This window comes from Rhizobium sp. 05N430 (genome assembly GCF_056396985.1).
On sequence record NZ_JBFTMO010000002.1, the window covers coordinates 1 to 115,343 of the forward strand.

100 protein-coding genes (1 of these 100 running past the window's edge) are annotated in these 115,343 nt (G+C 62.7%); 54 read left to right on the plus strand and 46 right to left on the minus strand.

Annotated features, from left to right (window positions below):
• The first annotated feature begins 330 nt into the window (after window positions 1-330).
• The 7 genes from AC1DJO_RS03915 (at window position 331) to cueR (ending at window position 17,691) form a co-directional block, all read left to right on the plus strand.
• Window positions 331-2,157 (plus strand): TniQ family protein, encoded by a 1,827-nt coding sequence (locus AC1DJO_RS03915; RefSeq protein WP_477969241.1) that lies wholly within the window; start codon window positions 331-333, stop codon window positions 2,155-2,157.
• A gap of 1,747 nt (window positions 2,158-3,904) precedes the next feature.
• Window positions 3,905-9,379, plus strand: a complete 5,475-nt coding sequence (locus AC1DJO_RS03920; protein ID WP_477969243.1) for an MG2 domain-containing protein — start codon at window positions 3,905-3,907, stop codon at window positions 9,377-9,379.
• Window positions 9,379-11,460 carry a penicillin-binding protein 1C gene (pbpC, locus tag AC1DJO_RS03925; RefSeq protein WP_477969245.1) on the plus strand — a complete coding sequence of 694 codons (2,082 nt, stop codon included), beginning with the start codon at window positions 9,379-9,381 and terminating at the stop codon, window positions 11,458-11,460. Before AC1DJO_RS03920 ends, pbpC begins: the two co-directional genes overlap by 1 nt.
• Window positions 11,461-11,560: 100 nt before the next feature.
• Entirely contained in the window at window positions 11,561-12,103 is a 543-nt protein-coding gene (locus tag AC1DJO_RS03930) for a dihydrofolate reductase family protein (protein WP_477969247.1), read from the plus strand.
• A gap of 129 nt (window positions 12,104-12,232) precedes the next feature.
• Complete coding sequence (treY, locus tag AC1DJO_RS03935) at window positions 12,233-14,671, plus strand: malto-oligosyltrehalose synthase (protein WP_477969249.1); 2,439 nt, start codon at window positions 12,233-12,235, stop codon at window positions 14,669-14,671.
• A gap of 95 nt (window positions 14,672-14,766) precedes the next feature.
• Window positions 14,767-17,286 (plus strand): heavy metal translocating P-type ATPase, encoded by a 2,520-nt coding sequence (locus tag AC1DJO_RS03940; RefSeq protein WP_477969251.1) that lies wholly within the window; start codon window positions 14,767-14,769, stop codon window positions 17,284-17,286.
• A gap of 9 nt (window positions 17,287-17,295) precedes the next feature.
• Window positions 17,296-17,691, plus strand: a complete 396-nt coding sequence (gene cueR, locus AC1DJO_RS03945) for a Cu(I)-responsive transcriptional regulator (protein ID WP_477969253.1) — start codon at window positions 17,296-17,298, stop codon at window positions 17,689-17,691.
• On the opposite strand, the gene AC1DJO_RS03950 is transcribed toward cueR, so the two are convergent.
• Complete coding sequence (locus tag AC1DJO_RS03950) at window positions 17,688-18,119, minus strand: PIN domain-containing protein (protein ID WP_477969255.1); 432 nt, start codon at window positions 18,117-18,119, stop codon at window positions 17,688-17,690. The genes cueR and AC1DJO_RS03950 overlap by 4 nt on opposite strands.
• Window positions 18,119-18,358, minus strand: coding sequence for a type II toxin-antitoxin system VapB family antitoxin (locus AC1DJO_RS03955; protein ID WP_477969257.1), 240 nt, complete (start codon window positions 18,356-18,358; stop codon window positions 18,119-18,121). The genes AC1DJO_RS03950 and AC1DJO_RS03955 overlap by 1 nt, the downstream gene beginning before the upstream one ends.
• A gap of 116 nt (window positions 18,359-18,474) precedes the next feature.
• Here AC1DJO_RS03955 and AC1DJO_RS03960 point away from each other — a divergent pair, with 116 nt between their 5' ends.
• Genes AC1DJO_RS03960 through AC1DJO_RS03970 form a run of 3 tightly spaced genes read left to right on the plus strand, consistent with a single transcriptional unit; the run spans window position 18,475 to window position 20,508 of the window.
• Window positions 18,475-19,014, plus strand: a complete 540-nt coding sequence (locus AC1DJO_RS03960; RefSeq protein WP_477969259.1) for a sigma-70 family RNA polymerase sigma factor — start codon at window positions 18,475-18,477, stop codon at window positions 19,012-19,014.
• Entirely contained in the window at window positions 19,001-19,771 is a 771-nt protein-coding gene (locus AC1DJO_RS03965) for an anti-sigma factor family protein (protein ID WP_477946265.1), read from the plus strand. Before AC1DJO_RS03960 ends, AC1DJO_RS03965 begins: the two co-directional genes overlap by 14 nt.
• A gap of 20 nt (window positions 19,772-19,791) precedes the next feature.
• Window positions 19,792-20,508, plus strand: coding sequence for a Bax inhibitor-1/YccA family protein (locus tag AC1DJO_RS03970; RefSeq protein WP_112388911.1), 717 nt, complete (start codon window positions 19,792-19,794; stop codon window positions 20,506-20,508).
• 127 nt (window positions 20,509-20,635) lie between these two features.
• On the opposite strand, the gene AC1DJO_RS03975 is transcribed toward AC1DJO_RS03970, so the two are convergent.
• The 3 genes from AC1DJO_RS03975 to AC1DJO_RS03985 form a co-directional block, all read right to left on the minus strand.
• On the minus strand, window positions 20,636-21,751 hold the full coding sequence (locus tag AC1DJO_RS03975) for an RHE_PE00001 family protein (RefSeq protein ID WP_477969261.1): 1,116 nt from the start codon (window positions 21,749-21,751) through the stop codon (window positions 20,636-20,638).
• Window positions 21,752-21,827: 76 nt separating this feature from the next.
• A complete protein-coding gene (hutC, locus tag AC1DJO_RS03980) occupies window positions 21,828-22,547 on the minus strand; it encodes a histidine utilization repressor (protein WP_477969263.1) in 720 nt (239 codons plus the stop codon).
• Between the two features lie 58 nt (window positions 22,548-22,605).
• Window positions 22,606-23,952 (minus strand): formimidoylglutamate deiminase, encoded by a 1,347-nt coding sequence (locus tag AC1DJO_RS03985; RefSeq protein ID WP_477969265.1) that lies wholly within the window; start codon window positions 23,950-23,952, stop codon window positions 22,606-22,608.
• A 116-nt stretch (window positions 23,953-24,068) separates the two neighbouring features.
• Here AC1DJO_RS03985 and hutI point away from each other — a divergent pair, with 116 nt between their 5' ends.
• Genes hutI through hutU form a run of 3 tightly spaced genes read left to right on the plus strand, consistent with a single transcriptional unit; the run spans window position 24,069 to window position 28,538 of the window.
• Window positions 24,069-25,319, plus strand: a complete 1,251-nt coding sequence (gene hutI, locus AC1DJO_RS03990) for an imidazolonepropionase (RefSeq protein WP_477969267.1) — start codon at window positions 24,069-24,071, stop codon at window positions 25,317-25,319.
• The gene (gene hutH, locus AC1DJO_RS03995; protein ID WP_477969269.1) at window positions 25,316-26,851 is read left to right on the plus strand and encodes a histidine ammonia-lyase; all 1,536 of its coding nucleotides are present in this window, start codon (window positions 25,316-25,318) and stop codon (window positions 26,849-26,851) included. Before hutI ends, hutH begins: the two co-directional genes overlap by 4 nt.
• Window position 26,852: 1 nt before the next feature.
• Window positions 26,853-28,538, plus strand: coding sequence for a urocanate hydratase (gene hutU / locus AC1DJO_RS04000; RefSeq protein WP_477969271.1), 1,686 nt, complete (start codon window positions 26,853-26,855; stop codon window positions 28,536-28,538).
• A gap of 2 nt (window positions 28,539-28,540) precedes the next feature.
• Here hutU and AC1DJO_RS04005 read toward each other — a convergent pair whose 3' ends face one another.
• Window positions 28,541-28,930 (minus strand): type II toxin-antitoxin system VapC family toxin, encoded by a 390-nt coding sequence (locus AC1DJO_RS04005; RefSeq protein WP_477969273.1) that lies wholly within the window; start codon window positions 28,928-28,930, stop codon window positions 28,541-28,543.
• Window positions 28,927-29,190, minus strand: a complete 264-nt coding sequence (locus AC1DJO_RS04010) for a type II toxin-antitoxin system Phd/YefM family antitoxin (RefSeq protein WP_112516477.1) — start codon at window positions 29,188-29,190, stop codon at window positions 28,927-28,929. The genes AC1DJO_RS04005 and AC1DJO_RS04010 overlap by 4 nt, the downstream gene beginning before the upstream one ends.
• 74 nt (window positions 29,191-29,264) lie before the next feature.
• On the opposite strand from AC1DJO_RS04010, the gene AC1DJO_RS04015 reads away from it, so the two are divergent.
• Window positions 29,265-29,849, plus strand: a complete 585-nt coding sequence (locus AC1DJO_RS04015) for a HutD/Ves family protein (RefSeq protein WP_477969275.1) — start codon at window positions 29,265-29,267, stop codon at window positions 29,847-29,849.
• A gap of 29 nt (window positions 29,850-29,878) precedes the next feature.
• Here the strand turns inward: AC1DJO_RS04015 and AC1DJO_RS04020 are convergent, their stop codons facing one another.
• Genes AC1DJO_RS04020 through AC1DJO_RS04035 form a run of 4 tightly spaced genes read right to left on the minus strand, consistent with a single transcriptional unit; the run spans window position 29,879 to window position 33,361 of the window.
• Complete coding sequence (locus AC1DJO_RS04020; RefSeq protein WP_477969277.1) at window positions 29,879-30,691, minus strand: 3-methyl-2-oxobutanoate hydroxymethyltransferase; 813 nt, start codon at window positions 30,689-30,691, stop codon at window positions 29,879-29,881.
• Window positions 30,692-30,703: 12 nt separating this feature from the next.
• Complete coding sequence (locus tag AC1DJO_RS04025; protein ID WP_477969279.1) at window positions 30,704-31,927, minus strand: NAD(P)/FAD-dependent oxidoreductase; 1,224 nt, start codon at window positions 31,925-31,927, stop codon at window positions 30,704-30,706.
• A gap of 9 nt (window positions 31,928-31,936) precedes the next feature.
• Window positions 31,937-32,251, minus strand: a complete 315-nt coding sequence (locus AC1DJO_RS04030; RefSeq protein ID WP_477969281.1) for a MocE family 2Fe-2S type ferredoxin — start codon at window positions 32,249-32,251, stop codon at window positions 31,937-31,939.
• A gap of 24 nt (window positions 32,252-32,275) precedes the next feature.
• On the minus strand, window positions 32,276-33,361 hold the full coding sequence (locus AC1DJO_RS04035; RefSeq protein ID WP_477969283.1) for a fatty acid desaturase family protein: 1,086 nt from the start codon (window positions 33,359-33,361) through the stop codon (window positions 32,276-32,278).
• 135 nt (window positions 33,362-33,496) lie between these two features.
• Here AC1DJO_RS04035 and AC1DJO_RS04040 point away from each other — a divergent pair, with 135 nt between their 5' ends.
• Both AC1DJO_RS04040 and AC1DJO_RS04045 read left to right on the plus strand, forming a co-directional pair.
• Entirely contained in the window at window positions 33,497-34,525 is a 1,029-nt protein-coding gene (locus AC1DJO_RS04040; RefSeq protein ID WP_477969285.1) for a LacI family DNA-binding transcriptional regulator, read from the plus strand.
• A 156-nt stretch (window positions 34,526-34,681) separates the two neighbouring features.
• The gene (locus AC1DJO_RS04045) at window positions 34,682-35,494 is read left to right on the plus strand and encodes a TIM barrel protein (RefSeq protein WP_477969287.1); all 813 of its coding nucleotides are present in this window, start codon (window positions 34,682-34,684) and stop codon (window positions 35,492-35,494) included.
• Here AC1DJO_RS04045 and cobM read toward each other — a convergent pair.
• The gene (gene cobM / locus AC1DJO_RS04050; RefSeq protein WP_477969289.1) at window positions 35,491-36,255 is read right to left on the minus strand and encodes a precorrin-4 C(11)-methyltransferase; all 765 of its coding nucleotides are present in this window, start codon (window positions 36,253-36,255) and stop codon (window positions 35,491-35,493) included. The genes AC1DJO_RS04045 and cobM overlap by 4 nt on opposite strands.
• Window positions 36,252-37,490, minus strand: coding sequence for a precorrin-6y C5,15-methyltransferase (decarboxylating) subunit CbiE (gene cbiE / locus AC1DJO_RS04055; protein WP_477969291.1), 1,239 nt, complete (start codon window positions 37,488-37,490; stop codon window positions 36,252-36,254). The genes cobM and cbiE overlap by 4 nt, the downstream gene beginning before the upstream one ends.
• Between cbiE and AC1DJO_RS04060 the strand changes: the two genes are divergently transcribed.
• Window positions 37,489-38,259 (plus strand): cobalt-precorrin-6A reductase, encoded by a 771-nt coding sequence (locus tag AC1DJO_RS04060; protein ID WP_477969293.1) that lies wholly within the window; start codon window positions 37,489-37,491, stop codon window positions 38,257-38,259. The genes cbiE and AC1DJO_RS04060 overlap by 2 nt on opposite strands.
• Here AC1DJO_RS04060 and AC1DJO_RS04065 read toward each other — a convergent pair.
• The 6 genes from AC1DJO_RS04065 to AC1DJO_RS04090 are packed head-to-tail and all read right to left on the minus strand — an operon-like array spanning window position 38,223 to window position 42,999.
• Window positions 38,223-38,987 carry a precorrin-3B C(17)-methyltransferase gene (locus AC1DJO_RS04065; RefSeq protein ID WP_477969295.1) on the minus strand — a complete coding sequence of 255 codons (765 nt, stop codon included), beginning with the start codon at window positions 38,985-38,987 and terminating at the stop codon, window positions 38,223-38,225. The genes AC1DJO_RS04060 and AC1DJO_RS04065 overlap by 37 nt on opposite strands.
• Entirely contained in the window at window positions 38,984-39,715 is a 732-nt protein-coding gene (locus tag AC1DJO_RS04070) for a precorrin-2 C(20)-methyltransferase (protein ID WP_477969297.1), read from the minus strand. Before AC1DJO_RS04070 ends, AC1DJO_RS04065 begins: the two co-directional genes overlap by 4 nt.
• Entirely contained in the window at window positions 39,712-40,344 is a 633-nt protein-coding gene (locus AC1DJO_RS04075) for a precorrin-8X methylmutase (protein WP_477969299.1), read from the minus strand. Before AC1DJO_RS04075 ends, AC1DJO_RS04070 begins: the two co-directional genes overlap by 4 nt.
• A gap of 2 nt (window positions 40,345-40,346) precedes the next feature.
• Window positions 40,347-41,690 (minus strand): precorrin-3B synthase, encoded by a 1,344-nt coding sequence (gene cobG, locus AC1DJO_RS04080; protein ID WP_477969301.1) that lies wholly within the window; start codon window positions 41,688-41,690, stop codon window positions 40,347-40,349.
• Window positions 41,691-41,746: 56 nt separating this feature from the next.
• Complete coding sequence (gene cobF, locus AC1DJO_RS04085; protein ID WP_477969303.1) at window positions 41,747-42,505, minus strand: precorrin-6A synthase (deacetylating); 759 nt, start codon at window positions 42,503-42,505, stop codon at window positions 41,747-41,749.
• Between the two features lie 14 nt (window positions 42,506-42,519).
• Window positions 42,520-42,999, minus strand: coding sequence for a DUF2938 domain-containing protein (locus tag AC1DJO_RS04090; protein WP_477969305.1), 480 nt, complete (start codon window positions 42,997-42,999; stop codon window positions 42,520-42,522).
• 154 nt (window positions 43,000-43,153) lie between these two features.
• On the opposite strand from AC1DJO_RS04090, the gene AC1DJO_RS04095 reads away from it, so the two are divergent.
• The 9 genes from AC1DJO_RS04095 to AC1DJO_RS04135 all read left to right on the plus strand — a co-directional run bounded on the left by AC1DJO_RS04095 (window position 43,154) and on the right by AC1DJO_RS04135 (window position 52,293).
• On the plus strand, window positions 43,154-44,080 hold the full coding sequence (locus AC1DJO_RS04095; protein ID WP_477969307.1) for a dihydrodipicolinate synthase family protein: 927 nt from the start codon (window positions 43,154-43,156) through the stop codon (window positions 44,078-44,080).
• 131 nt (window positions 44,081-44,211) lie between these two features.
• A complete protein-coding gene (locus tag AC1DJO_RS04100) occupies window positions 44,212-44,784 on the plus strand; it encodes a GbsR/MarR family transcriptional regulator (RefSeq protein ID WP_112388886.1) in 573 nt (190 codons plus the stop codon).
• Window positions 44,785-44,788: 4 nt separating this feature from the next.
• Window positions 44,789-46,492 (plus strand): thiol reductant ABC exporter subunit CydD, encoded by a 1,704-nt coding sequence (gene cydD, locus AC1DJO_RS04105; RefSeq protein ID WP_477969309.1) that lies wholly within the window; start codon window positions 44,789-44,791, stop codon window positions 46,490-46,492.
• The gene (gene cydC / locus AC1DJO_RS04110) at window positions 46,489-48,180 is read left to right on the plus strand and encodes a thiol reductant ABC exporter subunit CydC (RefSeq protein ID WP_477969311.1); all 1,692 of its coding nucleotides are present in this window, start codon (window positions 46,489-46,491) and stop codon (window positions 48,178-48,180) included. The genes cydD and cydC overlap by 4 nt, the downstream gene beginning before the upstream one ends.
• Before the next feature lie 72 nt (window positions 48,181-48,252).
• Window positions 48,253-49,833, plus strand: coding sequence for a cytochrome ubiquinol oxidase subunit I (locus tag AC1DJO_RS04115; protein ID WP_477969313.1), 1,581 nt, complete (start codon window positions 48,253-48,255; stop codon window positions 49,831-49,833).
• Window positions 49,834-49,838: 5 nt separating this feature from the next.
• A complete protein-coding gene (gene cydB, locus AC1DJO_RS04120) occupies window positions 49,839-50,990 on the plus strand; it encodes a cytochrome d ubiquinol oxidase subunit II (RefSeq protein WP_477969315.1) in 1,152 nt (383 codons plus the stop codon).
• Window positions 50,991-51,002: 12 nt separating this feature from the next.
• Window positions 51,003-51,113, plus strand: coding sequence for a cytochrome bd-I oxidase subunit CydX (gene cydX, locus AC1DJO_RS04125; RefSeq protein ID WP_112388881.1), 111 nt, complete (start codon window positions 51,003-51,005; stop codon window positions 51,111-51,113).
• A gap of 119 nt (window positions 51,114-51,232) precedes the next feature.
• The gene (locus AC1DJO_RS04130) at window positions 51,233-51,535 is read left to right on the plus strand and encodes a hypothetical protein (protein WP_477969317.1); all 303 of its coding nucleotides are present in this window, start codon (window positions 51,233-51,235) and stop codon (window positions 51,533-51,535) included.
• Window positions 51,536-51,675: 140 nt separating this feature from the next.
• Window positions 51,676-52,293, plus strand: a complete 618-nt coding sequence (locus AC1DJO_RS04135) for a TerC family protein (protein WP_112597985.1) — start codon at window positions 51,676-51,678, stop codon at window positions 52,291-52,293.
• A 54-nt stretch (window positions 52,294-52,347) separates the two neighbouring features.
• Here the strand turns inward: AC1DJO_RS04135 and AC1DJO_RS04140 are convergent, their stop codons facing one another.
• The 6 genes from AC1DJO_RS04140 to AC1DJO_RS04165 form a co-directional block, all read right to left on the minus strand.
• Window positions 52,348-53,391, minus strand: coding sequence for a DUF2218 domain-containing protein (locus AC1DJO_RS04140; RefSeq protein ID WP_477969319.1), 1,044 nt, complete (start codon window positions 53,389-53,391; stop codon window positions 52,348-52,350).
• The gene (fhuB, locus tag AC1DJO_RS04145; protein WP_477969578.1) at window positions 53,388-55,367 is read right to left on the minus strand and encodes a Fe(3+)-hydroxamate ABC transporter permease FhuB; all 1,980 of its coding nucleotides are present in this window, start codon (window positions 55,365-55,367) and stop codon (window positions 53,388-53,390) included. Before fhuB ends, AC1DJO_RS04140 begins: the two co-directional genes overlap by 4 nt.
• On the minus strand, window positions 55,360-56,232 hold the full coding sequence (locus AC1DJO_RS04150; protein ID WP_477969321.1) for an ABC transporter substrate-binding protein: 873 nt from the start codon (window positions 56,230-56,232) through the stop codon (window positions 55,360-55,362). Before AC1DJO_RS04150 ends, fhuB begins: the two co-directional genes overlap by 8 nt.
• A gap of 5 nt (window positions 56,233-56,237) precedes the next feature.
• Window positions 56,238-57,017, minus strand: coding sequence for an ABC transporter ATP-binding protein (locus tag AC1DJO_RS04155; RefSeq protein ID WP_477969323.1), 780 nt, complete (start codon window positions 57,015-57,017; stop codon window positions 56,238-56,240).
• An 84-nt stretch (window positions 57,018-57,101) separates the two neighbouring features.
• Window positions 57,102-59,276 (minus strand): TonB-dependent siderophore receptor, encoded by a 2,175-nt coding sequence (locus AC1DJO_RS04160; RefSeq protein WP_477969325.1) that lies wholly within the window; start codon window positions 59,274-59,276, stop codon window positions 57,102-57,104.
• A gap of 171 nt (window positions 59,277-59,447) precedes the next feature.
• Entirely contained in the window at window positions 59,448-60,332 is an 885-nt protein-coding gene (locus AC1DJO_RS04165) for a helix-turn-helix domain-containing protein (RefSeq protein WP_477969327.1), read from the minus strand.
• 141 nt (window positions 60,333-60,473) lie between these two features.
• Here AC1DJO_RS04165 and AC1DJO_RS04170 point away from each other — a divergent pair, with 141 nt between their 5' ends.
• Entirely contained in the window at window positions 60,474-60,932 is a 459-nt protein-coding gene (locus AC1DJO_RS04170; RefSeq protein WP_442209249.1) for a YbaK/EbsC family protein, read from the plus strand.
• A gap of 82 nt (window positions 60,933-61,014) precedes the next feature.
• A complete protein-coding gene (locus AC1DJO_RS04175) occupies window positions 61,015-62,022 on the plus strand; it encodes a Tim44 domain-containing protein (RefSeq protein WP_477969329.1) in 1,008 nt (335 codons plus the stop codon).
• 19 nt (window positions 62,023-62,041) lie between these two features.
• Here AC1DJO_RS04175 and AC1DJO_RS04180 read toward each other — a convergent pair whose 3' ends face one another.
• Window positions 62,042-63,319 (minus strand): L-fuconate dehydratase, encoded by a 1,278-nt coding sequence (locus AC1DJO_RS04180; RefSeq protein ID WP_477969331.1) that lies wholly within the window; start codon window positions 63,317-63,319, stop codon window positions 62,042-62,044.
• Window positions 63,320-63,333: 14 nt separating this feature from the next.
• Entirely contained in the window at window positions 63,334-64,068 is a 735-nt protein-coding gene (locus tag AC1DJO_RS04185; RefSeq protein WP_477969333.1) for an SDR family oxidoreductase, read from the minus strand.
• Between the two features lie 311 nt (window positions 64,069-64,379).
• On the opposite strand from AC1DJO_RS04185, the gene AC1DJO_RS04190 reads away from it, so the two are divergent.
• A complete protein-coding gene (locus AC1DJO_RS04190) occupies window positions 64,380-64,709 on the plus strand; it encodes a hypothetical protein (protein ID WP_310290391.1) in 330 nt (109 codons plus the stop codon).
• Window positions 64,710-64,725: 16 nt separating this feature from the next.
• Here AC1DJO_RS04190 and AC1DJO_RS04195 read toward each other — a convergent pair whose 3' ends face one another.
• Window positions 64,726-68,346 (minus strand): hydantoinase B/oxoprolinase family protein, encoded by a 3,621-nt coding sequence (locus tag AC1DJO_RS04195; RefSeq protein WP_477969335.1) that lies wholly within the window; start codon window positions 68,344-68,346, stop codon window positions 64,726-64,728.
• 90 nt (window positions 68,347-68,436) lie between these two features.
• On the opposite strand from AC1DJO_RS04195, the gene AC1DJO_RS04200 reads away from it, so the two are divergent.
• From AC1DJO_RS04200 to AC1DJO_RS04235, 8 genes are all read left to right on the plus strand, one after another.
• Window positions 68,437-68,994 carry a winged helix DNA-binding protein gene (locus tag AC1DJO_RS04200; RefSeq protein ID WP_477969337.1) on the plus strand — a complete coding sequence of 186 codons (558 nt, stop codon included), beginning with the start codon at window positions 68,437-68,439 and terminating at the stop codon, window positions 68,992-68,994.
• A gap of 214 nt (window positions 68,995-69,208) precedes the next feature.
• The gene (locus tag AC1DJO_RS04205) at window positions 69,209-70,342 is read left to right on the plus strand and encodes a transporter substrate-binding protein (protein WP_477969339.1); all 1,134 of its coding nucleotides are present in this window, start codon (window positions 69,209-69,211) and stop codon (window positions 70,340-70,342) included.
• Entirely contained in the window at window positions 70,339-70,920 is a 582-nt protein-coding gene (locus AC1DJO_RS04210) for an ANTAR domain-containing response regulator (protein WP_112388867.1), read from the plus strand. The genes AC1DJO_RS04205 and AC1DJO_RS04210 overlap by 4 nt, the downstream gene beginning before the upstream one ends.
• Window positions 70,920-71,768 (plus strand): ABC transporter permease, encoded by an 849-nt coding sequence (locus AC1DJO_RS04215; RefSeq protein WP_477969341.1) that lies wholly within the window; start codon window positions 70,920-70,922, stop codon window positions 71,766-71,768. The genes AC1DJO_RS04210 and AC1DJO_RS04215 overlap by 1 nt, the downstream gene beginning before the upstream one ends.
• Window positions 71,765-72,685: an ABC transporter permease gene (locus tag AC1DJO_RS04220; protein WP_112538741.1), complete on the plus strand. Its 921-nt coding sequence runs from the start codon at window positions 71,765-71,767 to the stop codon at window positions 72,683-72,685. Before AC1DJO_RS04215 ends, AC1DJO_RS04220 begins: the two co-directional genes overlap by 4 nt.
• A gap of 25 nt (window positions 72,686-72,710) precedes the next feature.
• Entirely contained in the window at window positions 72,711-74,330 is a 1,620-nt protein-coding gene (locus tag AC1DJO_RS04225) for an ABC transporter substrate-binding protein (protein WP_112388864.1), read from the plus strand.
• Window positions 74,331-74,399: 69 nt separating this feature from the next.
• Window positions 74,400-75,344: an acetamidase/formamidase family protein gene (locus tag AC1DJO_RS04230; RefSeq protein ID WP_112388863.1), complete on the plus strand. Its 945-nt coding sequence runs from the start codon at window positions 74,400-74,402 to the stop codon at window positions 75,342-75,344.
• On the plus strand, window positions 75,341-77,029 hold the full coding sequence (locus AC1DJO_RS04235) for an ABC transporter ATP-binding protein (protein WP_477969343.1): 1,689 nt from the start codon (window positions 75,341-75,343) through the stop codon (window positions 77,027-77,029). The genes AC1DJO_RS04230 and AC1DJO_RS04235 overlap by 4 nt, the downstream gene beginning before the upstream one ends.
• A 43-nt stretch (window positions 77,030-77,072) precedes the next feature.
• Here AC1DJO_RS04235 and AC1DJO_RS04240 read toward each other — a convergent pair whose 3' ends face one another.
• The 9 genes from AC1DJO_RS04240 to AC1DJO_RS04280 form a co-directional block, all read right to left on the minus strand.
• Window positions 77,073-77,870 (minus strand): transporter substrate-binding domain-containing protein, encoded by a 798-nt coding sequence (locus AC1DJO_RS04240; RefSeq protein ID WP_112388861.1) that lies wholly within the window; start codon window positions 77,868-77,870, stop codon window positions 77,073-77,075.
• Window positions 77,871-77,932: 62 nt separating this feature from the next.
• Window positions 77,933-78,661: an amino acid ABC transporter ATP-binding protein gene (locus AC1DJO_RS04245; RefSeq protein WP_112538745.1), complete on the minus strand. Its 729-nt coding sequence runs from the start codon at window positions 78,659-78,661 to the stop codon at window positions 77,933-77,935.
• Entirely contained in the window at window positions 78,645-79,298 is a 654-nt protein-coding gene (locus AC1DJO_RS04250; protein WP_112598015.1) for an amino acid ABC transporter permease, read from the minus strand. Before AC1DJO_RS04250 ends, AC1DJO_RS04245 begins: the two co-directional genes overlap by 17 nt.
• Window positions 79,299-79,305: 7 nt before the next feature.
• Complete coding sequence (locus tag AC1DJO_RS04255) at window positions 79,306-79,989, minus strand: amino acid ABC transporter permease (protein ID WP_477969345.1); 684 nt, start codon at window positions 79,987-79,989, stop codon at window positions 79,306-79,308.
• 48 nt (window positions 79,990-80,037) lie between these two features.
• The gene (gene kduD, locus AC1DJO_RS04260) at window positions 80,038-80,793 is read right to left on the minus strand and encodes a 2-dehydro-3-deoxy-D-gluconate 5-dehydrogenase KduD (RefSeq protein ID WP_477969347.1); all 756 of its coding nucleotides are present in this window, start codon (window positions 80,791-80,793) and stop codon (window positions 80,038-80,040) included.
• Window positions 80,794-80,797: 4 nt separating this feature from the next.
• Window positions 80,798-81,634 carry a 5-dehydro-4-deoxy-D-glucuronate isomerase gene (gene kduI, locus AC1DJO_RS04265; RefSeq protein ID WP_477969349.1) on the minus strand — a complete coding sequence of 279 codons (837 nt, stop codon included), beginning with the start codon at window positions 81,632-81,634 and terminating at the stop codon, window positions 80,798-80,800.
• Window positions 81,631-82,401 (minus strand): GntR family transcriptional regulator, encoded by a 771-nt coding sequence (locus tag AC1DJO_RS04270; protein ID WP_112538749.1) that lies wholly within the window; start codon window positions 82,399-82,401, stop codon window positions 81,631-81,633. The genes kduI and AC1DJO_RS04270 overlap by 4 nt, the downstream gene beginning before the upstream one ends.
• A 196-nt stretch (window positions 82,402-82,597) precedes the next feature.
• Window positions 82,598-84,511, minus strand: coding sequence for a DUF5054 domain-containing protein (locus tag AC1DJO_RS04275; protein WP_477969351.1), 1,914 nt, complete (start codon window positions 84,509-84,511; stop codon window positions 82,598-82,600).
• 238 nt (window positions 84,512-84,749) lie between these two features.
• Window positions 84,750-85,763 carry a LacI family DNA-binding transcriptional regulator gene (locus AC1DJO_RS04280; RefSeq protein ID WP_477969353.1) on the minus strand — a complete coding sequence of 338 codons (1,014 nt, stop codon included), beginning with the start codon at window positions 85,761-85,763 and terminating at the stop codon, window positions 84,750-84,752.
• A gap of 180 nt (window positions 85,764-85,943) precedes the next feature.
• On the opposite strand from AC1DJO_RS04280, the gene AC1DJO_RS04285 reads away from it, so the two are divergent.
• The 17 genes from AC1DJO_RS04285 to AC1DJO_RS04365 all read left to right on the plus strand — a co-directional run bounded on the left by AC1DJO_RS04285 (window position 85,944) and on the right by AC1DJO_RS04365 (window position 105,667).
• Complete coding sequence (locus AC1DJO_RS04285) at window positions 85,944-86,972, plus strand: ABC transporter substrate-binding protein (RefSeq protein WP_477969355.1); 1,029 nt, start codon at window positions 85,944-85,946, stop codon at window positions 86,970-86,972.
• Between the two features lie 78 nt (window positions 86,973-87,050).
• Window positions 87,051-89,291, plus strand: coding sequence for an ABC transporter permease (locus tag AC1DJO_RS04290; RefSeq protein WP_477969357.1), 2,241 nt, complete (start codon window positions 87,051-87,053; stop codon window positions 89,289-89,291).
• A complete protein-coding gene (locus AC1DJO_RS04295) occupies window positions 89,288-90,349 on the plus strand; it encodes an ABC transporter ATP-binding protein (protein ID WP_477969359.1) in 1,062 nt (353 codons plus the stop codon). The genes AC1DJO_RS04290 and AC1DJO_RS04295 overlap by 4 nt, the downstream gene beginning before the upstream one ends.
• Window positions 90,350-90,378: 29 nt before the next feature.
• Window positions 90,379-91,179, plus strand: a complete 801-nt coding sequence (locus tag AC1DJO_RS04300; RefSeq protein ID WP_477969361.1) for an inositol monophosphatase family protein — start codon at window positions 90,379-90,381, stop codon at window positions 91,177-91,179.
• 178 nt (window positions 91,180-91,357) lie between these two features.
• Window positions 91,358-92,083 carry a FadR/GntR family transcriptional regulator gene (locus AC1DJO_RS04305; RefSeq protein ID WP_477969363.1) on the plus strand — a complete coding sequence of 242 codons (726 nt, stop codon included), beginning with the start codon at window positions 91,358-91,360 and terminating at the stop codon, window positions 92,081-92,083.
• Window positions 92,084-92,130: 47 nt separating this feature from the next.
• Window positions 92,131-93,639: an ABC transporter substrate-binding protein gene (locus AC1DJO_RS04310; RefSeq protein ID WP_477969365.1), complete on the plus strand. Its 1,509-nt coding sequence runs from the start codon at window positions 92,131-92,133 to the stop codon at window positions 93,637-93,639.
• Window positions 93,640-93,699: 60 nt separating this feature from the next.
• Complete coding sequence (locus AC1DJO_RS04315; protein ID WP_112388847.1) at window positions 93,700-94,647, plus strand: ABC transporter permease; 948 nt, start codon at window positions 93,700-93,702, stop codon at window positions 94,645-94,647.
• Entirely contained in the window at window positions 94,644-95,516 is an 873-nt protein-coding gene (locus AC1DJO_RS04320; RefSeq protein ID WP_477969367.1) for an ABC transporter permease, read from the plus strand. Before AC1DJO_RS04315 ends, AC1DJO_RS04320 begins: the two co-directional genes overlap by 4 nt.
• A gap of 21 nt (window positions 95,517-95,537) precedes the next feature.
• A complete protein-coding gene (locus AC1DJO_RS04325) occupies window positions 95,538-97,322 on the plus strand; it encodes a gamma-glutamyltransferase family protein (protein WP_477969369.1) in 1,785 nt (594 codons plus the stop codon).
• Window positions 97,323-97,325: 3 nt separating this feature from the next.
• Window positions 97,326-98,081, plus strand: coding sequence for a DUF1028 domain-containing protein (locus AC1DJO_RS04330; RefSeq protein WP_477969371.1), 756 nt, complete (start codon window positions 97,326-97,328; stop codon window positions 98,079-98,081).
• A gap of 27 nt (window positions 98,082-98,108) precedes the next feature.
• Window positions 98,109-99,929: an ABC transporter ATP-binding protein gene (locus AC1DJO_RS04335; RefSeq protein ID WP_477969373.1), complete on the plus strand. Its 1,821-nt coding sequence runs from the start codon at window positions 98,109-98,111 to the stop codon at window positions 99,927-99,929.
• Window positions 99,930-100,205: 276 nt separating this feature from the next.
• A complete protein-coding gene (locus AC1DJO_RS04340; RefSeq protein WP_477969375.1) occupies window positions 100,206-101,699 on the plus strand; it encodes a DegQ family serine endoprotease in 1,494 nt (497 codons plus the stop codon).
• 148 nt (window positions 101,700-101,847) lie between these two features.
• Window positions 101,848-102,519 (plus strand): amino acid ABC transporter permease, encoded by a 672-nt coding sequence (locus tag AC1DJO_RS04345; protein ID WP_112388841.1) that lies wholly within the window; start codon window positions 101,848-101,850, stop codon window positions 102,517-102,519.
• A complete protein-coding gene (locus AC1DJO_RS04350; RefSeq protein ID WP_477969377.1) occupies window positions 102,519-103,190 on the plus strand; it encodes an amino acid ABC transporter permease in 672 nt (223 codons plus the stop codon). The genes AC1DJO_RS04345 and AC1DJO_RS04350 overlap by 1 nt, the downstream gene beginning before the upstream one ends.
• Window position 103,191: 1 nt before the next feature.
• Window positions 103,192-103,926, plus strand: coding sequence for an amino acid ABC transporter ATP-binding protein (locus AC1DJO_RS04355; RefSeq protein WP_477969379.1), 735 nt, complete (start codon window positions 103,192-103,194; stop codon window positions 103,924-103,926).
• Window positions 103,927-103,935: 9 nt separating this feature from the next.
• Complete coding sequence (locus AC1DJO_RS04360; RefSeq protein WP_477969381.1) at window positions 103,936-104,853, plus strand: glycosylasparaginase; 918 nt, start codon at window positions 103,936-103,938, stop codon at window positions 104,851-104,853.
• A gap of 22 nt (window positions 104,854-104,875) precedes the next feature.
• The gene (locus AC1DJO_RS04365) at window positions 104,876-105,667 is read left to right on the plus strand and encodes a transporter substrate-binding domain-containing protein (RefSeq protein WP_442209299.1); all 792 of its coding nucleotides are present in this window, start codon (window positions 104,876-104,878) and stop codon (window positions 105,665-105,667) included.
• A gap of 34 nt (window positions 105,668-105,701) precedes the next feature.
• Here AC1DJO_RS04365 and AC1DJO_RS04370 read toward each other — a convergent pair whose 3' ends face one another.
• The 9 genes from AC1DJO_RS04370 to AC1DJO_RS04410 form a co-directional block, all read right to left on the minus strand.
• A complete protein-coding gene (locus AC1DJO_RS04370) occupies window positions 105,702-106,703 on the minus strand; it encodes a LacI family DNA-binding transcriptional regulator (RefSeq protein WP_112389053.1) in 1,002 nt (333 codons plus the stop codon).
• Window positions 106,704-106,876: 173 nt separating this feature from the next.
• Entirely contained in the window at window positions 106,877-107,395 is a 519-nt protein-coding gene (locus AC1DJO_RS04375) for an RES family NAD+ phosphorylase (protein WP_477969581.1), read from the minus strand.
• Window positions 107,388-107,759, minus strand: a complete 372-nt coding sequence (locus AC1DJO_RS04380) for an antitoxin Xre-like helix-turn-helix domain-containing protein (RefSeq protein WP_112389052.1) — start codon at window positions 107,757-107,759, stop codon at window positions 107,388-107,390. Before AC1DJO_RS04380 ends, AC1DJO_RS04375 begins: the two co-directional genes overlap by 8 nt.
• Before the next feature lie 78 nt (window positions 107,760-107,837).
• Window positions 107,838-108,617: a crotonase/enoyl-CoA hydratase family protein gene (locus AC1DJO_RS04385; RefSeq protein WP_477969583.1), complete on the minus strand. Its 780-nt coding sequence runs from the start codon at window positions 108,615-108,617 to the stop codon at window positions 107,838-107,840.
• A 2-nt stretch (window positions 108,618-108,619) separates the two neighbouring features.
• Window positions 108,620-109,477 (minus strand): hydroxymethylglutaryl-CoA lyase, encoded by an 858-nt coding sequence (locus AC1DJO_RS04390; RefSeq protein WP_477969383.1) that lies wholly within the window; start codon window positions 109,475-109,477, stop codon window positions 108,620-108,622.
• Entirely contained in the window at window positions 109,474-111,453 is a 1,980-nt protein-coding gene (locus AC1DJO_RS04395; protein ID WP_477969385.1) for an acetyl/propionyl/methylcrotonyl-CoA carboxylase subunit alpha, read from the minus strand. The genes AC1DJO_RS04390 and AC1DJO_RS04395 overlap by 4 nt, the downstream gene beginning before the upstream one ends.
• A 7-nt stretch (window positions 111,454-111,460) precedes the next feature.
• Entirely contained in the window at window positions 111,461-113,068 is a 1,608-nt protein-coding gene (locus AC1DJO_RS04400) for a carboxyl transferase domain-containing protein (RefSeq protein ID WP_477969387.1), read from the minus strand.
• A complete protein-coding gene (locus AC1DJO_RS04405) occupies window positions 113,065-114,228 on the minus strand; it encodes an isovaleryl-CoA dehydrogenase (protein WP_477969389.1) in 1,164 nt (387 codons plus the stop codon). Before AC1DJO_RS04405 ends, AC1DJO_RS04400 begins: the two co-directional genes overlap by 4 nt.
• An 84-nt stretch (window positions 114,229-114,312) precedes the next feature.
• Window positions 114,313-115,343, minus strand: partial view of an indolepyruvate ferredoxin oxidoreductase family protein gene (locus AC1DJO_RS04410; protein WP_477969391.1) — the 3' end only. The gene runs 2,440 nt beyond the window's last position; only the last 1,031 of its 3,471 coding nucleotides appear in the window; the start codon falls outside the window, past its right edge; its stop codon occupies window positions 114,313-114,315.

The window sequence follows — 115,343 nt, forward strand, 5'->3', positions numbered from 1 at the left end:
CGAAAATGCCAGCGTCGGATTACGCTCAGTAACGCCATGTCGATCACTCCAGAGCCCCCGCTGAAACCACAGGGGATGATTGAAACATGGGTCAATTCTCAGTGATATTTACCCGAAGTCCCGGGTCAGCTCTCAGCGCAAATCAACAATCATACGCCTATATCAGCGGATGCCGCCCCGAACAGAACGTCTTCTCCGCGGCTGATTGGACCGCAATCGTTCCCGACAATTCGCTGGCAACCATGCTGTCGAAGCTTGCGGAAAAGGAAGGCAATAATTTGATCACGAAACCTCCGCGTGGCCGTCCGAAGACGAGGAAGGGTAGTAAGAATGGCAATTAGTCTCCCCATCAAGCCTCTGGAGCCGTTCCATACCTTCGTGTCCCGGTACGCGTATCATCGTGGAGTCCGCTTGGACGAGTACAGCTTGCATACCGGTGTGCAGGTGGCCTATCCCCGGCCCCGCGATATCGCCAAAATCGCAAAGGACACTCAGAACACAGCGGTCACCCTTGCTTTTCACACGAGCCCTGCCCCCAGCCAGCGATACAGGCGGGTCTTCAATGAGACAGTCGTGGGACCGGACTTGGAGAAGGTCGTAGGGCGGTTTTGCCCCCGTTGTGTTTACAACGACTACGCCAGCGAAGCGCGGAAGCCCTTTGGCGAGATCTATTGCCGTGCGCACTGGGAGTTCAGGTGCATTTCTACCTGCGTTGAACATGCGTTAGATCTGGTTGAGATTTCTAATCCTTATCCTAGCCGCTATTGTACAGACTTCACCCAACGCATTTCAAAAGAATGGAACCGTGTCGTTGACCTGAACGCGACAGCTAGGGCCGTGCCCGTCTCTGGTTTCGATCGCTATTTCACCGGGCGTCTCGGCGGGCAGCGGGTTGCTGTCGATTTGCTAGACGGCCTTCCGTTTCATGGAGCCGTTCGCCTGTGCGAGATTGTCGGTGCGCTCGTGCTCGATCAGAAAGCCTCTGGCGTTCATAAACTGCCGACGACGGAACGGGTGTTGATTGCTCGCCATGGTTTCGAAACACTATCGGGTGGCTACCAAGCATTTGAGAAATTTCTAACGTCTCGCGACAAGATGCAATTCGATATGAACGATGGTCCGCGCGTGCGGCCTTGGCCACGCAATTGTTACGGGCATCTGCACACCTACGTGCTTAGTCTACGCGGAAAGCCAGAGTTCAAGACCCTGGTTGATTTCATGGAAGCGCATATCTGTCGCGTCGCGGACGAAGCCAGCGAGCAGATCACTCTCGGCGATCTGCCCGTGAAAAGCCGCTACAGCATTTCGTCCGCCGCGTCAGAATATTGTCTTGATCCGGAAATCGTCCGGAGCCGTCTGGTCGAGGCGAAATTGCTAGCACCCGAGACTGGTGTGCGAGACCGTAAGATCTTGGTATCCCCCAATGTCATCGACGATATCATGGCCAAGCACGACGATGTCATTCCGCTTACGAGGGTGGCCGCGATCTTGAGCATTCAGTGGAGTACGATGCAGCGGTTTGTCGAACAAAAGCTGATCCAGCTAGTTCGCCCCGAGTGCTATGGACGCCACAAGGGCCTTACGTCAGCTTCTGGTTTGAAAGCGTTGGTCGAAAACATCCGCCGGAAGACCTCGATTACAACGTCGGTCCGTGGGATGGCTCGGATCACGCAGTTTGGCAACGGCCTCGACGCCGCCCGCATCATCGCGCTCGCCCTGGAGGGTGCCGTCACGCTCCATACCTTGGACAACGGGCCTACTCGGCTCGCAAACCTCTGGGCGATGAGATCTGAGGTGCATGCGGCCGCGAAGATCAATAATGTGACGCGAGCGGTCAGCTTTCGGGCTGCTGCGAAGCGGCTAATGATCCCGCACCACATTGTACCGAAGCTCATCGATCAGGCCCTTCTTCGGACGGGAGGCTATCCGCTCAAGAATGGAACGCTCGCGGTTGGTTGCACAGTGGCGTCTATCGATAAATTCGCAAAAATTTATATCAGTTATGCAGAGATTTCGGCGACGAGAACTGTTCCGGAAAATTTCGCGCAGATTGGTCCACATCTCCGCTTTGGAGCAAGCGGCGGAATCTACCGACGGGCAGATCTCGCGCAAACCTCCAATACAAAGCTGCGCAAAGATAATGGGAGGTTTTCTTAGTCATCTTCGATCACTCGCGCAGTCTCCTACTCTGCTGGCACCGTCGCCCCTGCCCAGAATGTCTCAGTTCCAACGCGGACGACGTGGGCATTATGGAGCATATATGTTGGAAATAGAGGGATGATAGATGAGCAACGATTGGGCCTATCGAAGAAAAGGTTGGGAGCCAGCGATTGATCATTTCTCCCGACGTACCTCGCTTGTTTGTTGTTCGTAGAGAGATTGAGGTTCCCCGCAAGGTCTTTCGGGTTGCGATATCGACCATAGATAGAGCTAGGCATCGTGTCGCGGATCGCGTGACTGCCGAGCACAAGGTCGCTGCACACGGCTAATGGGATATGCAAGAAGGACGACGTTTGCGTGCTTCTGCATTTCGCTGGAATGCCGACGAGACCAGCTTAATCTGAATTACTTAAGCCGGACGCCCCATTTGTGGTCTCGACCTCGCTGATTTTCGGACCCCGTGGGCGAAAACATGGTCTGGATGTCTCCGCTCATCACGACCCACTAAATAAAACTCATTCGCGTGTAGAAGCTGACATCTGGTGGTCATTTTGCTCATGCAGCCATCCCGGACACAAGAGACGAACTCTCACCTGTCGCCGCTAGCCGCTGCGCCACTCTACAATCCGGGTGCATTGAGATCAATGCGGTGCGCACCTAGCGGCGGGAGATCAAAACACGCGAGAGCGCATTGAGCGTCGGGCCATAAAGCTGATCTAAATTCCCGCTTTGTTCCACGCCAATTCTTTCATAGTCGTGGATAGACGCATCCTTTTGCAAAGATAGAGATTCCCGAGCATTCGTGCCGTTGCAAGGTCGCTGTGTGGTTTCTGGAGGCGCTACTTATTGCCCTAGCCCTCTTCATACCGACATTCCGGGAGGTCGCTCTATTATGTAGGGCCTAATAAACTCGTCCGGCAAGCATGAGAATTTGCGCCAACGAATAAATGGCCGAGAACCTAGTGACCGCCAAGCCGATATCCATTGCAATGTAACAATCCATCTGACTGTGCTCCCGTCAAGATCAGTCCGTGAGGGCCAAACCAGCTTCAGTTCTCGTTTTCTCAGCACCTTCTCTCGTCGCATCTCGTGATCGATCGAAGCGGGATCGATACGTGCATATTCTTCGACCTATCAAACTCCGTGCCCATTCCGAGCGACCCTCCGTTCACAGTGATAAACGCTTCAGTCCGACACCATCCCGCCGGCATTTCTCGTAATGACACAAAAAACTGCTTTTTTGGTACTTAAAGAAGAACTTCGCTTATTTCGGGCGTTGAAAACATGGAGGTTTTACAAGAATCGTGACTAATGTAAGCCGCTTATCCAGATAACACTCGACAGACCCTCAGAGCGAGAACGGATCTTCCCGATACGCCTCGCGAGAACCTTTGCGGATTTTCGACCTTGAGAGTTCGAGTGTATCCGGCTGATCGACCGGTCGCCGGGATGACAGCCGCTTATTGCGGAGCGCTTTCGACGAAGCAGGAAAGAAGTGAAATCGCAGCCAGCGCGACGCGCCTTCCCGATAAAAACAGGTCCATCGGAGAGCAATTCCCTTTGCGGCGTTTCGTCTTGCCAGAAGCAGCAAAAAGGCCCAATTCCAAAGGACTTATCTCATGATGACATGACAATGCGATGGCGGCTTCTGTGCGAAAACGCGACACCGCATAAGTTGTGTTGACAACGCCATCGGGGCAGCCAAGAGTGCGGCCCGATCAGCGCAGCCGCCCGGGGGGACTTGATGTCTGTACGCTCTTTCTTCGCCTTCGCCGCCATCGCCTTTTCCGCACTTGCGATCAGCCTGCCAGCCGGCGCCGCCGACGCGAAGCGCGATATCCAGACGATCAAGGATGCCGATTTCTTCGGCTTCGATCTCAGGACGGAGCAGAACGTCTCGCTCGACCAGTGCAAGAAGTCCTGCATCGGCGACAAGAGCTGTAAGGCCTTTACCTATAATCCCAAGGTCAGCTGGTGCTTCCTGAAATCCGACTTCAAGACGATGAACGCCTTCCCCGGCGCGATCGCCGGCCGGATCGTCGAGACGACGGCCGCCGCCATTTCGCCGGAGCCGGATCTCGGTGCCGCGCCGCGCCTCAACTTTCTCTCGGCCGACGTCATCCAGCAGGCCCGCGACTACAAAACCAACAACGAGCTGACCGAGGCGCAGGAAGGGCAGTCTGTCGATAATCTCACGGCGACCGCCCGCCTGGATCTGACCGCCAACAATCTCGCCGCCGCGCTGGAATCCTTCCACGGCGCATTGGCGCTCACACCCAACGACGGCGACCTCTGGCTTGAAACCGCGCGCGCCGCCAATTCGCTAGGGGGCACCGACAGTCAGGTCTTCGGCCAGGCGCAGCTCGATGCGCTGAACGCCTATGACCTGACCCGCACCGCCTCGAAGCGCGCTGACGCGCTGGCCGTGCTGGCAACCTCGCTGTCGAAAAACTCGAACTACCGTGCGGCACTCAACGCCTACAAGGCGAGCCTGGCGCTTGCGAGCTCCAAGGAAGTCAACGACGCCTATCTGAAACTCAAGGCCGAGCAGGGTTTCCGGATCACCGAGCATAATGTCGATGCCGACAGCGCCAATCCCCGCGCCTGTGTCACCTTCTCGGAATCCTTGGTCAAGACGACGGATTACACGCCCTTCGTGACGCTGAACGGCCAGGCGCCGAAGGCGCTCGAAGCCAAGGACAAGCAGATCTGCGTCGAAGGTCTCGTTCACGGCGAGAACTACAAGATCGTTTTCCGCTCCGGCCTGCCGTCCTCGGTCGATGAGGTGCTGGAAGCGCCTGTCAGCCTCGACATCTACGTCAAGGACCGCAGCCAGACGGTGCGCTTCACCGGCGACAGCTTCGTGCTGCCTTCCACGGCGCGCCGCGGCATTCCGCTGGTGTCTGTCAACATCCAGTCGGCGGCGCTGAAGCTCTACCGCATCGGCGATCGCGGCATCGCGCCCCTGCTGACCAATTCGCAGTTCCTGACGCAGCTCGACGGCTACAGCGCCCAGCGCATCGAAGACGAAAGCGGCGAGCTGGTCTGGCAGGGTTCGATCGACATCGCCAACGACCTGAACAAGGATGTCGTCACCAGCTTCCCCGTCGATGAGGCGCTGCCGCAGCGCAAGCCCGGCGTCTATGTTCTGATCGCCTCGCCGGCCAACGCGCCCGCAAATGAATGGGATAGCAAGGCGACGCAATGGTTCGTCGTCTCCGATGTCGGCATCACCACCTATGCCGGGACCGACGGCCTCAACGTCTTCACCCGCTCGCTGGCTTCCGCCAAGCCGATTGCCGGCGTCGAGCTGACGCTGCTTGCCAAGAACAACGAAGTTCTCGGCACCGCCAAGACCGACGATAGCGGCCGCGCCACCTTCACCGCCGGCCTGATGCGTGGCACGGCGGCGCTGACGCCTGCCGTCATCACCGCCAAGAACGGCGATTCCGACTACGTCTTCCTCGACATGACGCGCGCCGGCTTCGACCTCTCCGACCGCGGCGTCACCGGCCGCGCTTCGCCGGGCGCAATCGATATCATGACCTTTACCGAGCGCGGCATCTACCGGGCCGGCGAGACGGTGCATGCGTCGGCACTGGCCCGCGACACCGACGGCAAGGCGATCGAGAACCTACCGCTCACCTTCGTCTTCCTGCGCCCCGATGGTGTGGAAGACCGCCGCATCGTCAAGGAAACCAGCGATCTCGGCGGCTATACGGTCGATCTGCCGGTGCAGCAGAACGCCATGCGCGGCACCTGGACGATGAACATCTACACGGATCCGAAGGGTGCTGCGATCGGCACCAAGAGCTTCCTGGTCGATGACTTCGTGCCCGATCGCACCGACATGGAGCTGAAGACCGCCGCCAAGGAAATCGGCCCGGATACGCCAGCGACAATCGAAATCAACGGCAAGTATCTCTATGGCGCACCGGCTGCCGGGCTCACGCTCGAAGGCGACGTCGTGCTGAAGCCGACCCGCGAAAGCGCTGCCTTCCCCGGCTATTTCTTCGGCCTTGCCGACGAAGAAGCCTCCGAAGAAAACCGCCAGACGATCGAAGGCCTGCCCGAGCTCGATGAGAACGGCAAGGCATCGACCGATCTGACGGTCGGCGACCTGCCCGCCACCACCCAGCTGCTCAACGCCACCGTCTATATCCGCATGCAGGAACAGGGTGGCCGGGCGCTGGAGCGCTCGCTGGTGATCCCGGTGAAGAACCAGGGTCCGATGATCGGCATCAAGCCTGAATTCTCCGGTGACGTCGCCGAGAACTCGACCGCCTCCTTCAACGTCATCGGCATCACCGCCGAGGGCCAGAAGCAGGAGGTGAAGGGCCTGCGCTGGAAGTTCTACAATCTCGAGCGCGAATACCAGTGGTATCGCGACGGCACCGCCTGGAAATACGAGCCTGCCTACAACGCCCGCCAGGTCGCAGACGGCGTGATCGATGCCGGAACGGACGGCGGCAAGATTTCCGTGCCGGTCGGCTGGGGCCGCTATCGACTCGAAGTCGAAAGCCCGGATGCCGACGGCCCGACCTCAAGCTTCGAATTCGACGCCGGCTGGTTTGTCGAGACGACCTCGACGGAAACGCCTGATGGTCTCGAAATCGCCCTCGACAAGGACAGCTACAAGGTCGGCGAAACCGCCAAGCTGAAGGTCACCTCGCGCTATGGCGGCGAGCTGATGGTCACCGCAGGCACCGAGAACCTGGTAGCCGTGCAGAACGCCACGATGGGCGAGACCGGCGGCGAAGTCGATATTCCCGTCACCGCCGATTGGGGTGCGGGTGCCTATGTCACCGCCACGCTCTTCCGCCCCGGCGACAGCCAGGACAATCACATGCCGATGCGCTCCATCGGAATCAAATGGCTGAAGGTCGATCCCGAGCAGCGCGCGCTGCAGGTCAAGGTCGACGCACCTGAGAAGATGCTGCCGCGCGGCCCGCTGAATATCAGTCTCGCGGTTGCCGGTGCCGGCGCCAACGAGGATGCCTATGTGACGGTTGCCGCCGTCGATGTCGGCATTCTCAACCTGACGCGCTATGAGGCGCCGAACCCCGAAGACTGGTATTTCGGCCAGCGCCAGCTCGGTCTCGAAATCCGCGACCTCTACGGCCGCTTGATCGACGGTTCGCTCGGCGCAACCGGCAAGCTGCGCACCGGCGGCGATGGCGGCGCCGTGGCGCTCTCGGCCAGCCCGCCGACGCAGAAGCTCGTCGCCTTCTTCTCCGGACCGGTCAAGCTCGATGCCGAAGGCAAGGCGAATGTCAGCTTCGACATTCCGCAGTTCAACGGTACGGCCCGCGTCATGGCGGTTGCCTGGTCGAAGGACGGCGTCGGGCATGGCGTCAAGGATGTCATCATCCGCGATCCTGTCGTCGTCACCGCCAGCCTGCCGCGCTTCCTGGCGCCGGGAGACAAGGCAGAACTGCGCCTCGATATCGCCAATACCGATGCGCCAGCTGGCGACTTCAAGGTGGCGATATCGGGCAATGACGCTGTCGGCGTCGATGCCGCCTCGGCTTCCAAGACCATTCATCTCGATGCCGGCGCCAAGTCCGACCTGACGCTTGCCGTGATCGGCAAGCAGCCCGGGCAGGGTTCCGTCTCGATCAACCTCTCGGATGCCTCGGGCCTCTCGCTCGACCAGACTGTAGACGTGCCGGTTCGCCCGGCTTCGCTGCCGGTCACCGAGCGCCGCGTCATCGCGCTGAAGCCGGGGGCCTCGTTGAAGATCGACAAGGAGCTGCTGGCAGACAGCGTGCTGCCCGGTGCCTCCGTCAGCGTCAATGTCACCCGCTCCGCCGCTTTCGATATCCCGGCACTGCTGATGACGCTCGATCGCTACCCGTTTGGCTGCGCCGAGCAGACGACGAGCCGCGCCATGCCGCTGCTTTATCTCGGCGAACTCGCCAAGCAGAACGGACTTGAAGACGACGCCGATGTGAAGAAGCGGGTGCAGAACGCGATCTACCGCGTGCTATCCTATCAGGCATCCGCAGGCAGCTTCGGCCTCTGGGGACCTGACTCAGGTGACCTCTGGCTCGATTCCTACGTCACCGACTTCCTGACCCGCGCGCGCGAAGAGAAATACGACGTACCGGATCGCGCGCTCGTGCAGGCACTTGAAAACCTGCAGAACGCGCTGAGCTACGACGTCGATGTCAAGACGCAGGGCGACAACATCGCCTATGCGCTCTACGTTCTCGCCCGGAACAAGAAGGCGGCGATCAGCGACCTGCGTTACTACGCCGACACGATGATCAACGACTTCCCGACGCCGCTCGCCAAGGCCCATATCGCCGCAGCGTTGGCGCTCTATGGCGATGCCGCGCGCTCGAAGAACATCTTCGTCGATGCGCTGCAGATGACCGAGACATCGATGGTCCAGCGCGTCAATCTCTCGCGCACCGACTATGGCTCGATCCTGCGTGATGGCGCGGCGATCCTGGCGCTGGCGGCCGAAAGCCGTCCGGTGCCGCCGGTCATTCCGGAGCTCGCCAAGGCCGTCGCCAAGGAGTTCAACCGCTCGAAATGGACGAGCACCCAGGAACAGGCCTGGATGCTGCTGGCCGCCCGCGCCATTCAAAGCGGCGACGACGCGCTGAAGGTCGATGTCACCGGTGCTGAACATACCGGCTCCTACATGGCGTCGATGAGCGGTGATGCGCTGCTGAACAATCCGCTGACGCTGACCAGTGGCACCAGCGACACGGTCTCCGCCGTGGTGACGACGGTTGCCGCCCCGGTGACGCCGCTGCCCGCCGGCGGCGACGGCTTTGCGATCGAGCGCAGCTACTACACGCTCGATGGCGAGGAGGCGAATGTCAGCGAAGCCAAGCAGAACGAGCGCTATGTCGTCGTGCTGCATGTCACCGAAAGCAATAACTGGCCGTCGCGCATCGTCGTCACCGACCTGCTGCCGGCCGGCTTCCAGATCGACAATCCGAGCCTGGTCGATAGCGCCCAGCTGACGAATTTCGACTGGATCGGCGAACAGACGGCCGCCCATACCGAGTTCCGCGACGACCGCTTCGTGGCGGCCTTCAACCGCTCGGAAGGCGACAACCGCGAGATCAACGTCGCCTATGTCGTGCGCGCCGTGACCCCCGGCACCTACGATCATCCGGCTGCCGTCGTCGAGGATATGTACCGGCCGCAGCTCTCGGCCCGCACCGCGACCGGCAAGATGGAGGTTGTCGCAGCACAGTAATGCGGCTCTGGCACAGGCTCACCATTGCATCGGCCGCCGGCGTGATCTTCGCCGGCGCGCTGGCGCTTGGCCTCGATGCGCTGGACAAGGCCTATCCGCCGCCGCTCGATGCTGCCGGACAGGTTTCCGCCGAAGTGCTGGATGCCGACGGCCAATTGCTGCGCGCCTTCGCAACGCCCGAGGGACGCTGGCGGCTGAAGACCGATGTCTCCGACGTCGATCCGCAATTCCTGCGCATGATGGTCGCCTATGAGGACCGGCGCTTCTACGACCATCGCGGTATCGATGCGCTGGCGATCGGCCGGGCAGCGCTGCAGCTTGCCACCAGCGGCCGAATTGTCTCCGGCGCCTCGACGCTGTCGATGCAGGTGGCGCGGCTGATCGAGCCGCGCAGCGGCCGCTCGCTGTCGGCCAAGCTGCTGCAGGTGGTGCGCGCGATCCAGATCGAACGGCGGCTATCGAAGGAGCAGATCCTCGATCTCTATCTGACCCACGCCCCCTATGGCGGCAACCTTGAAGGTGTGCGGGCAGCAAGCCTCGCCTATTTCGGCAAGGAGCCGAAGCGGCTGACGGTGGCACAGGCCGCCCTCCTCGTTGCCCTGCCTCAGCTTCCCGAAAAACGCCGTCCTGATCGCAATCTCGCCGCCGCGGAAGCCGCGCGCAAGCGGGTGCTGGAGCGTGTCGCAGTTGCCGACGCCGTCGGTGATGGCGAAGCCGGGCGTGCCGAGGCGACGCTGGTGCCAGCGCGGCGCATGCAGCTGCCGGCGCTTGCGGCGCATGTTGCCGAAGCGGCACTGCGCAAGGCGCCCAAAGAGCGCGAGCACAGGACGACGCTGAAGAAACAGGTTCAGGAAGGGCTGGAGCTGACCGCCAGAAATGCCGCCATGCGGCTCGGCCCGAAGCTGTCAATTGCCATGGTGATGGCGGATGCCCGCTCCGGCGAGATCGTCGGCGAGGTCGGCTCGGCCGATTATTTCGACGCCAGCCGCTCCGGCTGGATCGACATGACCCGCATCAGCCGCTCGCCTGGATCGACGCTGAAACCCTTCATCTATGGGCTGGCCTTCGAGCAGGGGCTCGTCGCCCAGGAAACCATCATCGAGGACCGTCCGGCGGATTTCTTCGGTTACCGTCCGCGCAATTTCGACATGAGCTATCAGGGCGACGTGACAATCCGCGAGGCGCTGCAGCTGTCGCTGAATGTCCCGGCCGTGAAGCTTCTCGACGCGGTGAACCCGACGCGGCTGATGGTGCGCTTCCGCCGCGCCGAGGTGCAGCCGAGCCTGCCGCCGAACGAGACGCCGGGTCTGGCGATCGGCCTCGGCGGCGTCGGCATCACGTTGAAGGATCTGGTGCAGCTCTATACCGCGCTCGCCAACAACGGCCAGCCGGTGAGGATCGGCGATGGCGTGACCGGTATCCCCGGCAAGATCGACGGTGAGCCACTGCTCGAACCGGTCGCCGTCTGGAACATCGCCGATATCCTCTCCGGCGTCATCCCGCCCGCCGGCGCGCCGCAGCGCGGCATCGCCTACAAGACGGGCACGAGTTACGGCTACCGCGACGCCTGGTCGGTTGGCTATGACGGCCGCTACGTCCTCGGCGTCTGGGTCGGCCGCCCCGACAACGGAGCGGTTCCGGGGCTGACCGGATACGGCACCGCAGCGCCGATCCTCTTCGAAGGTTTCGCCAAGTCCGGCATCGCTACGACTCCGCTGCCCCGTCCGCCCTCCGGCGCGATCCGCATCGCCAAGCAGGACCTGCCGGCCAGCCAGCGCCGTTTTGCGCTGAATGCCAGCGGCCTTCTGGTCAATTCGTCACGCGAGTCCGCACCGCAGATCGTCTATCCGCCCGAGGGCGCGCATGTCGATCTCGGCGCCAAGAGCGGCGATCTGTCACCGCTCGTGCTGAAGCTGCAGGGCGGCCGGGCGCCGTTCCGTTGGCTGGCAAACGGCAAGCCGCTGCCGGATCTCTCGCGCCGCCGCACCAATCAGTGGCTGCCGGACGGCGGCGGTTATTCCAAGCTCACCGTCATCGACGCCATGGGCCGTGCGGCCAGTGTCGGCGTCTTCATCGACTGATGTCCCGATTTTTCGGCGGCGTTGTCGGAACCTGCGCGGCCTCTGCGTCCTTGGTTCAGAACAGCACGAGGAGACCGCAACGCGAGACCTGATCCTGACCATGGCCATGTCGCTCGACGGCTTCGTCTGCGGTCCCGAAGGCGAGATCGACTGGATCTTCAACGGCGACCAGGAGGCGATTGCCTGGAAGGTTGAGACGGTCGCGGATGCCGGCCTGCACATCATGGGCAGCCGCAGCTTCAGGAGTATGGCGGGGTTCTGGCCGACCGCGGCGGGGCCATTCGCCGCGCCGATGAACGAGATACCGAAGGCCGTCTTCTCGAAGTCGGGAGCGGCCATCCTGGGGGCCGCCGAGACCGGCAATTGGCGGGACGCCTATGTGGCGAGCGGTGATCTCAGCGAAGAGATCGCCAAGCTCAAGGCCACCAACGGAAAGCCGATCGTTGCCCATGGCGGGGCCAGCTTCGCCCGGAGTCTCATCGCCGCCGATCTGGTCGATCAGTACCGGCTGATGGTCTACCCGTTGGCGCTCGGCAGCGGCCTGCCGATCTTCTCCGGCGTCACACCGCTCCGCCGCCTTGAGCTGGTCAGTTCAAAGAGCTTTCCAAAGGGGACGCAGGCACAGATTTTCCGCCGCGCATGACGATGCCTGCGCGGGCCTGACAATAGGCGGAAGAAGATTGCTCCGCCGACTGGCGCAAGAGTGAAATGGCGGGAACAAAAGCCCGCCGCCGCCGTTCCGGATCGTTATCCTTCCGAACAAAGGCGGCTCATGACGCTTCCCACATCCACCTACCGGCTCCAGTTTCGCAACGGCATGACCTTCGACCATGCGGCCGAACTCGTGCCCTATCTCAAGGCGCTCGGCATCAGCCATCTCTATGCCTCGCCGATCTTCACGGCGGTCTCCGGCTCGGCCCATGGCTATGACGTCACAGATGCCAACGAGATCGACCCCGCGATCGGCGGCCGCCAGGGGTTCGAGCGGCTCTGCGCCGAGCTCAAGGCAGCCGGTCTCGGGCTGATCCTCGATATCGTGCCGAACCACATGGCAGCCTCGACCGAAAATGCCTGGTGGTGGGATGTCCTGCGTCATGGAAACCAGAGCCGCTATGCCGGCTATTTCGACATCGACTGGTCCGAACCGCTGACGCTTCCCATCCTCGGCAAGCCCTTCGAAGAAGCACTGGCCGATGGCGAACTCAAGGTGGTTCGCGACCCAGAGACCGGCGAGCAGACCCTTGCCTATTTCGAGACGCATCTGCCGTTGCACCAGGATAGTGCCGAAACTGGCGACATTGCCCAGCTCCACGCGGCGCAGCACTGGCGGCTGACGCACTGGAAGTCGGCCGCATCTCATCTGAGCTACCGCCGCTTTTTCGAGGTCACCGGTCTCGCCGGCCTGCGCGTCGAGGACGAGGCCGTCTTCGAGGACAGCCATCGCGTCATCCTCGATCTTGTCCGGGCGGGCAAAGTGCAAGGCTTGCGCCTCGATCATATCGACGGCCTTGCCGACCCCAAGGCCTATCTGGACCGGCTGCGCAAGGCCGCCGGACCGGAGACTTATATCATCGTCGAAAAGATCCTCGGCCATGGCGAGAGCCTGCCTTCCGATTGGCCGATCTCGGGGACGACGGGCTATGAGTTCATCTCCGCTCTTGCCGATCTCTTCATCGACCCCAAGGGGATGGCCGAGTTGCAGAAGGCGTATGCGACCGTCGCGCCGGCCAACGCGGATTTTCAGGCGGGGTTGAGAGGCGCCAAGACGCTGATGGTGGAGCGGAATTTTGCCGGCGAGGTGAACCGCCTGGGCAAGCTCGCGACCGCCGCGCTCCCCGACACGCCGGAAGCGGATATCAGGAACGCCATTCGCGAGCTTCTGCTCGCCTTTCCTGTTTATCGAACCTATGGACAGGGCGGTGTGATGGACGCCCGCGAGGCCACGGTGCTGGAGGAGGTAAAAGGATCGGCCGTCAGGCATGTCAAAGACCGCAGGGCGCTGGACGGCGTCTGCGCATTGCTGACCAACGGCCGCGCGGAAGAATTCCAGCGGCGCTTCCAGCAGTTGAGCGGCCCCGTCATGGCAAAGGCGATGGAGGACACGCTGTTCTACCGCCATAACCGGCTTCTCGCCGCAAACGAAGTCGGCGGCGAGCCGGACGCGATTCCCGAAGGCGTCGAGGCTTTTCACCGCGTCATGCAAAAGCGTGCGGAAGAACAGCCGCATGGGCTTTCGACAACCTCGACACACGACACCAAACGCGGTGAAGACGCCCGCGCCAGACTTTATACGCTCAGCGAGGAACCGGACCTGTGGCGCCGCAGCGTCGAGCGCTGGCGCGAGATGAACCGCGAACACCTTACCGAACTGCCGGGCGGCCTCACGCCAGAGGGCAATGTCGAATGGATGCTCTACCAGGCGCTGGCCGGCATCTGGCCTGAGGATTTCAGCGAAGGCCGGGCGGAAGCTTTGACGGAGCGATTTGCCGCCTATGCCGAGAAAGCGATCCGCGAGGCGAAGCTCGGCACCAGCTGGGACGAACCGCATGCGGGATATGAGGCCGCGGTGCATGCTTACGCATCAGCGCTCACAGCCTCATCGAAGCTCACCTTCCATGAGGACTTTGCCGAAACGCTGCGGCCGCTCCTTTCCGCCGGCTATCTCAACAGCCTGTCGCAGACGCTGATCAAGCTGACCGCTCCCGGCATCCCCGATATCTATCAGGGCGCTGAAGGCTTCGACTTCAGCCTCGTCGATCCCGACAACCGCCGTCCGGTCAATTTCAAGGCACTCCGCAAGTCGCTTTCGGCGCATGGCGAAATCGGTGAGCTGACGGCACCGGTGCTGAAACAGCGGATTATCGAGATCGGCCTGCACCTGCGCCGCCGCCAGCCACAGCTGTTTGCCGCTGGCCGGTATCTGCCGCTCGGCATCGCGGGAAGCCGGAAGGACCACGCCGTCGCCTTCGCCCGGCAGCTCGACGGCGACTATGCGATTACGGTCGTACCACGCCTGATGCTCGGCTGGCTGGATCCCGGTGTATTGTTTTCAGGGCCGGAGTTCTGGGCCGATACCGCAATCGAGATACCGCCAGGTCTGCAGGGCATCAAATGCGATCTCCTTACCGGACATCATCTCGATCCCGGACCAAGGTTGCCGCTCGCCGGTATTCTCGGCGTCCAGCCAGTCGCCCTGATCGAGCCTGATTGACGATTTTCAGGCGGGATGAAATTTCCCGCTTGACCTTCCAGTTGCTGGAAGGTTCATAAGCCTATCCACTGCCCTTGCGGGCAAAGGAGAGTCTTATGGATAATCACGACCATTCCCATCATCACGGCCACGGAGCGCAGGGCTGCTGCTCCGGCCATAGCCACGGTATACCAGCCGAAGCGCGCGTCACGCGCGATCCTGTCTGCGGAATGACGGTCGATCCGGATGCCGGCAAGCCGAGCCTCGTCCATGAAGGCCATACCCACCATTTCTGCTGCGACGGCTGCCGCAAGAAGTTCGAGGCAGCGCCCCAGGATTATCTCACCGCCAAGGATCCGGTCTGCGGCATGTCCGTCGATCGCTCAACGGCGAAGCATTTTTTGAAGCACGAGGGCGACAAGTTCTATTTCTGCTCGGCAGGCTGCAAGGCGAAGTTCGAGGCAAGCCCGGGCGATTATCTCGATGGTAATCGCCCAGAGGCAAAGCCGATGCCGAAGGGCACGCAATATACCTGCCCGATGCATCCTGAGATCGTCAGCGATCATCCCGGCGACTGCCCGAAATGCGGCATGGCGCTGGAGCCGATGGGCATTCCGCCCGCAGACGAAGGCCCGAACCCGGAGCTCATCGACTTCACCCGCCGCTTCTGGGTTAGCGCTGCGCTGGCCGTTCCGCTGCTGGCACTGACCATGGGGCCGATGATCGGTCTGCCGCTGCGCGAGATGATAGGCGAGGCGCATGCCGTCTGGCTCGAACTGGCGCTGGCGACACCCGTCGTGCTCTGGGCCGCCATCCCCTTCTTCCGCCGTGCCTGGGCCTCGCTTGTCAACCGCAGCCCGAACATGTGGACGCTGATCGGCCTCGGCGTCGGCACCGCCTATCTCTACAGCATCGTCGCGACATTTGCGCCGGGCCTCTTCCCGATGAGCATCCGCGGCCACGGCGATACGGTGCCTGTCTATTTCGAGGCGGCCGCCGTTATCGTCACGCTCGTCTTCGTCGGCCAGCTTCTGGAGCTGAAGGCGCGCGAGCGCACCGGTTCGGCAATCCGCGCCTTGCTCGATCTTGCCCCGAAAACCGCGCGGCGGATCACCACCGATGGCAGCGAGGTCGATATCGAAGTCGATGACATCGCCAAGGGTGATCGCCTGCGGGTCCGCCCCGGCGAGCGCGTGCCGGTAGATGGATTGGTGAGCGAAGGGCAGTCGACCGTCGATGAATCGATGATCACAGGCGAGCCGCTGCCGGTCGAAAAGACCAAGGGCGATGCCCTCACCGGCGGCACGATGAACCGCAACGGCAGCTTCATCATGACTGCCGAACGGGTCGGCGCCGAGACGACGCTGTCGCAGATCGTCGATATGGTTGCCAAGGCGCAGCGCTCCCGCGCGCCGATCCAGGGCGCCGTCGACCGCGTCTCTGCCGTCTTCGTTCCCGCCGTCGTCGCTGTCGCAATCCTCGCCTTTGGCGCCTGGATGATGCTCGGTCCGGAGCCACGGCTTGCCCATGCACTGATCGCGGCCGTCGCCGTGCTGATCATCGCCTGCCCCTGCGCTCTCGGCCTGGCAACGCCGATGTCGATCATGATCGCCACCGGCCGCGGCGCTCAGGAAGGCGTATTGATCAAGGATGCCGAAGCGCTGGAGCGCTTCTCCAAGGTCGATACGCTGATCGTCGACAAGACCGGCACCTTGACCGAAGGCAAGCCGCGCCTGACCGGCACGGTTGCCCTTGAGGGCATCGACGAAAACCGGCTGCTTGCCGTGGCGGCAAGCCTCGAACGCGGCTCCGAGCACCCGCTCGCCGAAGCAATCGTCGCCGGTGCGGAAGAACGCGGCATTGTACTTTCCGAAGTCACATCGTTCGATGCCATCACTGGCAAGGGTGTCACCGGCCTTGTCGGTGATGCGAGAATCGCGCTCGGCAATGCCGCGATGATGCGGGATCTCGGGGTCAATACCTCGGCGCTCGACGAAGACATCAGCGCGCTGCTCGACGATGGCAAGACGGTGATGTTCGTCACCATTGACGGCAGCCTCGCAGGCTTCGTCGCTGTCGCCGACCGGATCAAGCCGACGACGGCGGCGGCCATCCGGGCGCTGCATGACAGCGGTCTGCGGATCATCATGGCGACCGGCGACAACGAGCGGGCAGCAAAGGCCGTTGCCAAACAGCTCGGCATCGACGAGGTGCGTGCCGATGTGTTGCCTGAAGGCAAGAAGGCGCTGATCGACGAGTTGCATGCCAAGGGCGCAGTTGTCGCCATGGCTGGCGACGGCGTCAATGATGCGCCGGCGCTCGCCGCAGCCGATGTCGGCATCGCCATGGGCACCGGCGCCGATGTGGCGATGGAAAGCGCCGGGATCACCTTGGTGAAGGGCGATCTTACAGGCATTGTCCGCGCCCGCCGTCTGGCAGAGGCAACGATGCGCAATATCCGCCAAAACCTCGGCTTCGCCTTCGGCTACAATGCGCTCGGCGTTCCCGTTGCGGCTGGCATCCTCTACCCGGTGCTCGGCCTGCTGCTCTCGCCAATGATCGCGGCAGCGGCGATGAGCCTGTCCTCGGTCTCGGTCATCGCCAACGCGCTTCGACTGCGCATGCAAAAGCTCTAGGAGACTGCCATGAATATCGGCGAGGCATCGGACCGGTCCGGTCTTCCGGCAAAGACGATCCGCTATTACGAGGATATCGGCCTGATCCGCCCTGAAAGGGGCGGAAACGGCTATCGCGACTACGACCTGTCCGATGTCCACAAGCTGCGCTTTCTGCAGCGCTCCCGCGGCCTCGGTTTCTCGGTCGAGGAATGCCGCCAGCTTCTCGCGCTTTACGAAGACAAGAGCCGCGCCAGCGCCGACGTCAAGGACATCGCCCAGACCAAGCTGACCGAGATCGACCAGAAAATCCGCGAGATGATGGAGCTGCGCCGCACCCTCGAGCACCTCGTCCACGCCTGCCACGGCAATGACCGGCCCGATTGCCCGATCCTGGATGGGCTTTCGGATGGGGCCAAAGATTAGAAGTCAGGGCCGATTGCCTCGATATCCGTAAGCGCAAAGCCCGCATCCTTTGTCAGGATCGGAACGTTCTGACCTTTCGCAACTGCATAGTGAAAGCAATCGGCAAGATTGAGCGCATTGTTGCGGTTCTCATCGGCATAACGATGGCGCCCGTGAAGATCGAAAGCCTTCAGGGCCAGGCCGTTGTCATCAGGCGTCACGGGAAGCACGGTGATTTCCGCCAGCCGGATAAATTCATCGAGGCTTGCCTGAGCCTCAGCCATCGAGCTTTGAGCCTTTTTACGATAGAGCGCGGCAGCCGCTTCCCAGACGGCAATCACGGATGTGCAAAGCGATCCAGGTACCGCCTCTTCTAGGGCAGCAACAAAACCTTCGGATCGCGGCTCCTCCAACAGTATGGCAAGCATCGCTGACGCATCAACAAACATCAGTAGTCGCCACTCAACTCGTCGAAGAATGCTTTGTCCAAAACCACCTGATTGTCAGGCAGGGCCGCTATCCGCCTCTGCAGCGGCTTTAGCCGGGCAGCAAGCGGTAACTTCTCGTCATGACGACGAAGTTCACCTTCCAAGGCGAGGAGAACGGCTTCTGTCTTGTTGACATGCTTTTTGGCTGCGAGCTCTTCAGCCAGCTGATTGACACGCTCGTTTCTGATATTCAGCGGCATGCTGCACCTATGTGTAGACGGATTCAATGTAGCGTCTACACATCGCCTGGACAATATCAGAAAAAAATTTGATGCCGCCATGGAATAAATCCCGTCCAGCATCCGTATACTCAATCATGGAACGGAAAGAACGCCCATTCGATGTCATCGGACAGCTCGCAGCGCTCAGGCGCTATGCGAGCGCCTTGGTGCGCAATTCGGATGAGGCCGAGGACTTGGTGCATGATGCGCTGGTGCGTGCCTACGAGAAGCGTCAGAGCTTCCGCGGCGGCGGCAATCTTCGCACCTGGCTGCTTTCCATCGTTCACAACGCTCATATCGACCGTGTTCGCCAGAACCGGTCGCTCACACGCAGGCATGACGAAGCGGCCCTCGAGGCGGACCAGTCACTGCCGGCGGGACAGGAACATGCCGTGCGCCTGCAACAGGTTCGCGACGCGTTCTTCAACCTGCCGGAAGAACAGCGTGAGGCGCTGCATCTCGTCGCCATCGAGGACCTGTCCTATCAGGAAGCGGCAGCTTCGCTCGGCATTCCTGTGGGAACGCTGATGTCGCGCATTTCGCGAGCCCGCGCCCAGCTTCGTGAATTCGAGGAGAAGACACCGCGCGTTTCGCACCTGCGCCTAATCGGAGGGAACGGCAATGAAAGCAGTTGATCCGATCATCGACACCGATCTCGACGCCTATGTGGATGGCGAGCTCGATGTGGCGCGCCGCATCCAGGTGGAATCCTACCTTTCGGAGAACCCGGATATCGCTGCGAAGGTAATGGCCGATCTCAGCATCAAGGGCGAACTGCGCCTGGCGCTGGCCGGCGAGAATGCCTTCGGCCGGATCGAAACCCGGGATGCCGCACGGCGGCTGGAGCGTGGTCTGTCCTATGGCCGCATCCTGCACACCGTTCAGCGGATCGCTGCCGTCACCGTACTGGTTGCTGCCGGCTGGGTCGCTCATACGACCTTCGGTGCCTTCACGGCCACTGAAGTGGCAGCCTCGACGCCGGCTCCGGCCTATGTCGAAGACGCCGTTCGCGCCTACCAGACGGCGCAGCTGCGCCAGACCGTGCCGTCACAGGCTGCGGCACCACATTACAACGCCGACGAGATCCGTGCGGCGACTGCAATTACCATGCCGGAACTGCCGAAGGGCTGGAAGGTCTCTGATGTTCAGATCTTCCCGTCTGCATTCGGCCCGAGCGTGGAGATGGCTATCCAGGAAGCGAACGGCAAACAGCTCTCGTTGTTTGCCGTTAGGCCGGGGGCGTTTGCCGTGCAACCGGTTGGCCATCTCGCGCTCGACAATACCGAAGCTGCCTACTGGCAAATCGGCGAAGTGGCCTATGCCCTCGTTGCCGGTGATGGTGGCCTCAATCTCGACAGGGCGGCCGAAGGCCTAGCCCGCTCGCTCTACTAGTTCAACCCGAGGAGATCGCAATGAACCAGATCAATCCGCGTTACGGCTACGGCTCTGCCGCCGGCTCGCAGGCGCTCTTCGACGAGGGACTGCGCCAGCATATGCTGCGCGTGTACAACTACATGGGTGTCGGCCTCGTCATTACTGGCATCGTCGCATTCATCGTCGGCTCGACGCCGGCACTCTACGTGCCGATCTTCCAGTCGCCGCTGAAGTGGGTCGTCATGCTCGCTCCGCTGGCCTTCGTCTTCTTCTTCTCGTTCAAGATCCAGACGATGTCGGCCAGTGCCGCACAGATGATGTTCTGGGCGTTCTGCGCCGTCATGGGCCTGTCGCTGGCCTCGGTGTTCCTGGTGTTCACCGGCACCAGCATCGCCCGCACCTTCTTCATCGCCGCAACGATGTTTGGCGCGACCAGCCTCTATGGCTACGTCACCAAGCGTGACCTGGCGAAGGTCGGCTCGTTCCTGATGATGGGCCTGATCGGCGTCGTCATCGCCAGCATCGTCAACATCTTCCTTGGCTCGTCTGCGCTGCAGTTCGCCATCTCGGTCATCGGTATCGTCGTCTTCGTCGGCCTGACCGCCTGGGACACGCAGAACATCAAGGAACAGTTTTCCGAAAACCACGATCAGGAATCGAACCAGAAGCTTGCCGTCTTCGGCGCTCTGTCTCTCTACCTGAACTTCGTCAACATCTTCCAGCTGCTGCTCAACTTCACGGGCGAGCGGGAATAGGACTGCGCTTCTGGGGGCAATGGAAGCGCTAGAGCGTCCGGCCCGCAATCTGTGACAGGATGGCGGGCCGGACGTTCACCCTTGGAGAAAAGGCCGGAGCGAAAGCTTCGGCCTTTTTGCGTTTCGCTTAGAGGATGCCCCAGGCACGGTAGCGGCCGCGGCCGGTCATCTCGCGGATGCCGATCTCGTTCAGCAGATTGAGCGCGCCGCGGCTCGTGACCTTCAGCTGCTTGGCAACCATCGCCGAAGAGACCATCGGCCGTGACAACACGAAATCGGCAAGCTGCGGCAGGCTGCTGTTGGAGCGCCGATCCCTGAAACGCAGCTCCATCTGGGTGCGCGCCAGCGTCAGGCGATCCATCTCCTTGAGGCCGGTCGCGGCGCTCTCGCTCAACGCTTCTAGGAAGGCCAAAAGCCGGGTCAGCCTGTCGCGCGAGCGGCGGCGCTCGTGGCGCACCGTCTTCAGCCCGCCGTAGAAAGAAAAGAGATGCGAGGCGACCTTGCCGCGCGCCCGCAAATGGCTGGAGACCAGCAATCCGCCAAGCCAGGATTGGCGTCGCAGCGGCTCGATCCGCTCCCAGGCGTCGAAGAGAACAGCGGCGGCAAGCGCCGGCGGCAGATCGCCGGCAAGCGGCAGGACTGCACGCCAATCCGCAAGCCGCAGCCCCTCGTCCCACTCGTCGTCGCCGAAAAGCCCGAGCGGATCGTCGTTGCGCTTTTCCTTCGGCCGTTCTTCCGGCTCGGCCTCCTTGCCCATATGGGCATCGAGCAATTTCTGAGAGCGGGCGAGAACCGCATCGATCTCGGCAAGCTCCGCGGCCAGAAGCTCGTCGGGATCGTCTGCCTCCTCCTCGACGGGGCGCAGGCTCTTGATCTCCGGCGCCGTCCCCTCGTCCAGCCCGGCTCCGGCAAGCGCGTTCAATCCTGCGGCGCTCAGCGCCCAGGTGGGGTCCGCAGTCCAGATCCGCCGCCTTGCGCGAAGAACCGCATGCGCGATCGTCAGTTCGTGGCTCGGCGCGCGGCTGTCCATATGGGCGTCGTGCAGAACGAGATCCTCGATATGAACGAGCTCTCCAGCGACCCAGAGCGCGCCTGCGGCATCGAAAAAATGGCCACGCTCGGTAAATCCCTCGCCCACAGGCGAGCGCGCCGCGCGCTCATCGAGACGCGCCAGCATGTCCTCGGCTTGCACCACCGCTGGCAGCAGGCTTTTCAGCAGGGCGTTGTCGATCTCATAGCGCATATCATTTTCCGGAAGCCATCTTGGCGTTTACTTCCGCTATTTGGCGCATGATTCGCAATAAGCAGGCGGTCGATTCTCAGGAAGCAGGGCTGAAACGGGCAACGAGCGCATGCCGGTCGCCGGGATAAGTGAAGCGCACATGGGTGACCGGCCCGGCATTGCTCCAGGTTCGGCGCTCGATGACGAGGCAGGCCGTGCCGCGGGCAATATCCAGCGCGTCTGCAGCAGCATTGCCGGCAGACAGCGCATGAATCTTGTGCTCAGCCGTCGTCCACGGCACCTGCTTCAGAAGCCAGGCCCCTGGCGCAACATCGCCGAAATCCGCAGTCGCGGCATCGGGCACGGTTTCGAGATTGATCAGACGCTCTTCCAGGCAAAAGGGGCGCGGCCCGGCAAAGTGAACGCAGGCGAGCTCCAGAAGCGGCGTACCGGCTGCCAGATCCGGCAACCGCCCGTCTCCCGCCTTTGCCTTCCGGCTCGACTTCGCTACGACGCGATACCTGTAGGGCAGGTTCAGCGATTGAACCTCGGCCTTGATATCGTGGATCTCAAGAACGGCCGATTGCGCCTGCGGCTGGGTGACGAAGCTGCCGGATTTTTTCCGCCGCTCGATCAGCCCGGCTTTGGCCAGCTGCGTCATCACCTTGTTCACGGTCATACGCGAACAGCCATACTGCTGGGCGAGATCGACCTCGAAAGGAATGCGGTGCCCCGGCGGCCACTCGCCGGAGACGATACGGCCCTCGATCTCACTCAAGATGCTTTGATGCAGTGTCGCATCCTTGCTGCCGTTCATCTCTGGCTCCGGTTGGCGTCCTCCCCGCTCTAGAGCTTATACGGAAGGAAGGGAAGGCTCATGCATCCAGCAGCTCGCGCATCGCGGCAAGGAAGCGGCGATTGATGGCCTCCCGCTTCTTATGGCGGCCACCCTCGACCTGCTTGCGTCCGAGCGACCAGACACTGTCTATCCCGACACCACCGGCAAAGATCCAGTGATCGAGCAGCTGATCGCCTGAGAGATAGGGAACGGCAGAGCAATCGAGCGAGATGATGTCTGCATCGCTCCCTTCGCCAAGCCCGGCCGCGGCGGAGAGTGCCGCATTGCCGCCCTTGAGGGCATTGTCGAACAGAGCGCGCGCCGTCGAACCGCCGGGCGCGGCAATGACGTTGCGCGCGCGCCGATGCAGACGCTCAGAATATTCGAGCTGGCGCAGTTCGCCGGACAGTGAAATCAGCACGTTGGAATCCGAACCGACGCCATAGCGGCCGCCCTCTTCCAGAAACAGCGGCGCGGCGAACGTGCCGTCGCCGAGATTGGCCTCAGTGATCGGGCAGAGGCCGGCAATCGCGCCGATTTTCGCCACGCCGCGCGTCTCGTCATTCGTCATGTGGGTCGCGTGGATCAGGCACCAACGGCCGTCGACGGGGGCGTTGGCAAGCAGCCACTCGACCGGACGCGCGCCGGACCAGGCGATGCAGTCCTCGACCTCCTTGATCTGCTCGGCGATGTGGATGTGAACAGGGCCGTTGCCTGCCAGCGGCAGAACCGCATTCAGCTCGTCGGGCGTTGCAGCCCGGAGACTATGCGGCGCGATACCGAGTTTGGCGCCCTCGATGCCGCCCGTTATCGCCGTGCAGCGCTCCATCAGGCTACTGAAGCTTTCCACAGAGTTGATGAAGCGGCGCTGCCCCTCGATCGGTGCCGCGCCGCCGAAACCGGAATGGGCATAGAAGACAGGCAGAAGCGTCAGGCCGATGCCGGTATCGCTGCTGGCGCTGGCAATGCGCCCGGCAAGCTCGGCAATATCGCCATAGGGGCGGCCGTCCTTGTCGTGGTGCAGGTAGTGGAACTCGCCGACGCGGGAGAAGCCCGCCTCCAGCATTTCCATATAGAGCTGCGCGGCAACGGCTTCGATATGGTCAGGCGTCATCGACAGCGCAAACTTGTACATCACTGTGCGCCAGCTCCAGAAGCTGTCATCAGCTGGGCCGCGAACTTCGGCGAGGCCCGCCATGGCGCGCTGAAAAGCATGGCTGTGAAGGTTGGGCATAGCGGGGACCAGCACCGAATGCCGCTCATCGCCTGCGGCGGCTGCGACACCGGTCTCGACCTTGGCAATGCGGCTGCCCTCGATCGTCAACCGCACATCACTTTGCCATCCCTGCGGCAGCAGCGCGCTTTTTGCATGAAGTGTCGTCATCGGCTTCTCCCTTCAGGGCGTCCCATCTTTCTTTTCCATGGAAGCGCCCAAAATTCCACTTGTCACCTGATTATTATGTATATACATGTTTCGACATAAGGAAAGGCGTAAAGCTGATGACAGGGGATAATCTTTTCACCGGAACGGACCGTCCATGCCTCTGGCGCAACGCCAGACTGGCGACGCTCGATCCTGCGCAGCCGGGTCTTGGCATCGTCGAAAAAGGCGCTGTCGTAACCGAAGGTGGCCGGATCACCTATGCTGGCCCGGAGGGCGAGTTGCCGGTCGCGATGATCGAGCGCGCCGAGATCACCGATCTCGAAGGACGCTGGGTCACGCCCGGTCTTGTCGATTGCCACACGCACATCGTCTATGGCGGCAACCGCGCCCTCGAATTCGAGATGCGCCTCGAAGGCGCGACCTACGAAGAGATCGCCCGCGCCGGCGGCGGCATCGTTTCCTCCGTCAAGGCGACCAATGCGCTATCTGTCGACGGCCTCGTGCAGGCCTCGATCCGGCGGCTGGACACGCTATTGTCTGAAGGCGTCACGACGATCGAGATCAAGTCCGGTTACGGGCTATCAAGCGATGGCGAGCTGAAGATGCTGGAAGCCGCCCGCGCGCTCGGCAATATCAGACCTGTTCGGGTCAAGACCAGCTATCTCGGCGCCCACGCGACACCCGCGCATTACAAGGGCCGCAACGGCGACTATATCAACGATGTCGTGCTGCCGACGCTCGATGAAGCGCACAAGCGCGGCCTTGCCGACGCCGTCGATGGCTTTTGTGAAGGCATCGCCTTCTCGACCAACGAGATCGCCCGCGTCTTCGATCGTGCCAAGGCGCTCGGCCTGCCGGTCAAGCTGCATGCAGAGCAGCTGTCGAACCTCGGCGGCGCCAAACTGGCGGCCGGTTACGGCGCACTGTCCGCCGATCATCTGGAATATCTCGATGACGAAGGCATTGCGGCCATGGCTGCAGCCGGAACCGTTGCCGTGCTGCTGCCGGGCGCCTTCTACGCCATCAACGAGAAGCAGAAGCCGCCGGTCAAGGCGTTGCGCGCCGCAGGCGTGCCGATCGCCGTCGCGACCGACTGCAATCCCGGCACCTCACCGCTGACCTCGCTGCTGCTGACTATGAACATGTCGGCAACGCTTTTCGGCCTCACCGTCGAAGAATGCATCGCCGGCGCCACCCGCGAGGGTGCCCGCGCGCTTGGCCTTCTCGGCGAGACCGGAACGCTGGAGGCCGGCAAATCCGCCGATATGGCAATCTGGGATATCGAGAGCCCCGCCGAGCTCGTCTACCGCATCGGCTTCAACCCACTTCATGCACGCATCTACAAGGGCGAAAGGATCGGCCGTTGACCATCACCCTCCATCCAGGCTCCGTTTCTCTGAAGCAGCTGGAAACCATCTACTGGACCGGGGAACCGGCCAGGCTCGATCCGTCCTTTGATGCCGGGATCAACAAGGCAGCTGCGCGCATCGCCGAGATCGCCGCCGGCAATGCTCCGGTTTACGGCATCAATACCGGCTTCGGCAAACTCGCGTCGATCAAGATCGATGCTGCCGATGTCGCCACGCTGCAGCGCAATCTCATCCTCTCGCATTGCTGCGGCATCGGCGCGCCGCTGCCAGAGAATGTCGTGCGGCTGATCATGTCGCTGAAACTCGTTTCTCTCGGCCGCGGCGCATCGGGCGTTCGCCTCGAACTCGTACGGCTGATTGAAGGCATGCTCGAAAAGGGCGTGATCCCGGTCATTCCGGAAAAGGGTTCCGTCGGCGCCTCCGGCGACCTTGCACCGCTCGCCCATATGGCAGCCGTGATGATGGGTAAAGCAGAAGCCTTCTTCGCAGGCGAACGCCTCTCCGGCGCTGCCGCATTGCAAAAAGCCGGGCTGAGGCCTGTGGTGCTCGCCGCCAAGGAAGGCTTGGCGCTGATCAACGGCACACAGACCTCGACCGCACTGGCGCTGGCAGGCCTCTTCCGCGCCCACCGCGCCGCCCAGGCTGCGCTGATTACCGGCGCGATGTCGACGGATGCCGCCATGGGCTCATCCGCCCCCTTCCATCCCGACATTCATACGCTGCGCGGCCACAAGGGCCAAATCGATACGGCAGCGGCGCTGCGCGCCCTGCTCGACAACTCTATCATCCGCCAGAGCCATATCGAGGGCGACGAGCGCGTGCAGGATCCCTACTGCATCCGCTGCCAGCCGCAGGTCGATGGCGCCTGCCTCGATCTTCTCCGTTCGGTTGCCCGTACGCTCGAGATCGAATCCAATGCGGTGACCGACAATCCGCTGGTTCTCTCCGACAATTCTGTCGTCTCAGGCGGCAATTTCCATGCCGAACCGGTCGCCTTCGCGGCCGATCAGATCGCCATCGCCGTCTGCGAAATCGGCGCGATCGCCCAGCGCCGCATCGCTCTTCTCGTGGATCCGGCCCTCTCCTACGGCCTGCCGGCCTTCCTCGCCAAGAAACCGGGCCTGAATTCCGGCCTGATGATCGCCGAGGTGACTTCGGCTGCGCTGATGAGCGAGAACAAGCAGATGTCGCACCCGGCATCCGTCGACTCTACGCCAACCTCGGCAAACCAGGAAGACCACGTCTCGATGGCATGCCATGGCGCCCGCCGCCTGCTGCAGATGACCGAGAACCTCTTCGGCATCATCGGCATCGAAGCGCTGACGGCAGCGCAGGGCGTCGAATTCCGCGCACCGCTTGCCACCAGCCCCGAACTGTTGAAGGCGATCGGCGCGATCCGCGCCGTGGTCCCGACGCTCGAAATCGACCGCTATATGGCCAATGACCTCGAGGCCGCTAGCGGCCTTATCGCCACCGGGGCGCTCAACGCGTCCATTTCCGCCAACATCCTTCCTTCCCTGGAGATCTGAGATGAGCAATCCGCGTCACAATATCCGCGAAATCCGCGCACCTCGCGGCAATGAATTGAATGCCAAGAGCTGGATGACCGAAGCGCCGCTGCGCATGCTGATGAACAATCTCGATCCCGATGTGGCCGAGAACCCGAACGAACTGGTCGTCTACGGCGGCATCGGCCGCGCCGCCCGCACCTGGGAGGATTTCGACCGGATCGCCGCAACACTGAAGACGCTCAACGAGGACGAGACGCTGCTCGTTCAGTCCGGCAAGCCGGTCGGCGTGTTCCGCACCCACAAGGATGCGCCGCGCGTTCTGATTGCCAATTCCAACCTCGTGCCGCATTGGGCCACGTGGGATCATTTCAACGAGCTCGACAAGAAGGGCCTTGCGATGTACGGCCAGATGACGGCCGGTTCGTGGATCTATATCGGCACGCAGGGCATCGTTCAGGGCACCTACGAAACCTTCGTCGAAGCCGGCCGCCAGCATTATGACGGCAACCTCAAAGGTAAGTGGATACTTACCGGTGGTCTCGGCGGAATGGGTGGCGCGCAACCGCTCGCCGCCGTCATGGCCGGCGCCTGCTGCCTTGCCGTCGAATGCGATGAGACCCGCATCGATTTCCGTATCCGCACTCGCTATGTCGATGAAAAGGCAAAGACACTCGACGAGGCTCTTGCCCTTATCGACAAGTGGACCAAGGCCGGAGAGGCCAAGTCCGTCGGCCTGCTCGGCAATGCCGCTGAGATCTTCCCGGAATTGGTGAAGCGGATGAAGGCCGGCAGCGCCCGCCCCGATATCGTCACCGACCAGACCTCGGCGCATGACCCTCGCAACGGCTACCTGCCGGTCGGCTGGACCGTCGAGGAAGCTAAGGCCAAGCGCGAAACCGATCCGAAATCCGTTGAAGATGCCGCCCGCGCCTCGATGCGCCAGCATGTCGAAGCCATGGTTGCCTTCTGGGATGCCGGCGTTCCGACGCTCGATTACGGCAACAACATCCGCCAGGTCGCCAAGGACGAGGGCCTCGAAAACGCCTTTGCCTTCCCGGGCTTCGTGCCTGCCTATATCCGCCCGCTCTTCTGCCGCGGCATCGGTCCATTCCGCTGGGCAGCCCTGTCGGGCGACCCCGAGGATATCTACAAGACCGACGCCAAGGTGAAGGAGCTGCTGCCTGACAACAAGCACCTGCACAACTGGCTCGACATGGCGCGCGAACGCATTGCCTTCCAGGGTCTGCCGGCGCGCATCTGCTGGGTCGGCCTTGGCGACCGCCACAAGCTCGGCCTTGCCTTCAACGAGATGGTCCGGAACGGCGAGCTGAAGGCGCCCGTCGTCATCGGCCGCGATCACCTGGATTCTGGCTCCGTCGCCTCGCCGAACCGCGAGACGGAAGCGATGAAGGACGGCTCGGACGCCGTTTCCGACTGGCCGCTGCTGAACGCGCTACTCAACACCGCATCGGGCGCCACCTGGGTGTCGCTCCACCACGGCGGCGGCGTCGGCATGGGCTTCTCGCAGCATTCCGGCATGGTCATCTGCGCCGACGGCACTGACGATGCGGCGCGGCGCCTCGGAAACGTCCTCTGGAACGACCCGGCGACCGGCGTCATGCGCCACGCCGATGCGGGCTATGACATCGCGATCGATTGCGCCAAGGAGAAGGGGCTGCGGCTGCCGGGGATTTTGGGGAACTGACCTCAGACCAGCTGGATAAGACCGCCGTATCGCGCGACGGTCTTATCCACGGTTATCAGGGATAGCCCCTCAACGAGCGATTGCGCGATGAGGATGCGGTCGAACGGATCGCCGTGGATATGAGGAAGTCCGCCCACGGCCACGGCATGTTCGCCCATCAGCGGAAGCTCGAGGTAACCCTGATCTATCAGCGTTCGGCGCAACTTCTCGGCATCGACGGAGAAATCGGGAAACCGCGGCAACGATGACTTGATAGCGATTTCCCAGATACTGATCGTGGAGAAAAATACCTCGTTCTCGATGTTCTCAAGAAGTCCACGCACTTTTTGTGGCAGCCTCCAAGACATGCCGCTCATCCACAGTAGGATATGCGTATCAACAAGGAGCTTCATCGGTCCTTGAACTTATCGGGATTGCCATAGAACATCTCTTCGATCTCTTCGGCCATCATCGTGTCGAAGTCGTCAGGGACCTTAAACTCACCGTCCATGAAACCGATACGCCGCTTCTTGGGCTTCTCGACCTCATCGATCGGCACGACCTTGCCGATCGGCTTGCCTGCCTTGGCGATGATGAAGGACTCGCCTTTCGCGACCTTCTCCATCAGGCGCGACAGGTTGGTCTTGGCTTCATGGATATTGACGATTTCCATGGTGCATGCACCCCTTTGAACTTAGTCCACCAAACTTAGTCCACTTGATCGTATTTTTCAATCCGGAGCCCGCCATGCCGCGCATCACCCATCTCAAGGCCAGCAACCATCGCCGCATGCCGTGGAAGAATGGCGGCGGGGAGACGGTGGAGATTGCTGTCTTCCCCGAGAGCGCGGCGCTCGGCGCATTCGATTGGCGGGTCAGCATGGCAACGGTCGCGAGCGATGGACCGTTTTCGATTTTCGAAGGAATCGACCGGACGCTGTCAATTCTCACCGGCAACGGCATGTCGCTCGCCATCGGCGGCCGGGCTCCCGTTTTGCTGACCAGATCGAGCGAGCCGCTCGCCTTCCCTGCTGACGTTCCGGTGGCCGCCACCCTCGCCGATGGCACGATCACCGACCTGAATGTCATGACGCGGCGTGGAGGACTTGCGCATAGCGTCGTGCGGCTTGTGATCGATGGCGATTGGTCCGGCACGGTGAATGCCGGCACGGTTCTGCTTCTCTGCCGCGACGGCAGCCTCGTCTGCGAATACGGCGGAGAACGTACAGCACTCGAGAATGACGACGCGGTCCTGGCCGCAGTGGAACACCCATCTCCACTCGTTCTTCGCGGCCGCGCAACCTGCTATCTGATCCACATCCGGCAGGCGTAGCACGCCACGCCTGCATCTTCGCAAAGCGATCAGGCGCGATCCAGCTCGCTGCGCAGCCGGTGCAGGAAGAGTTTCAGCTGCTCTTCATCGACGCCGACGAGGTGCCGCTTTTCCGGATAGGCGCCGGTTTTGACATCCTCGGCGAATTCGGTGAAGGCCGCGATACGCTCGCGCTGCAACCGGTCATGCTCAGCTGCAAAGTTGCGATAGACCTTGGCGTGACGCGGATAATGGTCCCGATTGGCGCCGAGCACATCGTCGGCGAAGAGATATTGCGCATCGCAGCCGGTTCCGGCACCCATGGAGATCATCAGCATCGAAGTGTTCTGGCTGATCGCAGCCGCGACCTCGCCGGGCACGACCTCGATCTCGGCCGCGAAGGCGCCCGCTTCCTCCAGTGCCTTGGTCTGGCGCCAGATCTCGAAGGCGCTCGCAGCCGTCTTGCCGACAGCGCGAAAGCCGCCGGTCCAGGTCGCCTTGGATGGGATGAGGCCGACGTGACCGCAGACGGGAATCCCCTCCTCGCGCATCCGCCGGATGGTGGAGAGCCCGGCAGCGCAATAGACGGCATCACCGCCGGCTTTCAGCGCCTTGAACGCCTCGCGCATATATTCGTCCGCCGAGACCAGATCGCCATATTCAAGCCCAGGGACGGCAAATGGGCTCGGCGCCACCTCGCGGAAGACCGGCCCCAACAGCGCCGGTGGAACCGAGACGATATCGATCTTCGCCTTCTCCGCGGCTTCCGCCTCCTCCAGCGAGGTAACGCGCAGCATCGTAAGTTGACGCTTACCTTTTTCCGCCAACAGATCGGCTACGGTCGGCCGGATATGCTTCTTCATTCTGTTCTCCATTCAGGCCGCGAGCAGCGACTTCAATTTGACATTGGTTGAGGTCAGGGCCGCCGGATCGGGATGGGCGCGCGCCGCAATCAGCATCTCCGCAAGGCGGATGTCGCGGGCGATTGCGTTTCCGGTTCCAATGCCACTTGCCGCCAGCAGACGGCCGCCGGCATCGAGATGGAAGAGGATGAAGGCGCCGTCGCCGAGATCCCGCCTCAGATGCGTCACGGCTCCATCGGAGAGGCCTGCGATCTGCAGTGTCAGATCATATTGATCCGACCAGAACCACGGCACCGCGGAAATCGTCTCGCTGCCGCCCATCATATTGGCGGCGGCGAGGGTGCCCTGCTCCTGCGCATTGCGCCACGATTCGAGTCGCACGCGTTTACCGCCGTAAATTTCAAGGGGAAAAGAGCAGCAGTCTCCGGCGGCATAAATGTCCGGCTTGGAGGTCTGCAAATGGGCGTCGACAGCGATACCGTTATCAACGACAAGACCTGCTTTTCCCGCCAGTTCGATATTCGGCCGGGCACCGATCCCAACAAGGATCAGGTCGGCCTCCAGCACCTCGCCGGCCATGCGGATGAAGGCATGGTCCTCCGCTTCGCCGATCGCTTCGATCGCCGCTCCGCAGCGCAGATCGATGCCTTCGCCCCGATGACGCTCTGCGAGCGCATGGGCGATCTCCTCAGGCACGCCACGCTTCAACACCCGCTCAAGCCCCTCGACGAGCGTGACGCGCGCGCCGAGCTTGATCGCAGTCGCCGCCACCTCGAGGCCGATGAACCCGCCGCCGATAATGGCGATATGCCTGCCCGGCTGCATGACACCGCGTAGGGCGATCGCGTCCTGGTGCGTGCGCAGCGCCCGGATCCGCGCGCTCATCGCAGGCGCACCGGGAAAATCCCTGGCGCTGGCACCCGTCGCCAGCAGCAGCTTGTCATAGGAGATCACCGCGCCATCGGAGAGCACCATATTCCGAGCTTCCGGATCGAGACTCTCCACCGAAACGCCCGTTAGCAGGCGAATATTCGCCGCCTCATAGCGTTCGGCAGCGGCGATCAATTTGGGCTCGATCGTTTCGCCGAGGCTTGCCTTCGACAGTGGCGGCCGCTCGTATGGCAGCAGGGTTTCGGTTCCGACAAGCGTGATGCCGCCGTCAAAACCCTTTTCGCGCAGCGCAAAGGCAGCGCGGGCGCCGCACTCTCCGGCCCCGACAATGACGAAATGAGACACGGGAGCCTCCTAGAGAGAGATGAAGACGGCGCCGCCTTCAACCTTGACCGGATAGGTCTTCAGGTTGACGCAGACAGGAGCGCCCTTGGCCTCGCCTGTCTTGTAGCTGAAGCGGCCGTTATGTTTCGGACATTCGATGATGTCGTCCATCACCAGACCATCCGCGAGGTGAATGCGCTCGTGGGTGCAGAGCCCGTCCGTCGCAAAGAACTCGTCGTCGGGGCTGCGATAGACCGCGAAGGTTTTGCCGTCATGATCGAAGCGGATGACATCCTCCTCGTCGATATCATTGGCCGCACAGACTTCGATCCAGTTTCCGCTCATGTTCTTTCCTCCCAGATATGTCGTCTATTGTGCGGCGGGGGCGAGCTCGCCGTGGAACTCCTCGCGATACGGCCGCGCCGTCTGCGGCAGTTCGCGCTTCAGGAAATAGTCCTCGTTGCGCAGCTGGCGCAGGAAGGCCGGGATCATTTCCTTGTAGCCCGACCACATCGAGGCGTTCGGCGCCGGAAGATCGTGTTTGATCATCGCGTGCAGCTGCGGCAGCGCGTGATAGGGCACCATCGGGAACATGTGATGCTCGACATGATAGTTCATGTTCCAGTAGATGAAGCGGCTGATCGGGTTCATGTAGACGGTGCGGCTGTTCAGCCGGTGATCGATGACATTGTCGGCAAGGCCGCCATGCTGCAGCAGACCGGTCAGCACATGATGCCATGCACCGTAGAGACGCGGCAGACCGATGAGGATCAAAGGCAGGAACGATCCCAGATAGACCGCGAGCGCGATGGTCACGACATAGATCGCCAGCCAGATACGCGCCACCTGGATCGTCTTCGGCTGTTCCATCTCCGGAATAAAGGTTTTCTCGGCCGCGCTGATGACACCGAAGGCGTTGCGCAGCATGTCGATGACGGCATATCCGGCGTCGAGAATGCCGAAGAAATTGAGGATCAGCCGGAAGAGATCCGGCGGGCGCATGACGGCGATTTCAGGGTCGCGGCCGACGATGACTGTATCGGTGTGATGGCGGGTGTGACTCCAGCGCCAGGTCACCGGATTGCGCATGATCATGAAACAGGCGATCTGATAGACGGCGTCGTTCATCCAGCGCGTCTTGAATGCCGTGCCATGACCACACTCGTGCCAGCGGCTGTCCGACGCCGAACCGTAGAGCACGCCGTAGGCGAGGAAAAAGGGCACGCAGAACCACGAGCCCCATAAATAGATGCCGAGGCCGGCGAAGATCACCATGCTGCCGAGCCAGATTACCGTGTCGCGGATCGCCGCCGCATCGGAGCGCTGCATCAGCGCCTTCATCTCCTTGCGCGACACTTCGGTGTGATACCATTCTGCCGCGGCAAGCCCTGTTTCAACCGCCCGGCGGCTGCTCTCGCCCAGCAGGCTATAGTCGCGTTTCATCGTCTCGGTCATTCTTGCCTCCCGCCGCTCCTTGGCTGCCATGAAGGTTAAGTTGACTTTGCGCCGGGCTCAATGCAGTCTTGATATATTCTATCAAAACACATCACGACTGACTTTCATTCGTGATGGAATCCATCAGGAAGAACGATGCGCCGGCCAACCATTTCCGATCTCGCCCGCACCTCCGGCGTCAGTGTCGCGACCGTCGATCGCGTGTTGAACGGCAGGCATAAGGTGCGCGAGGAGACGGCGCGCCGGGTCTATGACGCGGCGCAATCGATCGGTTATCACGCGGTCGGCCTCATCCGGCAGAGAGTGTTCGAGGATCTGCCGCGCTATCAGCTGGCCTTTCTGCTGCAGAAACCTATGCAATCGTTCTACCAGGCCTTTGCCCGCGAGATCGAGCTTGCGGCTGCGGCCTGCACCACGGCACGGCTGCAGGTTCAGATCGATTATCCCGCCGCCTCCACCCCTGCCGCGATTATCGAGAAGCTCAGGAGCCTGACGGCCCGTAATCAGGCAGTGGCCATGGTGGCGCCAGATTATCCGGCGGTGACGGCCGCCGTTGAGGAGCTGAAGCAGAAGGGTATTCCGGTTTTCACCGTCCTTTCCGACTTCGCGGAGGGCGTGCGCGCCGGCTATCTCGGCCTCGACAACCGCAAGGTCGGGCGCTCGGCAGCCTGGACGATCGCCCACACTGCCCGGAAGCCCGGAAAGGTCGCCTGCTTCGTCGGCAGCCATCGCTTCCATGGCCACGAACTGCGCGAAATGGGCTTCCGCTCCTATTTCCGCGAGGAGGCGCCGGAATTCGATCTGCTGGAGACATTGATCAATCTCGATACGGTCGAGATCACTCATGAGGCGACCTCGACATTGCTGCAGAAACATCCGGATCTTGCCGGGCTCTATGTCTGCGGTGGCGGCATGGAGGGGGCGATTGCCGCCATCCGCGAGGAGAAGCGCACCGGCGAAGTGGCGCTGATCGTCAACGAACTCGTTCCCGAGAGCAAGGAGGGCCTGATGGACGGCACGGTGACCATGGCGATCAGCACGCCGCTGCCGGCACTTTGCCGCGAGCTGATCACCCAGATGACCACGGCGATCGAAACCGGGGAAGCGGGGAGCGCCGGCCAGACCTTTCTGCCGCTCGAGATCTATATCCCCGAGAATATCTAGAATGATGGAATTCCATCATTTCCGTTGAAATTCTATCACAGATGATAGGGACGCATGGCCTTCTGCCGCTAGCGGCGCCTCGAATTTCAGATAGAGATTCGATCGACCATTGATCCGCACTTGCGCACCGCAAGCGCGCCCCGGGAGGACCTGCACATGACATCCATTCGCTACGCGCTGAACCATATGGCCGCGCCGAAACTTGGCATCGACGATTTCTTCGCGCTGGCGAAGAGCCTCGGCATCGATGCGGTTGAGATCCGTAACGACCTCGATGGCAACGCCATTCTCGACGGAACGCAGCCGTCGGCGATCAAGGCGGCGGCAGCCCGCCATGGCGTGACGATCATCTCGATCAACGCCCTGCAGCGCTTCAACGAGTGGAACGACACCCGCGCCGCCGAAGCCCGGGAACTCATCGACTATGCCGCAGCCTGCGGCGCCAAGGCACTGGTGCTGGTGCCGAAAAATGACGGCACCGGCCGCGAGGATGGCGCACGTCAGGCCAATCTGCGCCAGTCACTCACTGCCCTGAAGCCGATGCTGGACGCCGCTGGGGTCATCGGTCTCGTTGAGCCGCTCGGCTTCGAGATCTGCTCACTGAGCTCGAAGACGGAGGCAGCCGAAGCGATCCGTGAACTCGGCGCCGAAGGCAGCTTCAAGCTGGTGCATGACACGTTCCATCATCACCTCGCCGGCGAGGCCGCAATCTTCGCTGATCTCACCGGGCTGATCCACATTTCCGGCGTCGACGACGCCAAGGTGACGGTATCGGACATGCGCGATCCGCACCGGGTTCTGGTGACGTCAGCTGATCGGCTCGACAATGCCGGTCAGGTGCGTTCGCTGCTGCAGGCTGGATACACAGGCCCTTGCTCCTTCGAGCCCTTCTCGCCGGAAGTCCACGGCTTGCAGGACCCGGCTGCAGCGCTGCGCCAGAGCATGGATTACCTCGCGTCGGCGGTCTAAAGCGTTTCGCGGCCGCGGAAGCGGCGCTGATAGGCGGGATCATAGAGCGAGCTCTCACGAAAATCGCTTGCTGACAGGGACGGACCGGCGAAGATGATCGCCGTCCGTTCGATCGGTTCAGCGGCAACCTTCGCCTCGATATCGCCAAGCGTGCCGCGAATGATCCGCTCATCCGGCCAAGATGCCTTGACGACGATCGCAACCGGGCAATCGGCGCCATAAAGCGGCGTCAGCTCGGCCACGACCTGCGGCAACGCATGAATCGCCAGGTGAATGGCGAGCGTCGAGCCCGTCGCGCCGAATTTCTCCAGCGTTTCGCTATTCGGCATCGGCGATGCGCGGCCGGAGACGCGCGTCAGCACAAGGCTCTGCGCAACCGCCGGGATCGTCAGCTCGCGGCCGAGCGCCGAAGCGGCGGCGGCAAAGGCCGGAACACCGGGCGTCATCGTGTAGCCGATACCATGCTTTTCCAGGCGGCGGATTTGCTCGGCGACAGCGCTCCAAACGGAGAGATCGCCGGAATGCAGGCGGGCGACATCTTCGCCCCCATCGGCAGCCCGCAGATATTCCGCCTCGATCTCGTCGAGCGACATCGGCGCGGTATCGACGATCCGGGCGCCCCGCGGGCAATATTGCAGCAGTTCCGGCGAGACGATCGATCCCGCATAGAGGCAGACCGGGCATTTCGCGATCAGATCGCGGCCGCGAACGGTGATGAGGTCGGCAGCACCTGGCCCGGCACCGATGAAATGTACGGTCATTCCTGATCCTTTATCCAGCGCCATTGCGTGACCGGCATGGCCGCCCGCCAGCCGCTCATCGTGCCGACAGGCGCTGCGCGGGAAATGTCGAGGCGGGTGAGCGAGCCGCCGCGTTTTGCATATTCGGAAAGCAGCAAGACTTCCATCTCGAGCGTCACGGCATTGGCAACCAGCCGGCCGCCAGGCTTCAGCGCCGCGATCGCCGCTTCCATGACGCCGCGCTCGCTTCCGCCGCCGCCGATGAAGATCGCATCCGGTTCCGGCAGGCCGGCAAGGGCAGCGGGCGCCGCACCTTCGACAAGGGCCAGATGCGGCACGCCAAGCGCCGTTGCATTGCGCGCCGCACGGGCAGCGCGTTCCGGCGACTGTTCGATCGCGATCGCTTTCAGCGACGGGTCACAGAGCATCCACTCAATGCCGACGGAACCCGATCCGGCGCCGATATCCCACAACAATTCGCCATGGCGCGGCGCCAGCGCAGACAGCGTCACCGCGCGGATCTCGCGCTTGGTGATCTGGCCGTCATGCTCGAACAGCGCATCGTCAAGGCCGCTTGCAAAGGAGATGATGCGGGCAGCCTTGTCCGCCACCACCTCGATCGCGCAGACATTCAACGGATCGATACGCTCAAGCGCAAACTCGGTCGCGGTAACCACGCGAACGCGCTCGCGCTCGCCGCCGAGGGCTTCCAGCACGGTCATGCGGGAGCGGCCAAAGCCGATACCGGTCAGCAGCGCCGCGATGGCTGCCGGGCCGTTCTCGTCGGAGGTCAGCGCAATGATCCGGCGCCCGTCGTGCAGATGGGGCAGGATCAGCTCGACCGGGCGGCCGTGGAGCGAGATTGCCGCGGTGTCCTGCAGCGGCCAGCCAAGCCGCGATGCGGCAAGACTGAATGCCGAAGGCGCCGGGATCACACGCATCTCGCCAGTGCCGATGCGCCGGGACAGCGTTGCGCCGACGCCGTAGAGAAAGGGATCGCCCGATGCGAGAACGACGACGGGCGTGCCCCTATGCGCAACAATGTCTCCGACGGAGACCTCGAACGGGCTCTGCCAGACCCGCCGCTCACCGGAGATCAAGCCGTCCACCAGCGCGTGATGCCGCGCCCCGCCGTAAACCACCGGCGCGCCTGTGATCAGACGCTTTGCCTCATCGCCCAGTCCATCTGGACCATCCTCGCCGATACCGATAATGGTCAGCCAGGGCTTTTCGGATCGGGGTGGCAGATCAGACATGGCGGCATACCGGGTTCTGATTTTGGGCGGGACGAGCGAGGCGCGCGCATTGGCGGCCGCCCTTCGCGATCGTGACGGGCTCGATATTCTGCTGTCGCTGGCCGGAAGAACCGAAAAACCGTCTGAACAGCCGGTTTCTATCCGCATCGGCGGATTTGGCGGCGCCGAAGGTCTCGCAGCATACCTTGCCGAGGGAAAATTCGATCTGCTTGTCGACACGACCCACCCGTTTGCCGCGCGGATCTCGGCAAATGCCGCCGAGGCTGCGCGGATATCCGGCGTTCCGGCCATTGCGCTGCGCCGTCCGCAGTGGCGCGAAGAGCCCGGCGACCGCTGGATCCAGCTCGCTACCATCCCGGCCGCAATTGCAGCGCTCGGCACAATACCACGCCGCGTCTTTCTGGCCACCGGGCGCCAGGAGGCGCATGCGGCCGAGGCGGCGGCGCAGCATTTCTATCTTGTCAGAAGCGTCGATCCGGTGACGCCGACTCTGGCGCTGGCCGATGCGACCTTCATCCTCGATCGCGGCCCCTTCGTGCTCGATGCCGAACTGGCGCTTCTTCGGGAATATCGGATCGATGCGATCATCGCCAAGAACAGTGGTGGTGACGCCACCTACGCGAAGATCGAGGCGGCGCGCATTCTTGGGATCGACGTCTTCATGATCGGCCGTGCCGCAACGCCCGCCATGGAGACGGTCGAGACTGTCGGCGAGGCGCTGGCGGCGATCGATCACCGGCTTCCTCCGGCCATGAAGCGTGGCGTATAGACAAGATCGGATTTGCCGTCCCGGGCGATGATGCGGGTCTCCGGCGAGCCGATGATGACACAGGTTGCCATATCGGCAACCGCCGCGTCGGCAGTCGCGAGCGGCTGGATAACGATGCGCTCATCAGGCCTTCCGGCCGCTCGCCCGAAGATGATGGGCGTGGTATCCGGCAACTCCCGGCGCAACAGCTCGAAGGCCCGCCCCAGCTGCCAGGGCCGCGCCTTGCTGATCGGATTATAGAGGGCAATCACGAAGCCAGCCTGAGCCGCAAGCGCCAGCCGCTTTTCGATGATCTCCCAGGGCTTCAGATTGTCCGACAGCGAGATGGCACAGAAATCGTGCCCGAGCGGCGCGCCCGTGCGCGCAGCGACAGCCAGCATCGCGGTGATACCGGGCAGAACGACGAGATCGACGGCGCGCCATGCGGGATCACCATTGTCGATCGCCTCGCAAAGAGCGGCAGCCATGGCGAAAACACCGGGATCGCCGCCGGAAACGACGCAGACCGTCCGGCCCTCGGCCGCCATCGTCAGCGCGGCCGCGGCACGGTCGAGCTCCTCGCGATTGTCGGAGGTGTGGCGCGTCTGGTGCGGCTCATAGGCTATGCGGTCGAGATAGGGACCATAGCCGAAAAAATCGGTCGAGACGGCAACAGCGCGCGCCGCTTCCGGGGTCATCTGGTCCGGATTGCCGGGACCCGTGCCGATCACATAGAGCCTGCCGCTCATCGGTTCGCCTCCCAGCCGGGCACGAGCACCAGCGAGAAATACGGCGCTTCGCCATCCGGCCGTTCGGCGAGCTTGATCATCGCCGCATTGGCCATCGTGCCGCGCTCGACATAGACGGCTTCTCGCAACCGGCCGGCTGCTTCCAGCGCCCGCCGGATTTTCGGCAGATTGCGGCCGACCTTCATGATGACGGCGGCCTGCGTGTCGGCCAGCCTGCGGGTCAGTTCCGCTTCCGCCATCGTGCCCGGAAGAACGGACAGCACGTCGTCACCCTGGACGATCGGCATGCCCGCGACCGACCAGCAGCCGGACATGGCGGTAATCCCGGGGATCACCTCGGCCGGATAGCGATGCGCCAGCCGCACATGCAGATGCATGTAGGAACCATAGAACATCGGATCGCCTTCGCTGAGGATGGCGACGGTCTTTCCGGCATCGAGACGAGCGGCGACGGCTGCGGCCGACGCGTCGTAGAAGGCGGTGATCTGGCTCTGATAGGCCATCTCACCCTTATCGATCTCGGTGGTCACAGGATAATAGAGCGGCAGAAGCTCGGCGCTTGCGGAAATCAGATGCTGCACGATGGCACGCCCGTTTCCGCTCCGCCCCTGTTTGGCGAAATAGGCGATGACGTCAGCCGCCTCGATCGCCTTGGCGGCCTTGATGGTCAGCAATTCCGGGTCGCCCGGTCCGGTGCCGACGCCGATCAGACGGCCGGGAGCGCTCATAGTCCGGGCCTCGCCAGCGCGTTGACCGCAGCCGCCGTCATTGCACTGCCACCAAGCCGGCCGCGCACGATCGCATAGGGCACGCCATAGGAATTTTCCGCCAGCGCATCCTTGGATTCCGCCGCGCCGACAAAGCCGACAGGCATGCCGAGGATGGCCGCAGGCTTCGGGCCGCCGTCACGAAGCAATTCCAGGAGATAAAAGAGGGCCGTCGGTGCGTTGCCGATCGCGACAACGCTGCCCGCCAGCCGGTCGCGCCAGAGTTCGATTGCCGCTGCCGAGCGCGTGTTGCCCTTGGCCTTGGCGAGATCGGGCGTGCGCGGATCGCGCAGCGTGCAGATCACCTCGTTGGCCGCCGGAAGCCGGGCGCGGGTAATGCCGTGGGAGACCATTTCCGCATCGCAGAAAACCGGCGCGCCCGACTGCAGGGCCGCACGGGCCGCCTGGACGAAACCGGGCGCGAAGTCGAAATGTGCAGCCGCTTCCACCAGCCCGCAGGCATGGATCATGCGGACCGCCACGTCGGCCTCGTCGGGCGCAAATCGCGACAGGTCGGCTTCGTTGCGGATGATCGCGAAGGAGCGCTCGTAGATCGCGTCTCCCTCGCGGATGTAATCGTAGTCTGGCATCCCTAGTCCTGTTGCAGCGCTTTCGCGATGGTGCTGACGCCAAGCCGATGAAGGCAGGCAGCCACCGTTTCTCCGGCCCGCCGTTCCGTTCCGGCAAGCTGGGCGAGCCTCTCTATAGCGGATTCGATCCCGCCGCCAGCAATCGTTGCATCCGGCGGGTCCCCAGCCTTGCCGTTCAGGGAAAAGGCATAGGCATTTCCGAGTCCAGTGAGCGTCAGCGCCGCCTGCGGATGAGCGCAGCCCTTGGCGCAGCCGGACAGATGCACCGTCAGCGATCCGTCCAGCAAATCGGGGGCGGTATCGACGATCCGCGCGGCAAGCTTTCGCGTGTCGTAGAAGCCCGATGCGCAGGCTCCCGCACCGGCGCAGGCTGCGATGTTGGCAGATGGATCTCGCGGGTCGGCGGTGAAGCCGTAGTCGCCCGCGCGAATTCTGAGCGTCTCCGCTTCCGCTGCGGCAAAGCCGGTGAGAAAAAGCTGCCGGTCGGGCGCCAGCCGGATCTCGATGTCATCGGCAAGATCCGCCAGGAAGGCCGTCAGCGCATCTGCCCGCATCTGGCCAAATCGCGGACGCAGGCCGAGAACGGCCCTTCCATTCGGCAAAGTGAGAATGCCCGGCGCCGGTTTGCGCGACGGTGAAAGGAATATGGTCTGCGGAGCATCGGGAAAGGCTCCGAGCAGCGTTTCGATATCGATATCGCGGGCGCGGCTATGGCGGCCGGTCGCGATCAGGATGTCGAGGATATACCTGACGGCAGCCACTGCCCCGTCGATACCACCTGAAAACACAGGCCGCGCCGTCAGTGCGGTACCGCCGACTGATACTAACCAGTCCTGATCCACAAGCGCGACGATGCGGATATCGGCGCTCAGATGATCAAGGCAGAAAACGCCGCGGCCATCGACCATGATGGCAAGCTTGGGCGCGATATCGGCTGATTGCAGTTTGCCAGCAAGAGTGGTGCGCAACCGCGCTTCCAGCGCAGCCGCATCGCCAAGTTCCGCGCTGTCGATGCCATGCAGCGGCGAAAGCTCGATTGCAGGGCCGGGCGGAACCACGATGCCCGCGGCATCGATCGCCAAAGCCAGCGTGCCGACGCTATCCATCCGCAAGCCGCGGACCTGTAGATTGCCGCGGGCGGTGATTTCAAGGATACCGTTGCCACAGGATGCTGCTGCAATCGCCAGCGCCTTGAGCTGTGCAACGGTCAGGGCGCCGCCGGCCGGGCGCAGACGGACGAGCAGGCCGTCACCGGTCTGCATCGGCGCGGCAAGCGTCGGGCAGGCGCCGCGTCGAAGCCCGGCAACCACCGTTTCCTGCAATTGTCTGTTACCGGCCGCAGCCATGGCACACCCTTCCATCACCTGTCCTTACAGGATGACGGCGCGCTCGGCAAAGCCGCTCACGCCTCGAAGTCGCGCCCCTTGCGCAGCAGGTAGATATCCATGATCCATCCATGCCGCTCGCGCGCCGCGGCACGCATTCTGACGATCTCGTCCGAAACGTCGCCAAGGCGGCCGGAATGGATGATCTCGTCGGCAGTGCCAAGATAGGCACCCCAGAAGATCTCCGCATCCGGATCGTCGATCTGCGAAAACGCCTGGATCCCGTCCAGCATCACGACGGTGCTGTCGGCAGTCAGCCCCTCGTCGGCAAGCCGACGCCCGGTGGTGATCTCGACCGGCTTGCCGACGAGATTGACCGGGATCTTGTGGCTGGCGGCAAGCGCCTGGATGCTGGTAATCCCCGGAATGACCGTCACCTCGAAGGCGATGCTGCCACGGATCCGCTCGAGGATGCGCAGGGTGCTGTCATAGAGGCTGGGATCGCCCCAGACCAGAAAGGCCGCGGCTTCGTTTTCACCGAGATCGCCGATCAATACGGCATACGACGAAGCGATAGCCGCATGCCATTCATCGACACTCTCGACGTAAGTCTTTCCTTCGGTCTGCCGCTGCGGCACAGCAAACTCGATCGTCTTCGTCTTTCCCGCATCGAGATAGCGATCGCAGATCTCGCGGCGTACGCTCGCAAGTTCCTCCTTCTTCGTTCCCTTGTTCGGGATGAAGACGCGGTCTGCGCCCTTCATGGCGTTGATCGCCTGAATGGTGACGTGATCGGGATTGCCGGTCCCGATGCCGATGACGAAGATCTGTCTCATGACGCCTCCGGCCGCTAGCGGATCAAAAGCGCCGTCCCATAGAGCCCGATCGCAAAGACCGTGTGGGCAATCAGGTTCATGGCGCGTGCCTTGGCCGGGTTCGGCGTCTTTGACGCCGCCCAGCCGATGCCGAGACCGGGCTGCAGCAGAAACCAGCCGGCACCGACGGTGACGATACCGAGAATCCAGGCTGGAATGAAGGTCGGCTCTGCGAGCCAGGACGGGCCCATGATGATCGCCAGCGCCAGACCGTAGACGATGCCGGTGACGTAGTGGCTGATCCAGCCGAGCGCCAATTCATGCTCGTAGGGAGCGGCATTGCCGATACTCTCGTGGAACACGATGCCGTTCTTCAGGTGGTAGAACCAGCGTCCGACTGGCGCCCAGTTGGCGGCGCTCTGCCCGAAGAAGCGGTGCAGAACGATCGCCCAGATGTCCATGAGAACGGTCGCACCGATGCCGATCACGATGCCGCGCCAGATGATATCGAACATGTGAGAATATCCAGATGTGAGAACCCCTTACCGTCTTAACGGCGGCAGGCTCCGCCTGCAACAGAGCCCGACGTCATTGATGGAGCAAAACGGCTATTTCGGTTGATCACCCTTCATGGCCTGCCTAAGCTCGCGCAAAACGAGGAGGATCCAGATGAAGCTCGACCATACCGCCAAGGGCGTCTACGCCATTGCCGCCACGCCCTTTCACCCGGATGGGCGGCTCGATACGGTCTCGGTCGACCGGCTCACGGATTTCTATCTCGAATGCGGTGTGACGGGTCTGACGATCCTCGGCATCATGGGCGAGGCACCGAAGCTGGAGCCGGAGGAATCGCTGGCGATCACCCGTCAGGTGGTCGGGCGCGCCGGCGTGCCCATCATCGTCGGCGTCTCGGCGCCCGGTTTTGCGGCGATGCGTTCACTTGCGCGCGGCGTCATGGATCTTGGTGCCGCCGGCGTGATGATCGCCCCGCCACCTTCGCTGCGCACCGACGACCAGATCATCGGCTACTATGCGCAGGCCGTCGAAGCGATCGGTGAGGACATTCCCTTCGTCATCCAGGACTATCCGTTGACGCTGACCGTGGTGATGACGCCTGGTGTGATCCAGAAGATCGTCAACAATCACGCCTCCTGCGTCATGCTCAAGCATGAGGACTGGCCGGGACTGGAGAAGATTTCCAAGCTTCGAGCCGCACAGAAGGCCGGCGAGATGCGGGATATCTCGATTCTCTGCGGCAATGGCGGGCTGTTCCTCGATTTCGAGATGGAACGCGGCGCCGATGGCGCGATGACCGGTTATGCCTTTCCCGACATGCTGGCCGATGTCGTCCGCCTGCAGCAGGAAGGCAGGCGCGACGAAGCGCATGATCTCTTCGACGCCCATCTGCCGCTGGTGCGCTACGAGCAACAACAGGGCATCGGCCTTGCCGTGCGCAAATATGTGCTGCAGAAGCGCGGCGCGATCGCCAGCGACGCCCAGCGGAAGCCAGCGAGCGTCATCAGCGACAAGGCGAAGGCCGAGGTCGATTATCTCCTCTCGCGCCTCGCCAGATACGACAAGCGCGCCGCGTTCTAGGCCGTCACACGGCTTACACGCATCTCTGACCAAATTGACGCAGGCGGGTGCCGCCGATTGTGCGGAGCGAAAAGCGGAATATAGTGATTTCAGAAATTTCTGAAATCACAGACATTACGGAAATCACCGTCATGAACCTTCCACCACTCGTTCAATCCTTCGTTCTGCATTTCGGCGAGATGGGCTCGCGCTGGGGGATCAACCGCACCGTCGGCCAGATCTACGCGCTGCTTTACGTCTCGCCCGAGCCGCTCTGCGCCGAAGACATCGTCGATGCGCTCGGCATCTCACGCTCGAACGTGTCGATGAGCCTGCGCGAACTGCAGGCGTGGAACCTCGTGCTGATGAAGCACAAGCCGGATGACCGCCGCGATTTTTTCTCGACGCCTGACGACGTCTGGCTGATCCTGCGCACGCTTGCCGAAGAGCGCAAGAAGCGCGAGGTCGATCCGACTCTCTCCGTGCTGCGCGAAATCCTGATGCAGCGGCCGGCCAGCGACCACGAGCGATATGCCCAGCAGCGCATGGGCGAGATGCACGGGCTGATCGAGCAGCTGACGCATTGGTATGAAGACGTAAAACAACTTGAAACCGAGCGCCTCGCAACATTACTATCTCTGGGGGCAAAAGTTACGAAGCTTCTGGAAGCCAAGGACCGGGTGATTTCGCTCGGCCGCGGCCGCCGTCCTGCGAACAAGAGTTAGCGCCATGGGGAGTGCTTTCTTAGACGCGAATGACGAGCCGGAACCGGGCGCGCAAAAGCGCGGCCGTCGCAGACAGCGTGTCGGCAAAGACAGACCCGGTTCCAAGGCCGCAGCGCTGTTGCAGACAGCAGGCGCCCTCGTCTTCGTTCCCCAGGCCGCCCTCATCGCTCTTTCCGTCGGCCGGATCGCCAGTGGCGGCGGGCTCGCCGCCGTGCTCTGGCCGGCACTCTTCATCGTCATTCTCGGCATCGCAAAGAGCTGTCTTGAAGCGGCTGGTGGCCGCCTGGCATTCAAGGCCGCCCGCGCCGAACTCAGCAAGCGCCGCGCCGCAGCCGTGGCAGCGCTTGCGCGCCGCTCGCCTGTCGATCCCGCACGGCCGGCGTCCGGCGAAGCGGCCAGCGTCATCGGCGAACAGGCCGAACTGATCGTGCCCTATATTGCCCGGTTCCAACCGGCACGCTTCAAGGCAACGGCCGTGCCGTTGGCGATACTCGTCTGCATATTCCCGATTTCATGGATTGCATCGCTCATCCTGCTGATCGCCATGCCACTGATCCCGCTCTTCATGGCCCTGATCGGCTGGCGCGCCCAGGCTGCCAGCGAAAAGCAGCTTGCCGCCACCGGCGGGCTCAACGGCTTCCTTCTCGACCGGTTGCGCGGCCTGACGACGATCCGCGCACTCGGCGCCGTCGATCAGACGGCGAGCCGCCTGCGCACCGATGCCGATGATCTGAAAAACCGGACGATGGCGGTATTGCGGATCGCCTTTCTCTCCTCGGCGGTGCTGGAGTTGTTTGCCGCGCTCGGCGTAGCGCTGCTCGCCGTCTATGTCGGCTTCAGCCTGCTCGGCGAAATCACCTTCGGCGCCTGGAACAGCGGGCTTGACCTAACCACCGGCCTGTTCCTGCTGCTGCTTGCTCCGGCTTTTTTCGAGCCGCTACGCGATCTCTCGTCGGTCTGGCACGACCGCGCGAGCGGCGAAGCCGCGCTCTCGGCGCTGGAGGCAATTGCAACCGGCGGGCTCGATATCGTTCCAGAAGCCGCCGGCAAACAAACCAGGCGTTTCGATATCGAACTTGCCGATACCGGCTTCCGATACGCAGCCAGCAAGCCGCCGGCCATCGAAGCGTTCAGCTGTCGCATCATGCAGGGCGAGCATGTCGCCCTGTTCGGCGCCAGCGGCAGCGGGAAATCGACTTTGCTGGCGATGATTGCCGGCCTTGCTCCGGTCTCGGATGGTGCGATCCGCATCGGCGGAGTGCCGCTCGGCGAAGCGGGCGACTGGCGCCGCCATATCGCCTGGATCGGCCAGAAGCCGCATATCTTTGCCGGTTCGCTCGCGGGCAACATCACGCTCGGCCGCGCCGGCACCAAGGCGGATCAGGCACTCCGTGCCGCCAAGCTCGACCAAGTCGCGGCAGCTTACGGCAAGCGCCCGCTTGGTGAAGGCGGGCTCGGCCTGTCCGGTGGCGAGGCGCTGCGGCTTGCCATCGCCCGCGCCGCCTGCAATCCCGACATCCGGATCATTCTCGCCGACGAACCGACCGCACATCTCGACGCTGCGACAGCGGCGGATATCACCGAAAGCCTCATCCATCTCGCCAAGGGCAAGACGCTTGTCGTCGCCACCCACGATCCGCGGCTCGCCGCCCGCATGCAGCGGGTGATCGCGATCGGCGCGGAAACGCTTCGGGAGGCCGCGGAATGAACACGCGCCTCGGTGATCTCAAACCCGTCGTCTACCTTTTTATCGCCGAACGGCGCCGCGGCCTGCTGATCGGCGCGCTGATGTCGGCGCTGACGGTGCTCGCCGGTATCGCCCTTCTCGGCCTCTCCGGCTGGTTCATCACCGCCGCCTCGATTGCCGGACTATCCGTTGCCACGGCCGTCACCTTCGACGTTTTCGCGCCGTCGGCCGGTATCCGCCTGCTGGCGATCGGGCGTACCTTCTCGCGCTATGGCGAGCGAATGACGACCCATGATGCGACGCTATCGGTACTGGCGGCCCTCCGGGAGCGCCTGTTTCGCGGCTGGGCGAAGCACGGCGCGGCGCGCGATCTCGCAGCCCGGCCCTCAAAGCTTCTGTTCCGCCTGACGGCCGATATCGACGCACTCGACGGCCTCTATCTGCGCGTCCTCGTTCCCGCTGCCGTTGCGATCTGCACCGCGATCGCGGCAAGCGGGGCGCTCGGCATGATCCATCCGCTGTTTGGCGCCGCGACCGGGTTGATCCTCTTGTTTGCCGGGCTCGGCATTCCCTACCTCGCCGGCCGCGCCGCCGCAAAATCCGCACGCCGCCGCATGCATGGTGTCGAAGCGGTCCGCGGCCGCGTCATCGATCTCGTCGCCGGTCAAACGGACCTGCTGATGGCAGGGCGTCTGGACGCTCAATCTGCCGCCGTTGTCACAGCCGATGCCTATATTTCGGCGGCGGACGACCGTTTGAACCGGATCGAAACCGCCGTCACCTTGGGCTTCGGCCTGACCTCCTCGCTGCTGCTCGCCGGATCGCTGCTGGCGGTCGCCGCCCTTGCCGGGACAGGCAGCATCGGCGCACCAGTTGCCGCGCTCGGTCTGCTGGTTGCCTTCGCCGCCATCGAGCCCTTTGCTGCCCTGCGGCGCGGCGCCATCGAGCTTGGACGAACACTCATCGCTGCACGCCGCGTCGGCGATCGTCTGACCGCGGCGGATAGGGCGACGGGACATGGCGCGCCGGAAACCGGCATTGCCTTTGCGCTGACAGATGTTGCAACCGTTCATGACGGGGCGGAAAAGCTCGTCCTTCGTAAGCTAACGATTACGTTGAAAACCGGCGAGACGCTGGCGCTCATCGGCTCCAGCGGCGCCGGAAAGTCGTCATTCCTGACGCTTCTCGCAGGCGAGTTGCAGCCGCAAGACGGAAGTGCGGTGATCACCGATTCGACGCTGCTGACGCAGCGCACCGAGCTCTTCGCCGACAGCATCCGCGGCAATCTCCTGATAGCCGATCCCTCGGCCAGCGAGGCACAGCTCCGCGGTGCTCTCGAGGCTACCGGATTGCTCACCGCCATCGACGCCCTGCCGCAAGGGCTCGACACGAAACTCGGAGAAGGCGGGCTCGGCCTGTCCGGCGGCCAATCGCGCCGCCTGGCGCTGGCGCGGCTGTTTCTCCGCAACGCATCCCTCTGGCTGCTCGACGAGCCGACAGAGGGCCTGGATGGCGAAACCGCCCGCGACGTGATGAGCCGCCTTGCCGAAAAGGCATCCGGCCGCGCCGTGGTCATCGCCAGCCATATCCGCCGGGAGGCGGCAATCGCCGATGTCATCGCGGTGATTGCGGATGGGTGCATCGTCGAAATTTCGCGCCGTGGAGAGGCGGCGTTCGAAAAGGCTCTGAACCGGCTGCGGCCGGATTGAGCGGCATGACCGCGGACGCCGGCCGGCGCCCGCGGAACTCTTGATACCGCGTGGGACCGTGGGAGAAAGATAATGGAACTCGACATAGTGGCGCTATCGCGCTTTCAATTTGCGCTGACCGCGCTCTATCATTTTCTATTCGTACCCCTGACGCTTGGGCTTTCCGTGCTGCTTGCCATCATGGAAACCACCTATGTCATGACCGGCCGACAGATCTGGCGGCAGATGACGAAATTCTGGGGCACGCTTTTCGGCATCAATTTCGCCATCGGTGTCGCAACCGGCATCGTCATGGAATTCCAGTTCGGCATGAACTGGAGCTATTACAGCTATTATGTCGGCGACATCTTCGGCGCACCGCTCGCCATCGAAGGCCTGATGGCCTTCTTCCTGGAAGCGACCTTCGTCGGGTTGTTCTTCTTCGGCTGGGACAAACTTTCCAAGGTCGGCCATCTCGTCGCCACCTGGGCCGTGGCGCTCGGCTCGAACTTCTCGGCACTCTGGATCCTGATCGCCAATGGCTGGATGCAGAACCCGGTCGGCTCGGCACTCAATCCGCAGACGATGCGCATGGAAGTCACCAGCTTCTTCGACGTAGTGTTCAATCCCGTTGCCCAGGCAAAGTTCGTGCACACGGTCTCGGCCGGTTACGTCTGCGCGTCGATCTTCGTGCTCGGCGTCTCGGCCTGGTACCTGCTCAAGGGACGCCATGTCGAAATCGCCAAGCGGTCGATGACGGTCGCCGCCTCGTTCGGCCTCGCCTCATCGCTGTCGGTCGTCGTGCTCGGTGACGAAAGCGGCTATCTGGCAACGGAAAACCAGAAGATGAAGCTCGCCGCCATCGAGGCGATGTGGAAGACGGAGCCCGCTCCGGCCCCCTTCACCGCCTTCGGCTTTCCGGATCAGGAAGCCCGCGAGACGCATTTCGCTGTCCATATCCCCTGGGCGATGGGCCTGATCGGCACCCGCTCGCTGACCACCGAAATCCCCGGCATCGACAAGCTGGAGAAGGAAGCCGAAACCCGCATCCGCGACGGCATCAAGGCCTATGACGCCCTGATGCAGATCCGCGCCGTCCGGGCACCGGACCAGCCGACGCAAGAGGTCCGCACCTCCTTCGAAGACCTCGGTCACGATCTGGGCTATGCGCTGCTTCTGAAGCGCTATGTCGACGATCCGCGTCAGGCGACCGACGCGCAAATCGCCCAGGCCGCCCGCGATACGATCCCGCATGTGCCGACGCTGTTCTGGTCGTTCCGCATCATGGTCGGCCTCGGGATGTTCTTCATCGTGCTGACGGCAACCTTCTTCTGGCTGTCGGCCCGCCGGCATCTCGACAAGTATCCGCTGCTGCTCAAGGTCGCCGTCTTTGCGATCCCGCTGCCGTGGGTGGCGATCGAAGTCGGCTGGATCGTTGCCGAGTTCGGCCGCCAGCCCTGGGTGATCGAAGGCGTGCTGCCGACGGCGGCTGCCGTCTCCAGCCTCGGCGCCAGCACCGTGCTTCTGACGATCATCGGCTTTGCGGTGCTCTACACGACGCTGATCATCATCGAGATGGGCCTGATGCTCAAGGCGATCAAGAAAGGCCCCGAGCCCGATGACGAGCCGGAAGCCGAGCTGATCTCCGAAACCCTCGTTCCTGCTGCGGAGTGATTGTCATGATCCTTCACGAACTCATCGACTACGATACCCTGCGGGTCATCTGGTGGCTGCTGCTCGGCATCCTCCTGATCGCCTTTGCCACGACTGGCGGCTTCGACCTCGGCGTCGGAACGCTCCTGCCCTTCGTGGCGAAGACCGATACCGAACGGCGGGTCGCCATCAACAGCATCGGCGCCACTTGGGAAGGCAACCAGGTCTGGCTGATCCTCGGCGGCGGCGCCATCTTCGCCGCCTGGCCGCCGCTTTACGCGGTCTCCTTCTCGGGCTTCTACCTGGCGATGTTCGCAATCCTCTTCGCGCTCATCCTGCGTCCGGTCGGATTCAAGTACCGCTCGAAGCGCGACAGCGCCCGCTGGCGCAGCAACTGGGACTGGGCGCTGTTCATCGGCGGCTTCGTTCCGGCGCTGATCTTCGGCGTCGCCGTCGGCAACGTGCTGCAGGGCGTACCCTTCCGCTTCGCCGACGACATGCGGATCTTCTACGAGGGTTCGTTCTTTGGGCTGCTGAATCCCTACGCGCTGCTCTGCGGATTGCTGTCGGTAGCGATGCTCGTCATGCATGGCGCAGCCTGGCTGATCCTGAAGACCAGCGGACCGGTCGCCGAACGGGCCCGGACCTATGGCAGCCTTGCCGCATTCGCCGCCATCCTGCTCTTTGCGCTCGGCGGCATTTTCCTCGCAGCCGGCGTCGATGGCTACCGCATCACCAGCGACATCAGCCCGACCGGACCGTCCAATCCGCTCTTCAAGACGGCGGAACATGCTGGCACCTGGTTTGCCAATTACGGCACCTATCCGTGGCTGCTGATCGCACCGGCCTGCGGCTTTGCCGGAGCGGCCCTTGCCCTGCTCAGCATGCGGGTTCGGCTGGAGGTCACCACGCTGCTCTTCAGCAAACTGTCGATCTTCGGCATCATCTCGACGGTCGGCGTTTCGATGTTCCCGTTTATCCTGCCGTCCTCGCTCGACCCCCGCTCGAGCCTGACGGTTTGGGATGCGTCGTCGAGCCATCTGACGCTGTTCATCATGCTCGTCGTCACGGCAATCTTTCTGCCGATCATCTTTCTCTACACCGCCTGGGTCTACAAGGTGCTGTGGGGCAAGGTGGACGAGAAAGCCATCACCGACAAAAGCGGCCACGCCTATTAAAGGAGAAAGACGATGTGGTATTTCGCATGGATCCTCGGCCTGCCGCTCGCAGCCGCCTTCGCCGTCCTCAACGCCATGTGGTACGAGCTGATGGACGATGAAGCCAAGAAGAAGAAATCCTGAGCTTCACGAATTGAGACGATGCCGGGCGCGATGATTGCGCCCGGCATCCCGCAAACCTGGCACAAGCCTTGCTTCATATTATTCAGGCGGAATATGCCCGCCTGAAGAAGAGGGGTAGCATGGTGTCAGTCACGGATATGATCGGTGCAACGTGGCGTCTCGAGGATGCGATCCGGGACGTGATCGCTGAGAACCTGAATTTCTCCAGCAATTCCAAACCGATGAGGGACAAGGCGCGCATGCTGCCGCACCTTCTCGTACAGAAATATCCGCAGCTGTCGGATATCGAGCACGAGCTGCGCGGCGTCTTCGAGACCTGCCGCATCGCGATTGACCATAAATCCATCAGTCCGGTCGTTGCGAAGGCAGCCATTGCGATCGCCGACGAATATCGCGAGATCATCATCAAGCTCAAACATTAGGCGATAGCCTCCCCGCGCGTTTCCAGCGTGGGACTGGCAGGACACACATCCGGGACATTTGCGTGGACCCGGGTGATTGCCGGTTGACGTAACGTTTTGCGGGCTCTAGTTCGGCTTCCGAACATCGGGGGACGTTTTTCATGGAAATCTTTACTGCCGCGGGGCTGACTGCGCTTATGCAGGTCATCGCGATCGATCTCGTGCTTGCCGGCGACAACGCCGTCGTTATCGGCCTTGCCGCCGCCGGCCTTCCGGCCGATCAGCGCAAGAAGGCCATTCTGGTCGGCATTCTGGCCGCTACCGTACTGCGTATCATCTTCGCTTCGATCACCGTTCAGCTGCTCGCCATTGTCGGCCTGCTGCTCGCCGGTGGCCTGCTGCTGCTCTGGGTCTGCTGGAAGATGTGGCGCGAGCTGCGCTCGCAGCACGGTGCGGAAGGCGAAGACGCGCTTGAGGGCGCCGAGGGCAAGCCGAAGAAGACCTTCTGGCAGGCCGCCAGCCAGATCGTCATTGCTGACGTCTCGATGTCGCTCGACAATGTGCTGGCTGTCGCCGGTGCCGCCCGCGAACACCCGACGGTCCTCGTCGCCGGCCTCGCCCTGTCGATCGCCATGATGGGTATTGCCGCAAACTTCATCGCGCGCCTGCTCACCAAGCATCGCTGGATCGCCTATGTCGGTCTGGCAATCATCCTCTATGTCGCGCTCGACATGATGTATCGCGGCGCACTTGAGGTCTGGCCCTATCTGGCCGGCTGATCGGTTTTCTTTGAAAAGAGAAATCGGGCGGATCGGCGAAAGCCGGTCCGCCTTTTACTTTTCCCAGTAGCTACCGACGCGCATGCACTGCCGGTCATACTGCAGCTCGTCCTTCAGATATTCGCGGATCGCCACGGCTTCCGCCTTCTCGCAGCCAACCCAAATGAAGGTGGGCGCGGCGCATTGCGGCGCCAGTGAGCGGATCAGCTGCTGAATACCGCCCATCGTGCCGGCCGCAGCACCGTTGCGATGCAGCCAGACAGTCTGGATATCAGCAGCTGATGCGATCGGCTGCTCTTCGAACGCGCTATCCACTTCGCCGAAGAAGCGGACCTTGGTTCCGGCCGGTGCCGCTTCGGCAATGCGCAGCATGGCAGGCAATGCCGTCTCGTCTCCGGCGAGGATAAGGTCGGTCGCCTCAGGCATCCAGCCGCCACCCGGTCCCATGATGCCGATCAGATCACCGGCCGCCGCCGTCGCCCCGAAAGTGGCGCCGGGCATGGCCTCGCCCTCGTGAAGCACGAAATCGATATCGACCTCACCGCGCTCCAAATCGACGTTGCGGATCGTGTAGATGCGGACTGCGGTGATCTTCTCGTCCGGCCATTGAATGCGGCCGTCGTCGCCGACAGTGGGCCAGACCGGCGCCTCACCATTCTGCGGCAACAGCAGGCGCACGTGCAGGCCGCCCTGCTGGAAATCCTGAACATTGGCGCAGGCGAACGTCACCCGGCGCATATGCGGCGTGATATTGCGCGCAGCCGCCACCGTTGCCAGGCGCATATTTCCCGGCAGCGCCGGCTTCAGCTTTTCCGACCATGTCAGCTCGAATTTCTTCTCCCCGGCGAAATGGAAAAGGTGCTCGGCCAGCACGGAGCGGATCATCGTCAGCTCGTCCTCGCTGTTCGAGGCGAGCTCGATCGCCAGCGTCTCGCCGGCGATGCGAATATCGGCTGCACCGATCTCATGCTCGAGATGCACGGTTTCCCCGTTGCGGGTCACCGACGCATGCTCGGCGAAATGCTCGGCGATCTCTTCCAGCATGTGCCTGGCATTCGCTGGAATTGCTGTCCCCGAAAGCCGGAATTGCGCCGTCATGCCGCTTCCTTTCGTGTCAGGAGCCAGATGAGATAGGGGCCACCGATCAGCGCCGCGAAGAGGCCGACCGGGACCTGATAGGGATAGATCACCACGCGCGAGAGCCAGTCGGCCGCGACAAGAACGCCTGCGCCAATCAGGATCGCGGCGGCAAGCTGCTGGCCCGGCCGGTGGAAACCCGTCAGCCGCGCCAGATGCGGCGCGATGAGGCCGGTGAGGCTGAGCGGCCCGACGAGGAAGGAGGCGACCGCTGTCATCAGCGCCGCGATCATCGCCAGCAGCAGACGGCAGGCGCCGACAGGCAGGCCGAGACTGCGCGCCGAGGGACCACCGAGCGGCAGGATGGTGAGCCAGCGGCTGAGGAAGGGCAGCGGTGCGGCGAGAACGGCGAGTGAGATCACTGCCGTCCAGGCCTCGAAGCTGCCGGCACGGTTGGTGGAGCCAGTCAGCCAGGTCAACAACACGTAGCCACGCATATCGCCCTGCGCCAGCACCATGCTAACGATCGCCATCGAGAAAGCGCCGATGGCGATGCCGGCAAGCAGCAGCCGCTCGGGCGCGAACTGGGCGCGGGCGGCAATGGCGATCATGATCAGGAAGGCGACGAGTGCGCCGATTGCCATCGATGCCAGCATGACGAAGGGCGGCGGGAAACCGAAAATGAAGAGCGCAACCGTGAGGCCCGCGCCACCACCCGTGCTGACGCCCAGCACTTCCGGGCTGGCGATCGGATTGCCGGTCACCCGCTGCATGATGAAGCCGGCGGCCGCCAGCATCGCGCCCGCACCGGCAGCGACAATCGTGCGCGGCAGGCGAAGCGGCAGCAGATCGGTAAACAGCGTACCGGTGGCGATATGCCAGCCGTCGTCGGCCGGTGCCGTCGTCAGCACCAGGGCGACGACAAGCGCAAGCGCCAAGAGCAGCAGCAGGAACGCGCGGACAGGGCTTTGAAGACGCCTGATCGCCACCGTCGTCTGCGCCGTGACCGACGCGAAGGAGTGGACGCGTGGCAGGAGATAAAGCAGCAGCGGGCCGCCGAGCAGCGCGGTTGCCGCGCCCGCGGGAGCAAGATCGGTAAAGCCCGGACCAAGAAGCTGCGTCAGGCAATCGGTGAAGAACAGCAGCGCGGCACCTGTCAGCGGCGCGGCAATCACCAGCTGGCGGGTCGTACGCGCACCGGCAAAACGGGCGATCGCCGGGGCGGCAAGGCCGAGGAAACCGATAATGCCGACCTCTGCGGTCACCGAAGCCGAGAGCCAGACGGCGAGCAGCAGCACGGCGAGGCGGGTCGTATGCAGGGCGACGCCGAGGCTTTTCGCACCAGCATCGTCGAGCGACAGCACCTGCAGCGGCCGCAGCAGAAGAACGGAAGCGGAGAAGCCCACGAGCAGCCGCGGCGCCAGCGATATCACCGCATGCCAATCCTGCTGGCTGAGCGAACCCGCGCCCCAGATGAAGATCGACATGGCATATTCGCCGCGGGCGAGAATGAGGGTGACGCTGAGCGCCGAGGCAATCAAGGTCACGATCATGCCCGACAGGGCGACGGTTACCGGATCGAGACTGCGCCGCCAGCTAAGTGCCAGCACGATCGCCACCGCCACAAGCCCGCCCGCAAACGCCACCAGCTCGCGCGAAAACCCGAGCAGCAGCGGCGAAACGCTGATGCCGATCGTCATGGCAAGCTGCGCGCCAGACGCGATGCCGAGCGTCGAGGCATCAGCGATCGGGTTGCGCAGCACTCGCTGCAGCAGAAAGCCGGAAAGGCCGAGGGCCGCGCCAGCGATCAGCGACAGCGCGGCGCGTGGCATCATGCTCTGCCATAGCAGCACCGCATCGAGCGCCGCCTGCCCTTCCGGCAGACGTGGCCGGAAGGCGACGAGCAGAGCGAAAACCAAGGCGCAGGCCGCAAAAGACGCGGCTACGCCGATGAGCGTGCCGTTCGGGCGGCCATCGGCCACCCGGCGGCTAACCATTCCATGCATCGGTAAGCCCCTTCGCAAGCAGATCGGCGAAGCGCGATGCCGCAGGCAAGGCGCCATAAGGATTGATGGAGCCAAGCGTCAGCACCCGGCCTTCCCGGACGGCGGGAAGCGCCTGCCAGAAGGCACCGCTCTGCAGCGTCACCATCGCATCCGGCGGATGCGGCGGGATGAAGACGATCCAGGTGTCCGGCATCGATGCCAGCGTCTCGATGCCGATCGGCGCCATCGCCGTATAGCTCGTCTTGCCCTGCCAGGCGTTTTTCAGCCCGGTACGGGCCAACACTTCGCCGAACATGCTGTCGCTGCCGAAGACGCGGTAGTGGCGCGCATCGCCGAGATTGATCGGCAGGATCGTGCGGCCGTCGCCTGCAGCAAACAGCGTCCGGTAATTGTCGAGCCTGGCCATCAGATCGTCGGCATAGCGCTTGCCGCTATCGAGCTGCAACTCGGCCGCCATTGCCAGCGTCACCTCCTGCGCCCGCTGGAAGGGGATGTCGCCCATGCGGTAGATCGCATGGGTCTTCACCGGCGCAATCCGGCTCATCAGGCCATCGGCCCAGCTGTAGAAATTGGAATTGAAGATCAGGTCCGGCCTGGCAAAGCGCAGCACTTCGAAATTCGGCGTGCCCCGGAGGCCGAGATCGGCAACGCCCTCGGGCACGGCGGGCTCGACGGCGATCTGCCGGTAGCCGCGCAGCTCGCTTCCGGCAACCACGTTGGCGCCGAGCGCCAGCAGCGTCTCGAACAGAGCCCAGTCGAGAGCCGCAACGCGCGTATCGGCGGCTGCCCGCAGCACCGGCGGCGCAGCGAGAGCCGCCGACATCGCCAGGAAATTGCGCCGTGTCAGAGCTTTCATCGGCATCACAGCAGATAGCTGACCGGCTCGCCGCGTGCCGGGTGGGTGAAGACGCCCATGCCGACGCCGAAGATCGACTGAAGCCGGTCGGCCTGCATGATCTCTTCAGGCTTGCCTTGCGCGGTGATCCGGCCGCGATTGAGCGCGATGATCTCGTCGCAATGACGGGCCGCCAGATTGATGTCATGGAGAACGATGACGACGGTCAGCCCGCGCTCGTGGCTGAGCGATTCCACCAGCGACAGCATGGAAGCCTGATGCGCCAGATCCAGCGCCGAGGTCGGCTCGTCCAGCAACAGGCAGCTGGCATTCTGCGCCAGCATCATGGCAATCCACGCCCGCTGACGCTCGCCGCCGGACATATTGGCAACCAGGCGCCCGGCGAATTCTTCCAGGCTGGTGCGGGCGATGGCGTCATCGACCAGATCGTGATCGGCCTTGCCGAAGCGGCCAAGCGTGCCGTGCCAGGGAAAGCGCCCCAGCGCCACCAGCTCGCGCACCGTCATGCCATCGGTCGCGGGCGTGAACTGCGGCATATAGGCGATCTTGCGGGCAAATTCCCGCGCCCCCCAGGCGGCCGCGTTCCTGCCTTCGAGTTCCAGTGTCCCGCCGGTTGCCGCATGCTGGCGGGCGATGATCTTCATCAGCGTGCTCTTGCCCGACCCATTCGGCCCGACCAGCCCATAGATCCGCCCGCTCTCCAGTGTCAGATCGATGCCCGAGAGGATGGTGCGCTCACCTGCAGAAAAGCGGACATCCGACATTTTCAGAAATGGCGTGGACATGAAACGAGCTCCTGAAACAGCTGCGGGAGGGGCACCGCCCTCCCGCCGTTTTGCTTGGTGCAAAACTTTACTATGATTGTCAACTTACCATTTTTTGCTGAGCTTGAAGGTGATGGTGCGGGCGTCGCCGTAGCCGCAGGTGGTCAAGCCGCCGCAACCTTTCACGTATTCCTTGTCAAAGAGATTGGTCACGTTGAGAGACGCTCCCCAACCCTCGTTCTCGTAGCGAATAGCAGCGTCGAAGACAGCGGCACCCGGAACCTTGCTCGTGTTGGCAAAATCAGCCCAGGACCAGCCCTGATAGCGAACACCACCGCCGACGCTGACGCCTTCCAGCGCGCCGCGCGGGATCGTGTAGTCCAACCACAAGCTGGCCTGAACCTTCGGCTGAAGATAAGGCGAGTTGCCGATGAGCGACGTGTTGGCGTCCTCGGTGATTTCGAGATCAGTATAGGAGAAGCCAGCGATTGCCTTCCAATCGTCGGTGATATTCGCCTTGCTTTCGAATTCGAAACCACGTGAACGCACCTCGCCGATCTGGCTGGACAGTGTGGTACCGGGATCCGTGACAACAACGTTCTGCTTGGTGATCTGGAAGAGCGATGCAGTGATGGTCCCGTCGAAGAAGGTGGGCTCGTATTTCACGCCTGCTTCGACCTGGCTACCTTCCTCGGGCTTGATGGTGTTCGACAGGCTTGTCGCGATGATTGGATTGAAGAAGGTAGCGACACTCACATAAGGCGTGATGCCATTGCTGAATTCATATGCAAGACCAGCCCTGCCGCTGACGGCCGTCTTGTCGTACCCGTAGCTATTGTTTTGCGTCGGCGCCCAGAAGGTCGGGCCGTTGTCGGTCTTCGTGTCCACGTAGTCGTAACGGCCGTTCAAAGTCGCGAGCCAGCCACCACCGAAGCGGATCTGATCCTGAATATAGGCGCCGAGCTGCTGCTGGGTGGTGACCTGATTGATGTAGCTGCGATTGGCGGGCTGCGGGAGCCCGTAGATCGGGTCGGTTACGCTGATCGGCGTCGCGCTGTTTGCAGCCTGCACCTGATCGATCTGGAAATACTTGTAGTCCAGCCCAAGCATCAGCTTGTGGCTCGTCTCACCAAGATCGAATTCGGTCTCGGCGCGATTGTCGACAGAGAATGAATTGACTTCGGTCTGATGCTCGAAGTTGATGCGATTCAACTCGGTTGGGCTCGCATAACCATAGGCGTAGGGCGCAATCTCATGCTTGTTGAGATGCCCATAGCGGGCGTTCTGCGTAACCGTCCAGCCGCTGTCGAACTCATGCTTGATCTCGTAGCCAAGCATCTGTTGCTGGTAATTGCCTTGATCGATATCCGGTTCGCCCGGGAAGAAATCGCGCGGAATCCTGCCAAAGGGCGCATCGACGACAGTCCCGACATAGGGGAAGAAACCGTTGCCGGTATGAACCTGATCGAGCGCTCCCGCATAGCCCCAGATATTGATGGAAGTGGCATCATCGGGTGCGATCGTCAGCTGCGGCATGATAAAACCGCGCGTGTCGTGCGAAAAGTCGGAGTAGTTGTCGCCACCAGCAACCTTGCCAGTCAGGCGATAGGTCATCGTGTCGCTTGAGCCGACCTTGTCGGAAAGGTCAACACCGGTGAAAGCGTTGCCGTTACTATTGATACCGATATCGGTATAGTAGAGCGGCTCATCGGTTGGCCGCTTGCGGACCAGATCAATGATACCACCAGGGTTCGAACCACCGTATAGAACCGAAGCGGGCCCTTTCAGCACTTCGACGCGTTCGAGCATAAAAGGATCGGTCTGGAAGCCGCCGAAGCTGTAGCTGAACAGGTTGAGGCCGTCCATGAACACGCCGGTCTGGGTCGCGTCAAATCCGCGTATATAGAACCAGTCCGTATCACCGTCATTGCCGAAAGGCTGCGCGTTGACTCCAGGCGTATAGGACAGAGCCTCGTCCACCTTGTTGACGACACCACGATCGTCCATTTCCTGCGTTCCGATCACCGACACAGACTGCGGAATCTCGTTGATCGGCGTATCGCTTTTCGACCCCGTCGCCGACCGCTTCGCCACATATCCCTTGACCGGGCTGGTCGCCGTCGCCTCGGAATTTGCCGCTCCGGCCTGCCCCTGGATGGTGATCGGCGCCAATGCCGTCGCGTCCTGGGCCTGCGCCGGCATGGCGGCTACGAGGCCGATGGCGGCGGCGCCGGTCAGAAGGTTGGTCTTGAAGATGAGAGCCTTGGTCTGCCCACGCATTGTCTTACCCCACTCGCGCCGCGCAAACCCCAAAGTCACCCGGCTAAACAGCTTGTTGATAAGATGAGCGTTTAACTCAAATTTAAGGGGTTGGATTGTCGTGATCCGTGGAATTTGAACGTTCTTGGGCAAATTTCCGCACTTTAAACAAATGCTCGTGAGGCGTGGTTTTCAGGCAACGTGAGCCTTCTTCCACAGCGCCGGGGTGGCGCCAGTCGTCTTGCGGAAGACGCGGGTGAAATGGGCCTGGTCGGAGAAGCCGGTATCGGCGGCAATCGCCGGAAGACTGAAATCGCCCTGCAGAAGCAGACGCTTGGCTTTTTCGACACGGGCATTCGTCTGCCACTGATGGGGCGCAATCCCGGTCGAGGCCTTGAAGGCGTGGCTGAAATGCGATTGCGACAACCCGGTCAGGTTTGCAAGCTCCTCGAGCCTGATGTTGCGAAGGCAATTCTGCTCAATGAAATCGGTGGTGCGGCGAAGCTGCCATGTGGCCAGCTTGCTGCGCTTGCGCGGCTGCGCCTTGGTCAGCTTCAATACGTCGATGATCAACGACAGGCACAGGCCATCGCCATAGAGATCGTGTAGGGGCTGCGGGTTCAGGCATTCAGCACCGATCAGATTGGCAAGCGCCATCACCCGCTCGTCGTGAAACAGCAGACGGGCATCGGCAAGCCGTGACGGGTCGATATCCTCCATCAGCCGCCGTCCGACGATGTCGGCATCGAAATGGATATCGAGATGGCGGACGAACTGGACATCGACGAGATCGGCCCAAAGTTCCATCCCGGCGGGCACATAGGAGATCGGCCGGCGCACGGTGTCCTGGACGGCTCCTGCGCTCTTCGGTGTCAGCTTGACGCGTGAATCGCCGGGGCCGCGCATGTCGAGCAGAATGAACAGGCGCGGGTCATGGGCGACATAGTAGCCACCGGCATAGGGCGCGCACTCCACATCCCAGACATCGGCCACGATGCCATTCCAGTTGCGGCGGTTCATTTCGCCGACGACGGAAAAGCCCTCGATCCTGTTCTGCATGCGCGGCTGAAAGGTCATTTGCGGCCCAATTAAACCTTCTTTTTATAATCAAGTTTTCTCTAGCGAATATAGGCGGGAATGGCAATAAGCATTCGCTGCAGCGCAATAGACCGGAAGAGGCCCCTTCATTTCCGTCCGCGGCTGTTCTAGCATCGGTCCATGAGCCTCGAATCCGTCCGCGCCTTTTTCAGCGCCCATGCACCCGATATCGATATCATCGAAACCGAAGCCAGTTCTTCGACCGTGACGCTTGCGGCCGAAGCCCATGGGGTCGAGCCCGCGCAGATCGCCAAGACAATCTGCCTGCGTGTCGGCGACGAGGCCATGCTGGTGGTCGCCAGCGGCACGGCGCGGCTGGATAACCGCAAATTCAAGGACACGTTCGGCGGCAAGGGCCGCATGCTCGGGGCCGACGAAGTGCTCGAAATCACCAGCCATCCGGTCGGCGGCGTCTGCCCTTTCGGCCTGCCGTCTCCGCTGCCGGTTTATTGCGATGCGTCGCTCAAACAATTCGCCGAAGTCATCCCCGCTGCCGGTTCCCCCAACTCCGCGGTGCGCATCCAAACCGGGCGACTGGCGGAGCTGACGGCTGCAAAATGGGTCGATGTCTGCCAATAGAACTTTGGCATAACTTCAAATTGCCGAAAGAGCCCCTATATTAGGCTGCAACATGCCGTGGTTGTGCATGAGAGGAGATGAAATGCCGGGTGCCGTTTCGCGTTTTGCCAAGATTGCGGCGATTGCCGTTCTGACGAGCGCTACTGTTTTTGCTGCCTATGGTGAGGCCGAGGCCCGGCGTGCGGGCGGCGGTTTCAGCAGCTTCGGCAGCCGTGGCACACGCACCTTCCAGGCTCCTCCCGCAACCCGCACGGCGCCGGCACCTGCTGCACCCGTCGAGCGCTCCATGACACCCCAGCCGCAGACGACGGCCCCTTCGATGGCGCAGCCCGGCGTGGCGGCGCAGCGCCCCGGCGGCATGTTCGGCGGTTTCGGCCGCTCGATGGTCGGCGGCCTGATCGCCGGTGGCCTGCTCGGCATGATGCTCGGCCATGGTTTCGGCGGCGGCTTCGGCTTCCTCGGCATGCTGCTGCAGATCGCGCTGATCTTCGGCGCCATCACGCTCGCCATGCGCTTCTTTGCCAATCGCCGCCAGCCGTCCTACGGCTCGGCAGGCGGGCCGTCCTATAGCAACATGTCGTCGAACAATAACAGCTCGTTCCGCATTCCGACGATCGGCTCGGGTGCGGCCGCCGCTGCTCCGCAGCGCAACAACCAGCGCCCCAGCGACGAGATCGGCCTGGCGCAGGCAGACCTCGACCAGTTCGAGGAGCTGCTGACCGAAGTGCAGACCGCCTATGGCGCCGAAGACTACGGCACGCTGCGCAAGCTCACGACGCCTGAGGCGATGTCCTATCTGGCGGAAGAGCTTGGCGAGAATGCCACCAATGGCGTTCGCAACCGCGTCTCCGACGTGAAGCTGCTGCAGGGCGATATTGCCGAAGCCTGGCGTGAAGACGGCCTGGACTATGCAACGCTTGCCATGCGCTATTCATCGATCGACGCGATGGTCGAGCGCGACAGCGGCCGCGTCGTCTCCGGCGACGACCAGCGCCCGAGCGAAAGCACCGAAGTCTGGACCTTCGTTCGCAAGAACGGCGCCGACTGGAAGCTTTCCGCCATCCAGGGCACAGAGCAGCGCGCCGCCTGAGCGGCGCGCGTTTTCTTCCTCAACCCCTGAAGGTGTAGTCGGCGATCGACTGCGCCTTCATCTCGATCGAGAATCCCGGCTTCGACGGCGGCATATAGGCCGCGTTCCTGATATCGCAGGGATCGAGGAAATGTTCGTGCAGGTGGTCGACATATTCGATCACCCGTCCGTCCTTGGTGCCCGATACGGCGATATAATCGATCATCGACAGGTGCTGCACATATTCGCAGAGCCCGACGCCACCTGCATGCGGCCAGACCGGCAGGTCAAACTTTGCGGCGATCAACAGCACCGCCAGCACCTCGTTCAATCCCCCCATACGGCAGGAATCGATCTGCACGATATCGATCGCGCCTTCGGCGATGAACTGCTTGAACATGATGCGGTTCTGGCACATCTCACCGGTCGCGACCTTCACCGGCGCGATCGCCTTGCGGATCTTGCGATGGCCGGCAACATCGTCGGGGCTGGTCGGCTCCTCGATGAAGAAGGGCTTGGCGAAGGCGAGCTTGTTCACCCAGTCGATCGCCTGCGGCACTTCCCAGACCTGATTGGCATCGATCATCAGATAGCGGTCCGGCCCCATCACCTCGCGGGCGATCCGCAGGCGGCGGATATCGTCTTCCAGATCGCGCCCGACCTTCATCTTCACATGGTTGAAACCGGCATCGATCGCTTCCTGGCAGAGGCGGCGGAGCTTCTCGTCATCGTAGCCCAGCCATCCGGCCGATGTCGTGTAGCAGGCGTAACCCTCAGCCTTCAGCGTCGCAATCCGCTCCGCCTTGCCGGCCTCGGCCGTCTTCAGGATCGCCACGGCCTCGTCGCGCGTGAGCACGTCGGTCAGGTAGCGGTAATCGACGATATCGGCGATCTCTTCGGCCGGGAGTTCTGACACCAGCTGCCAGACGGGCTTGCCTTGCTTCTTCGCCAAGAGATCCCAGAAGGCGTTGACGACAGCGCCGGTTGCCAGATGCATGGCGCCCTTGTCGGGACCGATCCAGCGCAACTGGCTATCGCCGGTCAGATGCCGCCAGAACTTTCCGGGCGCGGCGCGGAACGCCTCCAGATCTTGGCCGACGACCAGATGGTCCATCGCCTTGATCGCCATGCAGCAGATGTCGTTGCCGCGGCCGATGGTGAAGGTCAGGCCGTGACCGTTAAGACCCGGCTCATCGGTATCGAGGATCACGTAAGCGGCGGAATAATCCGGATCCGGGTTCATCGCATCCGAGCCGTCGAGGCTCTGCGAGGTCGGGAAACGGAGATCGAAGACACGAAGGCCGGTGATACGGGTCATGGTTTTCCTCCGGATTAAATGGTCCAGCCGCCATCGATGGCGTAGGCCTGACCTGAGGTGTAAGTGGCGCCGGCGAGATAGACGGCGAGTTCGGCGATCTCTGCCGGCGAGCCCAGACGGCCCATCGGCTGGCGCGAGATGAAGGCGGCGCGCGCCGTCTCATAATCGCCCTGCGCCTTCATGCGGTCCTGCAGCGACGGGCTCTCGACCGTGCCGGGGCAGATGGCGTTGCAGCGGATACCCTGAGCGACGTAGTCGGCAGCGACAGATTTGGTCAGACCGATGACGGCGGCCTTGGTGACGCCGTAAGCGAAGCGGTTCGGCACGCCCTTGATGCTGGATGCAACGGAAGCCATGTTGATGATCGAGCCGTCCTTGCGCTCGAGCATGCCGGGCAGCACGGCGCGGATGGTGCGGATCATCGCCTTGACGTTGAGATCGAGGGCAAACTCCAGATCACTGTCCTTCATCTCAAGGATCGAACCGGCATGGACGAAGCCGGCGCAATTGAAGAGAACGTCGATCTGGCCGATCTCAGAGACCAAAGCATTGACCGCGGCTTCGTCGAGAACGTTCAACTTGTGGGTCGCAATCCCGGTTTCGGCCGTCAGCTGTGCCAGTGCATCGGTGTTGATGTCTGTGGCATGTACGATGGCACCAGCCTGCTGGAAGGCGATCGCCGAGGCGCGGCCGATGCCCTGTCCTGCGGCGGTGATTAGAACGGTCTTGCCGGAAAGTGAAATGGTCATTTGTCGAAGCCTCCCTTGATGTCGCGCATGGAAGGAGCGAAGGCGGTCTTCGCCGCTTCTTCGCTCGCATTGTCATATTATCGATAAAAAACAGAACCGGAAAAAGCAATGCCGAAGTTTGCAATTGCTGGCCTTGACAGCGAGGCGCGTCGGGCCGGAGCGGCAAGCGATTTTTCCTGCGGCTATATATTCTATTAATTTAGACGCCTTATGATTGCGGCTACAAATATCCGTAACCCATTATTTAGACATCATTAAAAGACTTTCGCTTTCCTGATGAACGACCAAACGAACGACAAATTGAGCGCCCGATGAGCGAATATCAGAACCGAGCCGTCGAACTCATGCAAACGCTGATCGGCAACCAATCCACCGCGGACATCAACGACCGCCGCAACGCCTTCATCTTCAGGGCCATCGGGCTCTACCAGGCTCTGGGTGGCGACCCGGAAGCCGTGCAAGGCGTCGTCGAGAAGGTCTATGCCGTCCGTGCGCCGCGGATCGACACCGCCGTCGGCGATCTCATGTACAATCTGGCGGGCGTCGGCCATGCCTCGGATCTCGACATCATCCAGGCTGCCTATAACAAGCTCGATCAGGCCACGCCGTCAGCCGTTCCGCTGAAGCGCGCCCGTACCTGATCTGCGGTCACCGGCCTCAAGCCTTCCCGTAGCCACCGCCTGTCGGCGTGGTGACGATGAAGGCTTCGCCGGCTTCCAGCTGCGTGTGGGCACTGCCGATCAACACGTCGATCGCACCGGAATTCCGGCGCACCGCATTGCGGCCAAGCGCGCCCGGCTCCCCGCCGCCTAGCCCGAAGGGCGCCACGCGGCGATGGCCGGAAAGCATCGCGAATTCCAGCTTTTCACGCGCCCGGATCGTCCGTTCCGTGCCGTCGCCTGCCGACCATTTTCCGCGGCCGCCGGAGCCCTTGCGGATATGGAAATCCTCCAGAACAACAGGGAAGCGCGTTTCCAGAATCTCCGGATCGGTCAGCCGTGAATTGGTCATATGCGTGTGGACGGCGTCCGCTCCGTTGAACCGTGGACCAGCGGGCGCGCCGGAGCAGATCGTCTCGTAATACTGATAGGTCGCGTTGCCGAAGGTCAGGTTGTTCATCGTGCCCTGCGCCGCAGCCATGGCGCCGACGGCGCCGAACAGGCAGTTGGTAACCGCCTGGCTGACCTCGACATTGCCGGCAACCACAGCCGCCGGATATTCCGGCGTCAGCATCGTGCCCTTGGGAACGATGATGCGGATCGGCCGCAGGCAACCGGCATTCATCGGGATATCGGCTTCGACCAGAACGCGGAAGACATAGAGCACGGCGGCGCGGGTGACCGGCTGTGGCGCGTTGAAATTGTCGGCGCGCTGCGGCGAGGTGCCGGTGAAATCGACGGTCGCCTCGCGCTTTTCCTTGTCGACGGTCACCTTGACGACGATCTTGCAGCCCTGGTCCATCTCATAGCTGAATTCGCCGTCCTTGAGACGGTCGAGCACACGGCGCACGCTCTCGGCGGCATTGTCCTGGACATGGCCCATATAGGCATCGACGACATCCTCGCCGAACAACGCGATCATCTTTGCGAGCTCGGCAACACCCTTTTCGTTGGCCGCCACCTGCGCCTTGAGATCATTGACGTTCTGCGCCAGCTGGCGAACCGGATAGCGGGCGCCTGTCAGCAGCGCCGCGAGCTCCTGCTCGCGGAAACGGCCGCGATCGAGCAGCTTGAAATTGTCGATATAGACACCTTCCTCCTCGATATGGGTCGCGAGCGGCGACATCGATCCCGGAGCAATGCCGCCGATATCGGCATGATGGCCGCGACTCGCCACCCAGAAGCGGATGCGGCTTCCGTCGTTGTCGAAAACCGGCGTGCAGACCGTCAGGTCGGGCAGATGCGTGCCGCCATTGTAGGGCGCGTTGATCAGGAAGACGTCGCCCGGATGGATGACCGGGTTTTCGCGGATCGCGGTGGCCACCGAAGCATCCATCGAACCCAGATGCACAGGCATATGCGGCGCGTTGGCGACCAGATTGCCCTCGGCGTCAAAGACGGCACAGGAGAAATCGAGGCGTTCCTTGATATTCACCGAGTAGGCGGTGTTCTGTAGCGTCACGCCCATCTGCTCGGCGATCGACATGAAGAGATTGTTGAAGATCTCCAGCATGACAGGATCAGCCCTGGTGCCGATCGCTGTGCGCTCCGGCAACGCCTTGATGCGGGTCAAGACGATATGGTCATGAACCGTCAGCTTCGCCTGCCAGCCGTCTTCGATGACGATCGTCTGGTTCGGCTCGATGACGATTGCAGGACCTGTCACGGTCTGCCCTGATTGCATCGAGGAGCGGAGAACGACGGCCGCGTCATGCGCTTCGCCCTGCGAATGGAAGCGCGTACGCCGCGCGGATTCAGCCTCCCCGCCAGTGCCCTCCTGGTTGCTGACATCGATCTGCGCAGCCGCGCCGCCGATCGTCTCCACCTCGATCGCCTCGACCACCAGCGGCTTGTCTTCGGCAACGAAGCCGAAGCGGCGCTTGTGCAGCTTTTCGAACTCGACCCGCAGCCGCGCCGCATCGTCGGCTGCGGGAAACAGCGTTTCCACCGATATCAGCGTATCGGTGCCGGCGTAGCGGATATGGGCGCGTGCAATGATTTCGATGGCAGAAGCCGGAACGCCTTGTGCCTCTAGCTCCGGAACGCATTCGCGCTGCAGCTCGGCTGAAAGCGCCGAGATCGCCGATGGAGCATCGGCATCGAGCGGAACGCCGAGGGCCTTCTGGCGGGTGGCCCGGATATCGGCGAGGCCCATTCCATAGGCCGAGAGTAGACCGGACATCGGATGCAGCAGGATGCTCTTCATGCCGAGCGCATCGGCCACCAGGCAGGCATGCTGACCACCGGCACCGCCGAAGCAGTTCAGCGCATAACGGGTAACGTCATAGCCGCGCTGGACGGAGATCTTCTTGATCGCCTCGACCATATTGGCGACGGCGATACGGATGAAGCCATCGGCCACTTCCTCCGGGCTCCTGCTGTCACCGGTCCGGGCTGCCAGTTCGGCGAATTTCGCCCTGACGGTATCGACATCAAGCGGCTGATCCTGGTTCGGCCCGAAGATCGCCGGGAAGAATTCCGGCAGCAGCTTACCAGTCATGACATTGGCATCGGTGACCGCCAGCGGCCCGCCGTTGCGGTAGCAGGCCGGACCCGGATGAGCACCGGCCGAATCCGGACCGACGCGAAAACGGTTGTCCTCGAAATGCAGGATCGACCCGCCGCCGGCGGCCACCGTATGGATCAGCATCATCGGTGCGCGGACGCGGACGCCCGCGACTTCGGTCTCGAAGGCCCGCTCATACTCGCCGTCGAAATGCGCGACGTCGGTGGAGGTGCCGCCCATGTCGAAGCCAATGACACGCGAGAAACCCGCCTGCTCGCCTGTCTTGGCGAGACCGACGACACCACCAGCCGGACCGGAAAGAATGGCATCCTTGCCCTGAAACATATCGGCCGCGGTCAGACCGCCCGATGACATCATGAACATGACGCGGGCGCCAGTGCGCTTGATGTCGAGCTCATCGGAAACCTGCGCCACATAGCGGCCGAGCACCGGTGACAGATAGGCATCGACGACGGTCGTATCGCCACGGCCGACCAGCTTGATGAGCGGCGAGACCTCGTGGCTGACGGATACCTGCTCGAAACCAATCTCGCGGGCGATGCGCGCGACAGCTGCCTCGTGAGCAGGGAACTTGTAGGCATGCATGAAGACGATGGCAAGCGCCCGGTAGCCTTCGGCCCGCAATGCTTCGAGGGCGCGGCGGGCTTCGCCTTCATCGAGATCAAGTTCGACCGTGCCGTCGGCCAGCACGCGTTCGCCGATCTCTGCAACCGTATCGTACAGCGCATCGGGCTTGATGATCTCGGTGGCGAAGATCTTCTTGCGCTCCTGGTAGCCGATGCGCAGCGCATCGCGGAAACCCCTGGTCGTCACCAGCGCCAGCCGCTCACCCTTGCGCTCCAGCAGCGCATTGGTCGCAACCGTCGTGCCCATCCGCACTTCGCCGATCAGCCCGGCCGGGATGGCCTCGCCTGCAGTCAACCCGAGATGGAGACGAATGCCGTGGACCGCGGCGTCGCGATAGGCGGCCGGATTTTCGGAGAGAACCTTGCGTGCGTGCAATTCGCCCGCGGGGTCGCGGGCGACGATATCGGTAAAGGTACCGCCGCGATCGATCCAGAAATCCCAGCGCTTGGTATCCGTCGCTTGCATTGAACCGTCCTCAAGATGGATTGCGGAATTGCACGTTGATAAAATATCGATAAAATGACGACATATTCTCGTCAAGGCAGGAGAGCGAAAATGGCTGACAGCAAAAACAAGGATATGAGTGCTGACGCCTTTCCCGGCATTGCCTCGTTCGGCCCGATCGTCTCCTCGGCGCATCTCGCCGAAGGCGGCTCGCCTGCTTTGTCGGAGATCGAATACGGCCTCATCCTCGCCTCGCATGCTTTCGACCGCTGGATCGTCCGCTGCATGGCGGCGGCCGGATTTCCGGGTCTATCACCGATGGAAATCCTCATCCTTCACTCGATCCGCCATCGCGACCGGGAAAAGAAGCTCGCCGATATCTGCCTGGTCCTCGATATCGAGGACACGCATGTGGTCACCTATGCGATCCGCAAGCTCCAGGCCGCAGGACTGCTGACAACCGGCCGCACCGGAAAAGAAAAGACCGTGAAGATCACCGACAAGGGCGCCGAAGCCTGTAACACCTATGCGGACGTCCGCAGACATCTGCTTGTCGAGCCGACCGCCAACGCCCGCCCCGCGGAGCAGACGCTGTCCGAAACCGCCGCCATCCTGCGCTTCATCTCGGGCGCTTTCAACCAGGCGGCGCGGGCAGCCGCGACGCTCTAGGCACCGGCGGAAGCCGGTCCGAAAATTGTTGATCGCCACACACCGTTTGTGGCCTTGACAAAGAACGGATGCCTGTATTTTATTCAAGCCTGCGGATTAGGCAGACGAGCCATACCGCATTCACATGACTCCGATAGTCGCTGGGCAGTTTCGCCCCATGACGCCCCATCGATGATGGGCCCGCGTCGTGGGGTTTTTGGTTTTTGGGTTCCGCATGACCGACGCGCTGAAAATTGGCATTCTTTACTCCACCACGGGGCCTTACGGCTCGATGGGGCGGGATGCGCGCGACGGCGCGGAATTCGCGCTGGCGGAAATTTCCGCCGCCCGCCAGGTGAGGATCGAGCCGGTCTTCTTCGACCCGCATGCCGATCTCGCCGCCTATCTGGAAGGCGCCCGCCAGCTGCTGCGCTCCGGCTGCCGCCATATCGTCGGCACAATCACGTCGGCAGCCCGCAAGGAAGTCATCCCGCTGGTCGAAAAGCATGACGGGCTGCTCTGGTACATGTGCCCCTATGAGGGCTTCGAAGCCAACGAGAACGTCATCTATGTCGGCGGCTGCCCGAACCAGCACCTGATCCCGCTATTCGAACACCTGATCCCGCGCTTCGGCACCCGCCCCTATCTCGTCGGCGCCAACTATGTCTGGGGCTGGGAGATGAACCGGCTGGCCCGCGAGCTGATCACCAATGCCGGTGGCGAGGTGCTTGGCGAACGCTACCTGCCGCTGGAGGAGACCGCGGTCGAGCGCATAGTCGCCGATATTGAGCAGCGCCGCCCGAGCTTCATTCTGAACAACCTGATCGGTCCGTCGAGCTACGCTTTCCTTGCCGCGATCGGCAAACTTGCCGAGCGCGATCCGGCTTTCCACCCGGAAAATTGCCCCGTTGTCAGCTGCGACCTGATGGAATGCGAGCTTGCCGATATCGAGCCTGGCAAAGCAATCGGCCAGCTTTGCGCCGCCTCCTATTTCGACAATCTCTCAACACCCGAAAACCTGTCCTTCAAGATCCGTGTCGCGGCCCGCTATGGCGCAGGCCGCCGTGTCTCCAGCGTCTTTGCCAGCGCCTATACGGCGGTCAAACTCTGCGCCGATGCGATCATCGCCGCAGGCAGCGACGAACCGGCCGCCGTGCGCCGCGAACTCTACGACACACAGCGCCCGAGTTTGTTCGGCTCGATCGCCATCGACCGTGAAACCCATCATGCGCCGCTGCCCTTCCATCTCGGCCAGATCAATGCCGAAAACGGCTTCGACGTCGTGGCCTCGCGGCCGCCGCTCGCCGCCGATCCCTATCTGACCGGCCGCAACAAGCCGGCCTCGCCGAAATTACGGGTGGTCTCATGAGAGAAACCCCGAATTTTACCGGCTGGCACGCCGCCATCATCCATCGCGAAGACAGCAATACCGAGAGGCTGATCCGTCAGCTCCGGCTGCTCGGCATCCGCACCAGCCTGCAATGGGCGCCGCTTGCGGCGACCGACCTGCCCGATCTCGTCATCGTTGATGCAGACCAGGGCTGGGATGACCTGCTGCCCTGGAAGGATCCGGCAGCGGCCTGCCCCGTCGTCGCCCTTCTCGGCTCCGAAGCGCCGGGCCGCATTGCCTGGGCGCTGGAACAGGGAGCCGGTGCCATCATCGCCAAACCGATCGCCACGTCCGCCGTCTATCCGGCCCTCGTCATGGCCGTCTCTATTCATCAGGAACGCAAGAACAATGCCGAACGGCTGCAATATCTCGAAGAGCGCGTGCGCCTTCGCCCTCTCGTCCATGCCGCAGTGGAAAAGCTGATGGCCGCGCACCGGGTCGATGAGGAACGCGCCTACGCGATCCTGCGCGATTGCGCCATGCGCCGCCGCCTGCCGATGGAGCAGATCGCCGCCTTTATCGTCGGCGGTGCCGAGCCCCTGCCGGAGGCCGGCTGATGCGCGTGCTGAAAGAAATGCTACGCCAGCCTGCGGCGCTCTTCGGCCTCGTGGTCGTCCTGCTCGTTGTCGTCATGGCGATTGCTGCCCCATGGATCGCGCCCTTCGACCCTGACAATCAGATGTTTGACGGCCTTTCGCTCGAAGGCGCACCGCTCCCGCCCGGCGGGCAATTCCTGCTCGGCACCGATACGCTCGGCCGCGACCTCTTCTCGCGCCTGCTCTACGGCGCCCGCACCTCGCTGGTGATCGGCCTGGTGGCAAACGGCATCGCGGTGGCAATCGGCCTCTTCGTCGGCATCATCGCCGGCTATGTCAAAGGCTTCGCCAGCAATGTGCTGATGCGCTTTACCGATCTGATGATGGCATTCCCGGCGCTGCTGCTGGCCATCGTGCTGGCCGCCCTGTTGCGCCCGAGCCTCTGGATCGTCGCGATGGTCATCGCCCTGGTGAACTGGGTGCAGGTGGCCCGCATCGTCTATACCGAGACCCGTGGCCTCTCCGAGCGCGACTTCATCATGGCCGAACGCTCGCTCGGCGCCGGTCACATGCGCGTGCTGTTCATGCATATCCTACCGCATCTGGTGCCGACGGCGATCGTCTGGGGCACGCTCGGCATCGCCACCACGGTGCTGCTCGAGGCGACGCTCTCCTTCCTCGGAATCGGTGTCCAGCCGCCGCAGGCTTCCTGGGGCAACATCATCTTCGAAAGTCAGAGCTACTTCCAGGCGGCTCCCTGGCTGGTCTTTTTCCCCGGTATCGTCATCCTGCTGACGGCGCTGTCCTTCAATCTTGTCGGTGACGCGCTGCGCGATATCCTCGATCCGACGCAGCGGGGGAGAAGCTGATGTTCCTCGTTCTCCGCCGCCTCGCCCAGGCGTTTCTGATCCTGCTCGGCGTTGCCGCCATCACCTTCGTGCTGCTCTATGCGCTTCCCGCCGATCCGGCGCGGATGATCGCCGGGCGCAGCGCCACGGCGCAGACGGTTGCCAACATCCGCCACGAGCTCGGCCTCGACCAGCCGCTGCTCGTGCAGTTCTGGCATTATCTGACCAACCTGCTCTCCGGCAATCTCGGCCGCTCCTATGCCCAGAAGACCGATGTCTGGACGCTGATCGTCGCCCGCCTGCCGGCGACGCTGACCCTGATGCTCGCCGGTATCGTCGTCGAAGTCATCCTTGGCCTGACACTCGGCACCATCGCCGCCATCCGCCGCGGCGGCTTCGTCGACCGTCTGGTGATGATGGCCTCTTTCGTCGGCGTCTCCGCCCCGCAATTCGTCGTGGCGCTGCTGCTTCTCTACGTCTTCGCCGTCACGCTCGGCTGGTTTCCGATGAGTGGCTACGGCACGCTTGCCCATGTCGTGCTGCCGGCCACCACTCTTGGCGTTCTTGGCGCCGGCTGGTACGCACGCATGGTGCGCTCGGCGATGATCGACGTGCTCAATCAGGATTATGTCCGCACCGCCCGCGCAAAGGGCCTGTCGTCGCGCCGCATCATCTTCCGCCATGCGCTGCCCAACGCCATCCTGCCGATCATCGCGATGATCGGTATCGACATCGGCCAGTTCATGGGCGGCGTGGTCGTGGTCGAGGCCGTCTTTGGCTGGCCCGGCATCGGCCAGCTTGCCTGGCAGGCGATCCAGCAGGTCGATATCCCGATCATCATGGGCGTGACGCTGACATCGGCGCTCGCCATCGTCATCGGCAATCTGCTTGCCGACCTCATTGCGCCGGTCATCGACCCGCGTATCCGCACACGTTGACAGCAACCAAAGAAGGGGAACCAATATGTTCAAAAGCTGGCTTCGAATGACAACCATGGCATCGGTGGTGGCGCTGGCGCCGCTCTCGGTCATGGCACAGGATGCACCCAAGCAGGGCGGCGACATTATCGTCACCTACAAAGACGATATCGCCACTCTCGACCCGGCTATCGGTTACGACTGGGTCAACTGGTCGATGATCAAGAGCCTCTACTCGCGCTTGATGGATTATGAGCCGGGCACCCCAAACCTCGTTCCGTCGCTCGCCGAAAGCTTCACGGTTTCGGATGACGGCCTCACCTACACGTTCAAGCTCCGCAAGGGCGTGAAGTTCTCGAACGGCCGCGAAGTCGTCGCCTCCGACGTCAAGTATTCGATCGAACGCGCCGTCAACCCGAAGACGCAGGGCCCGGGTGCCGGCTTCTTCGGCGCCATCAAGGGCTTCGAGGACGTGACCGGCGGCAAATCCGAAACGCTTTCCGGCATCGAGACGCCTGATGCAGGCACCGTCGTCTTCACGCTGTCGCGTCCGGACGCCACCTTCCTGCACGTTCTCGCCATCAACTTCGCCTCCGTCGTTCCGAAGGAAGCAGTCGAGGCAGCAGGCGGCGATTTCGGCAAGAAGCCCGTCGGCTCCGGCACCTTCACCCTGAAGGACTGGACGATCGGCCAGAAGCTCGTGTTCGAGCGCAACAAGGACTACTTCGTCAAGGACGTCCCGCATGTCGACAGCTTCACGGTCGAAGTCGGCCAGGAGCCGCTGGTCGCACTGCTGCGCCTGCAGAAGGGCGAAGTCGATATCGCCGGCGACGGCATTCCTCCAGCCAAGTTCCTCGAGATCAAGAACTCCGCCGACGGCGCAAAGATGATCGTCGATGGTGCGCAGCTCCACACCGGCTACATTACGCTCAACACCAAGGTGAAGCCGTTCGACAACGTCAAGGTTCGCCAGGCTGTCAACATGGCCGTCAACAAGGACCGCATCACCCGCATCCTGAACGGCCGCGCAACGCCTGCCAACCAGCCGCTGCCGCCGCTGATGCCGGGCTACGACAAGTCCTTCACCGGCTATACCTACGACGTTGCCAAGGCCAAGGCGCTGCTCGCCGAAGCCGGCTTCCCGGATGGTTTCGAAACGACGCTCTACTCCACCAACACCGATCCGCAGCCGCGTATCGCCCAGGCGATCCAGCAGGATCTGGCCGCTGTCGGCATCAAGGCTGAAGTCCGTGCGCTGGCACAGGCCAACGTCATCTCGGCGGGTGGCACCGAAGGCGAAGCGCCGATGATCTGGTCGGGCGGCATGGCCTGGATCGCCGACTTCCCGGATCCGTCCAACTTCTACGGCCCGATCTTGGGTTGCTCGGGTGCGGTTGCCGGTGGCTGGAACTGGTCCTGGTATTGCAACAAGGATCTCGATGCCCGCGCTGTCGCGGCAGACTCGATGTCCGACCCGGCCAAGGGTGCTGAACGCACCGCTGCCTGGGGCAAGATCTTCACCGACATCATGGCCGATGCGCCGTGGGTTCCGGTGATCAACGAGCGTCGCGTCGTTGCCAAGTCGCTCCGCATGGGCGGCGCCGACAACGTCTATATCGATCCGACGCGCGTCATCAATTACGACGCGATCTACGTCAACCAATAAGCCCTGACGGGTGAACGTCCTCCCGGCCCCGGCCGGGAGGACGCCATAAGAACGAGGGAGACACACAAGATGTGCATTGCCTGCACCCACACCATTCACCGCGCCCAGCACAATTTCGGCTGGAACAAGGATTTTGCCCCTGCTGTTGTCGCCAAGCCGGGCGAGACGATCCATTTCGAATGCATGGATTCCTCGGGCGGCCAGCTCGGCCGCGATGCGACCCTCGATACGCTGCGCGATCTCGATTTCGGCAAGATCAACCCGGTTTCCGGCCCTGTCTATGTCGAGGGCGCGAAACCCGGCGATGCACTGAAGGTGACGCTGCGCAAATTCATTCCGTCGGGCGTCGGCTGGACGGCCAATATTCCTGGCTTCGGCCTGCTCGCCGACCAGTTCAAGGAACCGGCACTGCATGTCTGGTCCTATGACGCCAACAGCATGGTTCCGGCGCTCTTCGGCCCCGGCGGCCGTGTGCCGTTGAAGCCCTTTGCCGGTACGATCGGCGTGGCTCCGGCAGAGCCCGGCACCCATTCCGTCGTCCCGCCCCGTCGCGTCGGCGGCAATATGGACATCCGCGACCTGACGGCCGGTGTCACCCTCTACCTGCCGGTCGAAGTCGATGGCGCACTGTTCTCGATCGGCGATACGCACGCCGCCCAGGGCGACGGCGAAGTCTGCGGCACGGCGATCGAAAGCCAGATGAATGTCGAAGCGACGATCGAGCTCGTCAAGGACGCCCGGCTGCAGTCGCCGCGCTTCACCACGACGGAGCCGGTCACCCGCCACCTCGACGGCATGGGCTATGAAGTCACGACCGGTATCGGCCCCGATCTAATGACGGGCGCGCGCGAAGCCGTCATGCGGATGATCGATCTTCTGACGGTCGAACACGGCCTCAACCCTGTCGATGCCTATATGCTCTGCTCGGTCTGCGGCGATCTGCGCATCAGCGAAATCGTCGACATGCCAAACTGGGTGGTCTCCTTCTACTTCCCGAGGATCGTATTCTCGTGACATTGCCCGCCACTACAGCGCCGGTCCTTTCCGTCCGCAATCTCAGCGTCGATGCACGCACGCCCGAAGGGCTGAAGCCTGTCCTCAGGGATATCAGCTTCAGCCTCTCAAGCGGCGAAACGCTCTGCATCGCTGGCGAATCCGGCTCGGGCAAATCGGTGACCTCGCTCGCCATCATGGGACTGCTGCAGAAGGCGTCGCTGCGCGTCACCTCCGGCAACATCCTGCTTGGCGAGCGTGACCTGCTGACGCTGTCGAACCGCGCCATGCGCAGCGTGCGCGGCGGCGATGTCGCCATGGTGTTCCAGGAGCCGATGACCTCGCTGAACCCGGTCATGTCGATCGGCGCGCAGCTGACCGAGGCGATCCGCGAGCACCAGGGCAACGAGAATGCCGAGGCGACGGCGCTGAAGATGCTGGATGCGGTGCAGATCACCGATCCGGCGCGGCGGCTGAAGCAATATCCGCATGAGCTGTCAGGCGGCATGCGCCAGCGCGTGATGATCGCCATGGCGCTCTCCTGCCAGCCGAAGGTGCTGATTGCCGACGAGCCTACGACGGCGCTCGATGTCACGGTTCAGGCACAGATCCTGAAGCTGATGCGCGAGTTGAAGGCCGAGTTCGGTACGTCGATCGTGCTCATCACCCATGACATGGGCGTGGTCGCCGAAATGGCCGATCGCGTGCTGATCATGCAGAACGGCCGGATCGTCGAGGAAGGCCCATCGCTCGCGATCTTCAACCGTCCCCAGGAAGACTATACCAAGCAGCTGCTCGCCGCCGTGCCGCGCCTCGGCGCACTTGCCGGCGCCGATGGCCCGCCGCGCGTGACGCCGCGCAAGATCGAGCCCGAGCGGACCGGCGCGGCACCCGTGATCGCCGTTCGCGATCTCGACGTCCACTATGGCAGCCCGGTCGGACGGTTCTTCAAGGGCAAGCCGCAGGTGCAGGCCGTCAGCGGCGTTTCCTTCGACCTGATGCCCGGCCAGACGCTCGGCCTCGTGGGCGAGAGCGGGTCCGGCAAGTCGACGACGGGCAAGGCCGTGCTCGGCCTCATTCCCTTCACCGGCAGTGTGCTGATCGACGGCCAGAACATTGCCGGTCTGACGCAGCGCGAAATGCGCCCGGTGCGCCGCTCGGCGCAGATGATCTTCCAGGATCCCTATGCTTCGCTCGACAGCCGCATGGCCGTCGGCCCCGCCATCGCCGAGCCGATGGTCATCCACGGCATCGGCAACAAGAGCGAGCGGCAGGATCGTGTCGCCGAACTGCTGCGTCGCGTCGGCCTGACGCCGGATGCGGCAACCCGCTATCCGCACGAATTCTCGGGTGGCCAGCGCCAGCGCATCTGCATCGCCCGGGCACTTGCCGTTGGCCCGAAGGTGATCGTTGCCGATGAAAGCGTGGCAGCACTCGACGTTTCCGTCCGCGCCAAGGTACTCGATCTCATGCTGGAGCTGCAGGAGACGATGGGGCTCGCCTATCTCTTCATCTCGCATGACATGGCGGTGATCGAGCGCATGTCGCATCACGTCGCCGTCATGCGCGGCGGCAAGATCGTCGAGACGGGAACGCGGCGGGAAATCTTCGAGAATCCGAAGGACGACTACACCAAGGCACTGATCGCCGCGGTGCCGATCCCGGATCCCGAGGTCTATCAGAAGCGGGCGCAGGCGCTCGCTTGAAAACCCGCCGGGGCCGCAAAGCCCCGGCGTTTCTTTTTGACGTTTACTGACGCGAGGTCAGATCGTCAGGCAGTTCGGCATTGTGGAACTGGCGGTAGATATCGCGCAGCACCTTGTTGTCGAAATTGGTCTTCACCCAACCATCGAGCCAGCCCTTCAGCGCCGTTTCGCCCTTGGGGATACCGATGCCGAGGTTGGTTTCCTTCTGGGTGAACTTTATCTGCAGCGGATTGGCGGTCATCTTCTTGTTGATGCCGTTGATGACGGCCGACTGGCTGGAGAGAATATCGACCTGGCCGGAGACGACGGAGGTGATCAGCGTTGCATCGTCTTCAAAGCGAACGATGTCGGCACCCTTGGCCTTGGCGGTGATGTCCTGGTCGTTGGTGGTGGCGCGTGTGACGCCGATGCGCTTGCCGTCGAGATCGGCATAGTCCTTGATCGCGGCGTCGGCCGGACCGGCTACGACGAGCGCCAGCGTTGCGTAGGGAACCGAGTAATCGATCGCCTTCTTGCGTTCTTCGGTGATGCCGAGCGAGGAGACGACCATGTCAGCCTTGCCCGTCTGCACCGAGGGAACGCGGGCGGCGTTGGTGATTTCCACCAGTTCCAGCTCGACGCCAAGATCCTTGGCGATCAGCTTTGCGGTTTCGACGTCCGAGCCTGTCGGCTTCAGATTTTCGTCGACGAAGGAATATTCCGGAATGCCCATCGCAACCGCGATGCGCACCTTTCCGGCCTTCTTGATATTGTCTAGCACGTCGGCATTGGCGGCCGATGCGAAGGCCAGCAGGCTTGCGCCTGCGATGAGTGCCAGTTTCGAAATCATTGTCGTCGGCATATGAGTCTCCTCTCTCGTTTACCCGACCCTGCGCGCATGCGTGCAGGTACTCCTCCTTGAATTCAGAGCTCTTCGGCCATGAATTCCTTCAGTTCCGGCGTCTGGGGATTGGAAAGGATGTCTGCTCCTCCCGTCTCCCAGACCTTGCCGGTATGCATGTAGATGACGCGGTTGGCGGCGCGTTTGGCGAAGCCCATCTCGTGGGTGACGACGATCATCGTCATGCCGCCGCGGGCGAGATCTTCCATGACGCGCAGCACTTCGCCCGTCAGCTTCGGATCGAGCGCCGAGGTCACCTCGTCAAACAGCATCACCTTCGGCTGCATGGCGAGCGAGCGGGCGATCGCCACCCGCTGCTGCTGTCCGCCGGAAAGCTGTTCCGGATAATTGTCGATCTTTTCCGACAGGCCGACCTTGGCGAGAACCTCTGTGGCGATCTCGCGGGCCTGATCCTTGCGCATCGACTTCACGCGGCGCAGCGCCAGCATGATGTTTTCGGCGACCGTCATATGCGGGAAGAGATTGTAGCTCTGGAACACCATGCCGATATCCCGGCGCAGCGAGCGCAGATCGAGCTTCGGATCCTCGACCCGGTGGCCGCAGACCTCGATCGTGCCGTCCTGGATGGTCTCCAGCCGGTTGATGCAGCGCAGCGCCGTGCTCTTGCCCGAACCGGACTGGCCGATCAGTGCCACGACTTCGCCCGCGTTGATTTCGAAGGAGACGCCCTTCAGCACCTCCAGCGCGCCGAAACGCTTGACGACATTGGTGAGTTTAACGGCGGCCGACATTGAGTTTCCTCTCAAGCGAACGGCTCCAGACCGACAGCGGATAGCAGACGCAGAAGTAGAAAAGCGCTGCGACGCCGAAGACCAGGAACGGCTGGAACAGGGAGTTGTTGATGACCTGCGCAGCACGCGTCAGCTCCAGGAAGCCGACGACGGACGCAAGCGACGTGTTCTTGACGAGCTGCACGAGGAAGCCGACCGTCGGCGGCGTGGCGATCTTCAGCGCCTGCGGCAGGATGACGTCGCGCAGCGCCTGCCAGCGGGTGAGGCCCAGGCATTCGGCAGCCTCGAACTGGGTCTTGGCGATCGATTCCACCGAGCCGCGCCAGATCTCGCCGAGATAGGAGCTCGAATAGACCATCATGCCGAGACCGGCGGCAACCAGCGGCGGCACCGAGATGCCGAAGACGCCGAGACCGAAATAGAGCAGGAACATCTGGATCAGCAGCGGCGTGCCCTGGACGATCTGGATGTAGACGAGCGCGGTGCGCCGCAGCCAGCGGAAACGCGAGATGCGTGCCAGCATGACGAAGAAGCCGGCGATGCCACCGAGAATGAAGGCGAGCGCGGACAGCACGATCGTCCAGAGCAGGCCATCCAGCAGGTAGATCAGATGATTGGTCGAGAAAGCTCCGAGCATCGTCACCTCACACGCCGAGCCCGAGCCGGCGGCGGCGCGGGAATGCAATGAGGCCGAGCCCGAAGAAGGCGGCACGCATCAGATAGGTGATGGCGATATAGAGAAGCGCCACGACGAAATAGGTCTCGAGCGAGCGAAAAGTGTTCGACTGGATGTTGTTGGCGACACCGGTTAGTTCCTCGGCCGAAATCTGCGAGCAGATCGAGGTCGACAGCATCATCAGGATGAACTGGCTCGACAGCGCCGGATAGACGCGCTCGATCGCCGGCAGGAGGATGATGTCGCGATAGATCTGCAGTTTCGAAAGGCCAAGCGCTTCGGCCGCCTCGATCTGGCTCGGATGGATGGAATCCATCCCGGCGCGAACGATCTCGGCCGTATAGGCGCCGACATTGATCACCATGGCGAAGACGGAGGCGGCAAGGATGGGCAGGCGGAAGCCGATGGACGACAGCCCGAAGAAGATGAAGAAGATCTGCACGATGAACGGCGTATTGCGCACCGCTTCGATATAGATGCCGACGATCGTGCGCAGCAGCGGCACATCGGACCGGCGCGCAATGGCACAGGCGATGCCGATCGCAAGCCCGATGATCACCGAAAACACGGTAATCTCGATCGTCGTCAGCGCGCCCGACAGGAAATCCTGCCAATAGGGCATCAGCGCCGCAAAATCGAACTGGTACTGCATATCTCCTCCAGACGCGGCCCGCGAGCGGGCGCGAATTCACTCACTCGTTCAGCGCGCCAGCCAGCCGCCATCGACGGGGATCACGGTGCCGTGGACATAGTCGGATGCGGCCGATGCCAGGAACACGGCGGCACCGCCAAGTTCGGCCGGCGTGCCCCAACGGCCTGCCGGAATACGCGCAAGGATCGCAGCGCTGCGATCCGGATCGTCGCGCAGCGCCGTGGTGTTGTTGGTGACGAAATAGCCGGGGGCGATCGCGTTGACGTTGACGCCCTTGCCCGCCCATTCGCAGGCGAGCAGCCGGGTGATGCCGGCAAGCCCGCTTTTCGAAGCCGTGTAGGATGGGATGCGGATGCCGCCTTGGAAAGAGAGCAGCGAAGCGATGTTGACGATCTTGCCGCGGCCCTTCTCGATCATGTGACGGCCGGCCGCCTGCGACAGGAAGAAGGCGGTCTTCAGATTGGTATCGATGACCGCATCCCAGTCTTCCTCGGTGAAATCCACTGCATCGGCGCGGCGGATGATCCCGGCATTGTTGACCAGAATATCGAGGCCGCCGAAGGTCGAAACCGTCTCCGAGACAATATCCTTGACCGGCGCGATGCTGCCAAGATCGGCCTTGATGGCGTGAAAGCGGACACCCGCCTTGCTGACCAGCGCCTCGGTCTCGTCCATCGACGAACGGCCGACGGCGACGATTGCGGCACCGGCTTCGGCGAGCGCCAGTGCAATGCCCTGGCCGATGCCGGTATTGGCGCCGGTGACGACGGCGGTGCGGCCCGAGAGATCGAAGGGATTGGCCATCGTCCTACCTCAGATCCGCAATGGCGATATGGTCCATATCGGTGAAGCTCTTGTTGTCACCGGCCATCGCCCAGATGAAGCTGTAGTTCTTGGTGCCGGCGCCCGAATGGATCGACCAGGGCGGCGAGATGATCGCCTGCTCGCTGGCCACCAGCATGTGACGGGTCTGCTGCGGCTCGCCCATGAAATGGAAGACGCGCTGATCGGCTTCGAGATCGAAATAGAGATAGGCTTCCATGCGCCGGTCGTGGGTGTGGGACGGCATGGTGTTCCAGACGCTGCCCGCATCGATCATCGTGAAGCCCATGGTCAGCTGGCAGGACTGGCAGACTTCCGGATGGATGAGCTGGTAGATCGAGCGCTTGTTGGCGGTCGCAGCTTCCCCCGGCGTCAGGTGACGCGCCTTGTCGCGGGTCAGGAGAACGGTCGGGTGGGTCTGGTGCGCAGGCGTCGAGACCAGGTAGAACTTGGCCGGGTTAGCCGCATCGGCGCTTTCGAAGCTGACGTCCTTGGCACCCTTGCCGACATACAGGCAATCATATTTGGCGAGATCGTAGCGCTTGCCGTCAACGGTGACGCTGCCTGCACCGCCGACATTGAGGGCGCCGAGTTCGCGCTCGGCAAGGAACGTCTCCTGACCGATTTCCTTCGGCGCACCAAGGACCAGCGCAGCAGCAAGCGGCGTGGCGCCACCGATCACCATGCGGTCGTAATGCGAGTAGGTCAGCCTGATTTCACCGCCTTCGAAGACGGTCTCGATCAGGAAATGGCGGCGCAGCATCTCGGTGTCGTAGCCACGGACGGCTTCTGGATGGGAAGCATGGCGGACGTCGATCTTCATTGAATTTTTCCCTTCTGATCAGCGGATGCCAAGGGAGATTTCGCATCCTCGATGAAATAGTTCGGATCCCAGATTTCGGCCTTCTCGACTTCGCCGAGCAGCTTGCCGAGATGGAACCCCATGGCCGAGGCAGCACCCGCCTTGTCGCCTGCCTTCATGCAGTCGATGACGGTGGAGTGCTCTTCGATGACACGGGCGAGACGCCCTTCCTGCGGCAGGGTCAGCAGGCGGTACCGGTCGGAATGAACCTTGACCTGCTGGATGATTGCCCAGATGCCGGGAAAGCCGGCGATATCGCTGATCAGCTTGTGGAAATCGTTGTCGACCACATGGAAAGCGGCGACGTCGTCGTCACGCACACAAGCGCTGAGATCGGCAAGATTGCGCTCCAGCAGACGCAGACCAGCGGGGGTCATCTTCTCGACGGCGATCGAGACGGTGGTGTCCTCAAGCGCCTTGCGCACAAGGATCGCCTCGTAGAGCGCATGGCGCGGAATGCGGGACACGAAGGTTCCGGACTGAGGAAAGACATCGACCAGACCATCGTCCGACAGACGCAGCATCGCTTCGCGGATCGGCGTGCGGCTGACGCCGAACTGCGCCTCGAGTTCCTTCTCGTTCAGGAGATCCATCGGCTTGCGGCGGAGCGAGATGATGTCGTCGCGGAGCGCGTTATAAACCAGCGTCGCGGCACGTGGCGCGGCGGCTCGCTGATGCGAAAGGTGGGTGACGCCGGCGAGCGAGCGCTTCTTGCGGGTCTCGCTCATCGCGTCCCAGCCCCAGCTTCAATCGTGATGCGCTGACCTGTTGTCCTCACCCATCGCCACCTCCCGTTGGCTTGGCAAGAAGTAGTATATTAGTATCCAACTTAGCGCAAGCGGGTATAGGCAAGGACTTTTCCACAACGAAAAAGCCGCGGAGATCACTCTCCGCGGCTTACTTTTGCTATTATTTTTCAGGTACTTAAATTTCGGAAAGCCTGAAGCGCGCGACGATGTCGCCCTCGCACCACATCGGAAAATTCGTGCCCCACTTGTTGTTGTGGAGATTGAACCGGATGCCGCCGGAGAAATCCGGACGCGCCTTGCAGAAGGTCATGAAGCCCCAGCTTGCGGGTGCTGCGAGCGGCGTATCCAGCGGCTCGATCTGCAGCGCACCGGTGCGCGCGGCGCTGACGGCCTGCAGCTGCGCCCCGCCGCTTTCGGCGATCGCGCCCGACTTGTGCCAGAGCCCCATCTTGCGGAAACTCCACGCCGCATCCCCGGCAGGCGTGACGAAGAAGAAGCTCGCCTCCGGCATGCGATTGGCAGGTTTGGCATGCAGCGTCAGCTGAATGGAAAGCGCATCGCCTTCATCGAGGAACCGCAGCGAAACATGCTTTGGCGCCCCATATGACGACGATGCGCGCTCGGGCAGCGAGAGCAACATCATGTTGCCTGCAGCCGCATCGAGAACCGGTGGAAACACTTGGGACAGAGCTGCGCCGGATTGGGCGAGGCCAGGCTTGTCATGATCGAGCACCGCCCATTCCTGGCGGTGCGTCAGATAGGTGTCCATATGCCTGCCGACATCGGCGGCATCGTAGCTTTCGTAACGATAGCCAAGAAGCGCGCCGCCGCGGCCCGAGATCGTCGTTCCCGCCGGCGTTGCGATCGAGGCAATGTCGCCGCTTTGACCGTCGAGCGTCACCGTCCAGCCGCCTGCCGTCAACTCTGTCTGCTTGGCCGACAGCACGGGCAAGGCGGGCGCCCCAAGCGTAGCAACAGCTTGGGCCGCCGCCGCGGCGTCATCGGGCTCCAGCATCGAAATGGCCTTGTCGAGATAATCGCGCTGCTCCTGCCAGGACTGTTCGGCATAGGCGAAGCGGTAATCGGTCTTGCGCGCCGCCTCGAAATTCAGGCGCGACCAGGCCTTGTCGTCTCGGAGATAGGATTTGATATCGACGCCGCATGTATGTTCGGCGACCATCGCCAGCTCACGGCCAAAAGCCAGACGGCTGCGGTTCAACCCCTCGCCCGCGAAGCGGTCATAGAGCCGCTGCAGCGCCAGGAAGCGGGCGGTCTTCTGCGGGTCGGTGGCGCTGCCATGGATCCAGCTGTCGCCGAGCTCGACGTCGAGAACCGGAAAGCGCTCGCGGGCTTCCCAGAGCAGCGCGCCGTAATCTTCCAGCGTCGCCGCCCGGATCACCGCATCCGGCTCACGATTGCGGATCTCGCGCAGCGCTTCCGCCGTCTGCGGCACGCTTTGCGGGCCGATATTGTCGTTGGTATGAGCAAAGCTCAGCCCATCCGAGAAGCCTTCAGGGAAATAGGTCTCGCCATAGGAACGCTGATACATGACCACGACTTCGGCGCCATCGGGTGCCCGCCAGCGAAAAACATCCGGCACGTCGGGCGGTGGCGAGGCGGTGTTGACGCCGAGATGCAGGAAGCGGATCCCGGCTTCGGCGAGCAGCGGCACCATGCCGAGCGTATGGCCGGGCACATCGGTCATCTTCGCTGCAATCGTCGTCTTGCCGAAGCGGCGGTCGAGCTCCTGAGAATAGGACAGACCAGCGCGGAAAAGATCCGGCGACATCAGCTCCGTATGCGTCGTGAACGGCAGGCCGTGCCAGCGGATCAGCCCGCGCTCGATCGCCTGCTCAAGGGCTGCGACTTCCGCAGACGAGCGCGAATTCAAATGATCCCAGATCAGCCAGGCGCCCGTTGTCCAGATGAACTTCGGCTCATCGGGGTTCTCGGCATAAAAATGCGCGCCGGTCTCGATCGCCTGCGGAATGAACCGCTCGTGATACTGGCGGCGAACCTTTTCCGCGTGATCCGTGAAACCGATATCCAGATGGGTCTTGAAGACCAGATGCACGCGCTTTTCTGACATGTCCATTCCGCTCGCTGGCCTCGGCAACCGCACCGGCCGCTTCGACATCTACGAGACAATGTAAACGTGTTCAAATGCGACTTTTGTCGCAGGTTGCAAAGCTGAGAGGTCAATGGATTTCAACCCTGCCCATTATACACGAAAAATCATGACTTTATGCGGGAACTGTAGCTTTGCGTCGGGAACTTACCGCCTGTGAAAATCTGTGTAATCGTATGCACAGATCGGCTCAAAGCCGTTATCCGCCGCGGATCGACCCCCGCCAGATGAGCTCCGCATGCAGCCTGATTGACCGCCCCTGTCCGTCGTCCTCCGCGCTTCCGGGCTCTGCCAGAAAGGCGACCGCCTCGCGGGCGATGGCTTCAACGGGCTGGGCGAAAGTGGTGAGATCGTAGGATGACCAGGAGGTCTGCTCGATATCGTCGAAGCCGGCGACGCAGAGCTGATCGGGGACCGACATCATGAACTGATGGCGGGCCGCGTCCATCACGCCGCAAGCGAGCAGGTCGTTGGCGCAAAAGATCGCGTCGGGCCTTTCCTTGCGCGTCAGCAGCCGCTGGGCGACGACCTTGCCCGCCTCGTAGCCGGTCGGGCCGAAGCGCTCGACGGCGACCTCCATGCCGAGTGCTGCGGCGGCGGCAACGAAACCATGCTCGCGGGCCATCAGGCTGGGCGTCCCGACCTCCGAATTGGCGAAGGCGAGGCGACGGCAGCCGGCGCGCACGAAGGCGGTGAGGATGCGGCTTGCCGCTTCCTTGTCGTCGAGATTGATCCTGAACGGGCCCGGCTGCGCGTCGTTGCGGTTGATCAGCACCAGCCGCTGGCCATTCTTCAGGCAGAGCTGGGTGATCGACTTGTCGGGCTGACCTGACAGGATGATCGAAGCATCGGCGCGGTAGCGGATCGCCTGGCGTAGTGCTCGGTCAACACTGCCGTCGGAGCGGTCAGTGTTGATCAGCATCGCGATCTTGCCAGAGTTCTGCAGATGTTGCGTCACCGCCCTGATCAGCGACGAGCGATAAGGCGTGCCCATCTCCGAAACAATCAGGCAAACAATGCCGCTCTCGTTGCGCATCAGCCCGCGGGCGAGATGATTGACGTGATATCCGAGCGCCTCGGCCGCCTCCATCACCCGCTTGCGTGTCTCGGGCGCGACGCTGGCCCCTGGTGTGAACGTGCGCGACACAGCCGAACGGGAAACCCCCGCTTTTTCCGCGACTTCCTGCGCGCTGACAAAGACTTTCGTGACCAACTGAATCTCCCCTTGCACACGACTGTGCACGATATTGCAATTGCGTGCAATATCCCCGCGAATGGATTTGTGACAGTTTTGTGACAAAAACTGTTGACAGGCTTTCCTGGGTCATGCAGCATTTGCACACGCTTGCAAAGGCGATCGGCGTGGAGGCGCCGCCACATCCAGGAGGAAAGAATGCGTTCAGCTAAACTTGCCGCGGCAGCGCTTGCCGCGAGTGTGACTTTTGCTGCCTTTTCGGCTCAGGCCGCTGGCAATCTCAATGTGATCTGCTCGGCAGACCAAGAAGTCTGCGACCTCATGAAGGGCCTGTTCGAAAAGCAGTCCGACATCAAGGTCAACATGGTGCGCCTCTCGGCCGGCGAGACCTATGCGAAGATCCGCGCCGAGGCCCGCAACCCGAAGACCGACATCTGGTGGGCCGGCACCGGCGACCCGCATCTGCAGGCAGCCGCCGAAAACCTGACGCTGGAATACAAGTCGCCGCTATTCGATCAGCTGCAGGATTGGGCCAAGAAGCAGGCCGAAAGCGCCAAATACCGCACCGTCGGCGTTTATGCCGGTGCGCTCGGCTGGGGCTACAACACCGACATCCTGAAGCAGAAGAAACTCAAGGAACCGAAGTGCTGGGCCGATCTGCTGGATCCGTCCTACAAGGGTGAAATCCAGATCGCCAACCCGAACTCCTCGGGCACGTCCTACAACATGCTGGCAACGCTGGTGCAGATCATGGGCGAGGACCAGGCTTTCGATTATCTGACGAAGCTGAATGCCAACGTCTCCCAATACACCAAGTCGGGTTCGGCACCGGTGAAGGCGGCCGCCCGCGGCGAGTCGACCATCGGTATCGTCTTCATGCATGACGCCGTGGCGCAGACCGTCGAAGGCTTCCCGATCAAGGCGGTCGCACCATGCGAAGGCACCGGCTACGAGATCGGCTCGATGTCGATCGTCAAGGGCGCCAAAAACCTTGAGAACGCCAAGAAGTGGTATGACTGGGCACTCAGCGCCGATGCACAGTCGCACATGAAGGACGCCAAGTCCTTCCAGCTGCCGTCCAACAAGTCGGCCGAGATTCCGAAAGAAGCGCCGAAGTTCGAGGACATCAAGCTCATCGACTACGACTTCGCCAAATACGGCAATCCCGATGTCCGCAAGGCGTTGCTTTCCCGCTGGGACAAGGAAATCGGCGCCAAGGCCAACTGATCTCAAGTGATCTCGATGGCCGGCTGCCGATGGCTGCCGGCCGCCAAGCATAATGCCGTGCTCAAGCGGGAGCGAACCATGAAGAACCACAATCGCAGACTGGATATCGCTCTCGTCTTCGCCATTGCCGCCCTGATACTGCTCCCGTGGTATCGGATCGAAGGCGGCTTCTTCGGCCTTGGGTGGCTGTCTGATTTTCTGGGCGATCCCTCCACGGCGCCCGGCATCCTGCAGATCACCACCTATGGCCGATGGTGGCTCGCGATCGCCGTCTTCCTCGTATTGCTAGGCGGCATCGCGCGCTTCCTTCCCGATCCGAAGCAGCGTGCTACGCTGCTGGCCTGGGCCGGTGGCCTGGGCGTTCTGTTCCTGACGATCGAGGGATTGGCGATCAATCTCTCCGGCTGGAGCTGGACATTCGCCGAAACCCTCTTCGGCGCGCTCCCTGACGGCCAGCCGTCGATGGGTGCGGGCGCGGTGGTGACCGGCCTCGTCTTCGTGTTCTTCTTTGCCTTCGGCCTTGCCGAACGCGGTGTGATGAAAGGCGATGCCTTCGTGGTCGGCGCCATCGCCATGCTGGTGTTCCTCGTCGCCATCTTCGTCTTCTATCCCGTCGGCAGCATGTTCGTCGGCGCCTTCCAGGATTTCGACGGCTCCTTCAATCCGACCGGCTTTCTGACCAATATCCAGGATTCATCGGTCTGGAGCCTCGGCTGCGTTGTTGGCGGCGAGCGTTGCGGCGTTGCCTGGCGCACGCTCTGGCTGGCGATCATGACGGCGGCTGGCTCGACGACGCTTGGCCTCTGCTTCGCGCTGGTCGCCACCCGCACCCGCTTTCCCTACAAGAAGGGTCTGCGGCTGCTGACCATCCTGCCGATCATCACGCCGCCCTTCGTCGTCGGCCTGGCGCTCACCCTGCTCTTCGGCCGTTCCGGTGTCGCCACCCAGCTTGTATCTTCCTTGCTTGGCGTCGAACCCGGCCGCTGGCTCTATGGCCTGACCGGCATCTGGATTGCCCAGGTTCTGTCCTTCACGCCGATTTCCTTCCTGGTGCTGATCGGCGTCGTGGAAGGCGTCAGCCCATCGATGGAGGAGGCGTCGCAAACGCTGCGCGCCGATCGCTGGCGCACCTTCTGGCGCGTCTCGCTACCGTTGATGAAGCCCGGCCTCGCCAACGCCTTCCTCATCGGCTTCATCGAAAGCATGGCGGATTTCGGCAACCCGATGGTGCTCGGCGGCAGCCATGGCGTGCTGTCGACGGAAATCTTCTTTGCCGTCGTCGGCTCGCAGAACGACCCGGCCCGCGCCGCCGTGCTCGCCATGATCCTGCTCGTCTTCACCATGTCGGCCTTCATCGCACAGCGTTTCTGGCTACAGGGCAAGAGCTATGCGACCGTCACCGGCAAGGGCGATTCTGGCCAGCATATCGCCCTGCCGCGCGGCGTCTCGATTGCCGTTCACTCCCTCGTCATCCCCTGGGCGATCTTCACCATCATCGTCTATGCGATGATCCTGTTCGGCGGTTTCGTTCGCACCTGGGGTCTCGATAACACGCTCACCTTCGAGCACTACATTCGCGCCTTCTCGATCGGGTTCCGTGATGACGGCGGCCTGGCGTGGACGGGGGTCGCCTGGAATTCGTTCTGGACGACAATGGAGATCGCCCTGATCTCCGCCCCGCTCACGGCTGCTGTCGGCCTGCTGACCGCCTATATAATCGTCCGCCAGAAGTTCGTCGGCCGCAACGTCTTCGAATTCGCGCTGATGCTGAGCTTCGCGATCCCCGGCACCGTCATCGGCATCAGCTACATCATGGCTTTCAACCTGCCGCCGCTGGAAATGACGGGGACGGCGCTGATACTCGTCGCCTGCTTCGTCTTCCGCAACATGCCGGTCGGCGTGCGCGGCGGCGTGGCGGCCATGAGCCAGCTCGACAAGAGCCTCGACGAGGCATCGCTGACGCTGCGCGCCAACAGCTTCCGGACGATCCGCAAGGTCATCCTGCCGTTGCTGCGCCCGGCGATCACGGCAGCGCTGGTCTATTCCTTCGTACGTGCCATCACGTCTATCAGCGCCGTGATCTTCCTGGTCAGCGCCGAATACAACATGTCCACCGCCTATATCGTCGGCCTTGTCGAGAATGGCGAATACGGCGTCGCCATCGCCTATTCCTCGGCCCTTATCGTCGTCATGGTCACGGTCATCGCAGGCTTCCAGTTCCTGGTCGGCGAACGCCGTCTGCGCCGCGAAAACCGCGTCGCCATGGCGGCACCGGCGACCATAGCATCCGCACCTCTCGGTCAGGAGAAAACCGCATGAGCAGCAACAAACCCGGTTCCGTCGTCTTCGAGAACGTGCGCAAGACCTTCGGCGCCTTCACAGCGATCCCCGATCTGTCTCTGACCATCGAGCCCGGCACGCTGGTGACCGTGCTTGGCCCGTCCGGCTGCGGCAAGACGACGACGCTGCGCATGCTCGCGGGCCTCGAGCATCCCAGCGCTGGCCGCATCCTGATCGGCGGCAAGGACGTGACCATGCTGCCGGCCAACGAGCGCGATGTCTCGATGGTGTTCCAGTCCTATGCGCTGTTCCCGCACATGACCTCGCTCGATAATGTTGCTTACGGCCTGGAATCGTCGGGCATCAAGCGCAAGGAAGCACGCGAGCGCGCCGAGGAAGGCCTGAAGCTCGTCGGTCTTGGAGGCATGGGTCAACGTCTGCCTGCCGAACTCTCCGGTGGCCAGCAGCAGCGTGTCGCGGTTGCCCGGGCATTGGTGCTGGAGCCGCAGGTACTGCTGCTCGACGAGCCGTTGTCGAACCTCGACGCCCGGCTTCGGCGCCGCGTCCGCACCGAGATCCGCGAGCTGCAGCAGCGGCTTGGTTTCACCGCCGTCTACGTCACCCACGATCAGGACGAGGCGCTTGCGGTCTCCGACCAGATCATCGTCATGAAGGATGGCGAAGTCGCGCAGAAGGGCGCGCCGCGCGATCTCTACGACCAGCCTGTGTCGGCCTTCATCGCCGACTTCATGGGTGAGGCCAATGTGGTGCCCTGCAATGTCGTCGGCATCGATGGCGATCACGCGACGATCAATGTCGAGGGCCTGACGCATCGCATCTCCGGCCGCAACATGCGCCCCGGCCCGGCGCTGCTGGCGGTACGCCCAAACGCCATCACGCTGGCGCCGAAAAACGGCGGCGCCTTCAGCGGCCAGATCACCCATGCCGCCTATCTCGGCGACCATGTGGAATACGAAGTCAAAACCAGCAACGGCACGCTCTTCGTCGTCGATCCCGCAGTGGAAAGGGCCTTTGCGCCTTTGACAGAGGTGGAGATCGGCTTCAAGGATCGCGGCATTGCCATCATCGGCGGCTGAGCGCCGCATTTCATCAAGGGAAGATTTTCATGACGTCGCATGTCGTACCCGGGCTCGAAGCGCGCCTTGCGCTGGCCGAAGCCGTGGCCCGCGAGGCCGGAGCCGTGGCGCTCGATTATTTCAAGCGCCACGAAACGCTTGTGATCGAAACCAAGCGCGATCCGCAGGACGTGGTCTCGATCGCCGACCGCGAGGTCGAAAACCTGATCCGCAAGCGCTTCAACGAAGCCCATCCCACCGATGGCGTTCTCGGCGAGGAATACGGCCTGGAGACCGGCACATCGGGCTTCACCTGGGTGGTCGATCCGATCGACGGCACCAGCCCCTTTGTCAACGGCATGCCGAACTGGTGCGTCTCGATCGGGCTCCTGCACGATGGCATCCCGGTCGTTGGTGTCATCTCGGCACCCTGCCACGACGAGCTCTATGCGGCGGCTCTCGGCATGGGCGCCACGCTGAACGGCAAGAAGCTGTCGCTCGACCCGTCGCGTACCATCCGCAACGCCGTCACCGGCATCGGCGCCAACAACCATGTGACGCCGGCCTTCGTCGGCAAGATGGTGGAAAACCTCCTCGAAGCCGGCGGCAATTTCATCCGCAATGGCTCCGGCGCGCTGATGCTCGCCTATGTCGCGGCCGGCCGCCTGGTCGGCTATTACGAACCCTACATGCATGCCTGGGATTGCATGGCGGGCTATTGCCTCGTCAAGGAAGCCGGCGGCTGGTACCACCCCTTCCCGACCGAAGGCGAGCGGCTGACCAAGGGATCGCCGGTATTGGCCACCGCTCCCGGCGCCACCGACGACCTGCGCAAGATCGCCGGTATTTAAGGGATTCCGCATCTTCGACCTGCCCAATCCGGCGTCATCGGCGCCGGATTTTTTGTGCATGGCGAAGATCGCAGCCTAATTTTTGTGCGCTGCAAAAATTGCACAAAAAACCGCTTGACGAGGTGGACCAATATGGTTTTGGATTGAACCAATAAGAAATTGGTTCGGACCATTCACTATGGATGAGACCACGGGGAACTCCAATTACGCACTCGACAAGCTGCGTGCGCTGCTGCGCTCGGACAGCCTCGATGCCTATGGCAAGCTGCCGACCGAGCGAGCGCTTTCGGAGATGCTCGACGTCAGCCGCCGTGCCATCCGCCGCGCACTGGAAGTTCTCGAAGCCGAGGGATTGATCTGGCGCCGCCAGGGATCCGGCACTTTTGCCGGAAGGCGCCCCGACGGCTGGAGCGAGCATGTGGATTCGATCGTTGCCGGCACCGACCTGATGGAAATCATGGAAGTGCGCCTGCGCATCGAGCCGCAGCTCGCTCAGCTTGCCGCCATCCGCGCCAAGAAGCACGACGTTGAGCGCATGTATGAGCTGGTCAAGAAGATTTACGAGAGCACCGATGCCGACGGCCGCGAGCTGTGGGACGGCGCGCTGCACCGGCATATCGCGCAATCCGCCGGCAACCAGTTCTTCCTGACGATCTTCGACGTCATCAACCGTGTGCGTCAGGACGAAGCCTGGCAGACGATCCGCGAGCGCGCCCGCGCCGCCAGCAAGACGCGCACCGTGACCTACGGACAGCATACCGCAATCGTCGATGCCATCGCCGCCCGCGATCCCGCGAGAGCCGGCGAAGCGATGCGCCAGCACCTGCTGACGCTGCAGGAGAGCCTGGTCCGCATGACCTCGCTCGACCACCAGATACCGGAGACCAAAGAAGAGCTCACCTGAAGAGCCACCGGCAATGAAGCAAACAAAAAGAACCAGAGGAGAGTGAAATGAAGACCGCCAGTTTCGTGACGACCCTTCTAGCCGGGGCAATTGTTGCCCTCCCATCCTTTGCCGCTGAGCTTAAGATCGGCCTGCAGGACGATGCCGACGTGCTCGATCCCGCGCAGTCGCGCACCTTCGTCGGCCGCATCGTCTATACCGCGATGTGCGACAAGCTCGTCGACGTGACCCCCGACCTGAAAATCGTGCCGCAGCTCGCGACCGAATGGAAATGGTCCGACGACGGCAAGACGCTGACCATGAAGCTGCGCGAAGGCGTCAAGTTCCACGACGAAACACCGATGAATGCGGCGGCAGTCGTCGCCACCATCGAACGCAACATGACGCTGCCGGAATCGCGCCGCAAGAGCGAGCTGACCTCGGTTGAGAAGGTCGAGGCCTCGGGCGAATACGAGGTGAAGTTCACGCTGAAGAGCCCTGACGTGACGCTGCTTGCCCAGCTTTCTGACCGCGCCGGCATGATCGTTTCGCCGAAGGCTGCCAAGGAACTGGGTGCCAATTTCGGCAATCACCCGGTTTGCGCCGGTCCCTTCAAGTTCGTCGAGCGCGTCCAGCAGGACCGCATCGTGCTCGAGAAGTTCCAGGACTACTGGAACAAGGACAATATCTTCGTCGACAAGGTCACCTACCTGCCGATCCCGGACACTACGGTGCGCCTTGCCAACCTGCGCTCGGGCGATCTCGACATGATCGAGCGCCTGGCACCGACCGATGCCGCTTCGGTGAAGGAAGATGCGAGCCTCACCTATGCCGACGCGATCGGCACCGGCTACATGGCGCTCTACGCCAATGTCGGCAACGGCGCTCGTGCCGACAATCCGTTCGGCAAGGACAAGCGCCTGCGCCAAGCCTTCTCGCTGGCGCTCGACCGCGATGCGCTGAACCAGATCGTCTATGAAGGCACCTCGGTTGCCGGTAACCAGTCGTTCCCGCCGAACAGCCCATGGTTCGACAAGGATATCCCGGTTCCCGGCCGCGATCTCGACAAGGCCAAGGCGCTGATCAAAGAAGCCGGTTTCGACCGCGTGCCGATCGAGCTGCAGGTGCAGAACAACCCGGTCGCCTCGCAGATGATGCAGGTCGTCCAGTCGATGGTTGCCGAGGCCGGCTTCGACGTCACCATCCGCTCGACGGAATTCGCAACGCTGCTGTCGGAGCAGACGGCGGGCAACTACCAGCTCAGCCGCTCGGACTGGTCGGGCCGTATCGATCCTGATGGCAATATCCACCAGTTCATCACCTGCAAGGGCGGCATCAACGATACCAAGTATTGCAACGCCGAAGTCGACAAGCTGCTGAACGAGGCCCGTGCGTCCACCGACGATGCGGTCCGCAAGCAGAAGTATGACGCCGCGGCCGTGATCCTCAACGACGACATGCCGATCATCTATCTCGGCCATAACTCGTGGATCTGGGCGATGCACAAGAACGTCACCGGCTTCGTCGCCTCGCCTGACGGCATGATCCGTCTGACGGGCGTCAAGAAGGAAGGCTGAACCAGCCATCGCGGCGGCGGGTAATGCCCGCCGCCTCTCCCCGCTCGCTCAGGATCGTTCATGTATACCTACATCGCCAAGCGGCTTCTCGTCGCCATTCCGACGCTGCTGATCATATCGGTCTTCGTCTTCTCGCTGCAGAAGCTGCTGCCGGGTGATCCCATCCTCGCCATGGCCGGCGAAGAGCGGGATCCGCAGGTCATCGAATATCTGCGCGAAAAATACCGGCTGAACGATCCGGTGCCCTACCAGTATGTCTCCTGGCTGGGCTCTGTGCTGCAGGGCGATCTTGGCATTTCGCTCAGAACCAATCAGCCGGTTCTGGAACTGGTGGCGGAGAAACTCCCGGTCACCATTCAGCTCGCCATCATGTCGATGATCTTCGCCTTCGTGATCGGCGTTCCCATGGGCATTCTGGCGGCGGTGAAGAAGAACACCGCGTTTGATTACATCGCCAACCTGATCGCACTTTCCGGCCTTTCGATCCCGAATTTCTGGCTCGGCATCATGCTGATCCTCTTGGTCTCGGTGAAACTCGGCTGGCTGCCCGCCTCCGGATACGAACCCTTCTTCAACGACCCGATCCGCTCGATCCAGACGATGTTGATGCCATCCTTCGTGCTTGGCAACGCGCTAGCCGCGACGCTGATGCGGCATACGCGCTCGGCGATGCTGAGCGTGCTCAGCGCCGACTATATCCGCACCGCCCGCGCCAAGGGCCTCTCCGAGCGCTCGGTCGTGCTCGAACACAGCTTCCGCAATGCAGTGCTGCCGATCGTGACGCTCAGCGCCCTGCTCTTCGGCGAACTCTTGGCGGGTGCGGTTCTGACCGAACAGATCTTCACCATTCCGGGCTTCGGCAAACTGATCGTCGATGCCGTCTTCAACCGCGACTATGCGGTCGTCCAAGGCGTCGTGCTCTGCACCGCGATCGGCTTCATCCTGATGAATCTCATCGCCGATATCCTCTATGTCCTTCTCAATCCGCGCATGAGGGCCTCGCTATGACCGCCATCGATCAGGTCGCTGTCACCACCGAACAGCGTGTGCCGAGCCGCGCCTGGCGCAAGCTGAAGGCCAACAAGGGCGCGCTTGCCGGTCTCTGCATCATCGCCTTCTTCGCGATCCTGGCGATTGCGGCACCTCTGCTGCCCATTCCCGATCCGAACGGCACGAGCTGGTCGGCGATCCGCAAGGCGCCATCCGCCACCCACTGGCTCGGCACCGACGATCTCGGCCGCGACATCCTTTCGCGGATGATCTGGGGCGCCCAGGCCTCGCTGATGGCGGGCGTCTTCTCGGTGGCTATCGCCGTCATCGTCGGCGTGCCCTTCGGCCTGATGGCCGGCTATTTCGGCGGCTGGGTCGATCAGATCATCTCGCGCATCACCGAAGCCTTTCTTGCCATGCCGTTCTTAATAACCGCGATCGCGCTTGCTGCCTTCCTGGGCCCGAGCCTCACCAACGCGATGATCGCCATCGGTCTTTCGGCCATGCCGATCTTCATCCGCCTGACCCGCGGCCAGGTGCTGGCCGTCAAGACGGAAGAATATGTCGAGGGCGCCCGCTCCATCGGCTTCAGGCATTTCAGGATTATCACCCGCTACATCCTGCCGAATGTCGCCGCCCCCATTCTCGTGCAGGCGACGCTGACGATTGCGACAGCGATCATCGCCGAGGCCAGCCTCTCCTTCCTCGGCCTCGGCCAGCAGCCGCCCGCCGCCAGCTGGGGTTCGATGCTGAACGTTGCCAAGAACTTCCTCTCCCAAGCCCCATGGATGGCGATGTGGCCGGGGGCGGCGATCTTCCTCGTCGTCATCGGCTTCAATCTCCTCGGCGACGGCCTGCGCGATGCGCTCGATCCGCGCGAAGCATGATTTCCTGAAAGGACATTCGAAATGACCGCATTCACGACCCGTCCCGAAATCCTCGGCACGTTCGGCGTCGTCACCTCCACCCACTGGATCGCCTCGGCGGTCGGCATGAGCATTCTCGAAAAGGGCGGCAACGCCTTCGATGCGGCTGTCGCGACCGGCTTCGTCCTGCAGATCGTCGAGCCGCATCTCTGCGGCCCGGGCGGCGATATGCCTGCGGTCCTCTATTCGAAGAAGAAGGACAAGGTCGAGGTCATCTGTGCGCAGGGCCCGGCCCCTGCAGGCGCGACTATCGAGCATTACACATCCGAAGGCCTGAAGCTGATCCCCGGCGACGGTCTGCTTTCGACCGTCATTCCCGGCAGCTTCGACGGCTGGATGCTGATGCTGCGCGACTATGGCACGATGAGCCTTCGCGACGTGCTGGAGCCGGCGATCTATTACGCGGAGAACGGTCACCCGATGCTGCCGCGCGTCTCGGCGACGATTGCAGGCCTCGCCTCGTTCTTCGAGAAGGAATGGCCGACATCCCACAAGACCTGGCTGCCCGGTGGCGCCGCACCCGAGCCGCTCTCCAACTTCAAGAACCCGGTTCTCGCCGGGACCTGGAAGCGGATCATCGCAGAGGCAGAAGCCAAGCGTGGCCGCGAGGAACAGGTCGAGGCTGCGCGCGATGCCTTCTACCGCGGCTTCGTTGCCGAGGCGATCGAGCGCTATGCCGGTTCGACCGAGGTGATGGATGCGAGTGGCATCAAGCACAAGGGCGTCATCACCGCCAATGACATGGCCAACTGGTCCGCAACGATCGAAGCGCCGCAGATCTACGACTACCACGGCTGGACGGTCGCCAAGATCGGCCCCTGGGGACAAGGGCCGGTGTTCCTGCAGACGCTGGCGCTGCTCAAGGGCATCGATATCGCCTCTATGGATCCCGCCGGTGCCGATTTCGTCCATACCGTCACCGAGGCGATGAAGCTCGCCTTCGCCGACCGCGAAATCTATTACGGCGATCCCAATTTTTCGAAGATTCCGATCGAGCATCTGCTGTCGGACGCCTATAGCGACGAGCGCCGCAAGCTCATCAAGCCAGAGTCATCGCTGGAGCTGCAGCCGGGTATCGTGCCGGGCTTCGAAGACCAGTATGCGCTGACGATGGACATGCTCGGCGCTACCTCCAAGACCGGCGCGGTTTATGAGCCGACCATGGCGCATCTCTCCGAAAAGCGCGGCGACACCGTCCATATCGACGTCATCGACCGCGAGGGTAACATGGTGTCGATCACCCCTTCGGGCGGCTGGCTGCAGTCTTCACCGACGGTGCCGGGCCTTGGCTTCTGCCTCAATTCCCGCGCCCAGATGTTCTGGCTGAAGCCCGGCCTGCCGACGTCGCTCGCCCCCGGCAAGCGGCCGCGCACCACGCTGACGCCGTCGATCGCGCTTCATGAAGGACGCCCGACTTTGTCCTTCGGCACGCCCGGCGGCGACCAGCAGGAGCAGTGGCAGCTTTCCTTCTTCCTGCGCTATGTCCATCACAGGATGAACCTGCAGGCAGCGATCGATCAGCCGCTGTTCCACACCTCGCATTTCCCGGGCTCCTTCTATCCGCGCACTCGCGAGCCGGGCAGCCTGATGGCCGAAGCGAATTTCGGCGAGGGCGTTCTCGAGGCCCTGCGCAAGAAGGGTCACAAGCTGACGGTTGCCGATCCATGGACCGTCGGCCGCCTGACCGCAGCACGCCGCGATGCGGATGGGCTGCTGCGGGCTGCGGCGACGCCGCGCCTGATGCAGGCCTATGCGGTGGGGAGATAGACCGTGACCTATTCGATCGTCGCCCGCGACCCCAGCACCGGACATCTCGGCATCGCCGTCGCCAGCCGCTTCTTCGCTGTTGGCGGCATCGTCCCGCATGTTCGAGGCGGGATCGGTGCGGTGGCGACGCAGGCTTTCGTCAATCCGCTGAACGGCGTCGATGGCTTGGCGATGCTTGCCGCCGGACAAGCTCCGGAGGCAATTGTTGCCGAGCTGGCTGCGCGCGACGATGGCCGTGATCAGCGGCAGTTCCATATGATCGACGCGACCGGCCGCAATGCCGCCTTCACCGGCGAGAAATGCATCGACTGGGCGGGCCATCTGATAGCTGACAACGTTTCCGTCGCAGGCAACATGCTTGCCGGTCCCGAGGTGGTCGCGGCAACGCTCGCCACCTATCAGAAGACCGCAGGCAAGCCGCTGGCCGAACGGCTGCTTGAAGCCATGCAGGCCGGTGAAGACGCCGGTGGCGACAAGCGCGGCAAGCAATCGGCCGCCCTCGTCATCTACCGCGACCAGGATTACGCCTGGCTCAATATCCGCGCCGACGACCACCCCGATCCGCTGGAGGAATTGCGGCGGCTCTATGCGGTCGCCAGCGAGCGCTACCTCTATGTCGCCGAGACGATGGCGACGCGCCAGAACCCGAGCGGCATGATCGACCGGCGCGAGATCGACGCGAAAATTGCCGCCGTCGAGGCTGCCCGCATCGCCGAAGGGCGGCCCTCGGCCTCCTTTGCCACGCCGCTCAAGACTTGAGACCGAACCATGAAGCAGGAAAAAGACATGGGTGAAGCTGCAAATCCGGTGCTTTCGGTCAAGAACCTGACCACGTCGTTTCTGGTCGATGGTGCCTGGAAGCCCGTCGTGCGCGACGTCTCCTTCGATGTCATGCCCGGCGAGACTGTGGCGATCGTCGGCGAATCCGGCTCGGGCAAGAGCGTCACCTCGCTGTCGATCATGCGGCTGCTTGCCAAGAAGCAGAGCCGCGTGGAGGGCAGCATCCTGCTGAACGGTAAGGACATTCTGGCGCTATCCGACAAGGAAATGCGCAAGGTCCGCGGCAACGACGCGGCGATGATCTTCCAGGAGCCGATGACCTCGCTGAACCCGATCTTCACAATCGGCCGCCAGATCTCCGAGGCGCTGACCTGCCATGGCGAGATGACCAAATCGGAAGCCCGGGCCGAGACGATCCGGCTGCTCGAAAAGGTCCGTATTCCGAATGCATTCTCCCGCTTCGACGAATATCCGCACCAGTTTTCCGGCGGCATGCGCCAGCGCGTGATGATCGCAATGGCGCTCGCCTCCCGGCCGAAGCTTTTGATCGCGGACGAGCCGACGACGGCGCTCGACGTGACGATCCAGGGCCAGATCCTCGACCTGATCAAGCTGCTGCAGGAAGAGGAAGGCATGTCCGTTCTCTTCATCACCCACGACATGGGCGTTGTCGCCGAAATCTCCGACCGCACCATCGTCATGTATCGCGGCGAAGCCGTCGAGGCCGGGCCGACCGATGATATCTTCCACCGGGGCAAGCATCCCTATACCCGCGCGCTTCTGTCGGCCGTTCCACGGCTGGGCTCAATGACCGGCCACCAGTGGCCGCTGCGCTTTCCTGTCGTCGACACCACCACCGGCGAGCGAACCGAGCCAGTGGCTGTCGCCGATACCGTCGATCGCGGCAAGACGCCGATCCTCGAGGTCAAGAACCTGACGACGCGCTTTGCAATCCGTGGCGGCGTTTTCGGCACGCGCACCGGCGCGATCCATGCGGTCGAGGATGTCTCCTTCGACCTTTTCCAGGGTGAGACGCTGTCGCTGGTCGGCGAATCCGGCTGCGGAAAATCGACGACCGGCCGGTCCATCACCCGGCTGATCGAGCCGAATGCCGGCACCGTCAATCTCGACGGCTACGACGTGACGGGGCTGGATTCATCGCGTCTCCGGCACATGCGCCGCAGCATCCAGATGATCTTCCAGGATCCCTTCGCCAGCCTCAATCCACGCGTGACCATCGGCGCCACTGTCAGCGAGCCGATCGTCGCCCATGATCTCGGAACCCGGGCGCAGGCGCGCGACAAGGCCGCCGACCTGCTGGAGCGCGTCGGGCTGAAACCCGACATGATGGAGCGCTATCCGCACGAATTTTCCGGTGGCCAACGCCAGCGCATCTGCATCGCCCGCGCACTGGCGCTCGATCCGAAGGTCATCGTTGCCGACGAGAGCGTCTCGGCCCTCGACGTCTCGATCAAGGCGCAGGTCTGCAACCTCCTGATGGACCTGCAGCAGAGCCTCAAGCTGGCTTTCCTGTTCATCTCGCACGACATGGCTGTCGTCGAGCGCGTCAGCCATCGCGTCGCGGTGATGTATCTCGGCGAGATCGTCGAAATCGGCCCGCGCGAAGCTGTCTTCGGAAATCCGCAGCACCCCTATACCAAGAAGCTGATTGCCGCCGTTCCGGTTCCCGATCCGTCGCGCCGCGGCATCAAGCGCGGGCTCTCCACTGACGAATTGAAAAGCCCGGTACGCCCGCTCGGCTATGTGCCGCCAAAGCGCTGCTACAAGAGCCTCGGCAACGGCCATATGGTCCAAGTCGAGGCCTGAGACATACACTCCCGGCAGCGATGCGGGCCGCTCTCGATTCGAATATTAATTCCCTGTAATTCTTACCGTTTTGCAATGAAACGGTAATGAACATTTAATTTGTAAATGAACCCTGAGCGGCGCATATCAGTATCAAGCGCTAATTCTTCACGAACACCAGTAATCGCTAAGTAAAGCGGCGGTTTTTAATTTGAAGAGTTTGTGCATTTCGCCCGACGCCAACGTTCCCCGGAACATCGACGCCGCTTAGCAACCATTTGCAAGGGACCACTCGCCATGTCCAATATCCTCCTCAAGCACCGCACTGCAGCGCTTCTCGGTGCCGCCCTGATTGCCGGCACTGCCGCGCTGCCCTTCACCATCAATGCCGCCTCCGCGGTTGCCGCGCCTGCCGAAGTCAGCGGTACATTTGCCCCCGGCGGCTCGTTCGCGCCGATCGTCGACGCCGACAAGCCGGCCGTCGTTACAGTGACCACCACGATGAAGGCCACCGATGCCAGCGACCAACAGTCGCCGATGGATGAGCAGTTCCGCCAGTTCTTCGAGCAGCAGGGCATCCCCATGCCACGCCAGGCACCGCAGCATGACAGCGGCCAGCATGCGATGGCACTCGGTTCCGGCTTCATCATCAGCCCTGATGGCGTGATCGTCACCAACAACCACGTCATCGACAATGCCATCGACATCAAGGTGACGCTGGATGACGGCACCGAACTGCCCGCCAAGCTCGTCGGCACCGATCCGAAGTCGGATATTGCCGTCCTGAAGATCCGGGCTCCGAAGCCGCTGGCGACCGTTGCCTGGGGTGATTCCGACAAGCTGAAACTCGGCGACCAGATTCTCGCCATCGGCAACCCGTTCGGCATCGGCACCACGGTGACCGCCGGTATCGTCTCGGCCCGCGGCCGCGACCTGCATAGCGGCCCGTACGACGACTTCATCCAGATCGACGCGCCGATCAACCACGGCAATTCCGGCGGCCCGCTTGTCGACCGTGACGGCCATGTCGTCGGCATCAACACCGCCATCTACTCGCCAAACGGCGGCAGCGTCGGCGTTGGTTTCGCCATTCCGTCCGCCGAAGCCCGCACCATCGTCGCCAAGCTGCAGAAGAACGGCTCGATCGACCACGGCTATCTCGGCGTGCAGATCCAGGCCGTCACCAAGGATGTCGCCGATGCAGTTGGCCTGACCGATGCCCAAGGCGCTCTCGTCGCTGCCGTATCGGATGATACTCCGGCTGCCCATGCAGGTATCAAGACCGGCGATATCGTTACCGCAGTCGGCGGCGAAGCCGTCAAGACTCCGAAGGACCTGTCGCGCCTCGTTGCCGACATGTCGCCCGGCGCCAAGCAGACGCTCACCGTCTGGCGCGACGGCAAGAGCGCCGAGCTCAATGTCACCATCGGTGGCAATGACGACGGACAGAAGCAGGCTGCCGCCGATGAAGGCGATGGCAAGGTCCAGACCGGTCCGAGCATCGGCGTCGGCCTCGCCGACCTGACGCCGGACACCCGTCAGGAACTGAACCTCCCGCGCGGCGTCACCGGTGCTGTCGTCGCCAGCGTAAACCCCGACAAGACGGCCGCTGCTGCCGGCATCCAGACCGGCGACGTGATCGTCTCGGTCAACGACAAGCCCGTCCATGGCGCGAGCGATGCCAAGACGGCTGTCGCCGAAGCCGCCAAGTCCGGCCGCAAGTCGGTGCTGCTCCTGGTCGAGCGCGGTGGCAACAAAACCTTCGTGGCCGTGCCCTTCTCCGCCGCTTAGGGCCCCTCAACGGTCATGGAAGCGCCTCGCATCTCCGGATGCGGGGCGTTCTTGTCATATTCCACAACTTCCCTGCCACGGCGCTTGACAGCATCCGCCGGTTTCAGCAATATGAAACCGGTTTCAATCGTACTTGGGGAGAGCGATCGTGCGGTTCGACCTTTCGATCCTTTTGCCGCATATCGGCTTTCTCGCCAAAGGCGCCCTGCTGACGGCAGAGGCCTGTGCGCTGGCGCTGCTCGGCAGCGTTCTCATGGGCGCCTTCGTGGCGATCGCCCGCACCTCGTCGTCGAAGACGCTGCGGCGCGTTGCCTTCGTCTATGTCGATATTTTCCGCAACGTGCCGTTCATCGTCCAGCTGTTCTTCTTTTACTACGGCCTGCCGGAACTCGGCATCTACATCGATGCGTTCACGACCGGCGTCGTGGCGCTGTCGATTGCCGGCGGCGCCTATGCTTCCGATGTCATCCGAGCCGGGATCCTGGCGATCGACCCCGGCATCATCGAAGCCGCCGAAGTCAGCGGCCTGTCGCGCCGGGTGACTTTTACCAAGATCGTTCTGCCGATCGCACTCAGGACGTCGATCCGGCCGCTCGGCTCGGTGCTGATCAACCTGATCCTGACATCGTCGATCCTTTCAACCATCACGCTGAACGAGCTGACAGGTTCGGCGCAGATCGTCGTGTCGCAGACCTACCGGCCGTTCGAGGTCTATGTCGTGCTGCTGGTTGCCTATGCTGTGCTCACCTATCTCGTGTCGCTTGGTGTCACGCTGCTCCACCGCCGCCTCAACCGTGACTTGATGGAGGCCGTCGGCTGATGCGCTATACCGATTTCACCTCTTACGATTTCGTGCTGCTCGCCCAGGGCCTCGGCGTCAGCGTCGCATTGTTTTTTGGCACGTCGCTGATCGGTCTGCTGATCGGCATTCTCTGGGCAGTCGTGCGCTTCTACCGCGTGCCGGTGCTGCTGCAGATCGTTACCTTCGTCTCCGAGCTCCTGAAGAACTCGCCTGTTCTGGTGCAGCTCTTCCTGGTCTTCTTCGGACTGCCGGCGCTTTTCCATATCCGTATCACGCCTGTTACGGCCGCAACGATCACCTTGTCGGCCAATACCGCCGCCTTCTTCTATGTCATCGCCGTCTCGGCAATCGAATCCATCGGGCGCGACCAGATCGAGGCAGCGCGCGTCTTCGGCCTGACACGCTGGCAGGTACTGCGCCATGTCGTGGCGCCGCAGGCAATGGCCTTTGCGATCGGCCCGCTGATCGCGCTGCTCGTCAACCAGCTGCAGGTGACGTCGCTGATTTCGGTGATCGGCGTCGTCGATCTCACCAAGATCGGCAATATCCTGAATCTCAGGACGCTGAAGCCGTTCATCGTCTGGACCGCCGTCGGCCTGCTCTATTATGCGACCGCGAAGCTCGTTGCGCTTCTCGGCACCCGTTTCGAAAACCGCCTCAGGGCTCATAGCGCCTGGAGAGGGCTCTGACATGCTCAAAGTAGAAAACGTCAAGAAAGCGTTCGGCTCGACCACCGTCCTTGACGGCATCGACCTGACGATCAATCCGGGTGAGGTCGTCTCGATCCTGGGATCGTCAGGTTCCGGAAAATCGACGCTGATCCGCTGCATCAATGGCCTGGAAAAGCTGAATGGCGGCCGGATCCTCGTCGACGAATTCGACACCGGCAAGCCCAAGGAACTGGCCGAGGCGCGCAAGCGCTCCGCCACCGTCTTCCAGCTGTTCAATCTCTATCCGCACATGACGGTGCTCGGTAACATAACCCTGGCTCCGATCGAGGTTCTGAAGAAGCCGCGGGCAGAAGCCGAAGCAACCGCGCGCGCCCTTCTGGCTTCGGTCGGTCTTGGCGAACGTGCCGATGCCTATCCGGCCCAGCTTTCCGGCGGCCAGCGCCAGCGCGTCGGCATCTGCCGGGCGCTCGCCATGCAGCCGCGTTACCTGCTTCTCGACGAAGTGACGAGCGCGCTCGACCCGGAAATGACGGCCGAAGTCCTCGATATTCTCGCCAAGCTCGCCGAAGAGGGCACGACCATGCTCTTCGTCACCCACGAGATCGAATTCGCCCGGCAGATTTCCGACCGGATCGTCTTCCTCGACAAGGGCAAGCTGCTTGTCGATCTGCCGACCGAACAGTTTTTCGCCGCCGATGGCGGCATGGCGCAACCTCGCGTTGCCCAGTTCCTTTCCAAAATGCGTAAAGATTAGAGGTTTTTCATGCTGCTCATCGCCAACAAAGAAGCCTGGCCGGGTTTTGCCCATACGGTCGATATGCTGCGCAGCGGCGCCAACAGCCTCGACGCCATGGTTGCCGGCATCGGCAAGGTCGAGAGCGAAGTGAAGGTCCGCAGCGTCGGTTTCGGTGGCTGGCCGAACATGATCGGCGACATGGAACTGGACGCCGCCGTGATGGACGGCACGACCCGTGACGTCGGCGCTGTCGGCGCTGTACCCAATACGCTACCGGTCGCGAAACTCGCCCACGAAGTCATGAAGCGTCTGCCGCATGTGATGCTGACAGGCAATGGCGCGCGCCGCTTTGCCAGTGAAATCGGTTTCCCCGAAGACGACGTGTTGTTCGAAGACAGCAAGCGCGTCTGGTGGGAGCGGCTGGAAAAGGAGCTGTCGGCCGAAGAGCTGGCGAAATTCCCGAACATTCCGCTGGCGCCGCTCAGCAAGGCGATCACCGATCCGGAGCGTGTCCGCGACACGACCGTGTTCCTCTCGGCCGATTCCGCTCGCGGCATTCATGCTGCAACCTCCACGTCGGGCTGGGCCTGGAAATATCCGGGCCGTCTCGGCGACTCGCCGATCCCCGGCGCCGGCTTCTACGCCGACAGCCGCTATGGCGCGGCCGCCTGCACCCATACCGGCGAAATGACCATGCGCTGCTCGACCTCGCGCACCATCGTGCTCGCCATGAAGCTCGGCTATTCGCTCTCCGACGCGATCAAGCTTGCCGTCGAGGAGCTTAGCGAACTCAATACCGGTTTCCTTGCCGGCGTCGTCATTCACGCAGTTGACGCAAAAGGAAATCATGAGGTTGTGAATTTCAGATGCGAGGGCGAGATCAGCTACTGGCTCTGGGAGGATTCGATGTCCGAACCGGAATTGCGGACCGCGAAACAGGCATAATCAACGAAGAGGGAATGGAACAATGAAACGCTTACTCACCGCAATTGCTGCGATCGCTGTCGTGGCAGGCTCGGCTCTGCCGTCCTTTGCCGGCATGCTCGATGATATCCGTTCACGCGGCACGATCCGCATCGGCGTGTCGCTCGGCGGCGAGCCGATCGGCTTCCGCGACGATCAGAACAATCCCGTCGGCTATGACGTCGATGTCGCCAAGCGCCTGGCTGAAAAGATCGGCGTGCCGGTCGAATTCACCGACGTTTCCGGTGACGCGCGCATTTCCATGCTGGTCTCCGGCCAGATCGACGTGGCGATCGCCAATACCTCGGCAACGCTGGAGCGCGCCAAGGTCGTCAATTTCTCGATCCCCTATAACCGCGCCGGTCTGCGCATCATCGTGCAGAAGGATGCGGGCATCAAGGATCTGAAAGATCTCGCCGGCAAGAAGATCGTCGTCGGCCGCGGCACGACGGGAGAAACCTTCCTGAAGACCGCCGTTCCGGATGCGGAACTCGTCTATGTCGATCAGTTCGCGCCTGACGGCGTGCTGCAGCTGCAGCAGAAGCGCGTCGATGCGGCGATCGAGGACTCCTCGCTGCTTGACTATCTCGCGACCAAGAACCCGACGCTGGTGACGCTTGCCGGTCTCTATTCCAACGACCCGATCGGTATGGCCGTCGCCAAGGGCGACCCGGAATTCGTCCGCTGGCTCGACATGTTCGTGTCCGATTACATCCAGTCGGGCGCCTATGAGGCAAACTACAAGAAGTGGTGGGGCGCTGAAGCCAACCCGCCGGCTCTGAACCCGCAGTGGTAAGACAATAAAGGCCGCCTCCGGGCGGCCTTTTTCACTACGAGGTAGCGCGCAGCACGAAGCGCGTCGGCACCATGATCGGCGGCTGTCCCGGCTTGAACGCCTCCGGATTGGCAATGAAATCGACGATGTGCCGGACGTAATCGGACTTGTCGTAGCCGATCGACGAGATCGGATAGGCCTCGAAATCGGTCAGCGACAGGTTGTCGAAGCCATAAAGCCGGAAACGCGGCGGCCGGTTGCCCGGAAAATCCGAGCGGCAGACATCGAGAATGCCCATCGCCATGGCATCCGATGTGCAGAAGATGGCGTCGGGACAATCATCACCGGCGAGCACAGCCGCAGCGGCATGTCCACTGGCATAGGAATAGTCCCCCTGAACCGTGCGCTTCAATTCGATCCGGTGCTGCTCGAAAGCCTTGCGATAAAGACCGATACGCGCATGCTCGACCGGCGATGAGGCGCGGCCGGTGACCAGCCCCGCAGTGCGCACCCGCTTGCTGGCGGCATCCGCGACCGCCTCGAAAATACCGACGGCCTCGTCGGGCATCACGACAGGCGAGAGCTCGTCATGCAGCCCGTTCAGCATCACCACCAGATCGGAACGGAACATCCGCCGCACGGTGGTCGCATCCGCGAAGTCCGAGAACACCAACCCGGCATCGACATGGTAGGCGACGCCGTTTCTGAGGAACTCTTCGACGCGCGCGACCGAACCGATGCGCACCAGGATGACCTGTTTGCCGATCGCCTGGATCTGATCGATCAGGCGGTCGAACAGGTCGAGGTCGGAGAGATCGTGAATGTGGTTGACGACGACGGCGACGAGATTGACCGTCTTGGTGGTCAGGCTCTGGGCCAAGAGGTTCGGCTTGTAGCCGAGAGCATTGGCCGCATCGATGACACGCTCGCGCTTGTCGGCGGACACCGGCCGCGGCTCGGTCGAAAGGGCCCGGCTTGCGACAGCGCGGGAAACGCCGGCCAGCCGCGCAACATCGGCAATCGTCGGAGCGGCATCACGGCCGGTCGGTGCTTTCATCGTCAGTTGCTTCCCCACCTTCTTCCGGCCTGATACCGCAAGCTTGCCGTTCTGGCCATGCGAAATACCAGCCATTTTCAGCCCAAACTGCCAGATTGCGCCGCGCTTCGCAATCTGGCCCAAATGGGTCAGTTCCTTAGGCGGCGAAATGCCTGCGTGGAACGCCGGAAGCGCTAGAGCCAGGACGCGGCGGTTTTCGGCAGGCGCCCTTCGGGATCGACGGCGCTAAGCTTCGGCGCGCCGGGTGTATTCCAACGCCAGAGCGCCACGCAGCGGCCGCCCGGCGACATGAAGGAGGGATAGAGCACGCCATCGAAGCCTGCCGCGATCAGCCGTTCCCGCAACTGGTGCGTCGCGGCAACGCGCCCGGCATCGAGTTCCAGCCGCCACTCGCAGCGGTGGATTGCGATCGTTTCCGCATATGCTTCGAGAAACGCGGCACTCGTCGTGTCAGCAAGACGCGCACCCGTCAGTTCAAGCTTGGCGATGATGGCCGGATGCTGGACGAAGCCCTGATTATACTCGGCCCAGGCCGTTGAAAGTTCGCAAGCTGCATGGATGGTTGCCGCACCCACCGGGTTCCAGCGGCCGCCGAAGCGCGCTGCCCCTTCACCCGAGAGTGGCGCAAAGGCCCAACGCGGCACGAAGGCCCGCCAGAGCTCAAGCGTGCCGGCCTCAGGGCCTTCAGGCATAGACGCCAGACCGGACAGCTTCCAGATAGGCAAGCACCTTGTCCGGCTTGCCTTCACCAACGAGATCGAAGGCGGTCTTGCCGGCCCAGCCCGGGATCGGCTGGTGCTTGAACCAGATCACGGCGCGATTGTCGTCACCCGCCATCTCGCTTGCCATGGAGAGGATGCGCACGACATTGCTGAGCGCGCCATCGACCTTCCGGGCACTCGATTTCGCCGTCAGCGTGTTGCGGGCAACACCGATCAGCCGGGCAAGTTCGGCAAGCGTAACGCCAAGCTGATCGGCAACGCGGCGCGCGGAGAGAAATGCCGACTGTCCGTCACCGTAACGGGCGGCTGCAACATCGAAGCTCAGAGCTGCCATTATCATCACCTTGGCGAAAATTGATCAACTGCTTATCAAAATAGGCTCAGCTTTCGATCAATTCAAGCGCAAAGCATGTCATGCCCGCCAAGGCGGATTGCGCTTTTCGAAGAAAGCCGCAATGCCTTCATGTGCTTCAGCCGTCTCCCAGGCATCGGCAAGCTGCCCGATCACGCTTTCGAGCAAAGCATCAGTAATCGGCGGTGCCAGCGACTTTGCCAGCGCCTTGGCGCGTGCTGCCGCTTCGGGCGAGGCCTGCAGGAAATGGCTGACCTCCACCTCGATGGTGCGGTCTAACTCCTCGACCGCAACGATGCGATCGACGAGACCGATAGCTCGCGCCTCCCCGGCATCGATCGGCTTGCCGGAGAGAAACAGCGGGCGTGCCGCAGCCGCGCCGATGCGCGCGACGACGAACGGGCTGATGGTCGCCGGAATGATGCCGAGCCGCACTTCGGGCAGGCCGAAACGCGCAGTACCGGCAGCGACGGCAAGATCGCAGACAGCCAGCAGCCCCACCCCGCCGCCGAAGCTGTTGCCATGAACCCGGGCGATCACCGGCTTCGGCAGATCGCTCAGTGTGCGATACATCGTTGCCAGGCGGCGGGCTTCGTGCATGCGCTGAGCCCGCGAAGCGGCAAACTGTTGCTGCATCCAGCCAAGATCGCCACCGGCGCAAAAGCTCTTGCCCTCCGCAGCAAGCACGACGACGCGCACCGCCGGATCGGCTCCGATCTTCCTCGAAGCCGCGATCAATTCGTCCATCATGGCGGACGACAGCGCATTGTGCTTTTCGCCCCGCGCCAGCGTCAGGCGCGCGATGCCATTCTCGATGGCGACTTTCAGCGTTTCAGGCATCGTCATTCACTCCTCAGGCTTCTGGCAAGGCTCGCAGCCTCCGCAAGCCGATCCAGAAGCAGTCCCGTCTCTATGCGCTTCGCTTGGAGATGGCGGGCGACATCAAGCGTATCGACGTTGCCCTTGGCGCCCGGCGCATAAGGGCAGCCGCCGAGACCGCCGGCCGATGCATCGAACACCGCGATCCCCCGTTCCAGCGCCACATCGATATTGTCCAGCGCGCGGCCCGCCGTATCGTGGAAATGCCCAGCCAGACGATCCGCCGGGACCTCCTCCAGCACCTCCGCCAGCATGCGGTCGACCGCCTCAGGCCGCCCCCGGCCGATCGTGTCGCCGAGGCTGATCTCGAAGCAGCCGAGGTCGCGGAGCTGGCGCGCCACCTCGGCCGCCGCCACAGGCTCGACAATGCCCTCGTACGGGCATTCGACGACGCAGCTGACATAGCCGCGCATGGGAATGCCATGCTCCCGGCTCGCTTCCGCGACCGGCCTGAAACGCTCGATGCTTTCGGCGATCGAACAGTTGATATTCCGCTGCGAAAAGCTCTCTGAGGCGGATGCGAAGATCGCGATCTCATCGGCTTTTGCTACCAGAGCCGCTTCGAAGCCCTTCATATTCGGTGTCAGCGCCGCGTAGCGGATGCCGGGGTGGCGGGTGATGCGTGCCATCACATCGGAAGCATCGGCAAGCTGCGGCACCCATTTCGGGCTGACGAAACTCGTCACCTCGATACGCTCGAAACCGCAGCCTGAGAGCAAATCGACGAGCGCGAGTTTATCGCTGGTCGCGACGAAGCGCGCCTCGTTCTGCAGACCGTCGCGCGGCGACATTTCGACGATCGAGACGCGGCGCGGCCTCATTCCCCGAGCGCCTTGAGGCTGACCAGCACCGCACCCTCGGAAACCTGATGTCCCTCGCTGACCGCGACACTTTCAACCACACCATCGCGGGCGGCGGTCAGCGTCAGCTCCATCTTCATCGCCTCCATGACGATCAGCGGCTGTCCCTTGGCAACGGACGCGCCTTCGCCAATACGGACCAGCTTGATGAACCCGGGCATCGGCGCCACCAGCCGGTCGCCGCCGGCGATCTCGGAGGCTGCTGCCTCGAGCGGATCGGGCAGTTCGAAAACGTGGGTCGCGCCATCAAGCCGGAGCGAAAGCTGCCGTCCATGGTGCCGGGCTTCGACGAGAACCTGGCGTCCATCGGCTTCGGCATGAATGCGCCCATTGTCGCGGCTGACGATCCTGACCGGGACGACACGCTGGCCGTTATGGGCCGCGAACATGTCGAAGCCGCGGGCGATAACCCGGAGGCTCAGCGTTTCGCCCGCATGCTGCAGGGTGATGATGCGCTGCATCTCGCTCCACAGCTGCCAGTGACCAAGCGTCTCCCACGGATCGCTGCCGCCACGCGGCATGTCGAGCGAAAGGACCGCCGCAAGAGCGATTGCAGCACCGCTTGGCGCCGGAACCTCCGTCAGGCTGTCGAGGTTCCTTTCGATCAGGCCGGTATCGGGATGACCGCCGACAAAATCCTCCTGGCGCGTCAGATTGGCGAGAAACGCCAGATTGCTGACGGTTCCCTCGATCCGCGATGCCTGAAGCGCGCGCCGCAGACCGGACAGCGCAGCCTGGCGATTGTCTCCATGAACGATCAGCTTTGCGATCAGCGGATCGTAATGCGCCGAAATCCGGTCTCCGGCCCTGATGCCTGCGTCGATCCTGGCTCCGCTTTCGGGGAATTGAAGGCGCTCGATCTTGCCGGTCGCGGGGAGGAAGCCTTTCGCCGCGTCCTCCGCATAGATGCGCGCCTCGAAGGCCCAGCCGTTGATGCCAAGCTCGGCCTGCTTCTTCGGCAGCGGCTCACCCGCAGCCACCTTCAGCTGCCATTCGACGAGATCGACGCCCGAGATCGCCTCGGTCACCGGATGCTCCACCTGCAGACGGGTGTTCATCTCCATGAAGAAGAAGCGATCCGGCCAGAGACCGTCGGAAACGTCGGCGATGAACTCAACCGTTCCGGCGCCGCGGTAATCGATCGCCCTGGCGGCGCGGACCGCTGCCTCGCCCATCGCCCGGCGCATCTCCGCCGTCATCCCGGGGGCTGGCGCTTCCTCGATGACCTTCTGGTGGCGGCGCTGCAGCGAGCAGTCGCGCTCGAAGAGATGCACAACATTGCCATGGCGGTCGCCGAAGACCTGCATTTCGATATGGCGCGGCCGCAGGAGATATTTCTCGATCAGCACGGCATCGTCGCCGAATGCAGCCGCCGCCTCGCGCCGCGCCGCTTCCAGCGAGGCGGAAAAATCCTGTGCCTGATCGACGCGGCGCATGCCCTTGCCGCCACCGCCCGCCCGCGCCTTGATCAGCACTGGAAAGCCGATTTCGGCCGCCCTTGCCGCCAGGAAATCGGGATCCTGATTGTCACCGTGATAACCGGGCACAACAGGAACGCCGGACTGTTCCATCAGCCGTTTGGCCGCATCCTTGAGGCCCATGGCACGGATGGCGGAAGGCTGCGGGCCGATGAACACCATTCCGGCAGCCTCGACAGCCTCCGCGAATTCCGCATTCTCCGAGAGAAACCCATATCCCGGATGGATGGCCTGAGCCCCGGAGCGGGTTGCAGCCGCAATGACGCGCTCGATCGACAGATAGCTCTCATGCGCTGCTGCGCCGCCGATGCGATAGGCCTCGTCGGCCATTTCCGCGTGAAGCGCGCCGGTATCGGCGTCGGAATAGACCGCGACCGTGCGAATGCCCATGCGCCTCGCGGTGCGGATGATGCGGCAGGCGATCTCACCCCGGTTTGCGATCAGTATCTTGTCGAACATGGCAGCCTCACATCCTGAACAGGCCGAAGCGCGTGTCTTCGATCGGGGCATTCAGCGCAGCCGATAGCGACAGGCCGAGCACATCGCGACTCTTCATCGGGTCGATCACCCCATCATCCCAAAGCCGCGCCGAGGCATAGAGCGGGTGGCTCTGGCTTTCAAAACGGTCGAGCACCGGCTGCTTGAAGGCCGTTTCCTCTTCTGCGCTCCATGGCTTGCCAGCGCGCGTCAGCGCCTCGCCGCGCACGGTCGCCAGCACGCCCGCCGCCTGCTCGCCGCCCATGACGGAGATGCGGCTGTTCGGCCACGTCCAGAGGAAGCGCGGCGAGAAGGCGCGGCCGGCCATGCCGTAATTTCCGGCGCCGAAGGAGCCACCGATCAGCATGGTGATTTTCGGCACATTTGTGGTCGCCACCGCCGTCACCAGCTTGGCGCCGTGCTTGGCGATGCCTTCCGTCTCATATTTCCGGCCGACCATGAAGCCGGTAATATTCTGCAGGAAGACCAGCGGGATCTTCCGCTGCGAGCAGAGCTCGACGAAATGTGCGCCCTTCAGCGCCGATTCCGAAAACAGCACGCCGTTATTGGCGATGATGCCGACGGGGATGCCGTGGATATGCGCGAAGCCGCAGACCAGAGTCGCACCATAGCGCGCCTTGAACTCGTCGAAACGCGAGCCATCGACGATGCGGGCAATAACCTCTCTGACATCGTAGGGCGTGCGCAGGTCGGCCGGCACGATCCCGGCGATCTCCGAGGGATCGTAGAGCGGCGGCTCCGGGGTCTGCAGCTCGATCGCCGTCCGCTTGGGACGGTTGAGCGCCGCAACGCTGCGGCGGGCCAGCGCCAGCGCATGGACATCGTCGCGCGCCAGATGATCGGCAACGCCCGACAGCCGCGTATGGACATCGCCGCCACCGAGATCCTCGGCCGTGACGATCTCGCCGGTCGCAGCCTTCACCAGCGGCGGACCGGCGAGGAAGATCGTCCCCTGCCCTTCGACAATGATCGTCTCGTCCGACATCGCGGGCACGTAGGCGCCGCCTGCGGTGCATGAGCCCATGACGACGGCGATCTGCGGAATGCCGGCCGCCGACATGTTCGCCTGATTGAAGAAGATGCGGCCGAAATGGTCCCGGTCCGGAAAGACCTCGTCCTGGTTCGGCAGGTTGGCGCCGCCCGAGTCGACGAGATAGATGCAGGGCAGATTGTTCTCGGCGGCAATCTCCTGCGCCCGCAGGTGCTTCTTGACCGTCATCGGATAATAGGTGCCGCCTTTGACCGTCGCATCGTTGCAGACGATCATGCATTCGCGGCCCATCACCCGGCCGATGCCGGTGATCAGCCCCGCCGACGGCGCATCGCCGTCATACATGCCGTGCGCCGCCGTGGCCGCGACCTCGAGAAACGGCGTCGCGGGATCGATCAACCCCATGACGCGATCGCGCGGCAGCATCTTGCCGCGCCCGACATGCCGCTCCCGCGCCACCTGTCCACCGCCATTGGCGGCAACACGCACGGCGTCGTCGACGAGCTTGCTGGCTTCCTGCATCGCCGTGCGATTCGCCTTGAAGGCTTCGGAATTGGTGGAAATTTCGGATTTGAGTACGGTCATGCCGTCTCCGCAAACAGTTCGCGGCCGATCAGCATGCGGCGGATTTCGGAGGTGCCGGCACCGATCTCGTAGAGCTTGGCGTCCCTGAGCAGGCGGCCGGCGGCGTAGTCGTTGGTATAGCCGTTGCCGCCGAGCGCCTGGATGGCTTCGAGTGCCATGGCGGTTGCCTTTTCGGCAGCGTAGAGGATGCAGCCGGCGGCGTCCTTGCGGGTGGTTTCGCCGCGATCGCAGGCGGTGGCGACGGCATAGACATAGGCTCGCGCGGTGTTCATCGTCACATACATGTCGGCGAGCTTGCCCTGCATCAGCTGGAACTCACCGATCGCCTGGCCGAACTGTTTGCGCTCGTGCAGGTAGGGAACGACGATATCCATGCAGGCAGCCATGATGCCGAGCGGGCCGGCTGAGAGCACGACGCGCTCGTAGTCCAGACCCGACATCAGCACCTTCACGCCGCCGCCAACCGTGCCGAGCACGTTTTCCTCGGGCACTTCGCAATCGGAAAAGATCAGCTCCGACGTGTTGGAGCCGCGCATGCCGAGCTTGTCGAGTTTCTGGCCGGTCGAAAAGCCTTTGAAACCCTTCTCGATCAGGAAGGCGGTGATGCCGCGCGGGCCGGCTTCCTGATCGGTCTTGGCATAGACGACGAGCACATCGGCATCCGGGCCGTTGGTGATCCACATCTTGCTGCCGTTCAGCACGTAGCGGTCACCGCGCTTCTCGGCCCTGAGCTTCATCGAGACGACGTCGGAACCGGCCGACGGCTCGGACATGGCAAGCGCGCCGACATGCTCTCCCGAGATCAGCTTCGGCAGATAGCGGCTTTTCTGTCCGGCATTGCCGTTGCGGTTGATCTGGTTGACGCAGAGATTGGAATGGGCGCCGTAGCTCAGCGCCACCGAGGCCGAGGCGCGGCTGATCTCCTCCATGGCCACGCAATGGGCGAGATAGCCGAGACCGGCGCCGCCATACTCTTCAGCGGCAGTGATGCCGAGAAGGCCCATGTCGCCGAGCTCGCGCCAGAGCGGCATCGGAAAGGCATTGTTGCGGTCGGTCTCGTCGGCGAGCGGGGCGATCCGTTCGCTGGCGAAGCGCCTGACGGCGTCGCGCAGCGCTTCGATTTCCTCGCCGAGCGCAAAACTCAAGCCACCTGAATACATCCGGCCTCTCTCCCTTAGACCCAGTCCACAATTCCGGACGCAAAACCGCTTCGCACTTTTGCTGGAATTGCTCTCAGCCGTTGATCATGCAGCGTCCGGCATGCGCGCCGGCTCACCCGAAATTTCGTAAGCCTTCAGACGCTTGTCGATTTGCTCCATGACCGTACGGGCGGCCACCTCCTTGACCAGCCCGTAGCCGCGAATCTCATCGAACAGCGTCAGAATGGCAAGCGCTTCCGCTTCGTTGCTGCCGTTGAGTTTGGCGAAGACGCGGGCGGCGATCGCCTCGTAATCGGAGATCAACCGCCGCTCCATCTTGCGCTCATGCAGATAGCCGAAGGGGTCGAGTGCCGTGCCGCGCAGGCGCTTGAAACGTGCGAGACCGCGCAGCAGCGGCAGGATCCAGGCGCCGAACTCGCGCTTCTTCGGGCGGCCGTTCGGGTCCTTGCCCGAAAGAACCGGCGGCGCGAGATTGAAGACGAGGCGGAAATCGCCCTCCATTTCCTCGCGCATCTTCGCCTCGAAGGCTGGATCGGTGAGCAGACGCGCCACCTCATACTCATCCTTGTAGGCGAGCACCCGCGCATAAGTGACGGCGGTAGCAAACGGTATCTTGTCCGAAAGGCCAGCCTTTGCGGCCGCGGCCCTGGCGCGTTCGACGAGGGCGGCGAAGCGGGTGGCAAGGCGCTCGTCCTGATAGGCGGCGAGATGCGCCTTGCGATGGGCGACGACCTCGGCAAAGGACATATCAGCCAGCGTCTTGCGCTCCTCCTTCTCGCCCATAGCGGCGCGCACGGCGTCCGGATCGTGAGCGAGAAGGCGCCCCCAGTTGAAAGACGCCCGGCTTGCCTTGACCGCCACGCCATTGAGTTCGATCGCCTTTTCGATCGATTCAAGCGACAGCGGCACAAGACCCGATTGCCAGGCAAAACCGGTGAGCAGGATATTGGTGTTGATGCCATTGCCGGTCAGCGCTGTCGCCGCATGGCTGAAGTCGAGGAAGACCGAGCGGTCGCTGACAGTCCTGGCGATCGTGTGCATCACCGAGCCGGTTTTGAAATCGAAATCGCGGTTGCGAACGAAATCGGCAACCGGCATCAAGCCGGTATTGACGA

Bases quoted from the DNA above. Each gene is read 5' to 3' on its own strand.
- AC1DJO_RS03915 (WP_477969241.1), top strand. From the start codon at position 331: ATGGCAATTAGTCTCCCCATCAAGCCTCTGGAGCCGTTCCATACCTTC.
- AC1DJO_RS03920 (WP_477969243.1), top strand. From the start codon at position 3,905: ATGTCTGTACGCTCTTTCTTCGCCTTCGCCGCCATCGCCTTTTCCGCA.
- pbpC (WP_477969245.1), top strand. From the start codon at position 9,379: ATGCGGCTCTGGCACAGGCTCACCATTGCATCGGCCGCCGGCGTGATC.
- AC1DJO_RS03930 (WP_477969247.1), top strand. From the start codon at position 11,561: ATGGCCATGTCGCTCGACGGCTTCGTCTGCGGTCCCGAAGGCGAGATC.
- treY (WP_477969249.1), top strand. From the start codon at position 12,233: ATGACGCTTCCCACATCCACCTACCGGCTCCAGTTTCGCAACGGCATG.
- AC1DJO_RS03940 (WP_477969251.1), top strand. From the start codon at position 14,767: ATGGATAATCACGACCATTCCCATCATCACGGCCACGGAGCGCAGGGC.
- cueR (WP_477969253.1), top strand. From the start codon at position 17,296: ATGAATATCGGCGAGGCATCGGACCGGTCCGGTCTTCCGGCAAAGACG.
- AC1DJO_RS03950 (WP_477969255.1), bottom strand. From the start codon at position 18,119: ATGTTTGTTGATGCGTCAGCGATGCTTGCCATACTGTTGGAGGAGCCG.
- AC1DJO_RS03955 (WP_477969257.1), bottom strand. From the start codon at position 18,358: ATGCCGCTGAATATCAGAAACGAGCGTGTCAATCAGCTGGCTGAAGAG.
- AC1DJO_RS03960 (WP_477969259.1), top strand. From the start codon at position 18,475: ATGGAACGGAAAGAACGCCCATTCGATGTCATCGGACAGCTCGCAGCG.
- AC1DJO_RS03965 (WP_477946265.1), top strand. From the start codon at position 19,001: ATGAAAGCAGTTGATCCGATCATCGACACCGATCTCGACGCCTATGTG.
- AC1DJO_RS03970 (WP_112388911.1), top strand. From the start codon at position 19,792: ATGAACCAGATCAATCCGCGTTACGGCTACGGCTCTGCCGCCGGCTCG.
- AC1DJO_RS03975 (WP_477969261.1), bottom strand. From the start codon at position 21,751: ATGCGCTATGAGATCGACAACGCCCTGCTGAAAAGCCTGCTGCCAGCG.
- hutC (WP_477969263.1), bottom strand. From the start codon at position 22,547: ATGAACGGCAGCAAGGATGCGACACTGCATCAAAGCATCTTGAGTGAG.
- AC1DJO_RS03985 (WP_477969265.1), bottom strand. From the start codon at position 23,952: ATGACGACACTTCATGCAAAAAGCGCGCTGCTGCCGCAGGGATGGCAA.
- hutI (WP_477969267.1), top strand. From the start codon at position 24,069: ATGACAGGGGATAATCTTTTCACCGGAACGGACCGTCCATGCCTCTGG.
- hutU (WP_477969271.1), top strand. From the start codon at position 26,853: ATGAGCAATCCGCGTCACAATATCCGCGAAATCCGCGCACCTCGCGGC.
- AC1DJO_RS04005 (WP_477969273.1), bottom strand. From the start codon at position 28,930: ATGAAGCTCCTTGTTGATACGCATATCCTACTGTGGATGAGCGGCATG.
- AC1DJO_RS04010 (WP_112516477.1), bottom strand. From the start codon at position 29,190: ATGGAAATCGTCAATATCCATGAAGCCAAGACCAACCTGTCGCGCCTG.
- AC1DJO_RS04015 (WP_477969275.1), top strand. From the start codon at position 29,265: ATGCCGCGCATCACCCATCTCAAGGCCAGCAACCATCGCCGCATGCCG.
- AC1DJO_RS04020 (WP_477969277.1), bottom strand. From the start codon at position 30,691: ATGAAGAAGCATATCCGGCCGACCGTAGCCGATCTGTTGGCGGAAAAA.
- AC1DJO_RS04030 (WP_477969281.1), bottom strand. From the start codon at position 32,251: ATGAGCGGAAACTGGATCGAAGTCTGTGCGGCCAATGATATCGACGAG.
- AC1DJO_RS04035 (WP_477969283.1), bottom strand. From the start codon at position 33,361: ATGACCGAGACGATGAAACGCGACTATAGCCTGCTGGGCGAGAGCAGC.
- AC1DJO_RS04040 (WP_477969285.1), top strand. From the start codon at position 33,497: ATGCGCCGGCCAACCATTTCCGATCTCGCCCGCACCTCCGGCGTCAGT.
- AC1DJO_RS04045 (WP_477969287.1), top strand. From the start codon at position 34,682: ATGACATCCATTCGCTACGCGCTGAACCATATGGCCGCGCCGAAACTT.
- cobM (WP_477969289.1), bottom strand. From the start codon at position 36,255: ATGACCGTACATTTCATCGGTGCCGGGCCAGGTGCTGCCGACCTCATC.
- AC1DJO_RS04060 (WP_477969293.1), top strand. From the start codon at position 37,489: ATGGCGGCATACCGGGTTCTGATTTTGGGCGGGACGAGCGAGGCGCGC.
- cbiE (WP_477969291.1), bottom strand. From the start codon at position 37,490: ATGTCTGATCTGCCACCCCGATCCGAAAAGCCCTGGCTGACCATTATC.
- AC1DJO_RS04065 (WP_477969295.1), bottom strand. From the start codon at position 38,987: ATGAGCGGCAGGCTCTATGTGATCGGCACGGGTCCCGGCAATCCGGAC.
- AC1DJO_RS04070 (WP_477969297.1), bottom strand. From the start codon at position 39,715: ATGAGCGCTCCCGGCCGTCTGATCGGCGTCGGCACCGGACCGGGCGAC.
- AC1DJO_RS04075 (WP_477969299.1), bottom strand. From the start codon at position 40,344: ATGCCAGACTACGATTACATCCGCGAGGGAGACGCGATCTACGAGCGC.
- cobG (WP_477969301.1), bottom strand. From the start codon at position 41,690: ATGGCTGCGGCCGGTAACAGACAATTGCAGGAAACGGTGGTTGCCGGG.
- cobF (WP_477969303.1), bottom strand. From the start codon at position 42,505: ATGAGACAGATCTTCGTCATCGGCATCGGGACCGGCAATCCCGATCAC.
- AC1DJO_RS04090 (WP_477969305.1), bottom strand. From the start codon at position 42,999: ATGTTCGATATCATCTGGCGCGGCATCGTGATCGGCATCGGTGCGACC.
- AC1DJO_RS04095 (WP_477969307.1), top strand. From the start codon at position 43,154: ATGAAGCTCGACCATACCGCCAAGGGCGTCTACGCCATTGCCGCCACG.
- AC1DJO_RS04100 (WP_112388886.1), top strand. From the start codon at position 44,212: ATGAACCTTCCACCACTCGTTCAATCCTTCGTTCTGCATTTCGGCGAG.
- cydD (WP_477969309.1), top strand. From the start codon at position 44,789: ATGGGGAGTGCTTTCTTAGACGCGAATGACGAGCCGGAACCGGGCGCG.
- cydC (WP_477969311.1), top strand. From the start codon at position 46,489: ATGAACACGCGCCTCGGTGATCTCAAACCCGTCGTCTACCTTTTTATC.
- AC1DJO_RS04115 (WP_477969313.1), top strand. From the start codon at position 48,253: ATGGAACTCGACATAGTGGCGCTATCGCGCTTTCAATTTGCGCTGACC.
- cydB (WP_477969315.1), top strand. From the start codon at position 49,839: ATGATCCTTCACGAACTCATCGACTACGATACCCTGCGGGTCATCTGG.
- cydX (WP_112388881.1), top strand. From the start codon at position 51,003: ATGTGGTATTTCGCATGGATCCTCGGCCTGCCGCTCGCAGCCGCCTTC.
- AC1DJO_RS04130 (WP_477969317.1), top strand. From the start codon at position 51,233: ATGGTGTCAGTCACGGATATGATCGGTGCAACGTGGCGTCTCGAGGAT.
- AC1DJO_RS04135 (WP_112597985.1), top strand. From the start codon at position 51,676: ATGGAAATCTTTACTGCCGCGGGGCTGACTGCGCTTATGCAGGTCATC.
- AC1DJO_RS04140 (WP_477969319.1), bottom strand. From the start codon at position 53,391: ATGACGGCGCAATTCCGGCTTTCGGGGACAGCAATTCCAGCGAATGCC.
- fhuB (WP_477969578.1), bottom strand. From the start codon at position 55,367: ATGGTTAGCCGCCGGGTGGCCGATGGCCGCCCGAACGGCACGCTCATC.
- AC1DJO_RS04150 (WP_477969321.1), bottom strand. From the start codon at position 56,232: ATGAAAGCTCTGACACGGCGCAATTTCCTGGCGATGTCGGCGGCTCTC.
- AC1DJO_RS04155 (WP_477969323.1), bottom strand. From the start codon at position 57,017: ATGTCCACGCCATTTCTGAAAATGTCGGATGTCCGCTTTTCTGCAGGT.
- AC1DJO_RS04160 (WP_477969325.1), bottom strand. From the start codon at position 59,276: ATGCGTGGGCAGACCAAGGCTCTCATCTTCAAGACCAACCTTCTGACC.
- AC1DJO_RS04165 (WP_477969327.1), bottom strand. From the start codon at position 60,332: ATGACCTTTCAGCCGCGCATGCAGAACAGGATCGAGGGCTTTTCCGTC.
- AC1DJO_RS04170 (WP_442209249.1), top strand. From the start codon at position 60,474: ATGAGCCTCGAATCCGTCCGCGCCTTTTTCAGCGCCCATGCACCCGAT.
- AC1DJO_RS04175 (WP_477969329.1), top strand. From the start codon at position 61,015: ATGCCGGGTGCCGTTTCGCGTTTTGCCAAGATTGCGGCGATTGCCGTT.
- AC1DJO_RS04180 (WP_477969331.1), bottom strand. From the start codon at position 63,319: ATGACCCGTATCACCGGCCTTCGTGTCTTCGATCTCCGTTTCCCGACC.
- AC1DJO_RS04185 (WP_477969333.1), bottom strand. From the start codon at position 64,068: ATGACCATTTCACTTTCCGGCAAGACCGTTCTAATCACCGCCGCAGGA.
- AC1DJO_RS04190 (WP_310290391.1), top strand. From the start codon at position 64,380: ATGAGCGAATATCAGAACCGAGCCGTCGAACTCATGCAAACGCTGATC.
- AC1DJO_RS04195 (WP_477969335.1), bottom strand. From the start codon at position 68,346: ATGCAAGCGACGGATACCAAGCGCTGGGATTTCTGGATCGATCGCGGC.
- AC1DJO_RS04200 (WP_477969337.1), top strand. From the start codon at position 68,437: ATGGCTGACAGCAAAAACAAGGATATGAGTGCTGACGCCTTTCCCGGC.
- AC1DJO_RS04205 (WP_477969339.1), top strand. From the start codon at position 69,209: ATGACCGACGCGCTGAAAATTGGCATTCTTTACTCCACCACGGGGCCT.
- AC1DJO_RS04210 (WP_112388867.1), top strand. From the start codon at position 70,339: ATGAGAGAAACCCCGAATTTTACCGGCTGGCACGCCGCCATCATCCAT.
- AC1DJO_RS04215 (WP_477969341.1), top strand. From the start codon at position 70,920: ATGCGCGTGCTGAAAGAAATGCTACGCCAGCCTGCGGCGCTCTTCGGC.
- AC1DJO_RS04225 (WP_112388864.1), top strand. From the start codon at position 72,711: ATGTTCAAAAGCTGGCTTCGAATGACAACCATGGCATCGGTGGTGGCG.
- AC1DJO_RS04230 (WP_112388863.1), top strand. From the start codon at position 74,400: ATGTGCATTGCCTGCACCCACACCATTCACCGCGCCCAGCACAATTTC.
- AC1DJO_RS04240 (WP_112388861.1), bottom strand. From the start codon at position 77,870: ATGCCGACGACAATGATTTCGAAACTGGCACTCATCGCAGGCGCAAGC.
- AC1DJO_RS04245 (WP_112538745.1), bottom strand. From the start codon at position 78,661: ATGTCGGCCGCCGTTAAACTCACCAATGTCGTCAAGCGTTTCGGCGCG.
- AC1DJO_RS04250 (WP_112598015.1), bottom strand. From the start codon at position 79,298: ATGCTCGGAGCTTTCTCGACCAATCATCTGATCTACCTGCTGGATGGC.
- AC1DJO_RS04255 (WP_477969345.1), bottom strand. From the start codon at position 79,989: ATGCAGTACCAGTTCGATTTTGCGGCGCTGATGCCCTATTGGCAGGAT.
- kduD (WP_477969347.1), bottom strand. From the start codon at position 80,793: ATGGCCAATCCCTTCGATCTCTCGGGCCGCACCGCCGTCGTCACCGGC.
- kduI (WP_477969349.1), bottom strand. From the start codon at position 81,634: ATGAAGATCGACGTCCGCCATGCTTCCCATCCAGAAGCCGTCCGTGGC.
- AC1DJO_RS04270 (WP_112538749.1), bottom strand. From the start codon at position 82,401: ATGAGCGAGACCCGCAAGAAGCGCTCGCTCGCCGGCGTCACCCACCTT.
- AC1DJO_RS04275 (WP_477969351.1), bottom strand. From the start codon at position 84,511: ATGTCAGAAAAGCGCGTGCATCTGGTCTTCAAGACCCATCTGGATATC.
- AC1DJO_RS04285 (WP_477969355.1), top strand. From the start codon at position 85,944: ATGCGTTCAGCTAAACTTGCCGCGGCAGCGCTTGCCGCGAGTGTGACT.
- AC1DJO_RS04290 (WP_477969357.1), top strand. From the start codon at position 87,051: ATGAAGAACCACAATCGCAGACTGGATATCGCTCTCGTCTTCGCCATT.
- AC1DJO_RS04295 (WP_477969359.1), top strand. From the start codon at position 89,288: ATGAGCAGCAACAAACCCGGTTCCGTCGTCTTCGAGAACGTGCGCAAG.
- AC1DJO_RS04300 (WP_477969361.1), top strand. From the start codon at position 90,379: ATGACGTCGCATGTCGTACCCGGGCTCGAAGCGCGCCTTGCGCTGGCC.
- AC1DJO_RS04305 (WP_477969363.1), top strand. From the start codon at position 91,358: ATGGATGAGACCACGGGGAACTCCAATTACGCACTCGACAAGCTGCGT.
- AC1DJO_RS04310 (WP_477969365.1), top strand. From the start codon at position 92,131: ATGAAGACCGCCAGTTTCGTGACGACCCTTCTAGCCGGGGCAATTGTT.
- AC1DJO_RS04315 (WP_112388847.1), top strand. From the start codon at position 93,700: ATGTATACCTACATCGCCAAGCGGCTTCTCGTCGCCATTCCGACGCTG.
- AC1DJO_RS04320 (WP_477969367.1), top strand. From the start codon at position 94,644: ATGACCGCCATCGATCAGGTCGCTGTCACCACCGAACAGCGTGTGCCG.
- AC1DJO_RS04325 (WP_477969369.1), top strand. From the start codon at position 95,538: ATGACCGCATTCACGACCCGTCCCGAAATCCTCGGCACGTTCGGCGTC.
- AC1DJO_RS04335 (WP_477969373.1), top strand. From the start codon at position 98,109: ATGGGTGAAGCTGCAAATCCGGTGCTTTCGGTCAAGAACCTGACCACG.
- AC1DJO_RS04340 (WP_477969375.1), top strand. From the start codon at position 100,206: ATGTCCAATATCCTCCTCAAGCACCGCACTGCAGCGCTTCTCGGTGCC.
- AC1DJO_RS04350 (WP_477969377.1), top strand. From the start codon at position 102,519: ATGCGCTATACCGATTTCACCTCTTACGATTTCGTGCTGCTCGCCCAG.
- AC1DJO_RS04355 (WP_477969379.1), top strand. From the start codon at position 103,192: ATGCTCAAAGTAGAAAACGTCAAGAAAGCGTTCGGCTCGACCACCGTC.
- AC1DJO_RS04360 (WP_477969381.1), top strand. From the start codon at position 103,936: ATGCTGCTCATCGCCAACAAAGAAGCCTGGCCGGGTTTTGCCCATACG.
- AC1DJO_RS04365 (WP_442209299.1), top strand. From the start codon at position 104,876: ATGAAACGCTTACTCACCGCAATTGCTGCGATCGCTGTCGTGGCAGGC.
- AC1DJO_RS04370 (WP_112389053.1), bottom strand. From the start codon at position 106,703: ATGAAAGCACCGACCGGCCGTGATGCCGCTCCGACGATTGCCGATGTT.
- AC1DJO_RS04375 (WP_477969581.1), bottom strand. From the start codon at position 107,395: ATGCCTGAAGGCCCTGAGGCCGGCACGCTTGAGCTCTGGCGGGCCTTC.
- AC1DJO_RS04380 (WP_112389052.1), bottom strand. From the start codon at position 107,759: ATGGCAGCTCTGAGCTTCGATGTTGCAGCCGCCCGTTACGGTGACGGA.
- AC1DJO_RS04385 (WP_477969583.1), bottom strand. From the start codon at position 108,617: ATGCCTGAAACGCTGAAAGTCGCCATCGAGAATGGCATCGCGCGCCTG.
- AC1DJO_RS04390 (WP_477969383.1), bottom strand. From the start codon at position 109,477: ATGAGGCCGCGCCGCGTCTCGATCGTCGAAATGTCGCCGCGCGACGGT.
- AC1DJO_RS04395 (WP_477969385.1), bottom strand. From the start codon at position 111,453: ATGTTCGACAAGATACTGATCGCAAACCGGGGTGAGATCGCCTGCCGC.
- AC1DJO_RS04400 (WP_477969387.1), bottom strand. From the start codon at position 113,068: ATGACCGTACTCAAATCCGAAATTTCCACCAATTCCGAAGCCTTCAAG.
- AC1DJO_RS04405 (WP_477969389.1), bottom strand. From the start codon at position 114,228: ATGTATTCAGGTGGCTTGAGTTTTGCGCTCGGCGAGGAAATCGAAGCG.